Here is a 115,343-nt window from a genome sequence, read left to right as displayed (position 1 = left end):
TGGGCAGCCTGCGCCGCATGCACACGCAGTTCGCCAGCATAGAACCAGAACATGGCGTCGTCCTTGCGGCCAAGCCCCCAGAGGCGCGCGGCGCGGCGGATCAGGGTCGCGCCGCCCTGCAGGGCAGGATCGACCTCCTCGGCGGCGACAGCTGCCCCCTGCGCATGGGCGATGGCGGGAAGCATCACGCCGAGCAGCAGCGCAATCAGCAGGGCACGGGCCGGCGCGGCGGCAGCCCGCCGCGCGCCTTTAGGGAAAACAGAACGCACGAAACACTCCGTTGTGGCGTCGCTGCCGTTGGGGTGTCACATCAGACGCGCGATCATCACGCCTACCGCCCCCAGCAGAAGGATGCAGATGGTCAACAGGATCAGCAGGGCCCGTCGGCGCGCGGCGGAGAGCGGCGGCGTGCGGGCCGTCGCAGGCAGGCGGCGGATGCGTCGAGAGCCGATGAAGCCCATCACCACCGCGCCGCCGATCATGGCGCCTGCGACCTGCCAGATGATCTGGGTGCGGTTCAGCGGCACCTCGCCCCGCACAAGGAAGGTGCCGAGCACGAGGCCGAAAAGCGCCCCCATCAGGATGAAGCGCAGCAGCACGGCGGAACGTTGCGTCATGGCCTCACCCGGAGCGCCGTCCGATCAGAGGGAGAACCCGGCCCGAGACGCCGTGTCCTTCGGGTCACATCTGCGCCGAGCGCGGCAGCGGGACGGCTTGAATTGCAGGACAACCAAGCAGGACCCAAGCCGGTGTGTTCCCGGGGGCAGAGATGACGCCTGTTCTCTATCAATCCCGCCGGATCGCATCAATGATTTCAAAGAAGAAAATAATGGGTGGATGGTATCGAGCTACGAATATAAAGAAATATTTTGAATATTGCTTGCGGTCTATTTTGAAATCCTTCGTCGAGTGCCGTGGCGGCAGATGGAGGTGCGGGCATGCCCAGTCGCGGCGCGTTGTTGCGAAAGGGGACCTTTGCCCGCAGGCCGGCTCAGTAGCCGGCCACCGGATCGTAGAGCGCGTCCATCGGCTCACCGGCCTCGAAGCGGCGAATCTGCTCGGCGTAGAAAGCGGCACGCGCCCGGCGCGAGGCGATGGAGCCGATGTGCGGGGTGACGATGACCTTCGGATGAGTCCAGGCGGGATTGTCCGTCGGCAGCGGCTCCTCCTCGAACACGTCGAGCACGGCGCCGCTCAGTTGCCCGCTGTCGAGGGCCGAGAGCACGTCGCCCAGCACCATGTGGGTGCCGCGACCGGCATTGATGAGGCCGGCACCGGCGGGCAGCTTGGCCAGCAGGTCCGCATTGATGAGGCCGGTGGTCTCCGGCGTGTTGGGCAGCAGGCAGACGAGGATGTCCGTCTCCTTCAGGAAGGCGTCGAGCCCCTCCCGCCCGGCATGGCAGGTGACGCCCTCGATGGCCTTCTGGCTGCGCGACCAGCCGGAGACGCCGAAGCCGACGGACCGGAGCATGCGGGCCGAGGCTGCGCCCATGGAGCCGAGGCCGAGGATGCCCACCCGCATGTCCCACGCGCAGCGGTCCACCTCGAAATTGTCCCACACGCGCTGGTGTTGGCCGATGATGGCGCGCTTGAGATCGCGCGTCAGGGCGAGCGTGGACATGACGATGAATTCCGCCATGCGCTGGGAGGCTTCCGGCGTCACCGCCCGCACGATCGGCAGGTGGCGCGGCCAGGACGGATCGCTCGTGATGTGGTCCGTGCCGGCGGCACTAGAGAGGATGAGGCGCAGGTTCGGGTAGGCGGCGAGCCGCCCCGGCTCCGGCTGCCAGACGATCACATAATCCACGTCCTCCGGCGCCACCTGTGGATCATCCCACCAGCGCACCTCGAGGTGCGGCGCAAGTTCGGCGAAGCAGGCTTGCCAATCCGGGATGGCGGCCTCGCCTCCGGACTTCACCGCGATGATCCTGCGTGCCGGGGCGTGGCTGCCGTGCATGGTCGTTGTGTCTCCGAGGGTGCGATCAGCACCCGATCATCTCGTTCCTGCGACGGGAGTCCCGGGTTGCCCGGCACTCCTGCCGCTCCGGTCGCGCTTTCCTCCGTTCTCATGCTGGCGCACGAGGTTTCAAGCTTTTTCTCAGGGCAGGCCCCGGAGCGGCTTTGGGCGCAGGCAGGATGGGGCGGCCTCAGGCCTGCGGAATGGGTTGCATGCCGCTGCGGCGCACCGCCTCCTGGGCTTCATCGCTGGTGAGGAAGGCAAGGAAGCGTGCCGCAGCCTCGGGGGCCTGTGAGTGGATGCCGGTGGCGGCGGCGAAGATGGTCACGAGTTCGATGTCCGGCGGGAGAGGGCCGAGGATCTCGATGCCCGGCTGGCCGAGCAGTTCGCTGAGCTGCTGGAGGCCGAGGTCCGCCTCGCCCTGCGCGAGCAATGTCGCCACGGGCACGCCGGGCGGGGCTTGCAGCCCACGCACCGCCATCTCCGGTGTGATGCCCCAGCGCTCCCAGAGCGCCTTTACATGATCGCCGCTCGGTCCGGTGGAATAGGCGAAGCGCTTGGCCTTGAGCATCGCCGCGCGCACGGCCTCGGCCGTGTCGATGGGCGGGTGCGGCGCGCCGGCCGGCACGGCCAGAGCGACGTCCGATCGCGCATAGTCCACGCGGGCACCGGGGACGAGATGGCCTTCCTGCGCCAGCTTGTCGAGAGCGGGAGCGGCGAGGGCGGCGAGATCCACCGGCAGCCCCTCCCGCAGGCGCCGTGCCGCCTCGACCCCGCCCATGGCGGTGAAGGCGATCTTGATGCCTGTCTGTGTCTCGAAGAGCCGGCCGAGCTCTTCGAGAATGTGGCGCGCGGCCATGGAGGTGACGCCGGACAGCTGAATTGTCATGGTAGGGGCTTTCCGCAAGCGATACGCGGGGGCGCTGCCGATCCCGGTGCGCCCGCGGCGACAGGTTAAACACGTGATCATCCCGCGGGAAAGAGGGCGTGCCTGTCGCGTTTCTGTCCCGAGGGGCAACTGAGCGGCCGGGCGCGCAAGGCTCGTCCGCTGCGAACAAGAGGGCGTCGTGCGCATCGATTTCCTGGGCCTGCAGGCCTTCATCGCCATCGCGGAGCGCGGCTCCTTCCTGCGTGCGGCGGCCCATCTCAACCTTTCGCAGACGGCACTGTCCCACCGCATGAAGAAGCTGGAGGACGACCTTGGCGTGCGCCTTCTCATCCGCTCCACCCGCGTGGTGACGCTGACACCTGATGGCGAGGCGTTGCTGCCCAAAGCCAAACAGGCGCTTGCGGGGCTGGCGGCGGAAGTGGAGGCGCTGCGCGAGAAGGCGCTGGGGCAGGAGACGCGGGTGGCGCTCGGCTGCCTGCCCACCATCGCCACGAGCCATCTGCCACACGTGCTCCTGGATTTCGAGGCGGCACATCCGGGCGTGGCGGTGAAGATCTACGACAATTCGGCCTCCGAGATCGCGGGGCTCGTGCGGTCCGGGGCGGCAGCCTTCGGCATCGGCATCGTGACAGCGGCCATGTGGGACCTCGAGATGACGCCGCTGCGGAAGGAGCCTTTCCTGCTGCTCTGCCCGCAGAGCCATGCCTTCGCCGACAAGCGCGCAGTTTCCTGGGGCGAGCTGGAGGGCGTGCCGCTCATCCGCATCAGCCCGCAGGCGGGCAACCGCGCGCTCATCGATGACGCGCTGGGCAGCCGTCGCGAGGCGCTGAACTGGCGTTATGAGGTGCAGCATGTCCAGACGGCAGTGAGCATGGTGCAGGCGGGCATCGGCCTCACCATCGTCCCCAAGTTTGCCATGGAGCGCTCCGCCATCCCGGGGCTGCGGCTTGTGACGTTGCGTAATCCGTCGATCACCCGCACGCTGGTGGTCTTCACAAAGCGCGGCGTGCCGCTTTCACCCGTGGCGCGCGATCTGCTCGAGCTCGTACGCGCGCGGATTGCAGGGCGCCGCAGCGCGCCGGTTGCCGCACCATAGAAGATGCAGAAAATTCACGAATAGCCGAAAATTTGTCATTTGCTTCATCCTCCTCTTCTGGCGAAGGTCGCAGCCAAGAGCGCGATCACGCGTCACTGCGGGAGAGGACGGAAGGATGGGGCCGCGTCTGGCAATCATCGGATATGGCGAAGTCGGCACCCTGTTCGCCGGCGATCTTCTGGCGAAGGGCGTGCCGGCCATATCGGTCTATGACATCAAGTTCGGTCAGCCGGACCGTGCTGCGCCTCTCCTGGAGCGTGCCCGCGCCGCTGGCGCCCGTGCCGCGGCCAGCGCGGCCGAGGCGGCGGAAGGGGCCGACATCGTCATTTCCGCCGTCACGGCCGATCAGGCCCTGGCGGTGGCGCAGGAAGCGAGCGGCTATCTGAAGCCGGGCCAGATCCTCTTCGACATCAATTCGGCCGCACCCCACACCAAGGTTGCCGCCGGCAAGGCGGTGGAAGGCGCCGGCGCCGATTATGTGGAAGGTGCCGTGATGGCGCCGGTTTCCGCACCCCGCCTGGCCGTGCCGATCCTCGGCGGTGGGGCGCGGGCGCAGGCCGTGGCCGATGCGCTGGTGCCGTTCGGCATGAACATCCGGCCGGTGTCTCTCACCCACGGGCGCGCCTCAGCCATGAAGCTGTGCCGCTCCATCATGGTGAAGGGCATCGAGGCGCTCATCGTGGACTGCGCGCGCGCCGCCCGCGCCTTCGACGTAGCGGACGAGGTGTTCGGCTCCCTCGACGCCAGCTTCCCCGGCATGGATTTCGCCAAGCTCGCCGACACCATGGCCGAACGTGTGGCCACCCACGGCGTCAGGCGGGCGGCCGAGATGCGGGAGGCTGCCGACATGGTGGCCGACCTCGGCTTCGCGCCGGACCTCGTGCGTGCGGTGGCGGAGGCGCAGCAGCGCGGAGCCAAGGCGAAGCCCGCCCATTGATCATAAGACCAGCAAAACGGGCGTTCAGGAGGAAACCATGAACCGCGTGTCCCGCAGGGCCTGCCTTGCCACGCTGGGTGGCGCCGCTGCCGCCGCAACCGTGCCGTCGTTCGCGCGCGCGCAGAACCGGACGGGTGCCGATGCGCCGACCATTCTCCCGCCGGATCCGAACACGAAGACGCCGTCCTACAAGGCGCCGGCCGGCGCGGTGGATGCCCACACCCACATCTTCGGGCCGGGCTCGAAATATCCCTATGCGGCGAACCGCAGCTACACGCCGCCGGACGCGCCCCTGGAGATGTTCGAGGCGCTGCACGCCAAGATCGGCATCGAGCGCGCGGTGCTCGTCAACGCCACGGTTCACGGTCTCGACAACCGGGTCATCACCGATGCCATCGCCCAGAGCAACGGGCGCTACAAGGGTATCGCCAATGTGGACGATACCATCACCGACAAGGAGCTTCAGGCCCTGACGGACGCGGGCATGAAGGGCTGCCGCTTCACCTTCCTCGGCCGCCTTGGCGGGCGGCCGGACATGACGAAGTTCCACAGGATCGTCGACAGGATCAAGGCTTACGGATGGCACGTGGACCTCTATCTCGAACCCGAGATCATCGAGGAGTTCGTGCCGATCCTGCGCGCGCTGCCGCTGCCCTATGTCATCGACCACATGGGAACGGTGAAGGCCTCGGGCGGGCTGGAGCAGAAGCCCTTCGTGGCACTCGTCGAGCTCATGCGGACGGACGAAAAGGGTTGGATCAAAATCACCGGTCCCGAGCGCCTGTCTGTGGCCGGCTCGCCCTTCCATGATGCGGTTCCCTTTGCACAGGCGCTCATCGCCGCAGCGCCCGACCGCTGCCTCTGGGGCACGGACTGGCCCCACCCGAACGTGAAGGTGATGCCGAACGACGGCGTGCTCGTCGATCTCATTCCGCTCTATGCCCCGGACGTGGCCCAGCAGCACCGGCTGCTCGTGGACAATCCGGTGCGGCTGTTCGGGTTTTCCTCCTGATCATCACCCAATCAACCACCCGCTAGGCGCGTCATGACCCTCCAGACCGGTCCCATCAAGTCCATCCCCGGCCCTGATCCGAATACGCGGACGCCGGCTTTCAAGCTGCCGCCGCACTCCTGCGACACCCACTGCCACATCTTCGGGCCGGGCGACGTCTATCCCTACGATCCCAAGCGCTCCTACACCCCGCCGGATGCGCCTCTGCCTGCCTTCAAGGCCCTCCATGCCAAGCTCGGCGTGGAGCGGGCAGTCATCGTCAATGCCAGCGTCCACGGCACCGACAACCGCGTCGCGCTCGACGCCATCGCCCAGAGCAACGGGCGCTACCGGGCGGTCGCCAATATCGACGGCACCATCGACGAGAAGGGCATCGAGGAACTGCACGAGGGCGGCTTCCGCGGCTGCCGCTTCAATTTCGTGCGCCACCTCGGCGGCGTGCCGGACATGAAGGTGTTCGACCGCATCGTGGCCATGGTCACCCCCTTCGGCTGGCACATCGACCTGCATTTCGACGCGATCGACCTGCCGCAATATGCCGACATGCTTTCCCGCCTGCCGGTTCCCTACACCATCGATCACATGGGCCGTGTGCAGGCGAACGAGGGCCTCGACCAGTTGCCCTTCCGCACCCTCATCGACCTCATGGAGCGCGACGAGAAGTGCTGGGTGAAGATCTGCGGCGCCGAGCGAGTGTCGACCGCCGGCCCCCCCTTTCATGATGCGGTGCCGTTCGCGCGCAAGATCCTCGAGACCGCACCGGACCGCGTGATCTGGGGCACCGACTGGCCGCATCCCAACGTGAAGGTGATGCCCAACGACGGCGACCTCGTGGACCTCATCCCGCTCTTCGCCCCCGAGCCGGAGCTCCAGCACAAGGTGCTGGTCGAGAACCCGGCCCGCCTCTTCGATTTCAACGACGCCTGAGCCAACAGGCGCTGACCGGGAGACGCCCCAATGTCCGTCACGCATGCCGCAACGCCGGTCAAGGCACCGGCCAAGGCCCGGCCGTGGTATGCCCAACTCTGGGTGCAGGTGATCGCCGCCATGATCATCGGCATCCTCGTGGGGCATTTCTACCCGCAGTTCGGCACCAAGATGCAGCCGCTGGGGGATGCCTTCATCAAGGCCATCCGCATGCTCATCGCGCCCATCATCTTCTGCACGGTGGTGCACGGCATCGCGAAGATGGCGGACATGGCCCGGGTCGGCCGCGTTGCGATCAAGTCGCTGATCTATTTCGAGATCATCACCACCATCGCGCTCATCATCGGGCTGGTGATGGTCAATCTGTGGAAGCCCGGCGTCGGCATGAACGTGGACCTGTCCACGGTCGATACCACCTCCATCAAGGGCTATCTCGCCCAGACGGAGAAGACCGACACGATCTCCTTCCTCATGAGCATCATCCCCAACACCTTCCTCGGCGCCTTTGCCGAGGGGCACGTGCTGCAGGTGCTGTTCCTCTCGGTGCTGTGCGGCTTCGGCCTCACCTGGATCGGCCCGCGCGGCAAGATGGTGATCGATCTCACCGAGACCGTGTCGCAGATGCTGTTCCAGGTGGTGGGCATCGTCATGTGGGCGGCACCGCTCGGCGCGTTCGGGGCCATCGCCTTCACGGTGGGCAAGTTCGGCGCGACCTCGCTGCTGTCGCTCGGCAACCTCCTCATCTGCTTCTACGTCACCTGCCTGATCTTCGTCGTGGTGGTGCTGGGCGCGGTCTCGCGGCTCTGCGGCTTCAGCCTCTTCAAGCTGCTGCGCTACATCCGCGAGGAGATGCTCATCGTCTTCGCCACCACCTCGTCGGAGACTGTGCTGCCGCGCATGCTGGTGAAGATGGAGAAGGCCGGCTGCGATGAAAGCGTCGTCGGTCTCGTCATCCCCACCGGCTATTCGTTCAATCTCGACGGTACCTGCCTCTATCTCGCGACGGCGGCCGTGTTCCTGGCGCAGGCCACCAACACGCCTCTGGATATCAGCCACCAGATCGGCCTGCTTCTGATCCTGCTGCTCACCTCCAAGGGCGCCGCAGGCATTGCGGGCGCGGCATTCGTCGTGCTGGCGGCGACGCTCGCGTCCTCCGGCACCATTCCGGTGGCCAGTGTCGCGCTCATCCTCGGCATCCACCGGCTCATGTCGGAAGGGCTCACACCCACCAACCTCATCGGCAATGCGGTGGCCACCATCGCCATCGCCAAGTGGGAGAACGCGCTCGACGAGGACCGGCTGCGCCGCGTGCTCGATGGCGAGGACGTCGAGGCGGCCTCTCCCGCGCGCTGATGCCCGCCGTCCTGCCGGACGCTTTGTCCGACAGCAGGACGTCCGGCTCCCTTCCGCCGCAAGGCGCCACCGCCTGCGGCCCTTTCAAGATGGCAATGAAGGTCCAGGACCATGTCGCAAGGAAAAACCGCTCTCGTCATCACGGCCCATCCGGGCGATTTCGTCTGGCGCGCGGGTGGCGCCATCGCGCTCCATGCGCGCAAGGGCTATCGGGTCAAGATCGCCTGCCTGTCCTACGGAGAGCGCGGCGAGAGCCAGTGGGCCTGGAAGACGGCCGGCGTGAAGCTTGAGGACGTCAAGGCCCAGCGCAAGGCGGAGGCCGAGGAGGCCGCGCGCATCCTCGGTGCCGAGATCGAGTTCTTCGACGCGGGCGACTATCCGCTGCGGGGCACGGAGGCCATCCTCGACCGCCTCATCGACATCTATCGCGAGGAGAAGCCGGCCTTCGTGCTGACGCACTCGCTCAACGATCCCTATAACGTCGATCATCCGGAGGCCACGCGCCTCGCGCAGGAGGCCCGCATCATCGCGCAGGCCGCCGGTCACAAGCCGGACCCGACCCGCGCCTATGCCGCCCCGCCGGTCTTCCTGTTCGAGCCCCATCAGCCCGAGCAGTGCGACTTCAAGCCCAACGTCATCCTCAACATCGACGACGTCTGGGAGGTGAAGCGCAAGGCGTTCGAGGTGCTCGCCGCACAGAAGCATCTCTGGGAATACTACACCCGCGTCGCGCTCAACCGCGGCGTACAGGGCGGCCGTAACTCGGGCCGGGCGATGACCTATGGCGAGGCCTACCAGCGCCTGTTCCCGATGATCCTGGAGGAACTGGCATGACCGGCGTCGTCGTCCGCAACATCTCCCGCGCCGAACAGTCGGTGATCGACCAACTGGCCGGGTTCGGCGTCGCCACCGTTCATGAGGCCATGGGCCGGATCGGCCTCATGAAGACCTACATGCGCCCGATCTATGCGGGCGCGCAGGTGGCCGGCAGCGCCGTCACCGTGCTCGCGCAGCCCGGCGACAACTGGATGCTTCACGTGGCGGCCGAGCAGATCAAGCCCGGCGACATCGTGGTCGTGGCCTGCACCACCGACAATACGGACGGCATGTTCGGCGACCTGCTGGCCACTTCCTTCAAGGCGCGCGGGGCCGTGGGCCTCGTCATCGATGCCGGGTGCCGGGACGTGAAGACGCTCACCGAGATGGGCTTTCCCGTATGGCCGCGGGCGGTGTCCGCCAAGGGCACGGTGAAGGCGACGGTGGGCTCCGTGAACATTCCCGTGGTCTGCGCCGGTGCGCTGGTCAACCCCGGCGATGTGGTGGTGGCCGATGACGACGGCGTCGTCGTGGTGCCGCTCGCCCGCGCCGCCGAGGTGGCCGAGAAGGCCGCCGCCCGCGAGGCCAATGAGGGCGAGAAGCGCGCCAAGCTCGCCTCCGGCGTGCTCGGGCTCGACATGTACAAGATGCGCGAGCCGCTGGCTGCGGCCGGCCTCGTCTATGTGGACGATGCCTCGCAACTGAAGGGCTGACGGCACCAGGGGCGGACGCCGGAGCCTACCGGCGCCGCCGATTTCCAAGGGAGGACATCATGACCTTGCTCGCAAGGATCGCTGCCGGCTGCGCGATGGTCTTCGCGCTCGGTGCCGCACCGGCGCCTGCTGCGGAACAGACGCCTTATCCGATCCGCCCCGTGCGGATTGTCGTGCCGTTCGGGCCGGGCGGCATTGCCGACATCACAGTGCGTGTCGTGGCCGAGAAGCTGACCGAGAAACTCGGACAGCAGTTCATCATCGACAACCAGCCCGGTGCCGGCGGCATCACCGCCGCGCGGGCGGCCCTTCAGGGGGCCAAGGACGGTTATACGCTCGCGCTCCTGACCAACGGCACGGCCATATCGGTCCCGCTGTTCAAGAAGCTGCCTTTCAATCCGGTGAAGGATTTCGCGCCCGTCTCGTCGCTCGGCTATTTCGAGTTCCTGTTCGTGACGGCGGCCGGCTCGAAATACCATTCGGTGCAGGATGTCATCGCTTTCGCCAAGGCCTCGCCGGGCGCGCTGAATCTCGGCACCATCAATGTGGGCTCCAGCCAGAACTTGTCGGCGGAGCTGTTCAAGTCCATGGCCGGCGTTGATGTCACCATCATCCCCTACAAGACGACGCCCGATCTCGTCATCGCCGCCACCCGTGGCGACGTGGACGTGATGATCGACAGCTATGCTTCCGCGCGGGCGATGATGGCGGACCGGAAGCTGCGCGCGATCGCCGCCTCGGGTCCGACCCGTTCGGTGGTGCTGCCCGATCTCGTGACTGTCGACGAAAGCGGGGTGAAGGGCTTCGAGGTCACCTCCTGGAATGCCATCTTCGCGCCCGGGGGCACGCCGCCCGAGGTGATCGGCGTGCTGAACAAGGCGATCACCGAGGTGGTCGCGATGCCGGATGTGAAGCGCAAGCTGCTGGACCTAGGGATCGAGGCGCGGGCGAGCACCCCGGAGGAGCTTGGCGACCGGCTGAAGGCCGACATCGCCAAATGGACGGCGGTGATCGAGAAGGCGGGCATCGAGCGGCAATAGCCGCTCGCCCGGCGCGCTACATCCGGTAGCAGGTGCGGAAGGCGCCCCAATGCCGCCCCTCGATGATGATGGGCGCATCCACCTCGCGCATCATGATGACCTGCCCGCCGATGTGCCGGGCGTAGACCTGCACGAGGAAGGGCTTGGTGTTCCGGGCCGCGAGCAGGCCCGCCCGGTCATCGAAGATGCGCCGGTTGCGGCTGTTGGCGTTGTTCCAGGCGGGATCGCCGGGGCGCTGCGGCTTGGAATATTGCGCGTTATGCACCGGCAGATAGCCGTTCACATCCACCGCCACGCAGAAGGCGAGCCGTCCGTCTTCGCCCAGCATGGGTTCCTGCAAGGGCGGCAGGGTGCTTTCAAGGAAGGAAAGCGCTCGGGTTTCCACCTGCTCGGGATCGGTGCCGGGCAGGGTGCGATAGGTGGTGTCGAACAGGGCATCGCGGCTGATGCGGCCGGCCGCGAGGGCCCGCGCGAAGGCCTCGCGCACCGTTTCGGCTCCCCTCTGGGCACGGGCGATGGCGTCGGCCGCCTCGCGGGCGATGGCGGCGATGCGGCTTTCCACCGCCGCATGGTCGGTGCGCTCGAAGGCGATGTGGCAGCCGAGCGGACTGTTTGCCGCGATCCGGCCGGGCAGGGGGCCGAGACCCGGCAGGTCGAGCGTGATCCGCTCGCCCACCCGCGGGGTGGGCGTGACTGCGGCGAGCAGGGCGCCGCCCATGGAAAGATCGAGGGTCTTCACCGACGCCGCGCCGCCCGCATGGGACAGACGGCCGGAGATCTCCACCGGCCAGCGGTCGAACTTGCGCCGGTCGCCCAGCGGCGTCTGACGCAGCACGCTGAGCAGATGGCGTGACATCTCCTCCACATTGTGGGTCATGTCGCCGGTGCGCTGCTCGATCTCGGCGCTGGTCTGCGCCGCGGCGCCGGTGGCGGCGCTGATGGAGCGGGCGCGGTCCGCCACCACCTCGGCGAAGCGTTCCACCTCTTCCGCGCTGCGGCCGATCTCGTCGATGGCGCCGACCTGCCCGGCCACCGCCTCCGCCACGCGCGCCGCCACGGGGCGGATTTCGGCAATGGTGCCGCTGACGCGCTGCACGGCGGTCTCGCTCGCCTTGGCGGCGGCTTCCAGCCGGTCGATCTTCTCCGATATCTCCTTGGTCGCCTTCTGGGTCTCTCCCGCCAGTGCCTTCACCTCGCTCGCCACCACCGCAAAGCCCGCGCCCGCCGTGCCTGCGCGGGCGGCCTCGATGGAGGCATTGAGGGCGAGCAGGTTGGTCTGGCTCGCAATGTCGGAAATGAGCGCGACCACGGCCTGGATCTGGCTGATGGCCACATGTAGTTCCCGCGTGGCCGCCGTCACGGCCTGATTGGCGGTCTCGGCTTCGCCCGCGAGCCGCCCGGACGTTTGCGCCTGCCGGCCGATCTCGGTGGCGGTCTCGGCGAAGGCGCCGATGGCACGCGCGAGGCTCGCGGCATTCTCCTTGGCCGAGGCCGTTTCCGCGCTCATCACCTCGCTGTCGGCACGGATGTGCTCCAGATCGCGCACGCCCGCGGCAGCCGCCGCTCGCATGGCGGCACCGGCACCCGCCAGTTTCGTTTCCGCCCGTCGGATGTCGGTTTCCAGCAGCGCGACGAGTTCCGCATCTCCTGTCCGCAACTCGGGTTGCGGGGGCGGAGCGGCCTTTTCCACCACGACCGGCTCGGGTTTCGCTACCTGTTGCCTGCTGTTTGCAGTCTTTTGTTTGTCCCACAAACCAAACATGCGGGCGTTCCTCCGGGCATTTTGGCCGATCCTTTGAAAGGGCCGGCGCGAGATAGTGCTCCGAAGAAAATTTCTCCGCTAGGTAGCCGAAAGATCAACGAACGCGACGGCTTTGACGTCGCAGCGCAGACCGGGCTCTCATCCGGCGCGCCATGTTGCTGGCCACGAGGGACGCTCCTGCAAGAAGTCCTAGAATATAGTCAGCAATTTATCAGCCGATCTGTGCGCAAACCGCCTCACCATTGCCCCCGAAACCGGCCGGGGTCAGGGCATGTACTGGCCGCCGTTTACCTCCAGGATCTGCCCGGTGATGTAGCCGCTGGCTGCGTCGGAGGCGAGGAACAGGAACGCCCCCACGCATTCTTCCGGAATGCCGATGCGGTCCATGGGGATGGTCGCCTGCATGGCGGCCATCTGCTGGGGCGTCGAGAAGCGTTCGTGGAAGGGGGTCGCGATCACACCGGGGGCCACCGCATTGACGCGGATGCCGCTCTTGGCGAGTTCCTTGGCCCAACCGTGGGTGGCGGTCGAGATGAAGCCCTTGGCCGCCGCGTACAGAACGGCCCCGTTGCCGCCGCCGTTGCGGGCGGCCACGGAGGAGACATTGATGATGGAGCCGCCCGGATCGGGCTGGCCCGTCATTTGCTGTACCGCCGCGGTCACGAAGGCGATCACCTGCGTGACATTGAGGTCGAGCACGCGGGCGGCAAATTCCGGCGTGTAATCGGGGATGGGCACGCGCTCCACGAGCCCGCCGGCATTGTTGACGAGCACGTCGAGCCGGCCGAAGGCATCCACGGCCGCTTTGACGATCCGCGCCGGCGCACCGGGCTCGGTCACGTCGCCCTGGATGAGCACGGCTTCGCTGCCAGCCGCCTGAATGCGATCGACGAGTTGCTCGGCCGGTTCCCGGCTGGCGTTGTAATGCACGGCCACCTTGGCCCCGCTGGCCGCATACCCCTCCGCGACCGCCGCGCCGATGCCTGTCGAGGCCCCGGTGACGAGCACGCTCTTGCCCGCGAGGTCCGGAAAGAGTGGCGTGGGGGAGGGTCGAAGCAGGCGATGGGGGCTCATGGGCTTCCTTTCAGAGAAGCGGAATGGGAATCTCCGCCTTCTGCGTGCGTGCCCGAACGTCGCGGTCCTTCGCCGCAGCGTCAACCCCGCGTGGCAGCGTCCACGCTGGCGGCGGCGCCCTGTGCATAAAGGCGGCCCAGCGCCGCCTTCACCGCACCGGTGAAGCGGGGATCGGCCGGCAGGTCGGCGCCGAAGACCTCGCGCACCGCAAGAAGGCCATCCGCCAGCCGTTCCGCGTCAGGGCCGGCAACCTCCGCCACCGCCTTGAAGCGGGCGGCGAGGGGGTCGCGCACGTCGATGGCGCTGCCTTTCTCATCCGTGCCCGAGACATAGCGCATCCAGCCCGCCACCCCGAGGGCGAGGAAGCCGATGGGTGCGCCAGCGGCGAGCCGGTCGCGGATGGGGGAGAGCAGGCGCTGGGGCAGCTTTTGCGAGCCGTCCATGGCGATCTGCCACGTGCGGTGCTTCAGCGCCGGATTGGCGAAACGCTCGCGCAGGGCCTGTTTGTAAGCGGTGAGATTGGCGCCGGGGGGCGCCGGCACGGTGGAGGTGACTTCCTCGTCCTGAAGCCGCGCCACGAGCTTCTGGAAGGCAGGCTCGGCCATGGTGTCGGCAATGGTCTCCTTGCCGGCCAGATAGCCGAGATAGGCAAGGGTGGAGTGGCTGCCGTTGAGCAGGCGCAGCTTCATCAATTCATAGGGGCGCACATCCGCCACCAGTTCCGCGCCCACCTCTTCGAGCGGCGGCCGGCCGGCGGGGAAGCGATCCTCCACCACCCATTGGGTGAAGGGCTCGGCCATCACCGGCCAAGCGTCCTCCATGCCGAGCCGCCCGGCCACCACGGCCCGGTCGGCATCGGTGGTGGCGGGCACGATGCGGTCCACCATGGTGCAGGGGAAGGCGACTTCCGCCTCTACCCAGCGGCCGAGGTCCGGGTCGCGCAAGGCGGCAAAGCGCGCCACCACGCGGGCCACCGTCTCGCCATTGGCGGGAAGGTTGTCGCAGCAGAGCACCGTGAAGGGCGCGACGCCCGCCGCCCGCCGTCGGGCAAGTGCTTCCACGAGGAAGCCGGGCGCGCTGCGGGGGGCGGACGGATTGGCGAGGTCCGCGATGATGTCGGGGTGAGCTTCGTCCAGCGTGCCGGTGGCCGGATCGTGGCAATAGCCCTTCTCCGTCACGGTCAGGGTGACGATGCGCACGTTGGGATCGCACATGACCGCGAGGAGCGCGGCCGGATCGCGCGGGGCCACCAGCAGGCGGCGCAGCGAGCCGATGACGCGCAGATCATCGCCCGCGCCGGAACGGACCGCGAGCGTATAGAGGCCATCCTGCGGATCGAGCGCCTCCGACGTGTCGGGTGAGCGCAGGCTGGCGCCGCACACCGCCCAGCCGGCGGCGCCACGGGCGAGGCAGTCGTCCAGATAGACGGCCTGATGGGCGCGGTGGAAGGCACCGACGCCGAGATGGACGACGCCCACCTGTGCGGAGGCGACGTCATAGGCGGGGCGGCGGATATCGGCCGGAAGACGGCTCAGATTGGCAAGCGAGAGGCGCATCTTCGGCCTTCTTGAATGGGCGTTGGAACGAGAACGGGGCGCGCGGCTTCCCGCGCGCCCCGCATCAGGTCAGTGGGCGTGCTCGGACTTGGCGCGGGCCACGATCTGCGTCGGATTGACGAAGCGCAGCGCGATGAGCAGCCAGATGAGCGTGGTGATCATGTACACCACCGCCATGGCGTCGATGGACTGCACCGCCCGCACACCGGAGGCGAACACCGCATAATAGAGCGCGACGACCAGCGTCTGGCTGGTAGGGCCGGCGGTGAGGAAGGTCAGCTCGAACATGGCGATGGTGCGCACCAGCACCAAGAGCAGCGCGGCGAGGATGCCGGGCAGCAGCAGCGGCACCAGCACATGCCGGAACAGCTTGAAGGTATTGGCGCCGAACACCCGCGCCGCCGCCTCGATGCGCTGGTCGATCTGTTCCACGAAGGGGATCATGACCAGAACCACGAAGGGCACCGTGGGCACCAGATTGGCCAGCACTACGCCCGTCATGCTGCCCGCGAGCCCTGCCCGGTAGAGCACGGTGGCGAGCGGAATGCCGAAGGTGATGGGCGGCACCAGCAGAGGCAGCAGGAACAGCAGCATCACCAGCTTCTTGCCCGGGAAGTCCCGGCGGGCCATGGCATAGGCCGCAGGCACGCCGATGAGGCCGGACAGGAAGACCACGAGGAACACCACCTGGAAGGTGACGATCAGCACGTCATTGAGCTGGAATTCGTCCCAGGCGGAGGTGTACCAGCGCGTCGTCCAGCCGAGCGGCATCCATGTGCCGAGCCAGCGCGTGGCGAAGGAGGAGACCACCACCGCCCCGATCATGGCGAGGAGGTTCAGGATGAAGAAGCCGATCACGGCCCAGACGGCGGTGATCCAGAGCTTCGCGCCGAGTGTCGTATCCCGGATCATGGCTCAGCCCTTTCCGCCGGAGGTGGCGCCGCGATAGATGAGGCCGCGGGCGAACAGCAGCGCCGCGACGATGGCCAGTTGCACCACGGCCATGATCATGGCGATGGCCGAGGCCATGGAATAATCGTAGTCCTCGAAGGCCGCCTGATAGGCCGCAATCGAAATGACGCGGGTGGGACCAGCCGGGGCGCCCAAGAGCACCGCCGAGGGGAACACCGAGAAGGCCTGCACGAAGGACAGGCAAAAGGTGATGGCAAGGCCCGCCAGCAGCAGCGGCAGGATGATGTGCCGGAACCGCTGCCACGATCCCGCCCCCAGCGTCGCCGCCGCCTGCTCCAGCGCCGGGTCGAGGCCCGACAGATAGGAGAGGGTGAGCAGGAAGGTGAAGGGGAAGCCCGTCAGCAGCAGCGAGATGAACACGCCCCAGTAATTGTGGAGCAGCGCCAGCGGCTTGGAGATGAGGCCGAGGGTGATGAGCGTGCGATTGAACCAGCCCTGCGGCCCCAGATAGTTCAGCAGGCCTTCAGCCACCAGCACCGTGCCCAGCGTGATCGGGATCACGAGAATGGTGGTCAGCAGCCGCTGGCGGCGCAGGTGGCGTACGCGCAGCGCGATTGGCACCGCGAGCACGATGTTGAGGATCGTCACCGGCAGCGCCAGCCACAAGGTGGTGGCGATGGTCCCGTAGAGGAACGGGTCGGAGAAGAACTTCACATAATTGGCCAGCGTGCCGCCCACCTTGGGCTGGAACGACAGCCAGAGCCCATAGAGGAAGGGATAGACGAACAGGCCAAGGATGAAGAGCGCGGCCGGCAGCACAAGCAGCGTCAGGCCGTCGATGCCTCGGGCAGCGAGACGCTGCGACAGGGAGATGCGGGGCGCGTCGAGGGACACGGGGCGGCTCATTGGGTGCGATCCGGGAAAACGAGGACTCGGGCGGGATCGGCAGAGACCTGAACCTGATCGCCGGCCACCAGCGGACTGTGGGAAAGGAAGGCGAGATCCGTGCCGTCCGAGGCCGAGCCGAAGGCGCAATATTCGCGGCCCCGGAACTCGCTGGAGGCAACGCGCACCGGGAAGCCTTCGCCTTCTGCCGCGTGCTTGAGGTCATCCGACCGCATGGCGACGATCACCCGGTCGCCCACGGCGGCATCGCCTCGCACGCGGCCGACCATCTGTCCGCCGGCCGCCATGGAGACGACCGCACTCTCTCCCTCGCGGGAGGCGATGGTGCCCGTGAGGCGATTGCGGAAGCCCATGAATTCGGCGACGTCGAGATAGTTTGGGTTGGCGAAAAGTTCATCCGGTGCGCCCACCTGACGCACCACGCCATCCTTCAGCACCACGATGCGGTCGGCGAGCGAAAGCGCCTCTTCCTGATCGTGGGTCACGTAGATGGTGGTGGCGCCGAGCATGTTGTGGATGCGGCGGATTTCGGCGCGCATCTCAAGGCGCAGCTTGGCGTCGAGGTTGGAGAGCGGCTCGTCCATGAGCACCAGCGGCGGCTCCACCACAATGGCACGGGCGATGGCGACGCGCTGCTGCTGGCCGCCGGAGAGCTGGCCGGGCAGCTTGTGGCCGTGGCCGTTGAGGCGGACCATGGTGATGGCCTCGTCCACCCGCTTCTTGCGCTCGGCCTTGGACATACCGCGCATCAGCAGGCCGAAGCCCACATTGTCTTCCACGCTCATGTGCGGGAAGAGCGCGTAGTTCTGGAACACCATGCCGAAGCCGCGCTCCTCGGGGCGCAACTGGTCGATGCGCTTGTCATCCAGCCAGATGCCGCCGCCGGTGGCGGGCAGGAGGCCGGCGAGGATGTTCAGCGTGGTGGATTTTCCGCAGCCCGAGGGGCCGAGCAGCGCGATGAATTCGCCCTGGCGGATGGTGAGGTTGACCTCCTTCAGCGCATTGAGCGTACCGAATTCGCGCGACAGGCGGTCGAGCTTGAGTTCATTGAAACTGGCGGCGTGAATGGTCATGGCGCGCGTCCGGAAGTTGCACGGTCAGGATGCCGGCGCGTGACGCGCCGGCGGGTTCCGAGAGTGTCGAGAGGCGCGCCGCTGCTTGCGCGGCGCGCGGAAGCGTGCGGCTACTTCTTCTTCGCCGCGCCGATCTCTTCGTCCCAACGCCGGAAGGCCTGCACCATCTTGTCCGGCATCAGCGGGAGCTCGATGGGATTATCGGCGATCAGCGCGGCATATTCCGGCCGGCCATATTCCTTGATGGCGGCTTGGCTTTCGGCGGGGGCGAGGTCCAGCGGCACGTTCTTCACCGCCGGGCCCGGATAGAAATAGCCCTCGTCATAGGTGTAGGCCTGCTGCTGCGGCTGCAGGATGAAGGAGATGAGGTCGAGGATGACCGCCATCTTCTCGTCCGGCAGGCCCTTGGGCACGCAGACGTAATGCGCGTCGGCCACCCAGTGGAAGCCCTTGAGGGCGCCGACCTTGGCCTCCTTCGGCACGATGCCGAGCACGCGCGGATTGATGTCCCAGCCGGTGGTGGAGACGATGATGTCGCGCGAGCCCTCGCCCAGTTCCTTCATGGTGGGCGTGGTGCCGGAGGGATAATACTCGATGTTCTCGCCCAGCGCCTTCAGATAGGCCCAGGTCTTGTCCCAGCCCTTGATCGGGTCAGTCGGGTCCGCATCCTTGAGCAGATAGGGCAGGCCCATGAGCCAGGTGCGGCCGGGGCCGGAATTGGCGGGGCGGGCATAGAGGAAGCGGTTCTTGTTTTCGCGCGTCCAGGCCAGAAGCTCCTCCGCCGTCGTCGGCGCGGTCTTCACGGTCGGCATGTATTCGATCAGCGGGCCGGAGGGATAATAGGTCACGACCACGCCCTGGCCGCTCGCCAGCGTCTGCATGCGCGCGGCGGGTTCCAGATAGATGTCGTTGAGCTTGGGCAGGGCCGAGGCGTGGGCCGGCAGCATCTCCACCCAGAGCTTCTGGTCGATGCCGGCGGCGAGCGCGTCCGTGCCGGTGAGCACGATGTCGATATCGACGCGGCCGGCTTCCTGCTGGGCCTTGATCTTGCCAGGCAGTTCCGGCGCGGGGGCCTTGGTGAAGGAGATCTTGGAGACGAGGTTGGGCTTCGCCTTCCGGTAGTTCTCGATGGGCTTCTGGGTCAGCGCGAGATTGCCGGCCACGTCCACCACATTGAGGGTGATGGGTGATTTCGGCAGGGCGAGCTGCGCCTGCGCGCGGCCGCCGAGCGCGGCAAGACCCGCCGCGCCGGCCACACCACCCACAAAGGTGCGGCGGCTGATGTTCGAGAAAGTCATGGTCGCATTTCTCCCTTGGCGTTTCCTCGCGAGCCCGTCCCGATCGGATCGACTGCCGGTCTGGCCGGAAGATCGGGCTCGATTTCAAAGTCGGTGACGGGCCAGCCGGACCGGTGCGATGCGACCGGACCGGATGCCCCCGGGTGCGCTGCACCCGCTAAGGTCAGAGCCTGTAGGCTTTCTTGGCGAGCCTGTAGGCGAGGTCGTGGGCGACTTCGTGCGCCTCGTCCTCATCGAGCCGGTGGGTCGTCACCAGTTCGGCGAGATAGGCGCAGTCCACGCGCCGGGCCACGTCGTGCCGGGCGGGAATGGAGGGGAAGGCGCGCGTGTCGTCGTTGAAGCCGACGGTGTTGTAGAAGCCCGCCGTCTCCGTGGTCAGCTCGCGGAAGCGCTTCATGCCCTCCGGCGCATCGAAGAACCACCAGGCCGGGCCGAGGCGCAGCACGGGATAATGGCCGGCGAGCGGGGCGAGTTCGCGCGAGTAGCTCGTCTCATCCAGCGTGAACAGGATGATGGTGAGGTTCTTCTCGTTGCCGAAGCGGTCCAGCAGCGGCTTCAGCGCATGCACATAGTCCGTGCGGCTCGGAATGTCGGCGCCCATGTCGCGGCCGTGGCGGGCGAGGATGCCGCCATTGTGGTTGCGCACGGAGCCGGGGTGGATCTGCATCACCAGCCCGTCATCAACGGACATGCGCGCCATTTCGGTGAGCATCTGGGCGCGGAAGAGTTCCGCATCCTGCGCCGAGACCTCCTGACCGCCGGCCACGCGCTCGAACAGCGCTTCCGCCTCGCCGAGCGAAAGGTCGGCGGTGCGGGCGCTCGGGTGGCCATGGTCGGTGGAGGTGGCGCCATAGCTCTTGAAGAAGGCGCGCCGCTTGCGGTGGGCCTCCAGATAGCCGGTCCAGGAGAAGGTGTCCTCGCCGGTCAGTTCGCCGAAGCGGGTGAGATTGTCGCGGAACCCCTCGAATTCCGGATCGACCACCGGGTCCGGCCGGTAGGCGGTGACGACGCGGCCGGTCCAGCCCGAGTCGCGGATCATCTGGTGCCACTTCAGCTCGTCCAGCGGGCTCTCGGTGGTGGCGATGGCCTCAATGTTGAAGCGCTCGAACAGGGCACGCGGCTTGTAGGCGTCGGTCTCCAGTCGCTCGGCGATGCGGTCGTAGAGGCGGTCCGCATTCTCCGCATTCAGCCGCTCTTCGATGTCGAACAGCGTGGCGAAGGCATGGTCCAGCCAGGAGCGGGTCGGGGTGCCGCGGAAGAGGTGGTAATGGGAGGCAAACAGGCGCCAGATCTTGCGGCCGTCCTGTTCAGTCTCGCCGCCGTCGCGGCGGGGCACGCCCAACTGCTCCAGCGGGATGCCCTGGCTGTAGAGCATGCGGAAGATGTAGTGATCCGGCACCACGAACAGGCGTGCGGGATCCGGGAAATTCTTGTTCTCCGCATACCAGCGCGGGTCGGTGTGGCCGTGGGGCGAGACGATGGGCAGGCCGGCTACCTGTTCATAAAGGCGCCGGGCCACCGCGCGCACGGCGGGGTCGGCGGGAAACAGGCGGTCGGGGTGGATGAGGGGGCTCGCCATGGGCTCAACGTGTCCTTTCCCGGGGCGTTTTTGATGAGGTTTTGCGCGTCGTCTGCCGCGACGCCTTGAGCTCTGCGTCCGCCTCCGCGAGGACCGCTTCGGCCTTCACGCGCCGGGTGCGGGTTCCGTTCGCCTTGGGCGCGCTTGTCGTGCCATTGACGGGCGCGGGCTGAACCGGCGTGCCGTCCGCATGGACGGGCGCGACGGGGGCCTGATCTACGCCCTCGAAATAGCCGGGATGCGCTTTCACCAGCATTCCGACCGAGGGCAGCACCTGATCCAGATGCGCCCGCATGGCGGCCTCGGCCTTGTCCGGATCGCGCGAGGCGATGCCTTCGAAGATGGCCTCGTGGTCCGCCATCACGTCGATACGGCGGCTGGGGGAGGGCAGGGAGAGGATACGGCACCGGTCCACATGGGCCTTCTCCTGTCGCACCACGCGCCAGAGATTGGGGTGCCCGGCGATCTCGGCGATGGCCTGATGGAAGGTCTCGTCCGCCGCGTGGAAGGCGGTGAGGTGCCCTGCCTCGTGAGTGGTGCGCTGCTCGGTGAGGATATTGCGCAGGCGCGTGATCGCGGCCTCGGTGGCGGCGATGGCCGCGCCGCGCACGGCGGCGCGCTCCAGCGCATCGCGGATCACCATGGCGTCGTGCATGGCGGGCACGGAGATGCGCGAAACGAAAGTGCCGTACTGCGGAAAGATATCCACCAGGCGCTCGTCCGCGAGCTTCAGCAGCGCCTCGCGCACCGGCGTGCGGCTGACGCCGCAGGCGAGCGCGATCTGCTTCTCCTGAAGCGCGGATCCGGGGGCGATTTCCATGCCGATGATCTGCTCGCGCAAGGCGGCATGGATGCGCGCGGAGGCTGGAATGGCGCGCACGCGCTTGGCGAGGCCCGTGGCCTCAAGCCCCTCCGTCCACCGCGCAAATGCCGGCTCCGCTGGCACGTTTCCTCGCTCCCACTTGTGATGTTTTGCGATGCTAATATATTAGCATATCAACGCCGTCAACGATAACGCTACGGGAGGTCGACCAATGGATGAGCTGGTTCGCGAAGGGGCTTCGGAGGTGCGCGCCGGCGCTGCTTCGCCGCGCGTTCTGCATCTGGCGGCCTCCGACAATGTGGCCGTGGCGCTCGATGCGCTCGCGCCGGGTGTTGTGGTGTCCGGCATCACGGCGCAGGCGCGCATTCCGCGCGGCCACAAGTTTGCGCTGGTGCCCATCGCCGAGGGCGAGCCGGTGCGCAAGCTGGGCCAGATCATCGGCTTTGCCGCGCGGACCATCGCACCGGGCGACCACGTGCATGAGCACAATGTGGTGCTGCACGATTTCTCCCGCGACTATGCCTTCGCGGTGGACGCCCACGACGATGGCCTTCTGCCGGAGGCCGAGCGGGCGACCTTTCAGGGCTATCGCCGCTCCAACGGCCGCACGGGCACGCGCAATTATCTCGGCATTCTCACGAGCGTGAACTGCTCGGCCTCGGTGGCGCGCTTCGCCGCGCAGGAGCTGGAGCGCTCAGGGGTTCTGGAGCAGTTTCCAGGCATCGACGGCATCGTGCCCATCACCCACGGCACCGGCTGCGGCATGGCCTCCAAGGGCGAGGGATTCGATATCCTGAACCGCACCCTGTGGGGCTATGCGACGCATCCCAATTTCGCTGCCGTGGTGATGGTGGGACTGGGCTGCGAGGTGTTCCAGATCGCCCGCTTCAAGTCCGAATATGGTGTGCAGGAGAGCGATGGCTTCCGCTCGCTGACCATTCAGGACGAGGGCGGCACCCGCAAGACGGTGGAGCATCTGGTGGGCGCGCTCAAGGAGATGCTGCCTGCCGCCGCCGCGCACCGCCGGCAGACGCGCCCGGCCTCCGAACTCATCCTCGCCCTCCAGTGCGGCGGCTCGGACGGCTACAGCGCGCTCACTGCCAATCCGGCGCTCGGCGTCGCCTCCGATCTTCTCGTGCGCAATGGTGGCACGTCCATCCTCTCGGAGACGCCGGAAATCTACGGCGCCGAGCATCTGCTCACCCGCCGCGCGGTAGACCGCGCTGTGGGCGAGAAACTGGTGGCGCGCATCAAATGGTGGGAGGAGTACACCTCGCGCAGCGCGGGCGAGATGAACAACAATCCCTCACCCGGCAACAAGGCGGGCGGTCTCACCACCATTCTGGAGAAGTCGCTGGGCGCGGCAGCAAAGGGCGGCGCCTCGACGCTCCGGGCCGTCTATGAATATGCCGAGCCGGTGACGGAGCACGGCTTCGTCTATATGGACACTCCCGGCTATGATCCCGTGGCTGCCACGGGCCAGGTGGCGGGCGGGGCCAATCTCATCTGCTTCACCACCGGGCGTGGCTCCGCCTTCGGCTGCAAGCCCACCCCTTCGCTCAAGCTCGCCACCAATTCCGACATCTACCGCCGGATGGAAGAGGACATGGACATCAATTGCGGCGATGTCCTCGACGGCGTGACGCTGGAAGAGAAGGGGCGCGAGATCTTCGACAAGATCCTGCGTACCGCTTCCGGCGAGCGCACGAAGTCCGAGGCGCTCGGCTATGGCGATGCGGAATTCGTGCCCTGGCAGGTGGGCGCTGTGATGTGAGGCGTTCCCGGCCTATTCGAACAGGTCGGGATGCTCCTGCGCGACCTTGGGCAAGGCGCGCAGGATCTCGCTCAGGTGACAGCGCATGGCTTCCGCCGCGCCCGCAGGATCGCGGGCGTCCACCGCAACCATGATGGCCCGGTGCTGATCCACCAATGCGGCCATGGTCGCGGCGCTGGTTAGCGTGAGATGGCACGCCCGGTCCATGTGGGCCTTGATGTCGCTGATGGCCTCCCAGGCAAGGCCGCAGCCGGCGCCTTCCGCCAGCGCCACGTGGAACAGTTCATCATAGCGCTGGAAGGTGCCATGGTCGTTGCGTTGCGCCGCCTTGGACTGGAGGTCGATCAGATCGTCGATGCGCGTGCGCTGCGCCGGATCGAAGGCCTCGGCAGCCTTGCGGGCGACGGCGGTCTCGATGGCCTCGCGGACGAACCGCGCTTCCATCATCTTGCGCGTCGAGATCTTCACCACCACGGTGCCGCGCTGGGGCAGGATTTCCACGAGCCGCGTGCGTGCAAGGCCGATGAGTGCCTCCCGCACCGGCTGGCGAGACACGCCATGGCTCGTGGCGATCTCCTGCTCGGACAGGCGCGTGCCCGGCGGCAGCGACATGGAGATGATCGCGCGGCGCAGTTCCGTCTCGATGCGCTGTGCCGCTGATCCCGTCGTCGGCACATTCAGGGCGTCCACGTTCATTCTCCCAGTTGCCAGTTCGTCCATACTACCATACAAGTGTGGGGCCTGCATGCGCTGAATCCGGTTCCGTCGCTCCCGCGCCGTTCCGAGGTACCATATGCGGGCCCAACAAGAACATCATCACTCAGGGAGAACGCCAATGCTGACCCGACGTCATGCGCTTGCGCTGACCGCTGCCTCCGCCGCCTTCGCGGTGGCGCCCTTCACGCGCGCTTCCGCCCAGAGCGTGACGCTGCGTTCCGCAGACATCCACCCCGACGGCTATCCGACCGTGGAGTCGGTGAAGTTCTTCGGGCAGTATCTTCAGGATAAGACCAATGGCCGTGTGAAGGTCCAGGTCTTCAGCTCCGGCCAGCTTGGCCAGGAGAAGGACACGATCGAGCAGACCCGCTTCGGCGTCATCGATCTCAACCGCGTCAACACCGCGCCCTTCAACAATCTGATCCCCGAGACGGCGGTGCTCGGCCTGCCGTTCCTCTTCCGCTCCGTGCAGCACATGTACAGCGTGGTGGACGGCCCCATCGGCGCCGAGATCGGCAAGGCGTTCGAGCCGCACGGCCTCATCGTGCTGGGCTTCTTCGATAGCGGCGCCCGCTCCATGTACAATTCCAAGCGGCCCATCAACACGCTGGCCGACATGAAGGGCATGAAGATCCGCGTGCAGCAGTCGGATCTCTTCATCGCCCTCATCAATGCGCTTGGCGCCAATGCGACCCCCATGCCCTTCGGCGAGCTTTACTCCGCGCTCCAGACCGGGCTCGTGGACGGCGCGGAAAACAACTTCCCCTCCTACGAATCCGTGAAGCACTATGAGGTGGCGAAGTATTTCTCGCTCACCGAGCATTCCATGGCGCCGGAAGTTTTCTGCATGTCAAAGCGCTCATGGGACAAGCTCTCGGCGGACGACCAGAAGCTCTTCCGCGAAGCAGGCAAGGCGGCAACGCTGAAGATGCGCGAACTCTGGGCCAAGCGCGACGCCGAGGCCAAGGAGAAGGTCATCAAGGGGGGCGCCCTCATCAATGAGGTGGACAAACAGCCCTTCATCGACGCCATGAAGCCCGTCTACGACAAGTTCGTCACCTCCGAGAAGATGAAGGACCTGGTCGCGCGCATCAAGGCGACCGCCTGACGGCACAGCGCGGGCGGCCCGGAAGGCGCCGCCCGCTTCGGCCGCCGGCCTGAGGCCGGAGCGGAGATGAAGCCATGACCGATCAGTCCTTGCGAGGGTCCGCCACCATGGGTGCCATGCCCATTTTTGTTCTGCTGCATCGTCTGGTGCGCGGCCTTTCCCGTATCGCGCTCTATGTGTCTGGGCTCGGGCTTCTGCTGATGACCGCCGTGGTGTTCTGGCAGGTGATCGGCAGATATGTGCTCAACGACTCTCCGAGCTGGACTGAGCCTTTTGCCCTTCTGCTCATGAGCTGGTTCATCCTGCTCGGCGCCGCTGTGGGGGTGCGGGAAGGGGATCATCTCGGTTTCGAGATCGGCCTGCATTTTGCCCCGCCGCCCGTCCGGCGCGTCATGGAGATTATCACCCATGTCCTAATCACCGGCTTTGGCGCGGCCATGGCCTGGTATGGATGGGATCTCGCCATGGGCACCTGGAGCGCCAAGATGGCGGGTGTGAACCTTCCTCAGGGCGTGGATTACCTACCGCTGGTGGGGGGCGGCGGTCTGATCGTCCTGTTCTCTCTGGAGCGGCTCCTGCACGATCTCGTCGCGCCGCGCGTCGAGAGCGTCCCGCTGTCCGCACCGCATTCCGTGGACTGAGCGAGAGGGCATTATCATGGCGATTGCAATCCTCTTCGGCGTCTTTGCCTTCCTCCTCCTTCTCGGCACGCCCGTTGCGTTCTGCCTCGGCCTCGCGTCCGTCGCCACGGTGGTCTATCTCGACCTGCCGCCGGTCGTGGTGTTCCAGCAGCTCAATTCGGGCATGAACGCCTTCTCGATGCTGGCCATCCCCTTCTTCATCTTTGCCGGTGATCTGATGATGCGCGGCGGCATCGCCGACCGGCTCATCGGCATGGCCGCATCTCTGGTGGGGCATCTGCGCGGCGGTCTCGGGCAGGTGAATGTGGTGGCCTCCACTCTCTTCGGCGGCATTTCCGGTTCGGCGGTGGCGGATGCCTCGGCCATCGGCGGCATCATGATCCCGCAGATGGAAAAGCGAGGGTATGCCAAGGATTACGCCGTCAACGTCACGGTGAATTCGGCGATCATCGCGCTCATGATCCCGCCGTCCCACAACATGATCATCTATTCACTGGCAGCGGGCGGCGTGATCTCAATCGCCGACCTCTTCACTGCCGGCATTATTCCCGGTCTCCTGCTGGCGGCGGCGATGATGATCACGGCCTACGTCGTCGCGCGTCGACGTGGTTATCCCGCAGGCGTCTTTCCGGGCTGGCATGGGGTTCTGCGCGCGGTGCTCGCGGCACTGCCGGGCATCATGCTCATCGGCATCATCTTCGGCGGCGTGCGCTCGGGTATCTTCACCGCGACCGAGAGTTCCTGCATCGCCGTCATCTACGCCTTGCTGGTGACCCTTCTGGTTTATCGGGAGATGGATTGGAACGGCTTCGTCCATGCTACGCTCGGTGCCGTGCGGACCACTGCGATGGTGCTGCTGGTCATCGGCACCGCCGGGGCTTTCGGCTGGCTGATGGCCTTTCTGCAGGTGCCGAAGACGACCATCGACCTGATGCAGTCGGTCTCCTCCAATCCTTACGTCATCCTGCTGCTGATCAATATCCTGCTGCTCATCCTCGGCACCTTCATGGACATGGCGCCGATGATCATCATCTGCACGCCCATCTTCCTCCCGCTCGTGAAGGCATTCGGTATCGACCCCGTGCACTTTGGCGTCATCCTCATCCTCAATGCGGGGATCGGGCTCAACACGCCGCCGGTGGGCTCGGTGCTGTTCGTGGGCTGTGCGGTGGGCAAGATCTCCATCGGCGAGGCCATGAAGACGATCTGGCCCTTCTTCGGAGCCACGATTTTCGTGCTGATGCTCGTGACCTATGTTCCGGCCATCTCGCTCTGGCTCCCGTCCGTCTTCCGCTGAGCATTCGAGGGCGCGTTTGGCGCCCGTTCTTTCCCCGAAAGGTTTTCATCATGATGATCGACGTGCGCCAGGTCAGCCACCCGGACGCGGTGAGCGGCTATGATACGGCGGCGCTGCGCCAGCATTTCCTCGTCGAGCGGCTGTTCGAGCCGGGCAAGGTGCTGCTGACCTACAGCCATGTGGAACGTTTCGTCATCGGCGGCGCGACGCCCCGGAGCGATGCCCTGAAGCTGGAGAGCGACAAGGCCACCATCGGGTCGCCGAATTTCCTCGACCGGCGCGAGCTGGGTGTCTTCAACATTGGTGGCCCGGGCAAGGTGGTCGCGGACGGGGAGGCCTATGTTCTCGGGCACCGCGACGCGCTCTATGTGGCGCAGGGCACGAAGGATGTGGAATTCCTCTCGGATGATCCCGATGCGCCGGCGAAATTCTATCTGCTCTCGACGCCCGCCCATGCGCGCTACGAGACCAAGGTGGTGAGGATCGCCGAGGCCAAGGCCATGCCGCTCGGCGATCAGGCCACCGCCAACAAACGTACCATCTATCAGATGATCCATCCGGACGTGGTGAAGTCCTGCCAGCTCGTCATGGGCATGACGGAGCTGGCCGAGGGCAATATCTGGAACACCATGCCCTGCCACGTGCATGACCGGCGCTCGGAGGTCTATCTCTATTTCGGTCTGCCGGCGGACGCCCGCGTCGTCCATCTGATGGGCAAGCCGGAGGAGACGCGCCATCTGGTGGTGGCGGACGGTCAGGCCATCATCTCGCCGCCGTGGTCCATCCATTCCGGCGTCGGCACCCGCGCCTACACCTTTATCTGGGGTATGGGCGGCGACAATATCGATTATACGGACATGGACATGGTGGCCATGGACCAGTTGCGGTGAGCGGGATGACCTCTCCTTTTGACCTTTCCGGCAAACGCGCCGTCGTCACCGGCGCCAATACAGGCCTCGGGCAGGCGATCGCGGTGGCCCTTGCTCAGGCGGGTGCCGGCATCGTCGCCGTGGGCCGCTCCGCCATGGACGAGACGGGTGAAGCCGTGCGCGCGGCGGGCGTCGCCTTCACCGAGGTGCGGGCGGATCTCGCGACGCTGGAGCCTATCGGACGCATTGTCGAGGAGGCCTCCGTCGGCGGGCGCGTCGACATCCTCGTCAACAATGCGGGCATCATCCGCCGCGCCGACGCCATCGACTTCACCGAGGCCGATTGGGACGCGGTGATGGATGTGAACCTCAAGAGCACGTTCTTCCTCACCCAGGGGGTGGCGCGGGGCATGCTGGCGGACGGGAGGGGCGGAAAGGTGATCAACATCGCTTCGCTCCTCTCCTTCCAGGGCGGCATCCGCATCCCGTCTTACACGGCGAGCAAGAGCGGGCTGGCTGGCCTCACTCGGCTTCTGGCCTGCGAATGGGCGGGCAAGGGCATCAATGTGAACGCCATCGCGCCCGGCTATTTCGAGACCAACAACACGCAGGCCCTGCGGGAAGACCCCGAGCGCAGTGCCGCCATTCTCGCCCGCATTCCGGCCGGCCACTGGGGCCAACCCTCGGAACTCGGCGGGGCGGCGGTGTTTCTTGCCGCGCGTGCCTCCGATTATGTGCATGGCGTGGTGCTGCCCGTGGATGGCGGCTGGCTGGCCCGATAGAGCAACAGGGAGCGCCCGCGCATCCCGCGGGCGCCGTTCCGGAGAAGAGACATGGCGCAAAAGGGCGACGTCTTCGCATTCGCGGGCGAGACGGAGGTAGAGGTGCTGGACGACATCGTCAGCCGCCAGATCCTCACCTATAACGACGAGATCATGATGGTCCGGGTCATCTTCAAGAAGCCGGGCCCCGGCGGCGTGCCGCACAGCCATCCGCATGTGCAGACCACCAGCGTCGAAAGCGGCGTCTTCGACATCACCATTGACGGCAAGACGGCGCGCCTGAAGGCCGGTGACAGCTTCTACGTGCCCGGCGGCGTGCACCATGGCGCCATCTGCATCGAGCCCGGCGTCCTCGTGGATGTGTTCACGCCGATGCGGCAGGAGTTCGTCGCGGCCTGAGCCAGCCCCACCTGCGGGGACGGCCGTTCAGGGCGTGATCCGGAGGGGCACCGCCACGAGCTGGCGGTTGCGGCCCTTGGGGCCGCCTGCGCCCAGTTCCATGAAGCGGACGAAGACAAGGTCGGCCTGCGGGCCGACGGTGCCGAAGTCGCGGTCCGGACTGTTGTCGTCGATCAGCGTCGGATAGCCGGCGAAGGTGCCGTGGTCATCAAGGCCGTCCCTCAGGGGCTGGGCGAGCAGCAGGCGCGGCGGGGACCAGGTCACCATGTCCTTGGATGTGGTCGTATAAAAGCCGTCCTCGCCGCCGGTCGGGCCGCGCGGGCGCATCTGGAACACCGCGATGAAGGTGCCGCTCGCGGGATGCAGGACCAGCCCCCGGATCGCCGGCAGGCCACGGCCGATGGCAGCGCAGTCGGTGCCCTCGACCTGCCAGCCCGCCGGGCCTTCCTGGGCCATGGGGGCGAAGCCTTCGCCCGTCCACATCTCCCAGCGCCGCACATCGCCGCCCGGCGCGCGCACAAGGCAGTTGCGCGAGCGTTTCCCGTCCGCCTCGCGCCGCCAGACGATGGAATAGAGGTCGCCCTTGTAGGAGACGATGTTGGTGGCCGAGACGAAGCCGGCAGGGTCGCGCACCTGCGGGGTGAAGGGCTGCGGCGGCATCAGTACATGCTGGGGCGGCGGCGCCGTGTAGCTGAAACTGCGCCCGCCATCTTGCGAGGACAGGGCCGCGATCCCGTTGCTCCAGCAGGCTGTCCGCTCCCGTCCGGCGGCGCAGGATTCCCCATGGCGGTAGGGAATGAAGCTGGCGCTGGCCAGAGCGAAGACATGGATGCCATCCGTTGTGTGGAAGGCATGCAGCCAGGTGCGATCGTCCAACTGGCCGGGGTCGGCGCTCTGGCGGGCGGCGAAGCGCACGGTGCAATCGCGGGCGAGATGGCGCAGGTCCGGCCCCTCGAACGCGCGGTTCCGGAAGTTCGGTGCGAACAGCACCATCTGCCCCTGCGCGTTGCGGAACGCGCGGGCGGGGGCATCCGGCAAATCCGACGTATCGCAGGCCTGCATGCGCTGGTCGAAGACGATGAACTCCGGGCCGGCGACCGACAGATCGAGACCCGACGCGGCGGTGCCGCGCAAGATCAGGAGAGCCCCACCGAGCGCCAGCAGCGCCCGGCGAAGCATCGGCAAGAGCCGGCTCACGCGGCGCGTGTCTTCATTCGGCGGCCACCAGTTTGGGCACCGGCCGCTCCAGACGGTGGGCCATCCCGTTCTCTTCCAGAAACGCCTTCAACTCCTTGAAGCGCAGGGCATAGGCCTTCTCGAAGGTGCCGAAGTCCGCTTTGTCCCATGCCTTCTGGAAGGAGAAGCGGTCCATCTGCTTGATGTCGATGGAGGGGATGCCGAGCGTCTGAACGAATTCGCGCGTGCGGGTGTCATAGGTCACGTAGAGCGCGGGCACGCCGTTTGCCAGCGCCAGCAGGTTGCCGTGCAGGCGGAAGCCGGTCACGCCATCCATCTCCTTCAGCCCGGCCTCGAAATCCTGCACCGCCTCGAAGACGGCAAGCTGGGCCTTGTAGAGGTCGATCAGCGGATCCCTGGGGCCATAGAACCAGTTCTCATTGATCAGAGTCTCAATGGCATTCGCCTGCACGTCGCCGGAGTCCTTCAGCATGCCGCGCTCGGCATAGAAGATCTGCTTCTCCTCCAGTTCGCCGGCGCAGAAGATGCGCGTCTTGTACTGCTCGGCCAGCGTACGCAGCATGTAGCGTTGCAGGGTCTGGCTGCCGTGCGTCTTGCGGCGCAGCGTGAAGCCGAGGTTCGAGATGTCGCCGCTGGCGATGCGGTTGATGGAGATGGTGGGCTTGCGGTGGCGGAAGGCGGTCGGGCAGCCGATGATGCGCACCTTGTCGATGCCGATGGACTTCAGCGCCTTCTGCGAGAGCGTGCCGCGGATGGCGATGGAGGTGGAACGGTCGGCCACCAGCTGCAGGAAGCGCTTGGTCGACTCGTTCACATACTCTTCGGAATTGTCCGGCGTCTGCACGCCGATGCCGAAGGCCATGACCGGCACCTTCGTGCGCTCCAGCAGGGCGGTGATGGCGTCCCACTTGCCATTGGTGTTGATGTAGTTCGAGCCGCGCAGGAACAGGAAATCGAGCTGGTTCAGCTTTTCCACGTAAGCGTCGGAGGGAACCGTGTTCTCGCCTGCATAGATGGGCTGCACGTCCGCATAATCGAGGATGCGGAGCGAGGATTCGAACACGAAGCAGTCGCCGATATTGGTGAAAAGCGAGGTCGCCTTTTCCGGATTGCCATAGGTGTGGGTGACCACGCGATCATGATCCATCACCTTGCCGGCGGGCATGAGCACGCCGATGCGGGCGCGGCGGGGGGCGGCTGGAGTGGCAGACATGAATGTCCTCCTCGCGGATCGTGCGATCATTCGTGGGACAGGGCAGCGCGGTCTCTCTGCCTACGCTGGTTTCATTATCTTGCCCGCAGTTTTGCGGCGCGCAATATTAAAAATATACTTTGAAAATCGAAGTAGAATGCCCCGGTTGTCGTCGGGCAGGCCTCACGCCGCCCCCATGGCGGTGCGTTGCGCTGCGGGCCGCCGGCCGGTGAGGCTGCCGATCAGGGCCTGCTGCCGTCTGAGGCGGGAGTCGAGCGCAAAGCGCTCGGCAATGGTGCGCCGGGCACTCGCGCGGAGCGCGGAGAAGGTGGTCCTGCTGTCCAGCGCCTCGCGCATGCGTGCGGCCAGGGCGTCAATGTCAAAGAAGGGCGTGATGAGTCCGTTTGTGCCGTCCTCGATCACTTCCGCGACCGGCGGCGTCGCCGAGCCGATGACGAGCGCGCCGCACGCCATGGCTTCGAGCACGGACCACGACAGCACGAAGGGATAGGTGAGATAGACGTGGGCCGCCGAGATCTGGAACAGGCGAATGAGCGCCGCGTGCGGGACGGTGCCGAGGAAGGTGATGCGCGCCGGATCGAGGCCAGTCTCGGCCATCATCACCTCGCGCCAGTTCCGGCCATGTGCGGGCGGGCGACCGTAGCTGATGCCGTCTCCCCCCGCGACGACGAAGCGCACGTCCGGGTGGGCCTGCGCCACCCGCGCTGCGGCGCGCATGAATTCCGGAAAGCCGCGATAGGGTTCGAGATCGCGCGCCGCATATGTCACCACCGCATCTCCGGCACGCAGCACCGTACCATCGGGCAAGGTGACGCGCGCCTGCGGATCGGGCCGGCACAAGCGGACGTCGATGCCGTCATGGCATTGGGCAATGCGGTTCTGATAGGCAGCGGGAAAGCGGCCCTTCTGCCAGCGCGTGGGGCTGATGCCACCATCCATGGCATCCAGCGTCAGCAACTGGGCGCTGTTGCGCAGCCGCAGCCGCTGGCGGTCGTCGCGCGTCACGGTGTCGGCGGGGTCGAAGCCCGCGTCGCCCCCTTCCGGCCGGTGGTAATATTCGCAATAGGCGAGAAGCGGGGTCTGCGGCAGCACGTCCTTGGCAAACAGCAGGCCGCCCCAGCCCATATGGCCATAGACCACATCGGGGGGGCCATCGATCCGCGCCAGCGCATCCAGTGTTTCCGCCACCCGGTAGCCGATGCGCACATGCTGTTCTGGGGTGGCGAAATGGGGTGTCGCGTCGGCGCGTCCATGGGGGGCGTGCTCCGCGCGGTGGCGGACCGTGCGCACACCGGGCAGGGGGCGGTCCATGGTCTCGCAGATGAGCGTCACCTCCCAGCCTTCGCTGGCGAGATAGGGTGCGAGGTGCAGGAACTGGCCTGGCCCCCGCCGATGGATGAAGACAATCCGCATGAGCTTCCGGGCGTGAGGAACGTCACGGCCCGTCCCGATGGGGGACGGGAAGCGGCTCAGCCGTTGCCGTAGCGAAGGGCGTTGGTCCACACGAACTCTAGGCGCCGCAGCATGGCGAAGGCGATGCCGAGTTCCCGCGTTTCTTCCGCATCCCGCGCCACCAGGCGGTGGTAGGTCTCGTCGACGCTGCGGATGAGATTGCAGAGATTGCGGCCCTTCGCGTCCAGCCGTATGCGGGCGGAGCGGCGGTCGCGGGCAGACGCGGCCCGGACGATGTAATTGGCCTCCAGCAACTGCTTGAGATTGTAGGAGGCGTTGGAGCCCAGATAATGCCCCCGCTCCAGAAGGTCGCGGACGGAGAGTTCATCCTCGCCGATGGTGAACAGCAGCATGACCTGCGAGGGGCTGATGTCGTCGACGCCGAGGCGCGTCAGCTCCACCCGCAGCAGGTCGAAATAGCGGCGATGCACCCGCTCGATCACCCGCACGAGTTCCAGATGTGTGACTGCATCGGTGGCGGTGGCCGGGGCAGCAGCGCCCGTCTCACTGGGGTCCGGGTCAGACATCGAGCCGCTGTCGCTCACGCCGGAGGGCATGAGATCGCTCCAGCGTACACCAAAGTCTTCGCCACCGTCTTCGGTCATGGGTCGGTCAATCTTATGAGTCATCACGTCCCCTTTCGTCCGAATTTGATTCAAATTTCGAACTAACCTCCCCAAGACCAGTCATGCTGACGAATCTGGTCAGCTATTGATTGACAGCTTATGCCATCTTCTCTCCAAATAACCGATGAAGAGTGATGACAACGTCATCGAAGGTAGGACTTAATGAGGCGATGATAGGGAAACTCATCGCTCTTTTGAAGGTGTTTCGACTTTCGGCCAAAAATCTTCGCGCTGCGGTAGGAGGGTGCGTCCACGATGACATCCAGGCAGTCTGACGCACGAACCTTGATCAAGGCTGGCCGCCGGACGTTTGTGGCGGGTCTGGCCTATGCGGCAGCCTTGAGCGGCTTCATTACGTTGCTACAGCTCACCGTGCCCATCTTCATGCTGCAGGTGCACGATCGGGTCATCAACTCGCGCAGCTATGACACGCTGGCGATGCTGGCGCTGCTCGCGGGATTCGGCCTGATCCTCTACGGCATCCTAGAATATATACGCGCGCTCACCTTTCAGGCGATGGCTGGTACCTTGGTCCGGCGGCTCAACCTGCCGACGCTGGAGGCGGCGCTCACGGCTTCGGTAGAGGGCGGCGCAGTGAAGGCGACGCAGGTGCTTCGCGATCTGTCCGATCTGCGCGGCTTCCTCACCTCCAGCGCGGTGATGGCTCCGCTGGAGGGCATGTGGTGCCCCATCTTTCTGGCGGTCCTGTTCGCGCTCCATCCCTATTACGGGCTGCTGGCGGTGGTGTCCGCAGGTATCCTTGTGGCGCTCGGCCTGTTGTCAGACATGTTCACGCGGCGGCTCACCAAGGAAGCGAACCAGGCCCACATCGAGAACATCTCGCGGATCAGCGCGAACCTGCGCTACTCCGAGGCCATTGAGGCCATGGGCATGCTGCCCAATCTGGCGCGCCGCTGGCGCACCTCGCAGGTGCACGCCGCCGACCTCTCCAACATGGCTAACGGGCGCGGCCGCGGCATGCATGCGGTCACGCGCGTGCTTCGGCTCACCATGCAGATCGGCGCCCTGTCGCTCGGCGCCTCGCTGGTCATCGAGGGCGATGCCTCGCCGGGCTCCATGATCGGCGCGACCATCATCATGAGTCGCCTTTTGGCGCCCTTCGACAGCCTCACCGACAATTGGCGCTCCTGGATCGCGGCCTCCTCCGCCTGGCAGCGGGTGCGCGAGCTTCTGGAGGCCCATCACGCCCACCGGGACACCTTCCCGACGCCGCCCAGTGAGGGGCCGCTGGAGGTGGACAACCTCATCTTCATCGCGCAGGGGCGCGATCTCGCGGTCATCAAGAACATCAGCTTCCGGGTGGAGCCGGGCACCATCCTCGGCGTCGTCGGCCCCTCTGCCGCCGGCAAGTCCACGCTCGCCCGCCTCATGGTGGGGGCGGCAAAGCCCACCTCTGGAGGTATCTATCTGGACGGCCACAATGTTTATCTATGGGAGCGCGGCTCGTTCGGCGAGATGGTGGGCTATCTGCCCCAGTCCGTCTCGCTGCTGGACGGGACCATCCGCGAGAACATCGCGCGCATGGGCGAGCCCGACCCGCGGGCGGTCATCGAGGCCGCGCGCATGGCTGGCGTGCATGAGATGATCGGCCGCCTGCCGCTTGGCTACGACACGCCGGTGGGCGACGGCCGCTTCACCCTCTCCGGTGGCCAGAAGCAGCGCATCGCGCTTGCCCGCGCCCTTTATGGCCGGCCGCGCTTCCTCGTGCTGGACGAGCCGAACGCAAACCTGGACGCGGAGGGCGAGGCCGCACTGATGCGGGCCATGCGGGCTATGCGCGATGACGGTGCCATCGTGGTGGTGATCGCCCATCGCCCGGCGATCATGGAATGCGCCGACAAGCTGCTGGTGCTGCAGGACGGTCGCATCTCCCAGTTTGGCGATCGGACTTCGGTGGTGGCGGCCCTGACGCCCTCCCGCAAGCCCAAGCTCTCCACCGCAGGAGGTGCCGCATGAGCGAGGCGGATCACATGCAGCGCACGCCCGCGCGCCCGGCCGACCCGCCCCAGCGCGGCGTCGCGGCCCGGCGCGCGGAGGTGCTGCCGCCGGACCGGCACCGCAGGGTGGAGACCTGGTATCAGGTGCTGGAACGCGAGGCGGTGGAAGCGCCATCGGGGCTGCGGGGACCCGTCATCGCTGGCACGCTGGCGGTGCTCATCGGCTTCGGCGGCTTCACCACCTGGGCACTGCTGGCCAATCTTGATTCGGCGGCAGTCGCGACCGGTACGCTGGTGGTCGATTCCAAGCGCAAGACGGTGAGCCATCTGGAGGGCGGCATTCTCAAGCGTCTGCTGGTGCAGGAAGGCGATGTGGTGAAGCTGGGCCAGCCGGTGGCGCTGATGGACGATACCCGGGCCCGCTCCGATCTTGAGCAGTACCGCGGCCGGCGCGTCGGCTTCCTCGCGAAGCTCGCGCGCCTTCGCGCAGAGCAGAGCGGTGCCGCGCAGGTGGATTTCCCCCCTCCGGTGCTCGATCCCGCGAACCCCGTGGCGGTGGATGTGCTGTCTGCGGAGCGGCGGCTGTTCCAGCGTCGGCACGATGCCTATGTCGGCAAGACCCAGATCCAGCGCAAGGAAATCGAGCAGCGGATTGCGGAGGCGCAGTCCCTGTCGGCGCTGATCGAGTCTGCCGAGCGCCAGCGCGATTATATCTCCGAGCGCCTGACGGGGCTCAAGGAGCTCGCGGGCAAGGGATTTGTCGCGAAGGCTCAACTGCTGGAGCAGGAAGCGCGCGTGTCCGAGCTCAAGGGCCGGGTCGGCGACTATCGGGCTCAGATCGCCAAGTCCGAACAGGCCAAGGCCAGCGCCGAGGCGACGCTCGCGAGCATCGATCTCGACTGGCAGAGCGATGTGGCGACCCAGCTTCAGGATGCGCAGCTCCAGTTGGCGGAGGTGGAGAACCAGATCACCTCCGCCAAGGACGTGCTGGACCGGCTCACCGTGCGCGCGCCACAGGATGGAGTGATCGCCAATATCCAGTTCCGCACGCCCGGAAGCGCGATCCCCGCTGGCCAGCCGATCATGGATGTGGTGCCGGAGAAGGAGCAACTCCTGGTCGAAGCCAAGCTCGGCACGCGGGAAATCGTCAATGTGCATGTGGGCGGCAAGGCGCAGGTGCGGCTCACCGCTTATGACCATCGGGTGATTCCGCCTGTTGACGGAAAGATCATCTATGTGGCGGCGGATCAGACCATCGATCCAAACTCGCAGAACGCCTATTACGTCATCCGGGCATCCATCGATGCGGCGGAGCTGGAGAAGCACCCGACCGTGAGCCTCTATCCGGGTATGCCGGCGGAGCTGATGGCGGTGCGCAAGCCCCGGCGGGCCATCGATTATCTCATCGGTCCCGTCACCGAAAGCTTCAACCGCGCCTTCCGCGAGAATTGATGCGGCGCAGCGTGCGGCGGCACCGGGCTGCCGTGTGCTGCGCTATATCTCCGTCTGCAATTTCAAAATTTGAATCAAATTGAGATCAAACACTACTGAATATGTCTTTGAATAAGAGCGAATGGCCAAGTCTAAGGCCATAATATTCCTTGAAGAAAATCACTTTTTGGTCTTCCTGTCCGTCATGCCCTTGCGTATGATGCACTGCATCGGAGCTGATGCGTTCCTTAAACGGAAGTATCCTCCGAGGGCGTGATGACCGCGTCCCCCCATGGGGGCGGATCAGGCCGGCCATGTGACCGGGCCTGTGAATTCGCCTCTGCAACTTGAGCCAGACACGCTTTCGCCTGACGGCCAGTGCCGGTCCGGGATCGGGCGTGCTTTGGAGTGACGGAGACAGCCATGGCAACCATCGAAGGAAGCGCATTCGACGATACGCTTCTCGGAAGCCGGTTCCACGACGTGATCTTCGCTCATGGTGGCGACGACACGGTGCTCGCCGGCGATGGGCATGACCTCGTGTTTGGTGAACACGGCGCGGATACCCTCTACGGCGATGCCGGAGACGACTCGTTGTTCGGAAACTCAGGAGACGACGCCCTGTTCGGCGGCGCCGGCCACGATTTCCTCTCCGGCGGCTCCGGCTCGGATTATCTCTCCGGCGGCGAGGGTAACGATACGCTTCTCGGCGGCGCTGGCGACGATGCCCTGGTCGGTGGCGCGGGGGATGATTTCCTCTCCGGCGGTGCGGGCGACGATATCCTGCACGGCGGCGCGGGCAACGACCTGCTGCAAGGCGGCGCGGGCAGCGACCTGTTCGTCTTCACCGGCGGCGGCGGCAACGACGTAGTGCTGGACTTCAAGGCCGGCACCGATCTTCTCGAAATCTCGAAGGGGATCAACGGCACGGATATCACGAGCGCCGACGACGTGGCGGCGCGGGCCACGGAGGTGGGCGGCCATACGGTCATCGATCTCGGCAACGGCGACACCGTCACGCTGCATGGCGTGAGCCTGGAAGACGTTCAGGATCACCCGAACACCTACTTCCTCGTGCACTGACGCTCCGGCGTGGGGCGCACCGCTCCGCGCCGCTTGCCAAGACACCGCCGGGTCTTCCCCCGCCCGCGGTTTCCTGCTGCCCGCGAGCCCGTCTCGCGGGCAGCCCTTCCGGCGCATTTCCGAGGTGACAGCCGATGCTCGAACCCGCCCGCGACGTCTTTACGCCCATCGTCATCGGCCCGGTGCCGGATGCGGCGGATGGCCCCCAGGTCTTCGCGCTCTCCGGTGGCGTGCTGATGCTGGCCTGGGACGCGCCTTCGCGGGTCTGGAATTCGGGACGGCTCGAAACCTCGTCCGGCGCACCGCTGGCGCCGCTCGGCGCGTTGCGTCTGCTGCGCGAGGACGGCCGCACGCGGCTCCTGTTCGCCTTCCGCCGCCCGGATGCGGCGCTGTCTCTTTCCCTGTTTGCCGGCGCCGTGGGCCGGAGCGTGGAAGTCCGGGTCGAACCCACGCGCGAAATCCCCGCGGTTGATGTCGAGACGCTGCTGGCAGGCCTCGTGCCGGTTGCGCGGGTGTCGCTCATCACGACGCTGCTTGAGACGTGGGCGAGCATCTTCCGCCTGCGCGGCAACCGGGCCTATGCCCGTCTCATTTACGGACTCGCTCGCGCGACGAGCGCCCAGCCCGCGGTGATGCGGGCGGTGGCGCGGCTCGATGGCGAGACCGCGTTGGTGGAGGGCGGGTTGCCGGCCGGCGTCGCTCCGCCCACCGCGCTCCACTGCATTTCTCCCAATCGTTTCTCCCGCCTTCCGGCGGCGCCGCGCATCGGGGCGCCGGACGGGCGCGGTCAGCGCCGCTTCTATCTGGCGCTGGGCAATGCGGAGCAGGAGCCGGAGACCCTCGTTCTGCTGTCCGGGAGCGGCTGGCTCGCGGTGCGCCGTCTCGAATGGCCTGCCGATCTCGGCTCACTGGCCCGTTGGTGGCGCGCCAATGGCAAGGCTGATCCGGCGTTGCGGGAATATGCCGTCGCTGTCGCAGCGCAAGGCTCGGAGGCGGCGCGCGCGGCGGCCGTGGAACTCCAGCTTCAGGCCCCACTGCCAGCGCGCGCCCTCTCCGGTGGCCCGCATCTGCCCTCGGCGGAGATCGATCTGGCGCTTGCCACCTCTGCGGGCCTGCTGGCGGGCGGCTGGGTGCGTGATCCCCTTGGCCTCGTCGCCGGCCTCGACCTTATCGACGGGGAAACCCTCGTACCATTGACCGAGGCCCGCCATGACTTCTCCGGCCAGGTGGGGCAGGGGGACGAGACGGTTCCCGTGACGGGCTTCGCGGCCCTTGCGCCGGCGCATATGGACCTGCTGCAGCCGCGCTTCGCTTTGCGGGTGAAGTCCGGCGAACGCCACATGCTCGTGCCCGCGCCCCAGCCGGCGGATCTTTCCGAGAAGCGCTCCCGGGCTCTGAAGGCCATTCCGCCGCAATTCCTCACGGATACTGCGCTGGCGCGCTGCCTCGGCCCGGCGCTGGCGGCGATTCAGCATGATTTCGTCGCGCAGGTGGGGTCGCCGCGCGTCATCGCCATTGGCGAGCGCGTGGCTGCGCCCGAGGTCTCCATCGTGGTGCCGCTTTATCGCGTGCTCGACTTCCTGCGCTTCCAGATCGGGGCTTTCGCCGCCGACCCGGCGATCCGCGATCGCGCGGAGATCATCTATGTGCTGGATTCGCCCGAGCAGGCCGATGGCGTCGAGCACCTGCTGCGGGGCCTTCACATCCTCTATGATCTGTCCGTCGTGCTGGTGGTGATGCCGCGCAATGCCGGCTTCGCGGTCGCCAGCAATGCCGGTGCCCGCGAGGCGCGGGGCAGGGTGATCGCGCAGGTCAATTCCGACGTCATTCCGGTGGCCTCCGGCTGGCTTTCGCCGCTGGTGGCGGCCCTCGCGGACGACAGCATCGGAGCAGTGGGGCCGAAGCTCCTCTTCGACGACGGCTCGCTCCAGCACGCGGGCATGTATTTCGCGCGCGGCGTGCGCGGGCAGTGGCTCAACCACCATTATCACAAGGGCATGCCGCGCGATTACGCGCCAGCCAATGTGGCCCGTGCGGTGCCGGCCGTAACCGGCGCGTGCGTCCTCATGCGACGCGCGCTCTATGAGGCGGTTGGCGGTTTCACCGAGGACTATGTGATCGGCGATTATGAGGACAGCGACCTGTGCCTGAAGGTGCGGGCCAAGGGCCTTGCCGTGCGATACGTGCCGGAGGCGGAGCTTTATCATCTGGAGCGGCGCTCCATGCGGGTGAGCCCCGACCACGGGCGCGGCACCGCCTCCGCCTACAATGCCTGGCTGCACGCGCAGCGCTGGAGCGACACCATGTCGTCCCTCATGGCCGAGACCTGGACGGGAGACGCCGCATGAACGTCCATGCTCCTGAGACCCGCGCCTTCGATCCGGTGTCCGCCCAGCTCGACTGGCTACTGGACCATATCGGGCAGAACCGCTTCCTGCCCCAGCCTCCCGCCGACAGCATCTTTGTGGGCGACGGGGATTTCCGCGCCATCGGCGCCGAATTCCTGCGCCATTTCGTGACTTTGGGCGGCCTGCGCCGCAGCCACCGCGTGCTGGATGTGGGCAGCGGCATCGGGCGCATGGCCGTTCCGCTCACGCAGTTCCTGCACCCCGAGCGTGGGAGCTACGAGGGGTTCGATCCGGTGCTGGACGGGGTCGCCTGGTGCGCCACCACCATCACGCCGGCTTACCCGAAGTTCCGCTTCCAGAAGCTCGATATTGCGCATGCGCTCTATAATCCGGGCGGCGTGGTGGCGGGCACGGATCTCGTTTTGCCCTATGGCGATGCCAATTTCGATTTCGCCATCATGGTCTCGGTGGCGACCCACCTGCCGGCGGATGAGCTTGCGGCCTATATCCGCGAGATCGCCCGCGTGCTGGGGCCAAACGGCAAGCTGTTCCTCACCGCCTTCGTGCTCGACGAGGTGGCGCGGGCGGGCGATGGGCGCGATGCCCGGCTCGGCTTTGTGCGGGACGGAGAGGGGCCGTGCTGGTTCGCCAATGCGGAGGCGCCCCTCGCCGCCGTGGGCTTCGATGACGGCTTCATCGATGGCCTGTTGCGGGAGGCCGGCTTCGACATCGGCCTGAAAAGCCTCGGCCACTGGCGCGGCACTCCGGCGGATCACTACCAGGACATCTTCGTCGCCCGGAAGCGGGGAGGCCGCTCATGAATGCGCCTGCGAGCCCCCGCATCCTGGTCGTTGCGCACAACCATCCGGACCTGCATCCCGGCGGCACGGAGATCTTCGCCCACGACCTGTTCAAGGCCTACCAGCGGGCGGGCTGCGAGGCGCTGTTCCTCGGCGCCACCAGCCGGCTGCACCGCGAGGCGCGGCCCGGCACGTCGTTCCAGACCGTGGGCTCGGCCAAGGACGAGGTGCTGTTCTGGACCGGCCATTTCGACCGTTTCAGCATGAGCCAGATCGACCTCTATGGCGCCGTGCCCGATCTCGTGGCCCTGCTGCGCGATTTCCGGCCGGACGTGGTGCATCTCCACCATCTGCTGCTGATCGGCGCGGAATTTCCCGCCCTCGTGCGGCGCATCCTGCCCCATGCGCGCATCGTCATGACGCTGCATGACTATTATCCCATCTGCCATCACGACGGGCTGATGGCGCGCACCAAGGGCGGCCAGCGCTGCATGGGCGCGAGCCCCGATGCCTGCCACGCCTGCTTTCCCGAGATTCCCACCGAGCGCTTCCTGCTGCGCCAGCAGCATCTGAAGACGCACCTCTCCTATGTGGACGCCTTCGTCTCGCCGAGCCGCTTCCTGAAGGCGCGTTATGTGGATTGGGGGCTTGATCCTGCGAAGATCGAGGTCATCGCCAACGGCCGCCCGCTCACCTCGGCAGCGCCCTTCCGGCCGCCGCACGAGGGACGGCGGGCCTCCTTCGGCTATTTCGGCAACATCAATCCCTGGAAGGGGATGAAGGTGCTGCTCGATGCCGCCCGGCGGCTCATCGGCTGCGGCGTCGATTTCGAGCTGCGCGTCCATGGCGCGGCGCTCTACCAGAGCGAGGCCTTCACCGCCGAGATCGATCGCCTGTTCGCGGAGACGGATTCCCATGTCCTGCGCCTCGGCTCTTATGAGCGGCATGAGGTCGGGCACCTGATGGCGGGTGTGGACTGGGTGGTGATGCCCTCCGTCTGGTGGGAGAACGCGCCGCTCGTCATTCAGGAAGCGCAGATGCATCGCCGTCCGGTCATCACCTCCGGCATCGGCGGCATGGCTGAGGCGGTGCGCGATGGCGTGGACGGCTTGCATGTCCTGCCGGGCGACGCGGCGGACCTCGCCGGCGTGATGCGCCGCTGCGCGGAGGATGCGGCCCTGTGGCGGCGCCTGTCGGCGGCGACCGTTCCGCCGCCCTCCATCGATGCGGTCGCGGCACGCTATCTGCGCCTCGCCGGCCAGATCGCCCGGCCCCTCGCGGCGGATGCCGCGACTTCCACCGTCGCCGCTTAAGGAGCCGCCATGTCGCTCGCGGAAGCATCGCCGGCGCCGTCTGCCGCAAATGACGTATCGGCAAGGCCCAAGCCCGACACGGCCCCGGCGCGCAAGCCGCTGGCTGTGGCGCCGTCCGTCCCCAAGGCGGAAGCCCCCGCGAAGCCGGCGGTGGTGAAGGAGGCGGGCGCGCCCGCCCAACCCGTCGCTCAAGCCAAGCCGGCGGCGCAACCCGCGCCTGTTGCAAAGCCAGCCGCGCCGCCGGAGGCCGCGGCTGCGCCCGCCGCCGCGAGCCCAGAGGCAGCCCTCGCCGGCCGCGTGGATGCGGTGGACAATGGCCAGCTATTCGGCTGGGTGTGGGACCGCAACCGTCCCGAGGCCCGCATCCTCGTGCGCATCCTGCTGGATGGCGTGGAGGTGGCGAGCGGTGTCGCCGACAAGCCGCGCGTGGACCTGCGGCGCAACGGCATCGGCGACGGCCATCACGCCTTCGCCATCGACCTGCCGCCCAAGGCGCTGCAATCCCCCGATCGGCTGACCGTCATCGCGATCACCGTCGATCCCAAGGGGGAACTGGTGCTGCGCCGACCGAGCGCCGACGAGAAGGCGGCGGAGGCGGCGGTCGCCGCGCCCATGGCCCGAGTGCTCGATCGGCTCGACCTGCTGGTGGCCGCCCAGCGCCAGCTCCAGCTCGGCCAGCGCGATACAGGCGTGAGCCTGAAGGAGGCCTCCGAGCGGCTGAACGTGCTTTCCGACCGGGAGTCGCATCTGGAGGAGGCGCTTACCACCGTCCGCGCCGGGCAGGACGCGCTCACAGAGCGGCTCGATCAGGTGGAGATCTTCCTCACCCGCTTCGACGGTACGCTCGCCGGCTTCGACGCGCGCCTCGAGGCGCTGAAGGAGCAGGCGCGCGACGAGATCAAGCCGCAGTTCTTCGCCCTGGCGGTGCTGATTGGTGTCGGCATCGGCCTTGCCCTCGCCATCGGCCTTCGCATCTGAGGACGCCCATGCCCGATCCGCACGCGCCTGACCGCCCCAGCACCGACCGTCCCGCCGAGCGGGGCGAAATCCACGGCCTGCCGCTCGATGGCGAGACGGCGCTGGTGGCGGCGGTGGACGAGGGGCTGGCGCTGATCGCCGGCATGGGCGAAATGCCGGCCAGCGTGCAGGCGCTGCTCAATGGCGACCCGAGCGCGGCGACGCAGGCCGCCACCGTCTCCTGGCGCCGGCCGGAGGCGCCGCCGGAAGCCCGGTCCGGCTTCTGCGCGTTGGTGCCGCTGGCGGTTCTGGGACGTGGACGCCTCACCTCCATCGTCTTCCGCCGCCCGGGCCATCCCGCCCGCTATGCCTTTGCCCGCCGTCCGGTACCGCTGGAAGCAGCGCTACAGGCCATTGCCGAGGATGCCGGCCCCTCCGCCGCCCTGGTGGTGGACGGCATCGTGGAGGCGCTGCTCGCCGGCAAGCCCACCGCACGCCGTCTGCGGGCCGTGGCGGCCATGGCGCAGGCCGTGGCGCGGCCCGACGGCTTCGTGGAGGTGATGGGCGCCGACGAGGATGGTGAACTCTTCCTTCAGGGCTGGACCGCCGACCTGGTGCCGGGCCGCGCCCGCGTGCTCGCCATCGGTGCCGAGCCGACATTGGCCGAGCTCGACAGCGCCTCCTTCCCCCGCGAGGATCTCGCCGGCCGCAGCCGTGGCTTTGCGGGCGTGATGACGGCGGCGGAGAAGATCGACGCCGCCGCCTTGCAGAAGGTGCTGTTCCGCTCCCGTGAGGGCTGGCGGGCGATCACCGTCTATGAGCGCTGCGTGCGGCTGGAGCCCCGCGACGTGCCCGCCCATGCCCGGGCCGTATTGCCCCGCCTCACCGCGCCCACCGACGTGCTGGCGCGTCTGAAGGCCGCCGCCAACCGCTTCGACGGACGGGACACGGTGAGCGAACTGAAGCTGCCCGTGCGGCTCGGCATCGATTTCGCGCTAATGGTGGATGGCGGTGGCGTGCTGGTCTCCGGCTGGATCGTTGATTGCGAGGAACATGTGGAGGCGGTCCATCTCAAGGTGGGCAAGACCGGCGTGCGCATCGACGAGGGCTGGACGCGCCAGCCCCGCCCGGATGTGACCCGCGCCTTCGCCTCCGATCCCCTGTTCGCGGCGCTGGACCCCGGCCATCATGGCCATGGCTTTCTCGCCTTCGCGCCGCGCGTGGCCGCCCATGCGCGCGATGCCGCCTATCTCGAACTGACGCTCGCGAGCGGCCCCGTCTATCGCCCGCTGCCACTGACGCGCGCCACGCCGCGCCATGTGCTCCAGCGCCTGTCCTCCGCCGTGGAGCCCCGCTCCGCCGTGGCCGCACAGGTGGTGGAGCGGCAGTTGGGTCCGCTGGTGCAGACGCTGGAGCGCCGGCCCGCCGCCGGCCGGGTGATGGGCGAGGCGGGCGGTTTCGACGGCGCAGCCTCGACCGCACTGGTGATCGGCGTGGACGAAGGCGCGGCGCAGGTGGGTGTCCTGCTCTCCTTGCTGGCGCTGGAGCCGGAAACGCGGGCGCTGCCCATCGTCGTCGCCGTGCGCGAGGAATGGTTCGACGAGGTGTCCGCCGAGGTGCGGCGCCTCGCGGATTTCTATCGCCTCAGTCTGCGCCTCGTGCGGGCCGAGGGGGCGCAGGATGTGTGCGATGCCATCGAGGCGGGTGTGCGGGCAAGTTCCGCCGAGCATCTGCTGCTGATGTGCGCCCATGTCCTGCCGCGCGGGCCTGGCTGGCTGCCGCGCCTGGAGCGCGCCTATCGGGCACGGGGCGGTCGGTGCCTCGTTTCGCCCACGCTGCTGTTCGAAGACGACTCTATCCGCTGGGCCGGCACCATGCTGGAGGGCGAGGGCACCGGCCGCGGCCTCAGCGACCGGCTTGTCGGCTATCCGCGTGCTGCGGTGGCGGAGGCCGACCCGATAGAAGTGACGGCCGGCACGGTGGAATGCTGCATCCTGCCGCGCGCTGCCTTCGAGGGCGTGGAGGGGTTTACACGTGGCTATCTCGGGATCGCCGAGAAGCGCCTCGACCTCGCGCTGAAGCTGCGGCTCGGCGGCACGCCCTCAGTCTGGGTGCCCGAGGTGGAAATGATCTGCGCGGACGAGACAAGCGAAGGGGCCGCCGGACCAGCGGTGGCGTCCTGGCACGGCCTTGTGCGGAAGGTCGATCGCTGGGCGTTCGACCGGCGCTGGTCGCTCGCGGTGGCGAACATGCGGAGTTGATCCATGAATGCACAGCCCAACCCGTCCGCCCCTTTGCCGGCCGTGCCGGTGCCCGTGGCGCCCGACGGCAGCGTCGAGGATCTGCGCGTGCTGATCATTTCCCACGCTCACCCCGGCTATTCGCTGGGCGGGGCGGAGGTGGCCTCGCACAATCTGCATAAGGGACTGAATGCGGTGGGCGGTGCCTCCTCCCGCTATCTCGCCCGCGTCGGCAATCCCGTGCCGCGCCACGGCGCCTCCGCGCTCATGAGCCTGCGGCAGAAAGAGGACGAGATCCTCTATCACGCGGACGATTACGACCACTTTCTCCTGTCGAACCGCAACACGGAGGATCTGCGCCGGGATTTCCTGCGCTTCGTCACCGACGTGCAGCCCCATGTGGTGCACTTCCACCACATCCTCGGGCTTGGGCTTGAGACGCTGTTCGCGGTGCGCGATGCCCTGCCGGACACGCGCATCGTCGTGACGTTCCACGAATTCCTGTCCATCTGCCACCACCACGGGCAGATGGTGAAGACGGCGGGCATGAAGCTGTGCCAGCGCTCATCGCCCACCGATTGCCACGCCTGTTTCCCCGACATCTCGCCCGCGCGTTTCCTGCAGCGCGAGCGCTTCGTGCAGTCCATGCTGCAACTGGCGGATCATTATGTCTCGCCGAGCCATTTCCTCGCCCAGCGCTTCATCGACTGGGGGCTGGATGCGAGCCGCATGTCGGTCATCGAGAACGGGCTCGACATTGCCGAAGTGGCGCCGCCCCGTCCGCTCACCGGCGGCAACACGCGGCGCGGGAGCTTTGCCTATTTCGGCCAGATGACACCTTACAAGGGCGCGGACGTCCTTCTGGACGCGGTGGGGCGCGTGCCGGAGAGCGTGTGGGGCGAGGATGCCCGCATGATGATCTTCGGCGGCAACCTGGAGCGCCAGCCGCAGGCCTATCAGAACAAGATTGCCGCGCTGGTGGAGAAGGCTGGCGACCGGGTGCGCTTCTATGGCTCCTACCAGAATGTGGAGATGCCGCGCCTGATGCGCTCGGTGGACTGGATGATCATGCCGTCCGTCTGGTGGGAGAATTCCCCCGTGGTGATCCAGGAGGCCTTCCATCACGGCCGCCCGATCATCTCTTCCAACATCGGCGGCATGGCGGAGAAGATCCGCGACGGCGTGGACGGGCTGCATTTCCGCGCCGGCAGCGCCGAGGATCTCGCCGACCGCCTCGTGGAAGCCCTCACCGATGACACGCTGTGGGAGCGCCTGCGCGCCGGCATCCGCAAGCCGGACACCCATCTCGATTTCGCCCGCACCCATCTCGAACTCTACCGGCGCCTGCGCGCCGAGAAGCGTTCGGATGTCCCCGGCGCGACGGTTCAGAAAGCCGTTGCGCGCACCGCCTGAGGCAACCGCCTCAGCTTCCAGAGGGAGGCAAGAATGGCCCGCGTCCTCGTCATGATCCCGTCGGGAGAAGTTTACGACCACGATTGCGTCCGCTGGTACAATTACAAGGACGTCCAGCGCAGCATCGACCACTATCACAACATCGGTGACGCCTTCGTCTTCGATTCATCGCTGAAGCTGATGAACTTCGAGAAGCTGGGCGTGCTGCCCATCGCCAATCCGAAGATGGAGGACATCGACCGGCTGCGGGAGGAATATGATTACGTCTTCCTGCGCGGCTCGAACTATGTCCACAACCATATGAAGTGGCAGAACACCATTGAGGTGTTGAAACGCCTCAAGCTGCCGGTGATCGCCTATGGCATCGGCGCCCAGGCGCCGGTGAAGGGCGAGATGGAACTCTCGGAGGAGACCAAGACCGTCCTGCACATGATGGCGGATTCCTCCGCCTCCATCGGCGTGCGCGGGGCCTATTCTGCGCAGGTGCTGTGGGACATCGGCATCCGCAACATCCGCATCGTCGGCTGCCCCACCGCCTTCCGGCGCAACGATCCCAACCTCACCATCACGCTGCCCAATCTGGAAGACGTGAAGCAGGTCGGCATCACCTGCCGGCGCGAGGTGTCCCCCGCTTATGCGCAGGACATCAAGCGCTACCTCACCTTCCACCGCGATCTGGTGAAGGAATGCGCCAACCGCTGGGACGTGGTGCTCATGGCCCAGGGCGAGGTGGAGGAGAAGAAGATCGTGTTCGGCACCGCCGAGCAGCGCGAAGAGGCCATTGCAGCGCTGAAAGCCAACAAATGGGTCTCGGAATGGTACTGGGACGACGAGATCGAGAAGCTCCACCGCGAGCGGCTGTTCTACTCCGACGTGGTGGCCGACTATGAGGCGCTGGTGCAGCAGAAGGATCTGGTGCTCGGCTATCGCCTGCACGGCAATCTGATGGCCCTCTCCAACGGCACGCCGTCCATCTACTTCACCTATGACAGCCGCACGGTGGAGTTTGCCGAAACCTACCAGATCCCCAGCTATGACGTCTTCTCCAAGAAGGAGTTCAAGCTGGAGGATTATTGGGATCAGGGCCTGTTCAACAAGTTCAACCGCGCCTGGGCGATGACCTATCGCGAGCAGAAGACCTTCCTCGACGAGAATGGCGTCGACAACAAGATGGTCGACACCCGCCACACGCCCGCGCCCTGGTCACTCGGCGCGGAAACGCCCGAACGCAAGGTCGCCTGATCGGCGCATGCCTCAGCCGGACGGCCCGCCTCGGCGGGCCGTTTGCGTTTCTGCGACTTAAGGGAAGATCAAAGGGCGGCGACGGCCGCTTCGAGTGTCACGCGCAGGCGGGCGGCATCGCCCGAAATGCGGAATACCTTGAGGCGCGCCGTGGCGCCTGAGGCGAGGCGCACGGCGGAGGGGGCAACGCCCGCGGCGCCAGCCAGAACCTTGGCGACGGCGGCGGTGGCCGCGCCATCCTCGGGCGCCGCCCGGACGCGGATCTTCAGAACGTCGCGCCCATCGGACAGCTGGCTCACGCCGTCGAGGGCGTCGCGGCCACCCTTGGGGGTGGCGCGCACGCTGACCTCAAGCCCGTCGGCAGTCTCGCGGCAGAAGGCCATGGGTTGGGATCAGAACACCATGGGGTAAATGTAGTAGGCGATCACCCGCTCCAGGAAAAAGATGATCAGGATCAGTACCATGGGGGAGAGATCGAGGCCGCCGATGCTCGGCAGCACCGAGCGCAGGGGAGCCAGCAGCGGTTCGGTCAGCTTGTAGACGATCTCGCTGATGGTCCGCACCAGCTGGTTGTAGGGGTTCACCACGTTGAAGGCGACCAGCCACGAGAGCACAGCCGAGATGATCAGCACCCAGACATAAAGCTGCAGCACGATCAGGATGACATCGAGAAGGGCGCGCATGGGGGCAGGGGTCCTCGTTGGCTGCCGCATCGTCCCCGGCGGGGCGGCGGGCGAGAGCTGTATCGCTCCGCAGCAATAGCCGGGGACAGGGGGCGCAAACAAGGCCGAACCCGCCCGGTCGCGGCCTGCGCGATGCCGCAGCGTCCGGGCGGGTTGCGTCGGCCTCTCACGTCAGCCGGAGGTCGCGTCTCCCTCCTGCGGGTGCTTGGGATCGGGCAGGGTGCCGCTGCCGGGCGTCTTCTCGGTGTCGGTGAGGTGCGGCTTGGCGTGGGGGCCAGCCGCCGGCGTGCGCTGGGCCGCCTTGCGGGCCTCGGCCTCCTGCGTTTCCTTGGATTTGTCAGCCTGCGGCATGATGTGTCGCTCCTTTGGGTCTACCGCTGGAGAACGCTGCCCCCTATCTGATGGTTGCCGGGTCTGCACAGCGTAAATGGCCTCCGGCTTGACTTGCCGTGCCGTGGGGGGCAGCTTCCGCGCGCCCCGAGGCGGGGCCAGGAGCCTTGTACCCTGACGGTTTCACCCTCAAACCCCGTGGACATGCATGCGTAGCTATTTGGACTTCGAGAAGCCTGTGGCCGAGCTCGAGGCGAAGGTGGAAGAACTGCGCGCGCTGTCTTCTCCGGACGACGGGGTGAGCATCGCCGATGAGGTCCAGAAGCTGGAAGGCAAGGCGCAGGAAGCGCTGACGCAACTCTATGCGAGCCTGACGCCCTGGCAGAAGACGCTGGTGGCCCGCCACCCGGCGCGCCCGCATTTCTCCGATTTCGCCAAGGGCCTGTTCACGGATTTCACGCCGCTCGCCGGCGATCGCAAGTATGGCGAGGACGAAGCCCTCATCGGCGCCTTCGCCCGCTTCCGGGGTGAAGCGGTGTGCGTGCTCGGCCACGAAAAGGGCTCCACCACCGAGACCCGCATCCGGCACAATTTCGGCATGGCCCGTCCTGAGGGCTACCGCAAGGCCGTGCGCATCATGGAACTGGCGGACCGCTTCGGCCTGCCGCTGATTTCGCTGGTGGATACCGCGGGCGCCTATCCCGGCATCGGCGCCGAGGAGCGTGGGCAGGCGGAAGCCATCGCCCGCTCCACCGACGCGGGCCTCGGCCTCGGCGTGCCGAACGTGGCGGTCGTGATCGGCGAGGGCGGCTCGGGCGGGGCCATCGCCATTGCCGCCGCCAACAAGGTGCTGATGCTGGAGCATGCGGTCTACAGCGTGATCTCGCCGGAAGGCGCGGCCTCCATCCTGTGGCGCGACACTAGCAAGGCGCAGGAGGCGGCCACCAACATGAAGATCACGGCGCAGGACCTGCTGCGCTTCGGCATCGTGGACGACATCGTGCGCGAGCCGGTGGGCGGCGCCCATCGCGATCCCAAGGCGGCCATTGAAGCGACCGGCAATGCCATCGCCGAGGCGATGGGCTCGCTCGCCGGGCTCGATGCGGATGCGGTGCGCAAGGCGCGCCGGGCGAAATTCCTCGCCATCGGCCGCACCCTCTGAGCCTTAACGGTTCGTTAACCAACGAAACGGTTATCGGCCCCATCCGGGCGGTTTGTGCTCTTCCGCAAGCCCCAGGCCAGCCACCATCTCAGGACGGCCGCAATGCGCCGTCATCTGACGTTGGGGGCGGTCGACCTCGAGGGTTCTCCCATCTTGCGGCGGTCAGGCCGTAAGGCTAGAGAACTTTCAGAACTGTCGCTCACCGCGCCCGGATCGGACCCAGGAGTTCCGTGTTGAGCCGTCCGCTTGCCATCCTCTCCCGCGTGCGCCTTGCGGCCCTTGCCGCCGTCGCCGCGCTTGCGCTTGCGGCCTGCAATGGCCAGGGCAACGATGTCTCGGCCAAGGCCAACCAGCCGCTGTCGCCCAAGATGATCTCGCTCATGTCCGAGAAGGACATGGCGCCGCAGAATCCGATTCTCATCCGCGTCTTCAAGGAAGAGGCGGAGCTGGAGGTCTGGAAGGCGAAGAATGACGGCAGCTACGCGCTGCTGAAGACCTATCCCATCTGCCGCTGGTCCGGCGAGCTGGGGCCGAAGGTCAAGATCGGCGACCGTCAGGCGCCCGAGGGGTTCTACATGATCACCCCCGGCCTGATGAACCCGAACTCCAGCTACTACCTTTCCATCAACACCGGCTTCCCCAACGCCTTTGACAAGTCGTGGGGCCGCACCGGCGAATTCCTGATGATCCACGGCGATTGCTCGTCGGCCGGCTGCTACGCCATGACGGACGAGCAGATCGCGGAGATTTTCGCGCTGGCCCGCGAGGCGTTTGCCGGCGGACAGCGGGCGTTCCAGATCCAGGCCATGCCCTTCCGCATGACGCCGCAGAATCTGGCCCGTCACCGCAACAATCCGAACATGGCCTTCTGGCGCAACCTGAAGCAGGGCTACGACCACTTCGAGGTGACGAAGCACGAGCCGAAGGTGAACGTCTGCAACCGGCAGTACGTCTTCGATGCCCAGCTGCCGCCCGGCCAGGCCTTCAACCCGTCCGCGCCGTGCCCGGCCTATACGGTGGCCCCGGAGATCGCGAGCGCGGTGGGCGCCAAGGAGCGCTCCGACAATCTGAAGGTGGCGGAGCTCTCCTCCAACACGCCGCTCGCGCCGGTGCGCACCGGCCGTGACGGCGGCATGAACCCGGTGTTCCTCGCCAAGCTCAATGGCGAGGACAATGCCCCCGCCCGCATGGCCTATGGGCAGGACAATGTGCCGGCCTTCGATCCCGCGAACGTGCGCCCGCCCAAGGCGGATGGCGAGGTCGTCGCCGCGCCCGTGCGGCCCGGCGCGCCGGCGGCCACGCCGGCTCCGGCGCCCGTCGCATCCACGCCGGCGCGGGCCGCGAGCACGCCCTATCCCAACGGGACGGCTGCGCCGACGGCCGGCAGCACCTCCTCGCTTTACACGCGCGCCACCACCCAGACGGCCAGTGCCGATACGGGCGTCGCGCAGGCTTCTGCCCTCATGGGGGCGGCCCCCATCGTGGGAAGCGGCGGCTTCGGCAACTGAGCCGCTCTTCCGAAGAGACCTTCAAAAAGCCCGGCGCGCCCTCGGCCGCCGGGCTTTTTCGTGCGCGTGCGGCCTGCTCCCGTTACCGTCGCAATGCTCAAGGCTGCGTGAACATTTGCCCGCCGGCTTGACCCTTTCCTTGGGGGAGGGGTAGGAAAGAGGCATCTTCAACCCGCAGGAGGGGCCAGATGCGTCAGTACACGCCCCTGCGGGGGAGCCGACCAATTCAGGTCTGGAGCCGGATCGGATCAGACTAGTCGTCTGACACCGATTGCTCCGGACGCCTGACGGGCCGCCGCCGAACCGGATTGCGGGGCAATCCGTCGGACGCGCCCCATGGTCGGCAAGCGGCTTTCTTCCCAAGCCGCAGCGCTGATCCAACCGATCTTCCGCGCCAGTCCGTGCCCGCTGAGGGGCACGCTTTCCCATTCCGTTTCATCAGGGCCGGCGGGCGTCATGCCGCCGGGCATCGCCATGTCGTCTTTGCGCCGTTCCAAGGGCTCGCGCGCCTTCCGCCTCGTCTTCGGTTTCCTCTCCGCCCACTGGCGCCGCCAGCCGGGCGTGATCGGGGTGATCGTGGGCACCATCGCGCTCTCCACCCTCTGCGAGGTGCTGGTGCCGCTCTATGCGGGCCGGCTCGTGGATGCGCTCGTCTCTGCCGATGGCGCGGCCGCCGCCGCGCGACCGGAGGCGGGGATGGCGGCGCTGCACGCCTTCTTCGCCATCCTCGCGCTGGGTGCCGTCATGGTGGTGTTCCGCCACATCGCCTATGCGGGCATCGTGCGCCTCACCATCCGGATGATGGCGGACGTGGCGCAGGATACGTTCGCCCGCGTGCAGCGCTTCTCCTCCGACTGGCACGCCAATTCGTTCGCCGGCTCCACCGTGCGCAAGATCACGCGGGGCATGTGGTCGCTCGATCTCCTGAACGACACGCTGCTGGTGGCGCTCTTGCCCTCCGTCACCGTGCTCATGGGCGCGGCGGTGCTGCTCGCGCTCCAGTGGCCCATCATGGGGGCGGTGATCGGCGGCGGCGCGGTGCTGTTCATCGCGCTCACCGTGGCGCTCTCGGTCTATTACGTCGCGCCCGCTTCCGAGCTGTCCAACCGCTGGGACACGCGGGTGGGCGGCACGCTGGCGGATGCCATCGGCTGCAACGCCGTGGTGAAGGGCTTCGGCGCGGAGGCGCGGGAGGAGGCGCGGCTGGATCGCGTCATGACCAAGTGGCGCGCCCGCGTGCGCCGCACCTGGATGGCCCACACCTGGAGCGGCACGGCGCAGCTCGTGGCGCTGCTGGCCCTGCGCACGGCCATCATCGGCACCGGCCTCTGGCTGTGGTGGCGGGGGCAGGCGAGCCCGGGCGAGGTGGCCTACATGCTCACCATGTATTTCGTCGTCCACGGCTATCTGCGGGACATCGGCTATTACGTTCACAATCTCCAGCGCTCCGTGAACGACATGCAGGAGCTGGCCGAGATCCACGAGACGCCCATCTCCATCGCGGACCGGCCGGACGCCGTGCCGGCGCGGATCACGCAAGGGCGCATCGCCTTCGAGCATGTGCGCTTCCATTATCCGGGCCACGAGACGCCGCTCTATGACGATCTCCACGTGGAGATCGCCCCCGGCGAGCGGGTGGGGCTGGTGGGGCCGTCCGGCTCGGGCAAGACCACCTTCGTCAAGCTGGTGCAGCGCCTGCATGATGTGAGCGACGGCCGCGTGTGCGTGGACGGGCAGGATGTGCGCGAGGTGACGCAGGCGAGCCTGCGCCGCCAGATCGCCGTGGTGCAGCAGGAGCCGATCCTGTTCCACCGCACGCTCGCGGAGAACATCGCCTATGCCCGCCCGGGCGCGAGCATGGCGGAGATCGAGCGGGCGGCGGCGCTGGCCAATGCGTCCGGCTTCATCGCCCGCCTGCCGCGCGGCTATGCGACGCTGGTGGGCGAGCGGGGCGTGAAGCTCTCGGGCGGCGAGCGCCAGCGCGTCGCCATCGCCCGCGCGTTTCTGGCGGATGCGCCCATCCTCATTCTGGACGAGGCCACCTCAAGCCTTGATTCGGAATCTGAGGCGCAGATCCAGGAGGCCATGGAGCGGCTGATGGAGGGGCGCACCACCCTCGTCATCGCCCACCGGCTCTCCACCGTGCGCACGCTCGACCGGCTTCTGGTCTTCGACCACGGCCGCATCGCCGAGCAGGGCCGCCCGGCGGACCTGCTGCGCCTCGACGGTGGCCTCTACCGCCGCCTCCACGAGCGCCAGACGCTGGTTCTGCGGCTCGCGGCGGAGTGAGGCGAAGCTGACGGGGAAAGCCCTCTCCCGCCTGCGGGGGAGGGCTGGGAGGGGGCAGGCGGGTGGCGAGGAAAAAGGCGCGCAGGCCCTCAGAGCGGCGTCCCGGTCGGGTGTGCTGGGGCGCCGGCGGCGGCCTGTTGCTCCTCGGCCGCCTTCTTCTTCAGCTTGGCCTGATCGTGATGCCACTTGATGGCGAAGTACATGCAGACGCCGAGCACGACCACCTTGAAGGTGCCGAAGACGATGGGGAACAGGTCGATCATTTCCATGGGAGTGTCTCTTTGGGCTCCGTCTACCGAGCGGGGCGCTCAGGATCACGGAGCCCGGTCTGGGGGATGAGCCAAGGCGGAGCAGGGGGCTTCGTCTCGGGGTCTGGATGATGGCCTTCCGCTTGGAGGGCAGGGGCGGTGACGGGCGATGCGGAAGGGGCTTCGGGTAGGCAAGGGGCCGTCTGGACGTTCCCGAACGACCCTTCCCCCTCCCCATCCCCCCCCCCCCCCCCCGGGGGGGGGGGGGGGCCGTCGCGCCCCCGCCCGCGACCCCCCCCAAAACCCCCGGGGGAAGACCCCCCCCCCCCCCGGGGGGGGGGGGGGGGGGGGGGGGGGGGGGGGGAGGGGGGTCGTGGAGGCCAGGGGGCGGCGGCGCGCGCCCGAACCCCCCCTCCCCCCCCCCCCCCCCCCCCCCCCCCGCAGGCGGGAGAGGGGGCCTGTCGCGCCACCGGCAGCGACACGCCCGAAACCTCGCGGGGAAAGCCCTCTCCCGCCTGCGGGGGAGGGTTGGGAGGGGGTAGACGGGCGGGAAGGAGCCCAAGCCCTCGAACGTCCGGGCGGGCTCTGATGGCAGTGACAGGAAAGCCCTCGTCTGCCCGGCCGCGATGACGGGATGCGTCCCGCTATGGGGGGTGCTGGGCCGTGGAGATGATCTGCCTCCCGAACACCCGCGCGTGCGAACCGCCCGCGTCCCGGCCTTCGATCCTCAGCCCCGGAGTGGTCACGTCTGTTCCTCCTGCACCGCCGCGATGCGGAAATGCATTCAATATCATATCAATATATCATTATTGATAGGATTTAATCTGCATACAGGGTTGCAGACGCGTGGCCTAGGTCCGGAATGTCGCAGCTTGGGGCATTCCCGCAGACGTGAAGGGGCGCCGAGAAAGGGTGTGCGTTCTGCGGAGGCGAAGCATCTTCAGGACACGCGAGGCCACTTGAGGCTCATGGGTCGGGTTTCGCGTCTCTGCCGTGAACCTCGCGTGGCTGGGCGGTCGTGGTGAGGCTGATGGAAGGGCTCGCCACCCTCGTCATCGCCCGTCGGCTCTCCTCCATGCGCACGCTCAACTGGCGTTTGGTCTGTAACCACGGCCGCATCGCCGGGCATGATGTCTGCTCACGCCAAGAGCAGACCCTGCGCAATGGGCATCTGAATGTCCGCTTGGGGGCTGGAAACGAGTGGGCAACGGTGCTGCAAATGGTATCAAAAGCAGACGTTGATCGAATGGGCGGTGTGCGGTCAAAGCGCTTGGCGCGAAAAAAAGCCCGCGCACTTTGAACTTAAATGCTCAAATAAACTGACAGCCTCCGTGATCGCTAGATATAGAGGTTAGGAATTTCCTGTATGCCAAGAATGCCCGTCTCCACCGCCCGACGCCCCGTGCCCAAAAGCAATCTGCTTGATCCGCACTCGTTTCATCATCTGATTGGCGATCTGCGGCACGGTAAGATCGGGTCTCTGCCCGTGTCGTTGTTGTATTTCCAGCTGCTCAACTTCCTGAAAGCCGCAGAAAAGAATTTCAAGGCTGAGGTTGGCTCTATCCCGCGGCGCCTATTGGAAGATAACGAGCGGGTGGGAAGAGTGCTGACGCGCTGCGACATGCTGCCGATCGACGCTGATGTGGTTTTTTATTACGACGTAGAAACAAAAAGCACCGATATTCAATTCAAAGCGTATTTTGATAATCCGGGATTCGAGCGTCCGTTCGAGCAGCGACGCGTAGTGCTTCATATCATGGTCAAGGAGACGGATGGTCTGACACGAAATATCAGCGTACCTCTGCAGGCGCTGATGGTGGGATGGGGCGACGTCACTTTGGGCGCTCAAGGATACTGCCATTCAATCACTTTTCTCGACGAGGGCCGTTCATTAGAGCAGTGGTATTATGTTGGCATTACCACGAGGAACTGGCTTCAGCGTATGGAGGAACATTTTCAAGAAGTGCGATCTGGTAGCAATAAGAAATTCCACGTGGCCTGGCGTTCTTATGTAGGAAATGCCAAAGTAATTTTATGTTCTGAGCTAGTTGTTCTGAATCATACATACAAAGGTATCATGGATTGGGAGGAGGAGCAGGTCGACATGCACATGGTCGCCGGTAATTCGCTCAATATGATTCCCGGCGGATTCAAAGGTCTCCGCTTCCTTCACGAACACCGCCTCACATCGCGTGTCGAAGTTACGCTAGAAGAGCGCGATGCCGCTATCGCCGAATATGCGAAAGCTAAATATCGGGCCAGCGGCGGCAGGGTCGCAGGTGTACCAAACTTGCTGTTGTCCAAGCTTTGGCTGGATGATGATTTCTACTTAAAGGTTCTTGCTGGCCGCAGTGATGTTCTGACGCCCGCTCAGGTCGTATGTATCCGTCAGCTCGCCGCTGAAGGGAAAGCTGTGAGTCAGATCGCCAGCATCGTCCAGGCCCGGAACGTCGAACAAGTTAAGCGTGTACTGGCGGGGAAGACGTACAAGCGAATTTGATGAGCGGCATCTGTTTATGGGATGGGTAATCTGTGAGGTATAAACCGAACAAGATGCGTTGAAACTTTATTTCTGCTTGCGGTGGCGGCTCTTATTACCCATTACGACAAAACTACGCGTAGAGTATCGCTTAAGCGCAGTAGTGAGGCCGCTATGTGGCATGTCCGGCCAGCGCCTCCACCCGCCCACAAAAAAAGCCCCGGCCGGTCACCCGTCCGGGGCTTTTTCATTCCGTCGCGCCCTGCCTCAGGCAAACCGCCCATGGCAGTGTTTGAACTTCTTGCCGGAGCCGCAGGGGCAGGGTTCGTTGCGGCCCACCTTGCCCCAGGTGGAGGGGTCGTTGGGGTCGCGGTCGGCGGCGGGGACTTCGGTGGCCAGCGCCAGTTCCGGGCGGGCGCTGAGGGCGGCGCTGGCGGAGGCCAGTTCGTCCTCGCCCGTGGAGGCGTCGATGTGGTGCGCTTCCATGGGCGGCAGCTCGGTGGGCTGCGGGGTCGAGACGATCTCCACCCGCATGAGCTGGGCGGTGACGATCTCCCGCAGGCGACCGAGCATGGCCGAGAAGAGCTGGAAGGCCTCGGACTTGTATTCCTGCAGCGGATCGCGCTGGCCGTAGCCGCGCAGGCCGATGACCTGACGCAGATGGTCCAGCATGGCGATGTGCTCGCGCCAGAGGTGATCCAGCGTCTGGAGCAGGATCGACTTCTCCACATAGCGCATCAGCTCGGGGCCATATTGCGCACTCTTGGAGGCCATCCACTCGTCGGCCTTCTGGATGATGCGCTCGGTGACTTCCGGGCCGGCGATGCCTTCCTCCTTGGCCCAGTCCTCTATCGGAAGGGCGAGGGTGAGCACATCGCGCACGGCGAAGTCGAGGCCCTTCACATCCCACTGCTCGGGATAGGAATTGACCGGAATGTATTTGGCCACGAGATCGGTGATGACGTCGTGGCGCATGTCCACCACGGTCTCGGCCACGTCCTCGTCATTCATCAGCTCGAGCCGCTGCTCGAACACCACCTTGCGCTGGTCGTTGAGAACGTCGTCATACTTGAGCACGTTCTTGCGCATGTCGTAATTGCGCGCCTCGACCTTCTGCTGCGCCTTCTCCAGCGCCCGGTTGATCCAGGGGTGGATGATGGCCTCGCCCTCCTGCAGGCCGAGGCGCTTCAGCATGCCCTCCAGCCGGTCGGAGCCGAAGATGCGCATGAGGTCGTCTTCCAGCGACAGGAAGAACTTGGAGTGGCCGGGGTCGCCCTGGCGGCCCGAGCGGCCGCGCAGCTGGTTGTCGATGCGCCGGCTCTCGTGGCGCTCGGTGCCGAGCACGAAGAGGCCGCCGGCGGCCAGCGCCTCCTGCTTGAGGGCGGCGATTTCCTCGCGGATCTTCGCTTCCGCCGCCTCGCGCTCGGGGCCGGCGGGCAGGTCGGCCAGCTCCTCGCTGATGCGCATCTCCGCATTGCCGCCGAGCTGGATGTCGGTGCCGCGGCCGGCCATGTTGGTGGCGATCGTCACCGCGCCCGGCACGCCGGCCTGCGCGACGATGAAGGCTTCCTGCTCGTGGTAGCGGGCGTTCAGCACCGCGAAGCTCCTGCCGTCCGAGCTGCCGGTGAAGGCGGCGCGGTCGGAAAAGTCCTTCTGGCGCATGCCGGCCTGCTTCAGCCGCTCGGCCAGAAGCTCGGACTTCTCGATGGAGGTCGTGCCCACCAGCACCGGCTGCTTGCGCGCGGCGCACTCCTGGATGAGCTTGACGATGGCGTCGAACTTCTCGCGGTTGGTGCGATAGACCTCGTCGTCGTCGTCGATGCGCTGGACCTTGCGATTGGTGGGGATTTCCACCACGTCCAGCTTGTAGATGTCGGCGAACTCGGCCGCCTCGGTGGCAGCCGTGCCGGTCATGCCGCCAAGCCGCTCATAGAGGCGGAAGTAGTTCTGGAAGGTGATGGAGGCGAGCGTCTGGTTCTCCGGCTGGACGGTGACCCGTTCCTTGGCCTCCAGCGCCTGATGCAGGCCTTCGGAATAGCGGCGCCCCGGCATCATGCGGCCGGTGAACTCGTCGATGATCACCACTTCGTCGTTGCGCACGATGTAGTCCTTGTCCCGCTGGAACAGGGAGTGTGCGCGCAGCGCCTGATTGACGTGGTGAACGATGGAGACGTTCTCGATGTCGTAGAGCGAACCGGACTTCAGCAGCTCCGCCTCGGTCAGCATCTGCTCCATCTTCTCCATGCCGGCTTCGGTCATGGCGACGGAGCGCTGCTTCTCGTCCACCTCATAGTCGCCCTTGGAGAGGCGCGGGATGAACTTGTCGATGGTGTTGTAGAAGTCCGAGCGGTCGTCGAGCGGGCCGGAGATGATGAGCGGCGTGCGCGCCTCGTCGATGAGGATTGAGTCCACCTCGTCCACGATGGCGAAATAGTGCGGGCGCTGCACCATCTGGGCGCGCTCGTATTTCATGTTGTCGCGCAGGTAGTCGAAGCCCAGCTCGTTGTTCGTCGCGTAGGTCACGTCGCAGGCGTAGGCCGCGCGGCGCTGGTCGTCGTCGAGGCCGTGGACGATGATGCCGGTGGTGAGGCCGAGGAAGCCGTACACCTTCGCCATCCATTCCGCGTCGCGTCGGGCGAGGTAGTCGTTCACGGTGACGACGTGGACGCCCTTGCCGGCGAGCGCGTTGAGGTAGACGGGCAGTGTGGCGACCAGGGTCTTGCCCTCGCCGGTGCGCATCTCGGCGATGCCGGCATCGTGCAGCACCATGCCGCCGATGAGCTGCACGTCGAAGTGGCGCATGCCCATCACGCGCTTGGCCGCCTCGCGCACCGTGGCGAAGGCGGGGACGAGCAGGTCGTCCAGCGTCTTGCCCTCGGCCAGCTGCTGGCGGAACATGACGGTGCGTTCGCGGAGCTGCTCGTCGGTGAGCGTCTCCAGTTCCGGTTCCAGCTTGTTGATGGCTTCCACGCTGGGCCGATAGCCGCGGACCCGCCGATCGTTCGCGGAGCCGAAAATCTTGCGGGCAAGTCCACCGAGCATTGTGCGTCTCTATCCGTGCCGTCTTCACGTCAGCGGAAGGGCGGAGACGGCCGCCGGACCCTCCGGGAGATGGCGCCCTCATCGACGCACAATGGGGCGCCAGCAAGTCCGCTGCGTTTCGGCGCCGGGCTGCGGCGATTAGGCCACACCCCGGCCGAAAAACGCCGCTGCGAACCGCCTGACGCGCCGCGGGGAGACTTATGAACGGGTCGGCGGCTTGTCAATGCGAGCGGCCGGAAAATACGGCGCGGCGGCACTTTGTGACCGGGGCCCGCGAGCGTGAGCGGGGCAGGGGCCGGATCCGGGCAGCTTTTCGCCAGGGAGGGGTGTCGTCAGGGCGTTACTCTGGTATGGCGGTCTCATGGACAGGTCCGGGGGCGCTGCTTACACTCGCGCCGGGTGAAGGTCGGGGGTCGATTATGACGGTTTGGGCGTGGGTTGCTGGCGCGCGCGGTGCGGCGTTCGAGGGGCGGTCCGTCAAGGTCGTGGCGCCGGCTCTGGCGGCGCTGGCGCTGGCCGGCTGCAATGAGCAGAATACCTATGTCGCCCCGCCGCCGCCCACCGTCACGGTCGCCCCGGCGCCCGAGCAGTCGGTGGTGCGCTATCTGGAGCTGACCGGCAACACGGCCTCCATCAATACGGTGGACCTGAACGCCCGCGTGCAGGGCTTCCTCACCAGCATCAACTACAAGGACGGCGCGATGGCGAAGAAGGGCGACCTGCTCTTCGTCATCGAACAGGACCAGTACAAGGCCGACGTGGCGCAGGCCCAGGCGACGCTCGCCGCCAAGCAGGCCGCCCAGGTGCAGGCGGAAGCCGAGTTCAACCGGCAGAACCAGCTCGCCAAGCAGGACTTCGCCTCGCAGGCCACCCTCGACCAGGCGCGCGCCAAGCGCGACGGCGCCGTGGCGGACGTTCAGAACGCGCAGGCCAGCCTCGACCTCGCCAAGATCAACCTCGGCTATACGGAGGTGCGCGCGCCCTTCGACGGCGTCGTGACCGCCCACCTTCAGGATGTCGGCGCTCTGGTCGGCTACGGCAGCCCCACCAAGCTCGCCACCATCGTCGAGATCAACCCCATCTACGTCTGGTTCTCGCTCTCGGAGACGCAGGTCCTGCGCATCAAGGACGCCCTGGCCCAGCAGGGCAAGACCCTGCGCAGCATCGAGGGGCAGCTTGCCGACATTCCGGTGGAGATCGGCCTTCAGACCGAGCAGGGCTATCCCCACGTTGGCCACCTCGACTATGTGGCCCCGCAGGTGGACGCCAATACCGGCACGCTCACCGTGCGCGGCATCTTCGACAACAAGGATCTCTCCCTGCTGACGGGTCTCTTCGCCCGCGTCCGCCTGCCGCTCGGCGCCTCGACCGACATGGTTCTGGTGGCGGACGCCGCCATCGGCACCAACCAGAGCGGCAGCTATGTGCTGACCGTCGGGTCCGACGGCATCGTGAAGCAGCAGACCGTGCAGCTCGGCCAGATGCAGGCGGAAGGCCTGCGCGCCATCACCTCGGGCCTCGCCAAGGGTGACCAGGTGGTGGTGAACGGCCTCCAGCGCGCCGTCCCCGGCTCGAAGGTCACGGTCGAGAAGGGGCAGATGGTGAACGAGAGCGCCAAGCCCAAGCCGCCGATCGATCCGTCCAAGCCTGCGCCCAAGAACTGACCTCCGGTCCCTCGAACACAGGCAGCGACCATGATTTCGCGCTTTTTTATCGAGCGGCCGGTTCTCGCGAACGTCCTGGCGCTCTTTTTCGTCCTGATCGGCGCGGTGTGCGTGTTGCGCCTGCCCGTGGCCCAGTATCCCAACATCGTCCCGCCCACGGTGACGGTGTCGGTGAACTATCCCGGCGCCAGCGCCAAGACCCTCGTGGATACGGTCGCCCTGCCCATCGAGCAGCAGGTGAACGGCGTAGAGGGCATGCTCTACATGCAGTCCTGGTCGGCCAGCGACGGCACCTACACGCTGGTCGTGACCTTCGCCATCGGCACCGATCCGAACATGGCGCAGGTGCTGGTGCAGAACCGCGTGTCCATCGCGCTCGCCTCGCTCCCCCAGTCGGTGCAGCAGCAGGGCGTGACCGTGCTGCAGAAGGGCACGTCCATCCTCGAGTTCGTGGCGCTGACCTCGCCCACGGGCCAGTATGACGGCCTCTATCTCTCCAACTACGCCATCATCAACATCCAGAACGAGCTGGCCCGCCTGCCGGGCGTCGGCAACGTGGTGGTGTTCGGTGCCGGCGAATACGCCATGCGCGTGTGGCTCGATCCGGACCACCTCCAGGCCTATGGCCTGACGCCTTCGGACGTCATCAACGCCATCCAGGGCCAGAGCCAGGAAGTGACCGCCGGCCAGACGGGCATGCCGCCCGCGCCGAACGGCACCAGCTTCCAGTACACGGTGAACATCAAGGGCCGGCTCAATGACGTGCCGGACTATGAGAACATCATCGTCAAGGTGAACAACGACAACGGCGGACAGATCGTGCGCGTGCGCGATGTCGGCCGGGTGGAGCTCGGCGCGCAGAGCTACAGCAAGACCTTCACCCTCGACAACAAGCCGGCCACCGGCATCGCCATCTTCCAGCTGCCCAGCGCCAACGCCCTCGACGTGGCGAAGAGCGTGAAGGCGAAGATGGAGGATCTGAAGACGAGCTTCCCGCAGGGTGTCGCCTACGAGATCCCCTTCGACACCACGCTCTTCGTTACCGCCTCCATCGACGAGGTCTACAAGACCCTTTACGAGGCCGGCATCCTCGTGCTGGTCGTCATCATCGTCTTCCTGCAGGACTGGCGCGCGACGCTGGTCCCGGCCACGACGGTGCCCGTCACCATCATCGGTGCCTTCGCCGCCATGGCGGCCATGGGCTTCACCATCAACCTCTCCACCTTGTTCGCGCTCATCCTCGCCATCGGCATCGTGGTGGACGACGCCATCGTGATCGTGGAGGGCGTGGCGCGACACATCGAGGAGGGCATGCCGGGGCGGCCCGCGGCCGAAAAGGCCATGGACGAACTGTTCGGCCCGGTCATCGGCATCACCCTCGTCTTGATGTCGGTGTTCCTTCCGGCCTCGTTCATTCCCGGCCTCACGGGGCAGATGTTCAAGCAGTTCGCGCTGGTCATCGCCGCCACCGCGCTCATCTCGGCCATCAACGCCGCCACGCTGAAGCCCACCCAGTGCGCCCTGTGGCTGCGGCCGCCGACCCCGCCGGAGAAGCGCAACGCCTTCTACCGCGGCTTCAACGCCGTCTATAACAAGTGCGAGCACTGGTACGCGGGCCTCATCAGCCGCATGGTGCACCACTCGGCCCTGATGGTGGTGGGCGCGCTCATCCTCATCGGCGTCGCCGGCTACGGCATCACCCGCGTGCCGACCGCCTTCCTCCCCATCGAGGACCAGGGCTATTTCGTCATCTCGGTGCAACTGCCGGACGGCGCCTCCACGGAGCGCACGACGAAGGTGGTCGCGAACGCTTCCGAGATTGCCCAGAAGATCCCCGGCGTCGCCAATGTGATCGCCATCACCGGCATCTCGGTGCTGGACAACAATTCGTCCCTCAGCAACGCGGGCGTGCTCTACGTCACGCTCGACCCGTGGGGCGCCCGCGAGAAGCAGAAGGGAGAGGACCTGCTCTCGCTCTACGAGCGCTTCAACAAGGACATGAGCCAGATCCAGGAGGCCTCGGTCCTCGTGCTGGTGCCGCCGGCCATCCAGGGCATCGGCAACGCGGCCGGCTTCACCATGCAGCCGCTGATCCGCAACGGCAATTTCGACTACCAGCTGCTCTACAACGCCACGCAGGCCATCCTCGAGAAGGCCAACGGCCAGACCGCCCTCAGCCATGTCGGCTCGTCCTTCCGGGTGGGCTCGCCGCAGCTTGAGGTCGAGGTCAACCGCATCAAGGCCGAGACCCTCGGCATCACGGTGAAGCAGGTCTTCAACACCATCTCGAGCTATGTGGGCTCGACCTACGTCACGCAGATCAACAAGTTCGGCAACGTCTTCCAGGTCTATGCCCAGGCGGACGCCAAGTTCCGCGTGCGGCCCGAGGATCTCGGCAACCTCAAGGTGAAGGCGGGCAACGGGACCATGGTTCCGATCGGCACCCTCATCGACATCCGGGTGCTGCCGGGCGCGCCGCTGATCTCGCTCTACAATGTCTATCCGACCGCAACCGTGGTCGGAACCAACGCCCGCGGCTTCTCCTCGGGCCAGGCGCTGGACATCATGGAGCAGATCGCCAAGGCCACCCTGCCTCAGGGTATGGGCTTCGAATGGACGGCCATGTCCTACCAGGAGAAGCAGGTCGGCTCGCAGATGTACTTCGTCTTCGGCCTCGCCATCCTGCTGGTCTACATGGTGCTCGCGGGCCAGTATGAGAGCTGGATCCAGCCGCTCTCGGTCATCCTCGCGGTGCCGCTGGCGCTGCTCGGCACCGTGGGCGCACTTCTGGGGCTCGGGGTTGCGAACAACCTCTACACCCAGATCGGCCTCGTGCTGCTGATCGCGCTTGCCTCCAAGAACGCCATCCTCATCGTCGAATACGCCCGCGAGAAGCGGGCGGAGGGGATGGACATCATGGATGCGGCCGTGGAGGCGGCGCGGCTGCGGTTCCGCCCCATCCTCATGACCTCGTTCGCCTTCATCCTCGGCGTGCTGCCGCTGGTATTCGCCACCGGCGCCGGCGCCAACTCGCGCAAATCCATCGGCATCGCCGTGGTCTCGGGCATGCTGGCGTCCACCTGCCTTGCGGTGCTGTTCGTGCCGTCCTTCTACACGGTGCTCCAGCGCTTCGAGGAGAAGTTCCTCAAGAAGGCGCCGCCGGCCCACGGGGGCGCCGGCCACGGGGCCCCGCCGCCGGACGGGGACAAGGGCCCCGAGGGCGCCTCCCACGTTTCAGCCTGATCCTGCCGCGACACCGGGCCCTGCCCGGTGTCGTTTCGTTTACATCCCCGATTCATAGACTGCGGCCGTCGGTGCCGCGCAAAGCGGCACCCGCCGCCGCAAAGTCGCGCTTTACGGTTGCAACCCCTTGTCTAACTTAAGGGCGCCGTTGCCCGCCGACCTTGGTGATCCCTGATGTCCATCCTTGCCAGCCTGCATCACGTTACCAGTTACAAATATGATCGGCCGGTATCGCTGGGGCCCCAGATCATCCGCCTGCGGCCGGCACCGCACACCCGGACCACCGTTCCGGCCTATGCGCTGAAGATCGAGCCCAAGACTCACTTCCTCAACTGGCAGCAGGATCCCTTCGGCAACTGGCAGGCGCGCCTCGTCTTCCCTGAGAAGGCGACGGAATTCCGCATCGAGGTGGACCTCCTCGCCGACCTCGCCGTGGTCAATCCGTTCGACTTCTTTATCGAGGAGTATGCCGAACACATCCCCTTCACCTACGCGCCCGAGGTGAAGTCGGAGCTGACGCCCTATCTTGAACTGGAGGACGGCGGCCCGCTGCTCGATGCCTTCGTCGCCAGCATCCCGCTCGAGAAGCGCCGCGCGGTGGACTTCCTCGTGGAGCTCAACCAGCGCATCCAGAAGGATGTGGGCTATATCATCCGCCTCGAGCCCGGCGTGCAGACGCCCGACGAGACGCTGGCGAGCGGCAAGGGTTCCTGCCGCGATTCGGGCTGGCTGCTGGTGCAGGTGCTCCGCCGGCTCGGCCTCGCCGCCCGCTTCGTGTCCGGCTATCTCATCCAGCTCAAGCCCGACGTGAAGTCGCTCGACGGCCCCTCGGGCACGGATGTGGATTTCACCGACCTGCACGCCTGGGCCGAGGTCTATCTCCCCGGCGCCGGCTGGATCGGCCTTGATGCCACCTCCGGCCTGCTCTGCGGCGAAGGCCACATTCCGCTGGCCGCGACCCCCCACTATCGCTCCGCCGCGCCCATCACCGGCCTCGTCGAGAAGGCCGAGGTGACCTTCGAGTTCGACATGAAGGTGACCCGCGTCGCCGAGGCGCCGCGCGTCACGCTGCCCTTCTCGGACGAGAGCTGGGCGGCCCTCAATGCGCTGGGCGCCAAGGTGGACGCCGACCTCGAGGCGAACGACGTGCGCCTCACCATGGGCGGCGAGCCGACCTTCGTGTCCATCGACGACTACCAGTCGGCGGAATGGAACACCGCCGCCATGGGCCCGATGAAGCGGGTTCGGGCCGATGATCTCATCCGCCGCCTGCGCCATCGCTTCGCCAGCGGCGGCCTGCTGCATTATGCGCAGGGCAAGTGGTATCCCGGCGAGACGCTGCCGCGCTGGTCCTTCGGTCTGTTCTGGCGCAAGGACGGCAAGCCCATCTGGCACGATGATGCGCTGATCGCCGACGAGAACACCAATTACGGTGTCGGACCCGAACAGGCCGGGCGCTTCTCGCAGGCGCTGGCCGAGCGGCTCGGTCTCTCCGCCGATCATGCCCAGCCGGCCTATGAGGACATCGCCCACTACATTCTGAAGGAAGCGAACCTCCCCGAGAATCTCGAGCCCGGCGATCCGCGCATCGAGGACCCCTTCGCGCGCAACACCATGGCCCGCGCATTCGCGCAGGGCCTCGGCACGCCGGTGGGCTATGTCCTGCCGATCCAGCAGGTGTGGGGGCCGACCGGCAGCGGCTGGCTCAGCGAGCACTGGAAATTCCGGCGCGGCCATCTCTTCCTCGTGCCGGGCGACAGCCCCATCGGCTTCCGCCTGCCGCTGAGCTCGCTCGCCTACATCCCCCCGACCCTCTATCCGCACACGGTAGCCGCCGATCCGCTGGAGGTGCGCGATCCGCTGCCCGATCCCGACGAGATGGCCCAGGGCTATCGGCGCGACGGCAAGGACGGCCCCATCCCCGCCGCGGCGCGTGCGCGCCGCGTGGTGGAGAGCTATCTCGCCTCCACCCCAGCGGCCGGCCCCTTCTATGTGCGCACCGCGCTGGCGGTGGAGCCGCGGGACGGGCGCCTGTGCGTGTTCATGCCGCCGGTGGAAGCGCTGGAGGCCTATCTCGACCTCGTCACCGCCATCGAGGCGACGGCGGCCGAGCTGAACATGCCGGTGCATCTGGAGGGCTATCCGCCGCCTTTCGACTATCGCCTCAACGTCATTCAGGTGGCGCCCGATCCGGGTGTCATCGAGGTGAACATCCACCCCTCCGCCACCTGGCAGGGCTGCGTGGACGTGACGCGCGGTGTCTATGAGGAAGCGCGCCTCGCCCGCCTCGGCACCGAGAAGTTCATGATCGACGGCCGCCATTCAGGCACCGGCGGCGGTAACCATGTGGTGGTGGGCGGCCGCACGCCGGCGGACAGCCCCTTCCTGCGCCGGCCGGACCTCTTGAAGAGCCTGATCCTCTACTGGCAGCGCCACCCCTCGCTGTCCTATCTCTTCTCCGGCCTGTTCATCGGCCCGACCTCGCAGCACCCGCGCATCGACGAGGCCCGTCACGACAGCCTCTATGAGCTGGAGATCGCCCTCTCCAGATTCCCGATGCCGGGCACGGACTTGCCGCCGCCGCCCTGGCTGGTGGACCGGCTGCTGCGCAACATCCTCATGGATGTCACCGGCAACACCCACCGCACCGAAATCTCCATCGACAAACTCTATTCGCCGGACGGCCCGACGGGGCGTCTCGGTCTCGTGGAGTTCCGCTGCTTCGAGATGCCGCCGGACTGGCGCATGAGCCTTGCCCAGCAACTCCTGCTGCGCGCGCTCATCGCCTCCTTCTGGCGCAAGCCGCTCGACGGCGGCTGCGTGCGCTGGGGCACCAGCCTCAACGACCGCTTCATGCTGCCGCATTATTGCTGGTCCGACTTCCTCGACGTGCTGGATGACCTGAAGGGTGCCGGCTACGACTTCGATCCCGAGTGGTTCCGTGCCCAGTTCGAGTTCCGCTTCCCGGCCTTCGGCAAGGTGCAGCGGGCGGGCGTGGACATCGAGGTGCGCCAGGCGCTGGAGCCCTGGCACGTGCTGGGCGAGGAAGGGGCCATCGGCGGCACGGTGCGCTATGTGGATTCCTCGGTGGAGCGCGTGCAGGTGAAGGTGGAGGGCTTCGTGCCCGGCCGCTTCGTGCTCACCTGCAACGGCCGTCCCGTGCCGCTCACGCCCACGGGCCGCAACGGCACCTTCGTGGGCGGCGTGCGCTATAAGGCCTGGCAGCCGCCGGAGGGTCTGCACCCCACCATCCCGGTTCATACGCCGCTCCAGTTCGACCTCGTGGACACCTGGAACGGGCGGTCGCGGGGCGGCTGCGTCTATCACGTGGCGCATCCGGCGGGCCGCAATTACGAGACCTTCCCGGTCAATTCCTACGAGGCCGAGGCGCGGCGCCTCGCCCGCTTCGAGAACCACGGCCATACGCCGGGCACCATGGCCCATGTGCCGCTGGAGACGGCCCCGAATGAGTTCCCGACGACGCTCGACCTGCGCCGGCCGGCCTCGCTCTGAACCTGCGGGGCACGCGGGGGCGGCAAATGCCCGCTCCGTGGTCAGCGTGCCCTAGGGACAAGCGCCCGCCGCCGATGCGGCGGGCCGCATGCGTTGACTGGGAAAGCACGGGCCATGGCCCTGAATTTGCTTCCTCAGGTCGAGGGGAGACGTGTCCGCAATCTGGAATCTGTGTCCGCAGCAGCGAAGGCGGTGCATAAGCCGCCCCCTCTTGGACGGGACCGCAGGCAGAGCCGGCATTCAGGTTAAGCTCCCGTTTACCTCCGCAGCTTCAGGCAAGCGGAGGGGCGTCTAATGGCGGACCGCTCTCCCGATGGAGCGCGGCACGCGCAAGGGGAGGCGAGACGGCGTGTCCGGTGCGGAGACCCGCAGCATCGATTTCGAACAGGCGGCCGTCGAGAGCGTCCTCGGCGGTTACGAGACGTTGCCCGGTGTCCGCGACGAGATGATGGATGCGGACGGCCAGCCCCGTCCCCATTGGGTGCCCTTCCTCGCGGAACTCGCCGAACTCGGGCCGGAGGGCATCCGTCGCCGCTTCTCCGCCGCCGACCGCTATTTGCGCGAATCCGGCGTCTTCTATCGGGTCTATGACGATGCGGGCGGCAACGAGCGCCCCTGGTCGCTCAGCCACATCCCCCTGCTGCTGGAAAAGTCCGACTGGCAGGTGCTGGCCGAGGGCCTGATCGAGCGCGCCGAACTTCTCGAAGCCCTGCTGGCCGATCTCTATGGCCCCGGCGCCCTTGTGGCGGGCGGGGCGCTGCCTGCCGCGGCCGTTGCCGGCAGCCCGGAATTCCTGCGCCCGCTGGTGGGCGTTGCACCGCGTGGCGGGCGCTACCTGCGCTTCTATGCAGCGGACGTGGGCCGTGGCCCGGACGGGCGCTGGTGGGTGCTCTCGGACCGCACGCAGGCGCCGTCCGGCGTCGGCTATGCGCTGGAGAACAGGCTCGCGGTCACGCGCGCCCTGCCGGATGTCTCGCGCACCCTGCGCATGGAGCGCCTCGCTTCCTTCTTCCAGAATTTCCGGGCCTCGCTGCTGAAGCTCGACACCACGGGCGAAGGGCGCGTCGGCCTGCTCACCCCCGGATCGCTGAACGAGACCTATTTCGAGCACGCGCTGCTCGCCCGCTATCTCGGCTTCCTGCTCGTGGAAGGCGAGGACCTGACCGTGCGGGGCGACGCGGTGAACGTGCGCACCGTCGCCGGTCTCAAGCGCATCGACGTGCTGCTGCGCCGGCTGGACGCGGATTTCGGCGATCCGCTGGAGCTGAATGCCCATTCACGGCTCGGTGTGCCCGGTCTTGTCCATGCGGTACGGCAGGGCGGCGTCGCGCTGGCCAATGCGCTCGGCTCCGGCCTCGTGGAGGCACCGGCGCTCATGGCCTTCCTGCCGACGCTGGCGCTGCAGGTGCTGGGGCGCCCTCTGGCGTTGCCGCACGTCGCCACATGGTGGTGCGGGCAGGCGGCCGAGCGCGCCGAGGTGTGCGAGCATCTGGACGATCTCGTTCTCACCTCCGCCTTCGGCAATGCCATCCCCGGCCTGCCGCGCCGCTTCTCCGCCGTGGGCGCCGATCTTACGGCGGCCGAACGCAAGCGGATCGAGACCATCATGGCCCTGCGCGGCGGGGATCTGGTGGCGCAGGACATCGCCCGCATCTCCACCATGCCCGTGTGGAGCGGCGACAAGCTGGTGCCGCGCCCCTTCACCTTGCGCGTCTTCCTCGCCGCGACAGATGACGGCTGGGTGGTCATGCCCGGCGGCTTCTGCCGCATCTCGGAGAGCCGCGATGCCCGCGCCTTCTCCATGCAGCGGGGCGATCGCTCTGCGGACGTCTGGGTGCTCTCCACGGAGGAAGTGTCCTCCGCGACCCTCATGCCCAGCCCGGAGAATGTGCGCATCCGCCGTTCCTCCGGCACGCTGCCGAGCCGGGCCGCGGATAATCTCTTCTGGCTGGGCCGCTATCTGGAGCGGGCGGAAGCTTCGCTGAGGCTGGTGCGGGCGCTGGTGGGGCGCCTGTCGGAAGTGGAATCCTCCTCCGGCCCGCTGGTGATGCGGCTCGTGAGCCTGCTGGCCACCTGGGGCGCGGTGCCCCGCGATCTCGCGCGCGGCACGCCGGCGCGCTACGGCCTCGCGGCGCTCACCCGCAACGATCTGCCGGGCTCGCTGCCGCAACTGGTGCGCAGTGCCCGCGCCTCGGCATCCGTCATCCGCGACCGCTTCTCGCCGGACGGCTGGCGGGCGCTGCTCGATCTGGAAGCCTGCATCGAGGCGCCGCTGACCGGCAATGTCTCCGAGGCGGACGCCTATGAGCGTGCGGACGCGGCCCTGCGCATCATCGCCGCCTTCTCGGGCCTCGCCAGCGAGAACATGAACCGTCTCGCCGGCTGGCGTTTCCTGGAGATCGGCCGGCGCATCGAGCGTTCCATTGCCCTGCTGCGCTTCGCCCGCACCTTCGCCGAGCCGGCGGCGCCGCGTGGCGCGCTGAACGTGCTGCTCCAACTCGCCGACAGCCAGATCACCTATCGCACGCGTTATGTGATGCTGGAGGCGCGGGGGCCGGTGCTCGATCTGGTGCTGCTGGACCCGGACAATCCCCGCTCGCTGATGTTCCAGATCCAGCGCATCGCCGATCACCTGCGGGTGCTGCCCGGCCGCGATCCCGACCTGCCGCCTTCGCTCGCCGAGCGCCTCGTGGGGCGCATCCTCTCTGACCTCATCGCCCATACGGCGGAGACCTTCGAGCTGAAGCATTTCGACGCCATGGAAGCCGACATGCTGAAACTCTCGGACGAGATCGGCGCCCATTACTTCATTCAGGGACCGGAAGAGGCCGTGTACTGGCCCGTGGCGACCTGATATCCCTTCCATCGCTGTCCGGCGCACCGGAGGGACACCGGGCGGAGCAGCTTGGCACGAGGCCGCGCGGGAGGCGGTTCTGATGCTCTACGACATCCGCCAGACCACCAGCTACAGCTATGCGGGCGTCGTGCGCGCGACCAAGCAGGTGCTGCGCATGTCGCCGGTGGACCGGCAGGGGCACCAGCACGTGATCGCCCATGTTCTGGACGTGACGCCGAAGCCCAGCGAACTGGAGCGCGGGCGCGATTTCTTTGGCAATGGCATCGCCTGGATGGTGGTGGATGCAGCCCACGACCGGCTCGACATCTCCACCCGCAGCCGCATCGAGGTGTCCGTGGCGCCGCTGCCCGAGGCGGAGACGACGCCCACCGTTGCCAGCATTCGGCTGGATGCCATGGCCAGCCAGGACCTCGGGCCCGCCTCGCCTGTGCATGGGCTTTATGCCAGCCGCAGCATTCCGCTTGAGCTCACCATCACCGAATGGGCGGCCACATCCTTCCCGGACGAGCGGCCGGTGCTCGCCGCGGCGCTGGAGCTGATGCACCGCATCCATGACGATTTCGCCTATCAGCCGGGCACCACAACGGTGACGACGCTCCCCGTGGAGGCTTTCGACGCCCGCAGCGGCGTGTGCCAGGACTTCGCCCATGTGATGATCGCCGGCCTGCGCGGGGCCGGTCTTCCGGCGCGCTACGTGTCCGGCTATCTGCGCACCATTCCGCCGGAGGGCCAGCCGCGCCTTGCGGGCGCGGATGCGACCCATGCCTGGGTCGAGGTGTGGTGCGGCGCGCGCATCGGCTGGATCGGCCTTGATCCCACCAACGCCATTCCGGCCGGCGAGGACCATGTGATCCTCGCCATCGGGCGCGACTATGCGGACGTGTCGCCGGTGGATGGCGTGGTGGTGTCCTCGGGCAATCAGATCCTTGCCGTGGGCGTGGACGTGATCCCCGTCGAGCGCCCGCAGGCGGACGCGCCGGCCTCCTGACAGGGCATCCGCGGTGCGCTGCGTGCCGGCGGCCGCTCGCATGTGCGAACGCGTGTCGATGTATATCCTGGGTTGTATTGCGGACCATCGTCCCGCTTGGGTTACCGTCGGCGCGAGGCCCTCCTGCAAGATGTGGCGGCGGGCGTGGCGGCGGGAATGCCCTGCCTTGAACGCATGGGCGGCGGAGGCCGGTGACCTGCGCGGTGCTCTCGCGCCTGTGAAATATAGTTCTCCCGCATCAACTCTGGGGCAGTGGCAGGGCCGTGCTCCCTGATCCACAATTGATCAATAAACGCGGCTGATCTTGCACCTGCGAACTTGGGCTTAACAGTTCCGCTGGCTCGCAGAAGTCAGGTATCTGATCGGTGTCGGAGCCTTAGGACCGGCGTGTACGGGTGCCTGCCCTCCTGGGGCGAAGCGCTCCAGAGATCGTATGCGACAGCCGCCGCATCGGCGCGACGGCACCTGAATTCGACACGACGTGACCCGAGGTACCCATGTTCGACTGTGCCGCGTTTGCGCGGCGCGGGTGGCCATTGCGCGCGCTGAAGGCCTCGTCTGTCTCGCCCATCGCCAGCAGCCGGGCTGGCGCAATGCCGGCCTGTGAACCGGCACAAAGAACCGGTCAGGATGGGAGGACCATAATGTCTGGAAACAGAGGCGTTGTTTATCTCGGGCCTGGTAAGGTCGAAGTCCAGAATATTCCCGATCCCAAGTTCGAGGCGCCCAACGGACGACGGATTGATCATGGCGTCATTTTGAAGGTGCTCACCACCAACATCTGCGGCTCCGATCAACATATGGTGCGCGGTCGCACCACCGCGGAGGCGGGGCTGGTGCTGGGCCATGAGATCACCGGCGAGGTGATCGAAAAGGGCGGCGACGTGGAAATGTTGCAGGTGGGGGACATCGTCTCGGTCCCGTTCAATGTGGCATGTGGGCGGTGCCGGACCTGCCGCTCGCAGGACACCGGGGTCTGCCTGACGGTCAATCCCTCGCGGGCCGGCGGTGCCTATGGCTATGTGGACATGGGCGGCTGGATCGGCGGCCAGGCCAAATATGTTCTCGTGCCCTATGCGGACTTCAACCTGCTGAAGCTGCCGGATCGCGACCGCACCATGGCCAAGATTCGCGACATCACCATGCTGTCCGACATCTTGCCCACCGGCTTCCATGGGGCCGTGCGCGCCGGCGTGAGCGTCGGGTCCACGGTCTATGTGGCCGGCGCCGGACCCGTCGGGCTGGCCGCTGCGGCCTCCGCCCGCATTCTGGGGGCGGCGGTGGTCATGGTGGGAGACTTCAACCCCGAGCGCCTCGCCCACGCCAAGAAGGTCGGCTTTGAGCCGGTGGATCTGACCAAAAGTGACCGTCTGGGCGATCTGATTGCGCAGATCATCGATACGGACGAAGTGGATGCCGCCATTGATGCGGTGGGCTTTGAGGCACGTGGCCATTCCGGTGGCGAGCAGCCGGCCTCCGTGCTGAACCAGATGATGGAGATCACCCGCGCCGCCGGCTCTGTTGGCATTCCGGGCCTCTATGTCACTGATGATCCCGGCGCGGTGGACCCCGCCGCGAAGCGGGGAAGCCTGTCCATGCGCTTCGGTCTCGGGTGGGCGAAGGCGCAGTCCTTCCACACCGGGCAGACGCCGGTGCTGCGCTATAATCGCCAGCTTCTGATGGCGATCCTGCATGACCGGCTGCCCATCGCCGACATCGTCAATGCCAAGGTGATCTCGCTGGAGGATGCCCCGCAGGGCTACGACACCTTCGACAAGGGCGCGGCCCAGAAGTTCGTGCTGGACCCATTCGGCCAGATTGCCGCCTGACAGACGATGACGGGCGCGCGGTGTTCGCGCGCCCGTTCTCTTTCGCGTGCCCCGAGGCGGGGCTCAGCGCCCCTTGCCCATCACCATGTCCGGCAGGCCGGTGGCGATCTGCGGGAAGAGGCAGAGCAGCACCACGGCCAGCATCATCAGCAGCACGAAGGGCACCGTGCCCCAGATGACATCCTTGAGCGGAATGTCGGGCGCGATGTTCTTGATGACGAAGATGTTGAGGCCCACGGGAGGATGGATGAGCCCCATCTCCATCACGATGGTCATCACCACGCCGAACCAGATGAGGTCGAACCCGGCCGCGCGCAGCGGCGGCAGGATGATGGGCGCGGTCATGAGGATGATGGAGACCGGCGGCAGGAAGAAGCCGAGCACCACCACCAGCAGCAGAATGGTGGCGAGCAGCAGCCATTTGGAGAGCTGCAATCCCACGATGGCCTGCGCGGCCGCCTGGCTGATATGCAGATAGCTCATCACATAGGAGTAGAGCAGGGACATGCCGATGATGAGCATCAGCATGGTGGATTCGCGAATGGTGGAGGTGAGGATGGGCGCAAGGTCCGCCGGCTTCCACACGCCATAGATGGCCGCGATCAGCCCGAGCGCCAGAATGCCGCCGAGGCCCGCCGTTTCGGAAGGAGTGGCATAGCCGCCATAGAGCGCGACCATGACGCCGGTGAGCAGGATCACGAACGGCAGCACGCGGGGCAGGGCCGCGAAGCGGTCGCGCATGGTGAGCTTGTCTTCGGCGAGGATCTCCGAATGCGCGCCCGTGCGCTCATAGGCGATCTTGGCGGCGGCATATTCCTGCCGGAAGCGGATCATGGCGTAGCCGGCGAACAGCACCACCAGCAGCAGGCCCGGGCCAAGGCCGGCGAGGAATAGCCGCCCCAGCGACTGCTCGGCCGCCACCGCATAGAGGATCATGGTAATGGAGGGCGGAAGCAGGATGCCGAGCGTGCCGCCTGCCGCAATGATGCCGGCGGCGAAGGCGCCCGAATAGCCGCGCTTGCGCATTTCCGGAATGCCCGCCGAGCCGATGGCCGAGCAGGTGGCGGGCGAGGAGCCGGCCATGGCCGCGAACAGCGCACAGGCAAACACATTGGCGATGCCGAGTCCGCCGGGCACCTTGTGCATCCAGGCGTGCAGGGCCGAATAGAGATCCTGTCCGGCGCGCGACTTGCCGATGGCGGCGCCCTTCAGGATGAACAGCGGAATGGAGAGGAGGGTGATGGAGGCCATCTCCTCATAGACATTCTGCGTCACCGTATCGAGGGAGGCGGAGGGCATGAAGCCGAACATGAACAGCACCGCCACCGCGCCGAGGGCGAAGGCGATGGGCATGCCGATGAACATGGTGGCGAGGGTCGCCCCGCCATACATGAGGCCGACGACGAGCGTGCTCATGAGCGGCGTCCTCCCGCCAGCGCGCAGATGAACTGCAGCGCGATCTGCACCGACAGCAGGCCCATGCCGAGCGTCATGACCGAATAGGGGATCCACATGGGCGGCGCCCAGGTGGAGGAGGAGACGTGCCCCTCCACCCACGCCTCGTGCAGCAGCACATAGGACTTCCAGGTGAAGAAGGCGCAGAAAGCGAAGCTCGCCAGATCCACGAGCAGCAGCCGCGCCTTGTTGACGGCGGGCGGCAGCAAGGCGGTGAGCGCCTCGATGGCCACGTGGCCGCGCCGGCCCTGTACGTAGGCGGCGGTCATGAAGGTGGCACCCACCAGCAGGAAGACGGAGGCCTCGTCCTGCCAGTAGGTGGGCGCGTGGAACAGCAGGCGGATGACGACGCTGTAGGAGAGGATGACGCTCGCCGCGATCAGCGCCACGGATGCGCCGATCAGGATGATGCGGTTGACGAAGGTGAGCGCTCCTTGCAGCACACCCAGAAGAGGGTGTGCCGCCTGCGCCGCGCTGAGTGCCCGCGCCTCCGGAGAGGCGCCGGCGCTTGGAAGCTCGAACCCGTGTGCGCTCATGCCTGCACCTCTTCGGCGAGCTTCAGCAGCTTCGCGGAGAGGGGCGTCTTGGCGGCATAATCCTTCCAGGCGGTGTCGCGGGCGATCACCTTCCACTTCTCTAGGACCGCGTCGTCGAGATCGTGGATCTTGGCGCCGGCCTTCTGGAACACCTCCACCACCTTGTGGTCGTCCTCCTGCGCGCCCTTGAGGCCGAAGGGCTCCATCTCCGCGCCGACCTTGAGGATCAGATCCTGCTGGTCCTTGGGCAGCTTCTCGAAGATGGCCTTGGACATGAGCAGCGGCTCAAGCATGAACCAGTAGGACTTGCCCTTGCCGGCGGCCAGGTTCTTGGAGAGTTCCTCCAGCCGGAAGGAGATGAGGCTGGTGGAGGAGGTGATGCCGGCGTCGCAGGCGCCGGTCTGCATCGCCACATAGAGTTCGTTGGACGGCAGGTTGAGCACCGCCGCGCCGGCCGCCTGGAGCATCAGGTCCATCTCGCGCGAGCCGCCGCGGATCTTCATGCCCTTGGCATCCTCGGGCGAGACCAGCGGCTTCTCGCGGCTGGCGGCACCGCCCGCCTGCCAGACCCAGGTGATGATCTTGACGCCCTTGCCTTCCAGATAGGCGTTGAACTCCTCGCCCACCGGCTTGGTCTTCCAGGCGAGACCCTGCGCGTAGGAGGAGACGAGGCACGGCATGAGGCCGATGTTGCACTCGGGGGCCTCGCCGCCGGCGTAGGAGATGGGGTAGAGCGAGAAGTCGAGGGCGCCTTTGCGCAGGGCCGAGAATTGGGAGTTCGTCTTCATCAGCGACGAACCGGGATAGATCTCGAACTTCAATTGGCCATTTGAGCGCTTCTCCACCTCGGCGGCGAAGCGGCGGACGAGGCGGTCGCGGAAATCGCCCTCGTCGCCGCTGGAGCTCGGGAACTGATGCGAGATCTTGAGCGTGGTCGCCGCATGGCCGAGGCGCGCGAAGCTGAGGACAGCGGGGGCGGCGAGGGCACCGGCGAGCACATGGCGGCGGGAAATGATGCGGGAAAAGGTCATGGCAGTCCTCCCTGGGGCATGCCGCGTGGCTGACGCGGTGCCTCGGCGGTTGGCGTTTCCTCCCGGCCGTCCCGATTGTTCGGGATCTTGAGCCGGAGACTTAGGGCTTACTTAACGTCATAAATGGGCGGCGGATCAACCGCCGCCCATCATCGGGCATCGCCCGGCGGTCAGGCAACCGAGCAGTAGGTGTCCTTGTAGGTGTCGCGCAGAATGTTCTTCTGCACCTTGCCCATGGTGTTGCGGGGAAGTTCGTCCACGAAGAACACCTTCTTGGGTAGCTTGAACTTGGCAAGACGGCCTTCGAGCGCCTGGTGCACCTCGGCCTCGCTGAGGCTGGCGCCCGGCGTGCGCACGATCACCGCCGTGACGCCCTCGCCGAAATCCTTGTGCGGCAGGCCGATTACGGCGCTTTCCAGCACGCCCGGCAAAGCGTCGATCTCGCCTTCCACTTCCTTCGGATAGACGTTGAAGCCGCCGGTGATGACGAGATCCTTGCCGCGCCCGACGATGTGGACATAGCCACGGGCGTCGATCTTGCCGAGATCGCCGGTGATGAAGAAGCCGTCATGGAAATCGGATGCGGTCTTCTCGGGTAGCTTCCAGTAGCCCTTGAAGACGTTCGGGCCCTTCACCTCGATGGAGCCGATCTCGTCGGCGCCCAGCACCGCGCCGGTGGCGGGATCGGTGATGCGCACGCTGATGCCCGGCAGCGGGAAGCCCACCGTGCCGGCGATACGGTCGCCGTCATAGGGGTTCGAGGTGTTCATGCCGGTCTCGGTCATGCCGTAGCGCTCGAGGATCGCCTTGCCGGTCTTCTCCTGGAAGGCGCGGTGCGTCTCGGCCAGCAGCGGGGCGGAGCCGGAGACGAACAGGCGCATGTGCGCGGTGGCCTCGCGGGTGAGGCCGGGATGGTCGAGGAGGCGGGTGTAGAAGGTGGGCACGCCCATGAGCGTGGTCGCCTTCGGCATCAGGCGCAGCACCTCGCTGGCGTCGAACTTCGGGCAGAAGATCATGGAGGCGCCGGCCATCAGGATGATGTCGCCAGCGACGAACAGGCCATGGGTGTGGAAGATGGGAAGCGCGTGGATGAGCACGTCGTCGGAGGTGAAGCGCCAGTAGTCGCGCAGCGTCACCGCATTCGAGAGCAGGTTCTCGTGGGTGAGCATGGCGCCCTTGGCGCGGCCCGTGGTGCCGGAGGTGTAGAGGATGCCGGCGAGGTCATCGGCTGCGCGCGGCACGTCCTCGAAGCTCTCGCTCTCGCCTGCGGCCGCCTCGGTGAGCGAACCCTTGCCGTCGCTGCCGAGCGTCTCCACATGCGGCACGCCGAGCTTGGCGGCCAGGGCTTTCACGTCGCCGGCCACCTCGGGGCGCACCACCACCACCGTCGGCTCAGCGTCGGAGAGGAAATATTCCAGCTCCGCCAGCGTATAGGCCGTGTTGAGCGGCAGATAGACAGCACCCGCGCGCAGGGCGGCGAGATAGAGCACGAAGGCGGTCCAGGATTTTTCCACCTGCACTGCCACCCGGTCGCCGGGCTTCACGCCGCGCTTCACCAGCACGTTGGCGAGGCGGGCGGAGAGGGCGAGGGCGTCGCCATAGGTCTCCACCGCGCCATCCGGATGGGTGGCGAGCGGCTTCGACAGATCGGGCATGGCCGCGCGGATGGCGGCAAAGAAATGGTTCTGAGAGGTCATTGGGTCGGCACCAGAGCGCGCGGCGCGTTTTCGCCCCGCAGGAGTTTCTTCACCGCCGTGCTCGCCACCACTTCGCCCTTGGCGGCGAAGGCCTCGTGGTTCTTTTCAATATCCGCGAGCACATAGCGGTAGTTGACCATGGTCCCATAGGCCTGGGCGATGCCCTTTTCCGACAGGTCGCCCATGGGGTTGATGCGCTCGAGGCGAGCGCCGTTGCCGAGATGGAAGCGCGCGACCGGATCGATCGGGCGGCCCTTCGGTGTCTTGGCCTGCAGGAAATAATGCGCCGAGAGCGCGCTCATCAGCGAGGACAGTTCCGCGCGCACTGCATCCTGCTCCGTCCATTCCGCGCTGTCGGTCAGGGCGAGCAGTTCACGGTCGGCGGCCGTCAGGACCGTGGAGTCCGCGTTACGCCTCTCGGCATCCAGCCATTTGCGGAAGCCGGGCACGGGCGAGAGCGTGACAAAGGTGGTGAGCGAGGGGATCTCGCGGGAGATCTCCTCCACCACCTGCTTGATGAGGAAGTTGCCGAAGCTGACCCCGCCGAGGCCGCGCTGGCAGTTGGAGATGGAATAGAAGACCGCCGTCGTGGCGGTTCCGGGCGCGATGGGTTCGCGCGACTGGTCGAGGATTGGGGCGATGGCGCCGGGCGTCTCGCGCATCAGCGCCACCTCGACGAAGATCAGCGGCTCGTCCACCAGCGCGGGATGAAAGAAGGCGTAGCAGTGACGGTCCGGGCTGTCGACGCGAGCGCGCAGGTCGTTCCAGTCGCGGATGGCGTGGACCGCCTCATAGCGGATGATCTTCTCCAGCACATTGGCGGGCGTCGACCAGTCGATCCGGCGCAGCACGAGGAACCCCCGATTGAACCAGGAGGAGAACAGGTGCGTGAAGTCGCTGTCTACCGGCGTCAGGTCCTTGCGCCGGGGCAGGGCATCCATGAGATGCTCGCGCATGCGCACCAGTTCGGCGGTGGCGCCGGGGGCCATGTTGAAGCGGCGGAACAACTCCTGCCGGCGCGGCTCGCTGGCGGCATGCAGTTCCGCGATGGCGGCCTCGCCGGGCTTCGCGGAATAAGCGGCGATGGCCTTTTCCAGCCGCTCGTTGTCCGGGCCGAAGACTTCCAGCAGGCTTTCGAAGAAGGCGATGCGCTCGCCGGTCTTCATCTGTCCGTAGCGGGAGAGGACTTCGGCGGCCAGCGCGACGCCGGACGCCTCGCCCTTGCCCGACAGCAGTTCCTGGCAGCGCTCCACGAGGGTCGCTGCCCGCGTGGCGCCGGTGCTGCGGCCCGACCGGTCGAGCAGCGCGCGGCCGCGGTCCGCGATGGAGTTGAGGAGATCGCCGAAGAAGGAACTGTTGGACGTCATCGCGCCGGTCCTCTCGGTTGCGGGCCGGGACGGCGACCGCGCCGGACGGAGATCGAGGAAACCGCCGCGCGCACCGTTCAGCCTCGCATCCACTGTAGCACGCCCCCAGGGTCACCCTTGCGTCGGTTCTATCAAGGGGCGACTTGCATCCGATGTCAATAATCATGTATGCAAGATTTTGTAACTTGCATTGGCGAGGCGTTCCGATGCGTGGCGAGGCGACCCCGCGGCTGCGGGAGGCCCTGGAAGACGACATCGTGTCGGGCCGGCTGAAGCCAGGCCAGCGGCTCGACGAGGTGGGCCTCGCCGAGCGGTTCGATGTCTCCCGCACGCCCATCCGCGAAGCCTTGATCCAGCTTGCCGCCTCCGGAATGGTGGAGATCCGGCCGCGCCGGGGTGCTTTCGTGGCCTTGCTGGGGCCGCGGGAACTCATCGAGAGTTTCGAGCTGATGGCCGAGATCGAGGCCGCCTGCGGCCGCCTCGCTGCCCGCCGCATGACCGCCGAGGATCGCGCCGCCATCGAAGCCGCGCATGCCGATTGCGCCGCCGCCGTCCGCGCGGAAGACCGCGAGACCTATTACAGCGAGAATGCCCGCTTCCATGCCGCCATCTATGCGGCGACGGGTAACCGTGTGTTGGCGGGCGAGGCCCAACGCCACCAGCGCCTGCTCCAGCCCTACCGGCGCCTGCAACTGCGCGTGCCGCGCCGGATGGACGCCTCGTTTGCGGAGCACGAAGCCATTCTGGCAGCACTGCTGGCCGGCGAGGGCGAGGTCGCCGCCGAGCGGCTGCGGGCCCATGTATTGGTGCAGGGCGAGCGCTTCCTGAACCTCATCGCGGCGCTTCAGGACGAGACCGAGGCCGTCGCCCGTGCCGGCTGAGGCGCGTTAGCTGCCCAGCGCGGTATCAACCAGCAGCTTCACATTGAGCGCGATGATGAGAAGGCTTGCGGCGGCGGCGAGAACCGTCTGCCAGCGGGGCGCCACATGCTCGCCCATCTTCCGGCGGTCCGCCGTGAACAGCACCAGCGGCACGATGGCGAAGGGCAACTGGAGGGACAGCACCACCTGACTGAGGATCAGCAGCGTGGAGGCGCCGTGTTCGCCATAAGCGATGGTCACGGCCGCCGCCGGCACGATGGCGATGGCGCGGGTGATGAGGCGCCGCAGCCACGGCTGGATCTTCATCTCGATGAAGCCCTCCATCACCGCCTGTCCGGCAATGGTGGCGGTGACCGTGGAGTTGAGCCCGCAGCAGAGCAGGGCGACGGCAAAGAGCGTGGGCGCCAGCGCCGAGCCGAGCAGCGGGTTCAGCAGTTCATGCGCCTTGCCGAGGTCCGCCACTTCGCCCGTGCCGGTGCCATGGAAGGCGGCGGCGGCGAGAATGAGGATGGAAGCGTTGATGGTGAGCGCGAACATCAGCGCGAAGGTGGAATCCCAGGTGGCGAAGCGGATGGCTTCTCGCACGCCCTCGGGCGTCGGCGCATGCTTGCGGGTCTGCACGATGGCCGAGTGCAGATAAAGGTTATGGGGCATCACCGTCGCGCCGAGAATGCCCAGTGCGAGATAGAGCATGTCCGGGTTCGTGACGATCTCGGTGGTCGGCGCGAAGCCGCGGATCACGGCGCCCCAGTCGGGATCGGCCATGGCGATCTGGATGAAGAAGCAGGCCCCGATGATGCCCAGCAGCGCCACGATGAAGGCTTCCACGAAGCGGAAGCCGAGCTTCTGGAGCCAGAGGATCAGGAACACGTCGAGCGCGGTGACGATGACGCCGAGTTCCAGCGGGATGCCGAAGAGGAGATTGAGGCCGATGGCCGTGCCGATCACTTCGGCCAGATCAGTGGCGCAGATGGCGAGCTCCGCCAGCAGCCAGAGCACGAAGGCCACGGGCTTTGGAAAACTGTCGCGGCACGCTTGGGCGAGGTCGCGTCCGGTGGCGACGCCGAGGCGCGAGCACAGCGCCTGCAGCAGGATGGCGATCATGTTCGACAGGAGCGCCACGAACAGCAGCGCATAACCGAAGCGCGAGCCGCCGGCGAGCGACGTCGCCCAGTTGCCGGGGTCCATATAGCCGGTGGCGACGAGATAGCCGGGCCCGATGAAGGCGAACAGGCGCCCCAGCCGGCTGCGGTGGCTGACGGCGATGGTGCCATGCACATCCGACAGCGCCGCTTCGCCGCGCTCCCGCCGCCAGCCATTCATTCCCTTCGTCGCCTGATCCAGCATGATGCAAGCCTAGCCAATCCCGTTGTTTCGCGAGAATGGCAGAAGAAGTCGGTCTGTCAATGCAAATGCGAACGATTTGCAAGAACGCCCGGCGAAGTGCGAACGGAGCGCAGCTCGCCTGAGGCGCCTTAGCACCAAGCAGAGGGGGCGAGACGCTGTGGGGAACGGCCTCACCCTTGGAAGCCGGAAGGGAACATGGAGCCGCCGGCGCCCGCGTATTGTGGCACGACGCGGAAAGCGGGGCGGTGCTAAAGCGCCCCGCCCCTTATCCTTCAACAGCCCCGGAATGCCTCCCTCAGCTCACTTGAGCTGGTCCTGCACCTTGGCGAGGGCGGCGTTGGCGCAGGCTTCGTCCAGATTGCCGCCGGGCGCACCGCCGACACCGATGGCGCCGATGGTCTCGCTGCCCGCCTTCACCGGCACGCCGCCAGCCAGCACCAGGAAGCCGTCGATGGCGACGAGCTGCGCCGCGGCCGGATTCTTCTGCACGTTCTCGGCAACCGTCGAGGTGGGCAGGCGGGTGGAGGCGGAGGTGAATGCCTTGCGGCGGGCGGCATCGACTGTGTGCGGGCCGGCGTTGTCGGCGCGCAGCACCGCGCGCACCACGCCGGCACGGTCCACCACGGTGGCGGTGACGTTGTAGCCCTGCGCGCTGCAAGCCGCGACGCTCTCGCGGGCGAGGTCGGCGGCGAGCGCGAGCGGCATGTTCTTTTCCTGCAGAAGCTGCGCGGAAGCGGCCGAGGTGAGGGAGAGAGCGGCAGCGGCGGCGAGGATGAGGCGGATCATGGTCGGTCTCCCGGAGGGCTGATTGATCGTTGGGCGAAAGCGCTCTGCTTTCTGGCCTCAGATCTATCGGCCGCTGCTTCGGGGCTGAATCCGTGAGGGCACAGGGTGATGTAGGTAGAGCTACCTAGACGTCGTGGCGGGATCGGCGAGCGTGAGGCGCACGAATTCGGCGACGGAGCTCGTGCCGAGCTTCTCCGCGATATGGGCGCGGTGGGCGTCGATGGTCCGTGCCGAGACGTTGAGCGCGGTGGCGATCTCCTTGCTCGCCCAGCCCTGGCAGACCATGTCCAGGACCTCGCGCTCGCGCTCGGTGAGGCGGCCCAGCAGATCCTGCGCCTCCGCCCGCTCAAGCACCTGTTCAAGGGCCTTTTCTGCCGCGGCGATGGCGTCCAGCAGCACCTGTTCGTCCACGGGCTTGGAGAGGAAGTCGAGCACGCCCGCCTTGAAGGCACGGCGGCAGGCATTCACGTCGCCGTGGCCGGTGATCATGATGACGGGCCAGTCGATCCCGCGCTCCACCAGCTTCTGCTGCAGTTGCAGGCCGCCGATCATGGGCATGCGCAGGTCGAGGATGAGGCAGCCGGGTCGGCTCCGGTCCACATGGGCGAGGAAGGTTGCGGGATCGGCGAACGCCTCCACCGTCATGCCATAGGTGCCGAGCAGTAGGCACAGCGCCTCGCGGACCGGCTGGTCGTCATCGACGAGATAGATGCGGACAGGGGTCATTGCGCGGCCTGCCGGGCGGCGCCGGCTTCGGGAAGCGTGAGGGTGAAGACCGCGCCTCCGGCAGGGGCGTTCGCGGCCGAGATGTTGCCGCCGCACCGCTCCAGCAGCGTGGCGCAGAGCGAAAGACCGAGACCCAGCCCATCCGGCTTGGTGGTGAAGAAGGGCTCGAACAGGCGCGGCAGCGCGGTCTCCGGAATGCCCGGCCCGCTGTCGGAGACGCGGATCTCCACATGGCCCTCGACGGTGGCGGCGGAGGCCGGCAGGGCGCTGATGCGCACGGTGATGCTCTTTTCAAGTCCCGTGCCGTCGAGGCTGTCGGCGGCGTTGCGGATGAGATTGTGCAGCACCTGCTCCATCTCGATGGGATCGGCGAGAATGCAGGCGTCCGGCGCCGCATTCTCCAGCACCAGCGCGATGCCGCGCCGGTCGAGATCAGTCTTCACCAACCCCGCCACGTCGTCCACGATACGCGCCACGGGGGTGAAAACGGGGCTGGTTTCGCGGTTGCTGATGTAGTCACGCATGCGCTTGAGCATCTCGCCGGCACGCCGCGCCTCGCGCACATTGGCCTCCAGCGCCTGTTCCAGCAGTGCAGGGTCGCTGCCGGGCCGTGCCAGCCGCCGCGCGGCCTGGCTCTGGCTCAGAAGCGCGGTGAGCGGCTGGGTCAGTTCGTGGGCAATGCCGGAGGCGAGCTCCCCCAGCGCATTCACGCGGGCCGCATGGGCGAGGCGGGTCTCGTGCTCCAGCAGCCGTGTGCGCTGCTCGGCAAGACGGGCGGTCTCCGCGGATTGGCGGGCGGCGAGGCGCTGGCGCCACGCATAATGCAGCACCAGCAGGGCCAGGAGCGACAGGATCGCAAACCCGAGGCTCAGCTTCGGATCGAGGATCTCGGCCAGCGACAGCGGGCGCACGAGGGTGAGGGTGAGGGGCTGGCTGGTGCTGTCGATGGCACGGGTGAAGCGGGGCGTGGGCAGGAAGGACAGGGCCGCGGCTTCCTGCTCTGCGGGCCATTGCACCAGCGTCTGTCCGTCCAGCGCGAGCGTCGCGTGCGCCCAGGGGGGGCGCTCGGAGGGCTCCACCAGCAGGGCGGCGTCGATCTCGATGATGACCGCCAGCGCGGGGTTCGCCGCGCTCGCCTTCTTGCCGACCAGATAGTGGGTGGGCATGGGAGGATCGAGGAAGCTGCGCGGTTCTCCCGGTGTCAGGGCATAGAGGGCGGCGGCGAGACTGCGGTGGTCCGCGGGGGGAGAGGCGATGGATATCACTGGGTGCAGCGCCACCGTGCCGACAGTCTCCTTCAGTGCCACCAGATCGATGCCGGCGACACGGGGATAAAAGCGCATGAACCTTTGGCTCACCTGAAGGATGGCGTCCTGCGGCGGGGGATCGGCCACCAGCGCTAGCGCCACGAGGCTGGTGAGGAGCGCGTCGTGCTGCGCCACCCGCTGCGAGACCACGCGGTGCAGGGCGAGGCCGCTGGAACTGACCTCCCCGCGCGCCCGCTCCAGCGCCGTACGGGCGTTGAGGCCGAGGAAGAGGGCATTAAGCCCGAGCCACACCGCGAGCAGCATCAGGAGCCCGAGAGAGGCGCCGCGCCGTTTCACCACCTGTCGCCTCCTTCCCTCATGCCGGCTGTCAGAGCCTGTTCCCCGGAATACGAGCAATTCTGCGGAGCGCAACGCGATAAAACAACAAGCCTGCCCCTTCCGGCTCGCCCGGGAACGCTCGTAGATCCGTTCCCCGTCATGCTTGACCTGCTGGATCATGACCCGCCGGAGCGCATGGAACCGATCAGCGCGTCGGCACGGGGACAATGGACACAGGCGCTGAGAAGGGTTCGTCCGCGAACACAACCGTGACGCACTTCGCGAAAATATCGTGCAGCGCCGCCGTGGGAGAGGCCGGTCACATCTGCCATTTCAGAGCCTCGACCGGCAATGCCGGCGTGCTCGATGCCTCAGGCCGCTTCTTGGAGGGTTCGAACGGTCTGTCTTTCGAGCCGAAATAGGAGGCTCTCTTGAAGGCGCAGATCGGGTCTCGTTCCTGTGTACGGTTCGCGTCCGAAACCGCCGCGTGCAACGTTGGAAGAGGCTCGTCCCGACACGATTGTGACTTGTCGTTCCCCGCGTCCGTGCCATCTGGTGGCGATGTTCTGTCGGGGATCGAGAATGAAATATCTGGCTGTTTCGGCGCTGTTGTTCAGTTTCTGCGTGTCCGCCGTGCCGGCGCTGGCACAGGCCGAGATGTGGTCTCAGGCCGAGCGCAACAAGGCGATCGTTCTGGACTTCTACGACAAGGGGCTGAACCAGAAGGATTTTGCGGCCGCCTCGAAATATCTCGGGACCTATATCCAGCACAATCCGACGGCGGAGGACGGGCCGGAGGGCTTCAGGAAGTTTCTGGAATTCCTGAAGACGACCTATCCGCAATCCCACAGCGAGATCACGCAGGTCTTTGTCGATGGGGATTTCGTCATCCTGCACGTCCATGCGGTGCGCGAGCCCGGCACGCGCGGCAATGCCATCGTGGACATCTTCCGGCTGAAGGACGGCAAGATCGAAGAGCACTGGGATGTGGTGCAGCCCATCCCGGAGACATCGAAGAACAAGAACGGCATGTTCTGACGCCCGCGAGGCGGGCAAACGGCGAGGGCCGTCAAGGCCGTCACCGTGAGGCCCCCGGGCAGGCCGCAAATAAGAGACCGCCGCCGTTTCCGGCGGCGGTCGGTTGTCCTGGGGGCGATCAGGCCAAATCGAACCGGTCGAGGTTCATCACCTTGGTCCAGGCGGCCACGAAGTCGGTGACGAACTTGTCCTTGGCGTCGGAGGCCGCATAGACCTCGGCGAGCGCGCGCAGGATGGAGTTCGAGCCGAACACGAGGTCCACGCGGGTGCCGGTCCACTTGAGCTCGCCGGTCTGGCGATCGCGGCCCTCATAGACGTCCTTGCTCTCGCCGGCCGCCTTCCACTGCGTGCTCATGTCGAGCAGGTTGGTGAAGAAGTCGGTGGTCAGCGCGCCGGGCTTGTCGGTGAAGACGCCGTGCTTGGCGCCATCCACATTGATGTTGATGGCGCGCAGGCCGCCGATGAGGACGGTGAGCTCCGGGGCGGTGAGCGTCAGGAGCTGGGCCTTGTCGATGAGCGCCACTTCGGCGGGCACGGCGAGGCCGTCCTTCTGATAGTTGCGGAAGCCATCGGCCGCCGGCTCGAGCCACTTGAAGGAATCCGCGTCCGTCTCGGCCTGCGAGGCATCGGTGCGGCCGGGCGCGAAAGGCACGGACACATCGTGGCCGGCTGCCTTCGCGGCTTCTTCCACACCGGCATTGCCGGCGAGCACGATGACGTCGGCCAGCGACACCTTCTTGCCGTCGCTGGCGTTGAGGTTGAACTCGCCCTGGATGCGGGTGAGCGCCTTCAGCACCTTGTCGAGTTGCTCGGGCTGGTTCACCGCCCAGTCCTTCTGCGGGGCGAGGCGGATGCGCGCGCCATTGGCGCCGCCGCGCTTGTCGCCGCCGCGGAAGGTGGAGGCGGAGGCCCAGGCGGTGCCGACGAGCTCGGACACCGTGAGGCCGGAAGCCAGCACCTTCGCCTTGAGGGCGGCGGCGTCCGCATCGTCGATCAGCGGGTGGTCGACGGCCGGGACCGGGTCCTGCCAGAGGAGCACTTCACGCGGCACTTCCGGGCCGAGGTAGCGCGAGCGCGGGCCGAGATCGCGGTGGGTGAGCTTGAACCACGCGCGGGCGAAGGCCTCGGCAAAGGCCTGCGGGTTCTCGAGGAAGCGGCGGGAGATCTTCTCGTAGATCGGGTCGAAGCGCAGCGACAGGTCCGTCGTGAGCATCGTCGGCTTGTGCTTCTTCTCGGGATTGTGCGCGTCCGGAATGATGTCCGGGCCGTCCTTGGCTTCCCACTGGATGGCGCCGGCCGGGCTGCGGGTCTGCACCCATTCATACTTGAACAGGTTCTCGAAGAAGAAGTTGCTCCACTGGGCCGGGGTCTGGGTCCAGGTTACTTCGAGGCCGCTGCCGATGGTGTCGGCGCCGTGGCCGGTACCATAATTGCTGGCCCAGCCGAGGCCCTGCGCCTCAAGCGCGGCTGCCTCCGGGTCCGGACCCTTGTGGGATTCAGCGGCGGCGCCATGCGTCTTGCCGAAGGTGTGGCCGCCGCCGATGAGCGCCACGGTCTCTTCGTCATTCATCGCCATGCGGGCGAAGGTCTCGCGGATGAACTTGGCCGCGGAGATCGGGTCGCCGTTGCGGTCCGGGCCTTCCGGATTGACGTAGATGAGGCCCATCTCGGTGGCGCCGAGCGGGGCATCGAACTTCTCGAGCGTGCGGTGCGAGAGCCAGGCGGTCTCGGAGCCCCAGAAGACGTCCTGATCCGGCTCCCAGGTGTCCTCGCGGCCACCGGCAAAACCGAAAGTGCGGAAGCCCATGGTCTCCAGCGCCACGTTGCCGGTGAGGATCATGAGGTCGGCCCAGGAGATCTTCTGGCCGTACTTCTGCTTGATCGGCCACAGCAGGCGGCGCGACTTGTCGATGTTGACGTTGTCCGGCCAACTGTTGAGGGGCGCGAAACGCTGCTGCCCACGGCCACCGCCGCCACGGCCGTCGGCCAGGCGATAGGTGCCGGCGCTGTGCCAGGCCATGCGGACGAACTGCGGGCCGTAATTGCCGAAGTCGGCAGGCCACCAGTCCTGCGAATCGGTCATCAGCTTGCGCAGGTCGTTCTTCAGCGCCTCGTAATCGAGTTTCTTGAACTCCGCGCGATAATCGAACGCCGCGCCGAGCGGATCGGACTTGGGCGAATGGAGGTTCAGCAGGTCCACACGCAGCTGGTTCGGCCACCAGTCCCGATTCTGGGTGCCCCCGGTGCCATGGGCGACCGGGCATTTGCCCGTGGGGGTCTCAGTCGTTGCGTTCATGCTTCTCTCCGACATTCGGGCGCAGCGATCCGTACACCGGCGCGCCCTTGGGCTCATTGCAAAGCTTCTAACAAATCCCGCTCATTAGATTAACTTCTATTTGCTGATTATGGCGATAAGTTAATTTTATGACGTGGCAAAAGACACGCAGCGCCTTGATCCGCGCCACGGCGGCCGCCGCCGCTTCGACCGGCAGGATGCAAAAGGACGGGACGCGGTTTAGCCGGGCATGCCATCCACCGCGTAGAACGAGAGGAACATGGAGACACTGCTGCGCATGACCGCCTCGTCGTCCCACGCCCAGCGGTAGGGCAGCGCGAGCGAGCAGCTCAGCTTGAGGTCGTCGCTGACCAGCGCCAGAAACTGGTGCGCGGCCACGTCCGGATCGGGAATCGCCAGTCGTCCGGTGCTGCTCACGGCGCGGAAGAAATCCGCCATCTGTCCGATCGCCGTCTCCGGTCCCTCTTCGTAGAAGATGCGCGCCAGCCGAGGGAAACGGTGGGCCACCGGCACGATGATGCGATAGATCGTCAGCCCCTCGTCCTGGGCAAAGAGGCGTCGCAGCTCGCGGGCCATCCGCAGCAGTTCCTCGTCCGCCGGACGGCTCGCATCCAGCGGCGTCAGCTTTGCCTTGAGGTCGCGGCATTCGTGGCGGATCAGCGCCTCGAACAGATCTTCCTTGCTGGCGAAGTGGGCGTAGAGCGTCGCCTTGGAGATGCCCGCGGCGCGGGCGATCGCATCCATGCTCGCAGCGTCATACCCGCAGTCGAGAAATACCGCACGGGCAGCCCCCAGAGCCTTCAGCGCCTTGGGGCGCAGCACGCCCCTGTCTTCCGCCACCGTTGCGGATCCCGTTCCCATGATTGTTCCCCACCGAACTGAACGGTTTAGTTCTATTGACTCTAACGCAAGCCAAGCTTAGTTCCTAGTCGAACTGAACGGTTCGGTTCAGTTTGGACTCAAGGCGACCATGCGGAAACATAAATCTCTCGACGCCGCCAGCGCATGCGTCAAAGGCGGCGCCCTGGCGGCATCACTGCTTCTGTTGCACGGCTGCATGGTCGGTCCGGACTTCACCGCGCCCGATGCCCCGCGAGTCAACGGCTATCTGCCGGAGGGCAATCCTGCGCCCACCGCCACTGCAGAGGTCCAAGGCGGCGCAAGCCAGGTCTTCCTGCGCGGGCGCGACCTGCCGGGCGAGTGGTGGAAGGTGTTCCGCAACAAGCAGATCGACGCCTTCGTGACCGAGGCCATTCAGAACCATCCCGACGTCGCTGCGGCCCAGGCGGCATTGCGGGCGGCACGCGAGAATGTGCTGGCGCAGGAGGGCAGTCTCTTCCCGCAGGTGTCGGCGAGCGGCAGCGGCACGCGGCAGGTGGTCTCCAACGCCTCGCAGAACCAGAGCGGCAACAGCAGCCCCTACAATCTCTACAATGCTTCGGTGAGCGTCTCGTATGTGCTCGATGCCTGGGGCGGCACGCGCCGGCAGGTGGAGGCGCTGCAGGCCCAGGCAGAATATCAGCAGTATCAGCTGGAAGCGACCTATCTGAGCCTCACCGCCAATGTGGTGACGGCGGCCATTTCCGACGCATCGCTGCGGGCCCAGATCGACGCCACCAACGACATCATCAAGTCCGAGGAAGAGCAGCTCAAGCTGGTGCAGCGCCAGTTCGAGCTGGGCGCGGTGGCGCAATCCGACGTGCTCTCCCAGCAGTCGAACCTCGCCCAGACACAGGCGACGCTGCCGCCGCTCCAGAAGCAGCTGGCGCAGCAGCGCAACCAGTTGATGGCTTATCTCGGCCGGCTGCCGAGCGAGGATCGCGGTGAGCACGTCAGCCTTTCGAGCCTCACCCTGCCGCGCGATCTGCCGGTGAGCCTGCCCTCCGCGCTGGTGCGGCAGCGGCCGGACATCGCGGCGGCGGAAGCCACCCTGCACAAGGCGACGGCGACGGTGGGCGTGGATGTGGCCAACATGCTGCCGCAGATCCAGATCAGCAGCAGCTATGGCCGCAACGGCCTCACCCCGAGCAGCCTGTTCTCGCCCGGGACGGCCGCCTGGAGCGTCGCTGGCAGTCTGTCGCAGACGGTGTTCGACGGCGGCACGCTCTATCACGACAAGGAAGCGGCCATCGCCAGCCGCGAACAGGCCTTCGCCACCTACAAGAGCACGGTCATTTCCGCGTTCCGCGATGTGGCGGACTCGCTGCGCGCCATCGAAGCGGACGCCAATACGCTGAAGGCGCAGCTCGCTTATGAGAAGGCGGCGCAGGACAGCGTGAAGATCTCGCGCACCCAGTACATGGCGGGTGCGGTGACCTATCCCTCCGTGCTGACCTCCGAGCAGAATTACCAGCAGGCCGTGATCGCCCGGGTGAAGGCGCAGGCCCAGCGCTTCAGCGACACCGCCGCGCTGTTCCAGTCCCTCGGCGGCGGCTGGTGGAACCGCGTCGACCAGACCGCACAATCCCTGCCCCGGACCAACGCGGGCTATTTCCAGGACCACTGAGGCCGCCGCCGGCTCGAGGCCGGCGTCCGACCCTTGCGACATGACGGCCCCGAGCGGCCAGGAGAAGCAATCCATGAAGAAGCGGATGATCATGATGCTGATCGCCGTCGGCCTCGTCTTCGGAGCCCTCTATGGCTTCCAGATGTTCAAGGCCACGATGATCAAGCAGGCGCTGGCCTCTCTGCGCGATCCCCCGCAGACGGTCGCCACCATGGAGGCCGCGCTTTCGCCGTGGCAGACCAGCATCAAGGCGGTCGGCAGCGTGCGGGCGGAGGCCGGTGCGGACCTCGCGCTGGAAAGCTCGGGCACCGTCTCGGAACTGAACTTCAAGTCCGGCGACGAGGTGCAGGAGGGGCAGGTGCTCCTGAAGCTGCGCGACGACCAGGAGCGGGCGAACCTCGAGGCCCTCAAGGCGACCGCCGACGTGAGCGCCATCATCCTCAATCGCGACAAGGAACAGCTCAAGATCCACGCGGTGAGCCAGGCGACCGTGGATAGCGATACGGCGAACCTCAAGAAGGCGCTGGCGCAGGTGGCTGAGCAGCAGGCGGTGGTGGACAAGAAGACGCTGAAGGCGCCCTTCTCGGGCCGCCTTGGCATCCGCGCGGTGGATCTCGGCCAGTATGTGAGCGCCGGCACGACCATCGTGACCCTCCAGTCGCTCAACCCCATCTTCGTGGACTTCTATCTGCCCCAGCAGGCGCTGGCCGAGATCAAGACCGGCCAGGCCGTCAAGGCCACCGTTGACACCTATCCCGGCCAGGGCTTCGAGGGGACGATCACGGCGGTGAGCCCGAAGGTGGACTCCTCGTCCCGCAACGTGCAGGTGCGGGCGGAGTTCAAGAATGACGACAAGCGCCTGTTTCCCGGCATGTTCGCGACCGTGGAGGTTTCCGTCGGGAAGCCCTCCGATCTCGTGACGGTGCCTCAGACGGCGATCACCGCGAACCCCTACGGCGACATCGCCTTCGTGGTGGAGAAGAAGGAAGGCCCGTCGACCGGCCTCTCGGTCAAGCAGGTGTTCGTGAAGACGGGTGAAACCCGTGGCGATCAGATCGCCGTGACCTCCGGCCTCTCGGCGGGCGACCAGATCGTCGTGGCGGGGCAGATGAAGCTGCATAACGGCTCGCAGGTCACAGTCAACAATGCCGTCCTGCCGACGAATACGCCCTCTCCCTCCATCACCGACCGTTGAGCGGAGGCGCGCATGTCGTCCTTCACCGATATCTTCATCCGCCGGCCGGTGCTCGCGATCGTCGTCAGCCTGATGATCCTGGTTCTCGGCCTGCGGGCCATGAGCTCCATGCCCATCCTGCAATATCCGCGCACGCAGAACGCCATCGTCACCGTCTCGACGACTTATCCCGGCGCGGACCCGGACGTGGTGGCCGGCTTCATCACCACGCCGCTCGAAAATGCCATCGCCCAGGCGAACGGCATCGACTACATGACCTCGACCAGCACAACGGGCACCAGCACGATCACCGCAAACCTGCGGCTCAATTACGATACCGGCAAGGCGCTCACCGAGATCAACACCAAGGTCAATTCGGTCCTCAACCAGCTCCCCACCGGCACGCAGCAGCCGGTGCTGACGGTGAAGGTCGGGCAGACCATCGATGCCATGTATATCGGCTTCCGCAGCGACGCGATCGCGCCCAATCAGGTGACGGACTATCTGATCCGCGTGGTGCAGCCGAAGCTTCAGGCGGTGGAAGGCGTCCAGACGGCGGAACTGCTCGGCAGCAAGACCTTCGCCATGCGCGCCTGGCTCGACCCCATCCGGCTGGCGGCCTATGGCGTCACGGCTTCCGAAGTCTCGACCGCGCTCACCAACAACGACTATATCGCGAGCCTCGGCAACACCAAGGGGCAGATGGTTCAGGTGAACCTCACCGCCTCCACCAGCCTGCACAATGTGGACGAGTTCAAGAACCTCATCGTCAAGCAGGCCAACGGCGCCATCGTGCGGCTGAAGGACGTGGCCAATGTCACGCTCGGCTCGGACGATTACGATTCCGCCACCATGTTCAACGGCAATCAGTCCGTCTACGTCGGCATCCAGATCGCCCCGTCCGCCAATCTGCTCGACGTGATCAAGGGCGTGCGCGCCGCGCTGCCGGAGATCGAACGACAGCTGCCGAGCGGCCTCACCATGGGCGTGATCTATGATAGCTCGGACTTCGTGAACAGCTCCATCGAGGAGGTGATCCATACGCTGGTCGAAGCGCTGGTCATCGTGACCATCGTGGTGTTCGCGTTCCTGGGGTCCTGGCGCTCGGTGCTCATTCCGGTCATCGCCATCCCGCTCTCGCTCATCGGCACCTTCCTGATGATGCTGGCCTTCGGCTTCAGCATCAATCTCCTGACGCTGCTGGCGCTCGTGCTCGCAATCGGCCTTGTGGTGGATGACGCGATCATCGTCGTGGAGAGCGTCAACCATCACATGGAGGAGGGGATGACGGCGCTTCAGGCCGCCTTCGCCTCCGCCCGCCAGCTCGCCAACCCCATCATCGCCATGACGGTGGTTCTGGTGGCGGTCTATGTGCCCATCGGTTTCCAGGGTGGCCTCACCGGTGCGCTGTTCACCGAGTTCGCCTTCACCCTGGTGGGCGCGGTCACCATCTCCGCCATAGTGGCGCTGACGCTCACCCCCATGATGTCGGCGCGCATGCTGAAGCCCGTGGACCATGCCGGCGGCGACCTGGAATCGCGCATGGTGCTGGCGGTGGACCGCGTGATGGGGGCCGTGACGGCGGCCTATTCCCGCTCCCTCACCGGCGCGCTGAACTATCTGCCTGTCATCGCCGTCTTTGCGGGGCTGGTCCTGTGCAGCGTCTATTGGCTCTACAGTTCCGCCCAGAGCGAGCTGGCGCCGGAAGAGGACCAGGGCATCATCCTGGCCCAGAGCATCTCCGCCCCCAATGCGACGCTTCAGCAGAAGCAGCTCTACAATCGGCAGACGTTCGAGACCTTCGCCAAGCATCCGGAGACGGAGACGGTGTTCCAGGTGGAAAGCCCGTCCACCAGCATCGCCGGCTGGGTGCTGAAGCCGTGGGACCAGCGCAAGGCCACCACGAAGACCCTGCAGCCGATGATCCAGCAGGAACTGAACCAGGTGGCGGGGCAGAAGATCGTCGCCTTCCAGCAATCCCCGCTGCCGGGCTCCAACGGCCTGCCCATGCAGATCGTCATCGGCACCTCGGACGGCTTCGACAAGCTGAACGAGGTGGCCAGCAAGTTCCTGCAGGATGCGCTGAACACTGGCCTGTTCATCTTCCTCAACAACGACCTGAAGATCGACCAGCCTCAGGCCTCTCTGGTCATCGACCGCGAGAAGACTTCGCTGCTCGGCCTCACCATGAACGGCGTGGGCGGCGCGCTTTCCTCGCTCCTCGGCGGCGGCTACGTGAACTACTTCAGCCTCGACGGGCGCTCCTACAAGGTGATCCCGCAGGTGAAGCAGGAGGCGCGCCTCAACACCGATCAGGTGCTGGATTATTATATCCGCACCGGCGACGGCACGATGGTTCCGCTGTCCACCGTGGCCCGCATCGAGACCAAGACGGTTCCGGAATCCCTCAATCACTTCCAGCAGGTGAATGCCGCGACCATCGCCGGCGTGGTGGCGCCGGGCGTGACGACGGGTGACGCCATCACGGCGCTTCAGGATCTCGCCAAGCGGACGCTGCCGGCCGGCTATACGCTCGATTTCGGCGGCGCCTCGCGGCAATACGTGCAGGAAAGCGGCGGCTTCGTCACCACCTTCGCCTTCGCGCTGATCGTGATCTTCCTGGCGCTCGCGGCTCTGTTCAACAGCTTCCGCGATCCGGTGGTCATCCTGCTGTCGGTGCCCATGTCGCTCGCCGGTGCGCTGCTGTTCATCAGCGTCGGCATCGGTGGCGCGAGCATCAACATCTACACGCAGGTCGGGCTCACCACCCTCATGGGCCTCATCAGCAAGCACGGCATCCTGATGCTGGAAGTGGCCAACGAGCTTCAGCTCGAAGGCAAATCGAAGCGGGACGCGATCATCGCCGCGGCGACCCTGCGGCTGCGGCCCATCCTCATGACCACGGCAGCCATGGTGCTCGGCGTGGTGCCGCTCATCTTCGCCTCCGGCGCGGGCGCCGCCTCGCGCTACAACCTCGGCCTCGTCATCGCCACGGGCCTCGCCATCGGCACGCTGTTCACCCTCTATGTGGTGCCCGCCGCCTATGTGCTGATCGGCGAGACGCACCATAAGGAAGCCAGGGACGAGGAGGTTGCGGCCCCGCCGCACGCGGCCGAACACGGCGCGTGAGGATCGCAGATCGGCAATGAGAGGCAACGGGAGGGGCGGATAAGCCCCTCCCGTTTCTCTTTGGAGTGGCCGCCGGCCTCAGCGCCGCCTCGCTGCAACGGGCGACCGCTTGGCCTTGGAATGGGACGGCCCCACCGGAAGGGCGAGGGGAGGGCGATCCGGATCCAGCGGCAGGCTCGCGCCAGGACGCAGGGGCCCGGCGTCGATGGAGCGCAGCAGCGTCGAGCGGGCGGTGCGCAGATGCGCCCGGCACTTGGCTTCGATGGCACGGGCGTCGCGGCTGCGCAGCGCGGCGATATAGGCAAGGTGTTCGTGGATGGCGACGGTGTTGCGCTCTTTCTCGTCCGCCTTGTTCCACTGGTAATGGTAGTGGAAGATCATGGAGATGACGTCGTAGAAATCCATCATGAAGCGGTTGTGCGAGGCGTCATGGATCAGCCGGTGCAGCCGCTCGTCGAGCCGAGAGAAATCCCTGTAGCGGACATGGATTTCCTTCAGCAGCGCATGGTGTTCCGCCTCCAGGGCATCGAGCTCCCGCCACGCGGGAGCCTCCGGCGGCAGGCTGGCGAAGCGCTGGGCGGAGCGCAGCTCGAACATCTCGCGGATCTCATAAATCTCGGCCGCGAAATCCGCGGTGATGCCCTTGAATACCCAGGCGCTGTTCGGGCGTCGCTCAATGAGTCCGAAGTGGCTGAAGTGGCTGAGATATTCGCGTATCGCCGTGGTTGAAGTATTGAACTGTCGCGCCAGTTCCGCACAATGGATGAGCTGGCCGGGGCGGAAATCGCCCTGCAACACCCACTGCATGAACTGGCGCTCAACACTGGCGCGGACGGATTCCGTCTGCGGCTCGGGAAAATAGTGGGCCGGCGTCGGATGGCGCGCGATCTGGCGCCGGCCGGCCTCCGCGGTCACGAGGCCGGCTTCGGCCAGCGCGGCCAGCACCGCCCGCACCGTCGTCCGGCTGACTTCCAGCACCTGCGCCAGCTGCGCCTCCGAGCCCAGTCGCGCGCCCGGCGGCAGGTCGCCGAGCAGGCTCAAACACTGGTTGTAGGTGCGCTTGAAAAGGCTGTTCCCCCGCATGTTTCAGCGTCCCGCTCCCGTTCGGGCATCCGCTTCGCGGGGATGCCTGTTTGTATTTTAGTGCATAAAAAACCGATTGACTCTGTTCGCACACCATGGATTTTCATATTTAACTAGACAAGAACGAAAATCAGGGAGAGCGCTCGATGAGCCAGGCTTGGGCTTGCCCGGCAGCCGTGTCTCGAATCCGTTTCGCCCTGTGGGTGAAAGGCGTCTTCGCGTGACCGGCCGCATCATTCAGTTCGGAACCAGCCGCTTCCTGCAGGCACATGTGGACCTCTTCGTGCACGAGGCCCGTGAGGCCGGGCAGGCCGTCGGCCCCATCGCCGTCGTGCAGGCTTCGGGTTCCGCCGACCGCGCCGGGCGCGTCGCCGCCTTCGGCCGTCCCGAGGGCTATCCCGTCATCATCCGCGGCCTTGAGAACGGCACCCGGATCGAGCGCCGGATCGACGTGCGCAGCGTGGATCGTGGCCTCTCCGCCGCCCGCGACTGGGAGGCCGTGTCCGAGCTCTTCGCAACGGAAGCGGACCTGATCGTTTCCAACACGGCGGACGCCGGCTACGAGGTGGCGGCAGCCGACCGCGATCCCGCGCTGCTGGCCGGCGGCGTGCCTCAGTCCTTTCCCGGCAAGCTCACCGCGCTCCTGCACCGCCGCTGGCGGCAGGGCGGTCGTCCGCTCACGGTGCTGCCGTGCGAACTCATCAACGGCAACGGCCGCGTGCTGGCGCAGACCGTGCGCTTGCTTGCCGCTGATGCGCAGACGCCCGCCGCCTTCCTTGCGTGGCTGGAGCGGGACGTGATCTTCGCCGACACGCTGGTGGACCGCATCGTCTCGCAGGCGCTCGATCCCGTGGGCGCGGTGGCCGAGCCCTACGCGCTGTGGGCCATCGAGCGCCGGCCGGGCCTTGTCGTGCCCTTCGATCATCCCTGCGTGGTGATGGCGGATGATCTCGGCCCGTTCGAGCGGCTGAAGCTGCACATTCTCAATCTCGGCCACACCGTGCTCGCCGACATCTGGCGCTCGGAAGGGCGCGATCCGGACGAGACCGTGAAGGCCATTCTCGCCGATGGCGCGGTGCGCGATCGCCTTGATGGCCTCTATCGCGCCGAAGTGCTGCCCGGCTTTGCCGCCCATGGCATGGGTGAGGAGGCGCAGGCCTATCTCGCCACCACCATGGACCGCTTCCTCAATCCGTTCCTCGATCATCGCATCTCGGACATTGCGCAAAACCACGCCACCAAGGTGGAACGCCGCATCGCCGCGTTCCTGAGCTGGTGGGGAGAAGCGGGGGGCGTGCCGGCCACCCCGCTGCTGGACGGCGTGATGGCCAGGCGTGCGTCGCCGCCGAACACCGCGCGGAGCGGCGCATGACCTATCAGTTCGACTTCGCGGTTCTTCTGCCCTTCTGGCGCGAGTTCGCCATGGGCGTGTGGCTGACGCTGCAACTGTCGCTCGTCTCCACCGTGCTGGGTTTCGTGCTGGGTACGTTCTGCGCCATCGGCCGGGCCGATGGTCCCCCGTGGGTGAAGTTCGTCGTGGCGGCCTATGTGGAGATCATCCGCAACACGCCGCTGCTGGTGCAGGTGTTCATCGTATATTTCGGCATCGCCACGCTCGGCATTCACGTCTCAGCGAACCTCGCTGCGGTGCTGGCGCTGGTGGTGAATGTGGGCGCCTATACCAGCGAGATCGTGCGGGCCGGCCTTGAGTCCATTCACAAATCGCAACTGGAAGCGGCCGAGTGCCTCGGCCTCAGCCGGCCGCAGACCTACTGGCACGTGATCGTGCGCCCGGCCATCGAGCGGGTTTATCCTGCGCTCACCAGCCAGTACGTGCTGCTGATGCTGGCCTCGTCCATCACCTCGCAGATTTCGGCCGAGGAACTGACGGCGGTGGCCAACCGCATCCAGTCCGACACCTTCCGCAGTTTCGAGACCTATATCGTCGTCGGCGTGCTGTATCTGGCGCTGTCTTTCGTGGTGCGCCTCGCGTTCTGGCTGTTCGGGCTCGTGGTCTTCGTGCGGCGCCGCAAGCTTGGCACGGCGCTCTGAGAGGGGAATGGGATGCCAACCTTTACCCTGACTCACTTCGAGTTTCTGTGCTGGGCCGCGCTGTGGACGGTCGGCCTCTCGGCCATCGCCTTCGTGGGCGGCGGCATCGTCGGCTTCCTTGTGGCGCTGGCGCGGGTCTCTCCCAGCCCCATCGTGCGCGGCATCGCCATCGGCTACATCCAGATCGTGCAGGGCACGCCCCTGCTGATCCTGCTGTTCCTGTTCTACTTCGGGATCGCCATCGTCGGCTTCAAGGAAGTGCCGGCCATCCTCTCGGCGGGCCTCGGCCTCACCATCTATGCCTCGGGCTTCCTTGCGGAGATCTGGCGCGGTTGCATCGAGAGCGTGCCCAAGACGCAGTGGGAGGCGGCTGAATGCCTTTCGCTCAGCCGCTGGCAGCGCATGACCAAGGTGGTGCTGCCGCAGGCCATGCGCATCGCCACCGCGCCCACCGTGGGCTTCCTGGTGCAGATCGTGAAGAACACGTCTCTGGCCTCCGTGGTTGGGTTCATCGAGTTGTCGCAGGCAGGCAAGCTCGTCAACAACTCCATCTTCGAGCCGTTCACCATCTTCATCGTGGTGGCCAGCATCTATTTCGTCCTCTGCTATCCGCTCTCGACCTGGAGCCGCAGCCTGGAAAGGAAGCTCAATGTCGGCCGTCGTTAGTCTTTCGAACGTCCATAAGAGCTTCGGCGCGGTCAAGGTTCTCGATGGCGTGTCCTTCGAGGTGGGACGCGGCGAGGTGGCGGCGGTCATCGGCCAGTCCGGCTCCGGCAAGTCCACGGCCCTACGCTGCATCAATGCGCTGGAGACCATCGAGGACGGCACCATTTCCGTCTGCGGCCATGCGGTGCATGACAGGAAGCTCGACAAGCGCGAGCTGCGCCGGGACGTCGGCATCGTCTTCCAGAGCTACAATCTGTTCCCGCACCTCACGGCGGAACAGAACATCATGCTCGCGCCCACCTGCGTGAAGTCGCTGTCCAAGGCGAAGGCGCGGGAGCTGGCGCGCGAGGTGCTCGCCCGCGTGGGTCTGGAGGCGAAGGCCGACCATTATCCCGAGCAGCTCTCCGGCGGCCAGCAGCAGCGCGTGGCCATCGCCCGCTCGCTCGCCATGCAGCCCAAGCTGATGCTGTTCGATGAGGTGACCTCCGCGCTTGATCCGCAGCTCACCGGCGAGGTGCTGAAGGTGATGGAGGATCTGGCGCGGGGCGGCATGACCATGATCCTCGTCACGCACGAGATGGCCTTCGCCCGCAAGGTGGCCTCCAAGGTCATCTACATGCACAAGGGCAAGGTCTGGGAAACGGGGCCGGGCGCCATGCTCGAGAACCCGCAGACCGAAGAACTGAAAGCCTTCGTCGGCAGCGGGCTGTGACCTGACGGCCCCGCGCCTGCAATAGACCCAAAACGCTGACGCCACTCTCAAACTGACGCCAAGCACAGAAGAAGGGATGGAACCATGGAGCGCCTGAACATCAGCCGTCGCGCCTTTCTCGCCGGGGCCGCCGGCCTTGCGGCCGCGGGCAGCTTTGCCCTGCCGGCCCGCGCCGATACGCTCGACGAGATCAAGAAGCGCGGCAAGATACTCATCGCGGTGGACCTCGGCTCCCCGCCCTTCGGCATGAACGATGCCAACATGCAGCCCACCGGCTCGGATGTGGAGAGCGCCAAGCTCATCGCCGCCGATCTCGGGTTCCCGCTGGAGATCGTGCAGGTCACGAGCCCCAACCGCATCCCCTTCCTGCTCACCGGCAAGGCCGATCTGGTGATGGCCTCGTTCAGCGTCACGGACGAGCGCAAGAAGGTGATTGACTTCTCCGATCCCTACGGCGTGATCCAGATCGTGGTCGCAGCGCCCAAGAGCGTTGCCATCAAGGATCTGAAGGACCTCGTGGGCAAGCGCCTTGGCACCACGCGCGGCTCCAGCAACGATAAGGAAGCCACCACCCAGGCGCAGGGCGCGGAGATGGTGCGCTATGACGACGACGCGACCCTCATCACCGCTCTGGTGTCCGGCCAGGTGAACATGATGGCCTCCTCGCCGCAGGTGATGGCGGCGGTGAACGCGCGCCGTCCCAACGATCCGCTGGAAATCAAGCTGGTGCTCAAGACCAACCCCTATGCGGCCGGTCTGCGCAAGGGCGACGATGCGCTGCGCGAGGCTGTCAACAAGGTGATCGCCACCAACCTGAAGAACGGCAAGCTGAACGAGATCTACACCCGCTACAACGGGACCTCGCTGCCGGAAGACATGTTGAAGTGATTTGACGAGGCGGCCCGGTCTTCACCGGGTCGCCACTCGGTTCCATTTCAGGAAAGACCCGGACGATGAAGGCGTTACTCTGCGAAGAACCCGGCCGCCTGTCGGTGATCAGCCGCCCCGAGCCCGTTCCGGGTCCCGGCGAGGTGCTGGTGCGCATCCGGCGCGTGGGCATCTGCGGCACGGATTTCCACATCTTCCAGGGCAAGCACCCCTTCCTCGAATATCCCCGCGTGATGGGCCACGAGCTCTCCGGCACGGTGGAGCAGGCGCCGGACGGCAGCCGCCTCACCAAGGGCGAGAACGTCTATATCGTGCCCTACCTCTCCTGCGGAAAGTGCGTGGCCTGCCGCAAGGGCGTGACGAATGCCTGCCAGAACATCGCTGTGCTCGGCGTGCACAGGGATGGCGGCATGGCGGAGTTCCTCTGCGTGCCGGAGCAGAATGTCATTCCGGCGGGCTCGGCCTCGCTTGATGACGCGGCGATGATCGAGTTCCTCGCCATCGGCGCCCATGGCGTGAAGCGCGGCGGCATCACGGCGCAGGACAAGGTGCTGGTGGTGGGCGCGGGCCCCATCGGCATGTCCGCCATCATCTTCGCCAAGGCGCGGGGTGCGGACGTGTCGGTGATGGACACCCGCGAGGATCGCCTGAATTTCACCAGGGACGCGCTGGGCGCGAACCATCTGCTCATCGCCGATGCCGGCGCAGAAGACGTGGCGCGCGGCATCACGGGCGGCGATTTCTACGATGTGGTGATCGACGCCACCGGCCATGCGGGCGCCATGCAGCGCGGCTTCGGCTTCGTCGCCCATGCGGGCCGCTATGTGCTGGTGAGCGTGGTGCGGCAGGACATCACCTTCTCCGATCCCGAGTTCCACAAGCGCGAAACCACGCTGTTCGCCAGCCGCAACGCCCAGCCGGACGATTTCGCCGAGGTGGTGCGCCAGATGGAGGCGGGCAAGGTGCCCACGCGCGCGCTCAACACCCATCGCGGCGCGCTCTCCGATGCGCCGGCCCTGTTCCAGGAGTGGCTGCGGCCGGAGGCCGGGGTCATCAAGGCGATCCTGGAAGTCTGAGGTTTCTTCATGTCCAGCCCGCGCACGCTGCGTCTCCACGAGACGGACAATGTCATCATCGTCCTCGATACCGTTGCACGCGGCGCGGCGCTGGCTGGCGGCCTGACGGCGGCGGGGCCCGTGCCCCGCGGCCACAAGATCGCGGCCGCCCCCATTCCCGCCGGGGCGCCGGTGCGCAAGTTCGGGCAGGTCATCGCCTTCGCCAAGGCGGACATCGCGCCGGGCGAATGGGTGCATGAGCACAATGTGATGCTGCAGGACTTCGAGCGCGATTATGCCTTCGCCTCGGAGGCCCGCGCGCCGGAAGGCCTGCTGCCGGGCGAGACGCCCGCCATCTTTGAGGGCTTCCGCCGCGCCGATGGCCGTGCGGGCACCCGCAACTATATCGGCATCCTCAGCTCCGTGAACTGCTCCGCCACCGTGGCGGATTACATTGCGGATGAGGTGACGCGCTCGGGCATCCTCGCGGATTATCCGAACATCGATGGCGTGGTGCCGTTCACCCACGGCACCGGCTGCGGCATGGGCAGCAAGGGGGAGGAGTTCGACATCCTCGCCCGCACCCAGTGGGGCTATGCCACCCATCCCAATTTCGCGGCCGTGCTGGTGATCGGCCTTGGCTGTGAGGTGTTCCAGATCCCGCGCCTCAAGGAGGCCTATGGCATCGTCGAAGGCGAGCATTTCCAGAGCCTGACGATCCAGGAGAGCGGCGGCACCCGCAAGTCCGTGGCGGCCGGCGTCGCGCGGGTGAAGGAGATGCTCGCCTTCGCCAATTCCTCCCGGCGGCAGACGGTGGCGGCATCCGAGCTGATGCTGGCGCTCCAGTGCGGCGGCTCGGACGGCTATTCCGGCCTCACCGCCAATCCTGCGCTGGGTGCGGCGGTGGATATTCTGGTGCGGCAGGGCGGCACGGCCATCCTTTCCGAGACGCCGGAAATCTTCGGTGCCGAGCATCTGCTTACCCGCCGGGCCGAGAGCGAGGCGGTGGGCCGCAAGATCGTTGATCTCATCGATTGGTGGACGGACTATGCCGCCCGCGCCGGTGGCGAGCTGAACAACAATCCGTCCCCCGGCAACAAGGCGGGCGGGCTCACCACCATTCTTGAAAAGTCGCTGGGCGCGGTGGCGAAAGGCGGCACCTCCACCCTGCGCGGCGTCTATCGCTATGCCGAGCGGATCGACCGCAAGGGCTTCGTTTATATGGACACGCCCGGCTACGATCCGGTGGCCGCCACCGGGCAGGTGGCTGGAGGCGCGAACGTGCTGTGCTTCACCACCGGCCGTGGCTCGGCCTATGGCTGCAAGCCCACGCCCTCCATCAAGCTGGCCACCAACAGCGATCTCTATCGCCGGATGGAAGAGGACATGGACCTCAACTGCGGCGATGTCCTTGAAGGCGTCAGCATCGAGGAGAAGGGCCGGGAGATCTTCCAGACGGTGCTCGATGTGGCCTCCGGCACCCGCTCCAAGTCGGAACTTCTGGGCTATGGCCGAAACGAATTCGTGCCCTGGCAGCTCGGCGCGGTGATGTGAGCGAAGGGGTGCGCCCGCAGCAGGGTGCGCCTTCCGGTGAGGCTGGACGAAGCCTGATTGCCGTTCAGCGGTCTTGCATTGATGAGCCGCGTTCACCGCTTCATGCGATGGCGGCCGGCTACCCGGCCATGAGGCGGTGCGTTAGCTTTGCGGCTCCAGTGCCGGCCTGATCCTTCAGGCCTTGGCGCCAGCCTCACTCAGACAACCGACATCCCAGCCCTGACGCACGTCGGTGCGTGCCGCTCGCCCCTGAACCCAGGTTCGGGGGGCGGGGGACGCGCGCCCCGGGCGGGATGCGGAACGGACGCTCATGCTTACATCCTCCAAGCCGGATCTCGCCGTCGTGCAACGCGGCACCGCCGCCTGGGGCGCGGTGCTCGCGCTCGCCTTGTGTGCCTTCGCCCTCATCGCCTCCGAATTCATGCCGGTGAGCCTGCTCACGCCCATCTCCGCCGATCTCGGCATCTCCGAAGGACAGGCCGGACAGGCGATTTCGGTTTCCGGCGCCTTTGCGGTGATCACCAGCCTGTTCATCGCGTCCCTTGCCGGAAGCCTCGACCGAAAGGTGCTGTTGCTCGCGCTCACGGGCGTGATGATCGCGTCGGGCGCCATCGTCGCGGCCGCGCCCAATTACGCGGTGCTGATGGCCGGGCGTGCGCTGATCGGGGTCGTCATCGGCGGCTTCTGGTCCATGTCCGCCGCCACCGCCATGCGTCTGGTCCCTGAAGCGCAGGTGCCTCGCGCGCTCGCGATCCTGAACGGCGGCAATGCCCTCGCGACGGTGGTCGCTGCGCCCATGGGGAGTTTCCTCGGCGGTCTGATCGGCTGGCGCGGCGCATTCTTCTGCGTCGTCCCCGTAGCCGTTCTGGTGTTCTTCTGGCTGCTGGCCAGCCTGCCGACGCTGCCGGTGGAGCGGCGGCCTGCCGCCCCCGGTGCGTTCCGGCTGGTGCGGTGGCCGATGGTTGGATGGGGCATGGCGGCGGTCAGCCTCTTCTTCATGGGGCAGTTCACCCTGTTCACCTATCTGCGCCCATTCCTGGAAACGGTGACGCGGGTGAACGTGCCGACGCTCTCGCTCATTCTGCTGGTCATGGGCGTCACCGGCTTCGTCGGCACCAGTCTGATCGGGGCTGCACTGAGGCGTAGCCTCTACGGCACGCTCGTCGTCATCCCGGCGCTCATGGCCGGTATCGGGCTCGCGCTGACGCTGTTCGGCGGGAGCCCCCTCACGACGGCGCTGCTGCTCGCCGGCTGGGGCTTCCTCAGCACGGCGGCGCCTGTCGGCTGGTGGACCTGGCTGTCGCGTACCCTCCCGCAGGATGCGGAGGCGGGTGGCGGGCTCATGGTGGCGGTCGTCCAGCTCGCCATCACCCTTGGCGCGACGCTCGGCGGCTTGCTGTTCGATCTCCGTGGATACGGCGCCACCTTCGGTACGGCGGTTGTCCTGCTGCTGCTGGCGGCGCTTCTGGCCTGGCGCACGGCGGGCGTCGCGCGCGCCTCGGCCTGAGCTGAACGGCGGTGGCCGGAGGGCACCTCATTGTTGAGCGGTGCTCATAGGCCCATTCCGCCCCGCCGCCCTAATCGCCGTGTCGACGCAAGGTTAGAGTGACGCTTCAGCTCACCCCGATAGGCCGCGCCCTGGCACAGACACCCGTGGGCTCGGCCTTGCGTGATCGCCGGGGTCACCGGCCGATCACGCATTCGTTCATCCCTGATGCAGCCCTATCGACGTAACCTTAGGAGACGGAATGGCCTTTCGGCAGACGCCCCTGATCATGTGCCTTGCCCTGACACTGCTGGGAACGGGAGGCGCGGCCCATGCGCAGGATGCTGCCGCCGGCGAACGTCTGTTCCGCGCGCGCTGTGCGTCGTGCCACGCCGTCGAGTCCGGCCAGAACCGGATCGGCCCGAGCCTGAGCGGGGTCATCGGCCGCAAGGCGGGCAGCCTCGAAGGCGCCCGCTATTCGCAAGGTATGAGGGCGCTCGATGTGACCTGGGATGCGGCGCAGTTGGACACGTATCTCGCGAATCCGCGCGCGATGGTGCCCGGCACGACCATGACGGTTTCGGTGACGAGCGCCGCGGACCGCGCCGCGATCACCGGCTACCTGCAGACCCTTTCGCAGCCGAAGTGAGCCTGGAACAGCATAACCAGACCGGGAGCAGACGATGGCCAAGCTGAACGTCAATGGTCGGGACTTCGAGATCAACGTGGAGGAGGATACGCCCCTGCTCTGGGTCCTGCGCGACCACGTGGGTCTCACAGGCACCAAATATGGCTGCGGCGTCGCGCAGTGCGGCGCCTGCACCGTCCATCTGGACGGGGTTGCCACCCGCTCCTGCTCGGTGCCTGTCAGTGCCGTAGAGCCGGGACAGAAAATCGTGACCATCGAGGGGCTCGGGGCGGAGAAGCCGCACCCGGTGCAGCTGGCCTGGGCGGAGCTCGACGTCGCCCAGTGCGGCTACTGCCAGGTGGGCATGATCATGGCTGTCTCTGCGCTGCTGGCGCAGAACCCCAGCCCGAGCGACGAGGACATCCGCTCGGAGATCACCAATATCTGCCGGTGCGGGACCTATGGGCGCGTGCTCGCCGGCACCAAGCTCGCCGCTGCACGCATGGCATCCAACCGGGGTTGAGGAGGCCGTCATGACGCATTCTTCCCACATCTCCTCCTCGGCCCTCAGCCGGCGCGGGTTCCTGCGCGGCGGCGCGGTGGCGGCCGGTGCCTTCACCTTCGGCTTCAGCTTCCCGGCGCTGAAGCCGGCCCTTGCCCAGACGGTCCCGAACGAGGTCAACGCCTGGGTGGTGGTGCAGCCCGACGAGACGGTCATCATCCGCATCGCCCGCATCGAGATGGGGCAGGGGGCCTTGACCGGCCTTGCCCAACTGGTGGCCGAGGAACTCGACTGCGACTGGGACAAGGTGCGCTTCGAGCTCGTCAATCCCGGCAGCAACAAGGGCCGGGGCAATGCCTGGCGCTCGCAGCAGACCGGCGGCTCGCGCTCCATCCGCGGCTCGCACGATTATCTGCGGCTCGGAGGCGCGCAGGCGCGTGCCATGCTGGTGGAAGCGGCCGCCCGGAGCTGGAACGTGCCGGCGGCGCAATGCAGGGCTGCCAAGGGCGTCATCACTCACGCCGCCAGCGAGCGCACCATCACCTATGGGGCGGTCGCAACGGCAGCCAATGCGGTTCCGGTGCCGGCCGACGTGCCGCTGAAGGATCCGAAGGACTGGACCATTGCCGGCAAGCCGCTGAAGCGTCTCGATACGCTGGACAAGCTCAACGGCTCGCTGGTCTATGGCATGGACATCCGCATGCCCGGCATGCTGGTGGCGATCCCCAAGGCCTGTCCCGTTCAGGGGGGCAAGGTCAAGAGCTTCGACGCGGCCGCCGTTTCGGGCATGCGCGGCGTCAAGCATGTGCTGAAGGTGGATGACGAGACGGTGGCGGTGGTGGCCGACACCTTCTGGCGGGCCAAGACCGCACTCGATGCCCTGCCGATCCAGTGGGACGAGGGGCCGAACGCCAAGGTCTCCAGTGCCACCATCGCCGCGACGCTGCACGAGGGACTTTCTGCGCCCGACGCCTTTGTCGGACACAAGGCTGGGGATGCCAAGGCCGTGCTCGGCAAGGCGAGCCGTGTTATCGAAGCGGACTATGGTTTCCCCTATCAGAACCATGCCCCCATGGAGGTGTTGAGCGCGACCGTGCGCTGGACGGCCGACCGCTGCGAGGCCTGGGCGCCCACCCAGTCGCCCGAGGCGGCGCACGCCACGCTCGCCACCGCCGCCGGTCTTTCGCCGGAGAAATGCGAAGTCAATGTCATGCGCATCGGCGGCAGCTTCGGGCGACGTCTCGCGACGGACTATCTGCGCATCGCCACCTTGATCGCGAAGCAGGTACCGGGCGTCCCGGTGAAGATGATGTGGACCCGGGAGGAGGACATGCTTCAGGGGCGCTTCCATCCGGTCACCCAGGCCCGCTTCCGGGCGACGCTGGACGGGCAGGGCAATGTGGAGGCGCTGCACATGCGCATCTCCGGCCAGTCCATCGCCAGCTATGCCATACCGTCTCTGGTGGGCAATAATGGCGATCCTCTGGTCTATCAGGGGCTGCTTCCCGACGGTCCGGAAGGGCGCCTCGGCTACACCATTCCCAACATTCTGATCGATTACGCGATGCGCAATCCGCACATCCGGCCGGGCTTCTGGCGGGGCGTGAACCTAAATCAGAATGCGGTCTATATGGAGAGCTTCATCGATGAGCTGGCCCATGCCGCGCGGCAGGACCCGCTGGAGTTCCGCCGCAGGCTCATGAAGAACCATCCCAAGCACCTCGCTGTCCTGGAGGCGGCCGCCAGGGGCATCGGCTGGGGCGAGAAGCCGGCGGCGGGACGCGCCCGTGGTCTGGCGCAGATCATGGGCTTCGGCAGCTACGTGGCCGCTGCCGCCGAGGTCTCGGTCACGAAAGGACAGTTGCGCATCCACCGCATCGTGGCTGCCACCGATCCCGGTTATGTGGTCAATCCGCAGCAGGTGGAGGCGCAGGTGGCCGGCTCGTTCGTCTACGGGCTCTCCGCCATGCTCTACGGTGAGTGCACCGTGAAGGACGGGCGCATCGAGCAGGAGAATTTCGACACCTACAACGTCATGCGGCTCGACGAGATGCCCGAGGTTGAGGTGATCTCCATGCCGTCCGGCGGCTTCTGGGGCGGTGTCGGCGAGCCCACGATCGCGGTTGCGGCGCCGGCGGTGCTGAACGCCATCTACGCCGCGACCGGCAAGCGGGTGCGGCAGCTGCCGTTGAAGAATGTGGATCTCAACGTGAGCTGACGCGGCTTTGCTGCCGGGTGAGATGGCATGATCCGGACGAAGGCGGGGCGTCGGCTATCGGCGCCCCAGTTTCCTATCGGCGACCGTTGCCTGGATCGCCGCCGCTTCGCACGCGGTGCCTGCACCGTCCGGAAGCGCTCAGACGCGCGTGGCGCGCAGGGGAAATTTGCCGCGTGTCATCAACGGCTGCACACCGTCATCGAGGCGCCCGAGCCGGATGAGGCCAGGGGAATAATGATACGCGGCATAATAGAGCACGAGGTTGCCCCATGGGGCGTAATAGCACAGATCGCCGGGGGCCTCGTTGCCGAAGGAGGCGTTGGCGCGACGGGTCAGCTTGCGGGGGAGATAGGCGATCTTTTCGTTGGTGGAATAATCCTCGATGGTGAGGTCCAAGGGGAGCATGGCGGCCAGCTCCTGCGCCGGGGCTTCATCGAGAAGTGTTGCGGTGAACACGTGGCTGTCGAATGCAAATTGTATCTTCATGCCGGATCCGCCTGCTCCTGTCCCACCGTATGCTCCGCCCGGCAGGCCGGCCGCCAGGATGGCGCCGACCGCGGACCGGCGGGTCATGTCCTGTGCCATTCTTTCCTCCTCTGTGCGGGCCCCGGCCTATTGCCCCGGATGTTCGCGCTCCGGTGGTTCGTGCAATGAGAGGCAGAGCTTAGCGGGCGAGGGTTGAGTGCCCTATAGGGCGACGGTGCATGGTGCCATGAGCAAGGCTCATCAATAGCCGGACATGGAAGCGGCGGCGCGTGCGGTATCTGATGGGAAAGGGCGTTTCACGCGCGGGATGCATCACGTCCCGCCGCTGCGCGCCCGGAGGGCCGGAGGTTCGAGGTGCCACGGGATAATGTAAACGATCTGCTGGTGTTCCTCGCGGTCGCCCGCGAGCGCAGCTTCACGCGAGCGGCTGCGAAGATGGGAGTCTCGCAATCGGCCCTGAGCCACACCATCCGCCAGTTGGAGGCGCGGCTCGGCGTGCGGCTTCTGACCCGCACCACGCGCGCGGTCTCCCCGACGGATGCGGGCGAGCGCCTGCTGGCGGGCATCGGCCCGCATTTCGACGAGATCGAAGCGCAGGTGGATGCGCTCAATGACCTGAGGGACAAGCCGGCGGGCACCATCCGCATTTCCGCGCCGGACTTTGCCATCTCCAGCGTGCTGTGGCCGAAGCTGAAGGCCTTTCTGCCGCAGTTTCCGGACATCAAGGTGGAACTGCTCCAGGAGAATGGCCTCACCGATATCGTCACCGAGCGTTATGACGCGGGCGTGCGCATGGGAGATCAGCTTGCCAAGGACATGATCTCTGCGCGTATCGGACCGGACTTCCGCTTCGCGGTGGTCGGCTCCAAATCCTACTTTGCCTCGCGTCCCGAGCCCGCCACGCCACAGGATCTGGTGCAGCACAGCTGTATCAATTACCGGTTTCCGACGTCCGGGGGGCTCTGGGCCTGGGACTTTGAGGAAGAGGGACGCGAGTTCAAGATCCGCGTCGAGGGCCAGCTGGTGTTCAACAACATCTTTAATGCGCTGGACGCGGCTGTCGCCGGCTTCGGCCTCGCTTATGTGCCCGAGGAACTCGCCATTCCCCATCTTGCCAAGGGCCGGCTCGTGCGCGTGCTGGAGCGCTGGAGCCCCTATTGGGACGGCTACTACCTCTATTATCCGAGCCGCCGCCAGTCCTCTCCGGCCTTCGTGGCGCTGGTCGAGGCCCTGCGCCACCGCGGATAGGGCAGGGGCCGTGCCCACCATGGCCGCCCGCGGACCGGCCATGGTGGGATGGGTCAGACCCGAAGCAGGGTCTTGATGGCCCGCCGCTCGTCCATGGCGCGATAGCCTTCGGCCACGTCCTTCAGCGGTAGCGTCAGGTCGAAGACCTTGCCCGGATTGATCTTGCGGCTCAGCACGAGATCCATCAGGTGCGGCAGGAAACGGCGCACCGGGGCTGGGCCGCCGAGCATGCCGGTCTGCGAGAAGAAGAGCTGTTCGCCATTGAGTTCGACGCCGTGGGGCACGCCCACATAGCCGATCATGGCGCCGGGGCGCGCGCAGGCGATGGCCTGGGCCATGGATTCCCCCGTTCCCACGCATTCGAGCACCGAGTCCGCGCCGACGTTCCCGGTCAGGCGCTTGACCTCGGCAATCCCTTCCGCGCCACGCGCGGAGACGATGTCCGTGGCGCCGAACTCCAGCGCCAGGTCCTGGCGGCTCTTGTGGCGGCTCATTGCGATGATCCGCGCGGCCTCCATCTGTCTGGCCGCGAGAACGCCCATGAGGCCCACTGCGCCGTCGCCCACCACGACGACCGTGGAGCCCGGCTGCACGCGCGCCGCATCGGCCGCATACCATCCTGTTCCCAGCACATCGGATGCCGCCAGCAGGCTGGCGAGGAGATCATCGTCGGGAACCGTGTCGGTCGCCACCAGCGTGCCATCCGCCAACGGCACGCGGGCGTAGGGCGCCTGGGCACCGCTCATGAATTCGCGCTGCTCGCAGGAAGACTGAAAGCCGAACCGGCAGTGGGGGCAGGTGTTGTCCGACAGGCAGAAGGAGCCGACCACGAACTGGCCGGGGCGCACGGTGCGCACCGCGCTGCCGACTTGCGTGACGATGCCGCAATATTCGTGACCCATCGCCATCGGCGCGGCGACGTCGTTCAGGCCCCGGTACGGCCAGAGATCCGAGCCGCAGATGCAGCTGGCGGACAGCTTGATGATGGCGTCCGTGGGCTTGAGGATTTCCGGCTCTGGAACCGCCTCGCACCTCACGTCGCCCTTGCCGTACAGCACGGTTCCAAACATGCGCATGTCCTCTTCTGGTCCGCAGCACCGGCGCACCGCCGTCCCCGTCTGGCTGCGGGGAAGCAACGGATGGGGAGGGGATGCGCCGGGCCAGTGTCAGGTTAGGCCGCCGGCAGCCACAGGATTAGGCCCATGCGATCGCTAGGGTTCATGAGCCCAAATCATCAATCGGAGATCACGCTGTCGGCGGCTCCGGAATTGGAATGTCATGCCGAGCCGGACCGGTATTGCAAGGTCCGAAACGGCGACCCCATGGGTCTGCGGTCCCTTGATGAAGGACGTTCGATCTGCATCAATTACGGGACGGATTTTCGTATCAATTCCTGAATATTCGTATGCAGCGATGAATTTTGAAATTTGTATGAAATTGTAAATTGCACGTGCGGCAAACATGCTCATTTTTTGCTTTTCGGCGCAAGCTTCGGGAAAGGCTCTTAAGTGAACGTTCGTTCCTGTAATGACTGTTGTTTTTCAAACGGCTGCGGGGGCATCCGATGTACAATCATATTCCCATGACGTGGAAGATCTGCCTTCTCCTCATCCTGCTCGGGGTGGTCAGTTTGGCAGGCGCACTGTTTGCGTCTTACAGCATGAAGGACGTGGATCGGACGTACGCTGATCTTCTGGAAGGCCCGCCACGGGCAATCCTGAGCATCTCGCGTGCAAACCGTTCATCGATCGAGGAAATTGCCGCCATCTACAAGGCAATCGCCGCCACCACGCAGGATGAGGTGGAACTCGGGCGCAAGGCGCAGGAGCGCCACTACGGCAATTTCAATGAGCGGCTGAGCAACGCTGCCACGGCCTACCCCGCCGTCGCAGACGCCATGGCGGGCTTCCGAAAGGAGCACGATCGCATACTTGGCGCCGAATGCCGGGAGACGGTCCGTCTCTCCACAGGCCCGAAGACGGCCGAGAATGATGCTCTGGCGCTCCAGCAGATGGTGAGCGCCTGCGAGCCGGCGCTGCGCCGTCTCGCAGACCAGATGGTGGCCTTCAACAGCAAGATCGACGAAGGCATGCATGCGAAGGGGCGTGAGCTGACGGCGCAGGCCGACTTCACCAGCAAGGCCACCCCGGCCGCCATTGCCCTGGCCACGCTTGTGGTGCTGGCGGCGGCTGTCTTCGCCGTTCGCCGCGGCATCGTCGCCCCCATCCGGGTAATGATGGATGTCATGAAGGGCCTCGGCGAAGGCAAGCTCGATCAGTCCGTGGCAGGCACTGAGCGGAAGGATGAGATCGGCGCCATGGCCGGCTCGCTCGAAGTCCTGCGCGGCCAGCTCGCGGAGGCCGAGACCGTTCGCCGGGCCCGCGCGGAACAGGAAGCCGAGGAGCGTCGCCTGCTCGACCGGCGCAACAGGCTGGCCGAGAGCTTCGTCTCCCGCATGACCGAGCTCTCCTCGGCCTTTGCCGCCTCCTCCGATCAGGTGGCCGGGTCCGCCCGCAATCTCTCCGCCACCGCCGAGCAGACCTCCCGCCAGGCCCAGGCGGTCGCGGAAGCCGCCGAGGAGGCCGCTGTCAATGTGCAGACGGTCGCCGCTTCGTCGGAAGAACTCGCGGCCTCGGTGCGGGAGATCACCGGTCAGGTCAGCCACTCGGCCAAGGTGGCGGATGTCGCCTTCTCCGAAGCGGAGACCTCCAACGCCCGCATCTCGGAACTGGCGACCGCAGCCACCGCCATCGGCGATGTGATCTCGCTCATCAAGGGTATCGCTGACCAGACCAACCTGCTGGCGCTCAACGCCACCATCGAATCCGCCCGGGCCGGCGAGGCCGGCAAGGGCTTCGCGGTGGTCGCCTCCGAGGTGAAGCAGCTCGCCTCCCAGACCGCCCGTGCGACGGACGAGATTTCCGCCAAGATTTCGGAAATCCAGCAGTCCACCCAAGGCACCGTGACCTCGATGGCCGAGATCATGCGGGTGATCGCCAACATGAAGCAGATCTCCTCCTCCATCGCCGGCGCGGTCGAGGAACAGGGCGCAGCCACCGGCGAGATCGCCCAGAACTGCCAGCGGGCGGCCAACGGCACGCAGCAGGTGACGCAGAACATCACCGGCGTCGGCCAAGCGGCCGAACTCACGGGCTCGGCGTCCACTGAACTGCTGGCTCTTTCGGAGGGATTGTCCGGGCAGGCGTCCGATCTGAAGCAGGTGGTCGAACGCTTCATGCTGGATCTTAAAGCGGCCTGATTTCCAGGGCGTCCCGCCCCCGCGAAACACTCGCGGGGGCGTCTCCTATTGCAAAAGCGGGATTGCCGATATGACCGGTTCATCTGCAACCGTGATTTCCACGGACGAACTGCAAATCCGACGGCTGCTGAAATATGGAACGCCGCTCTCGGCGCAGGAGCGGGAGGAGGCCCTCTCGCGCATCGAAGCGGCCGTGCGGCGGCTCGACGAACTCGCTCTCAGTGGTGCGGACCCGCTGATCGACGGGGTGGACCTCCGGGGCCTCATTGATGCCGCAGCGGCGTGTTCGGCCCTCGCGGGCCGCTTCGGGCAGGACCCGCCGGATGCCCGGTCCGTAGACGAATTGCCCTAGCGTTTCCAACGGTCCGTCGCCCGCGTCTTTCGTCGCCCTTGCCCAAGCCTCAGCCTGACGCCACAGTCGGCCACAAGCCGGCGCAAGTCCGGATGAGTCCCATGGGAGGAATGCGGGATGCCTCAGGCCGCCGGCTCGGGCGAAACCTATGATTATGTAATCGTCGGCGCAGGATCCGCCGGCTGCGTTCTGGCCAACCGCCTCTCGGCCGATCCGAATGTGCGGGTCGCGGTGGTTGAGGCCGGAGGGCGCGACAACTGGATCTGGTTCCACATTCCCGTGGGCTATCTCTTCGCCATCGGCAATCCGCGCGCCGACTGGTGCTTCAAGACCGAGCCGGAGCCGGGGCTCAATGGCCGCGCGCTCTCCTATCCCCGTGGCAAGACCATTGGTGGCTCCTCGGCCATCAACGCCATGATCTACATGCGCGGGCAGGCGGCCGATTACGACCACTGGCGCCAGCTCGGCCTTGCCGGCTGGGGCTGGGAGGATGTGGAGCCGCTTTTCAAGGCGCATGAGGACCATTTCCTCGGCCCCAACGCCCATCACGGCAAGGGCGGGGAATGGCATGTGGAGTTCCCGCGCATCACTTGGCCGCTGCTCGACGTGGTGCGGCAGGCCGCAGACGAGGATGGCATCCGCGCCATCGACGACTTCAATACGGGCGACAATGAAGGCGCCTGCTATTTCCACGTGAACCAGAAGCGGGGCCTGCGCTGGAGCGCCGCGCGCGGCTTCCTGAAACCGGTGCTCAACCGGCCGAACCTCGACCTCATCACCACGGGACACGTGGAGAAGGTGCTGGTGCACGAGAAGCGCGCGACCGGCATTCGCGTGCGTGGCAAGGACGGCCTGCGCACGCTCAACGCCCGCCGGGAGGTGATCCTGGCCGCAGGGGCGCTTGGTTCGCCGCAATTGCTGATGCTGTCGGGCATCGGTCCGGCCGAGCATCTGGCGGCGAAGGGCATCGATGTTGTGCTCGACAGGCCGGGTGTCGGGTCGAACCTGCAGGACCACCTGCAACTGCGTCTCATCTACAAGGTGTCCGGCATCGGCACGCTCAACCAGCGTTATCATTCGCTGTTCGGGCGCATGGGCATGGGCCTGGAATATGCGCTCTTCCGGCGCGGTCCGCTCACCATGGCGCCCTCGCAGATGGGCATCTTCACGAAATCCGGCCC

At 66.5% G+C, this 115,343-nt stretch carries 93 protein-coding genes (2 of these 93 running past the window's edge); 56 read left to right on the top strand and 37 right to left on the bottom strand.

All coding sequences use genetic code 11. The features are described from left to right. The 4 genes from DFO45_RS15920 to DFO45_RS15905 all read right to left on the bottom strand — a co-directional run. Nucleotides 1-269 carry the beginning of a hypothetical protein gene (locus tag DFO45_RS15920; protein WP_133865637.1) on the bottom strand. The gene continues 298 nt to the left of window position 1, outside the view, so the window shows 269 of its 567 coding nt (coding positions 1-269); it begins with the start codon at nt 267-269; its stop codon lies beyond the left edge, outside the window. A 36-nt stretch (nt 270-305) separates the two neighbouring features. Further along, nucleotides 306-617, bottom strand: a complete 312-nt coding sequence (locus DFO45_RS15915) for a hypothetical protein (RefSeq protein ID WP_012171883.1) — start codon at nt 615-617, stop codon at nt 306-308. Between the two features lie 374 nt (nt 618-991). Beyond that, nucleotides 992-1,957 carry a glyoxylate/hydroxypyruvate reductase A gene (locus DFO45_RS15910; protein ID WP_133865636.1) on the bottom strand — a complete coding sequence of 322 codons (966 nt, stop codon included), beginning with the start codon at nt 1,955-1,957 and terminating at the stop codon, nt 992-994. Nucleotides 1,958-2,147: 190 nt separating this feature from the next. Next, entirely contained in the window at nt 2,148-2,846 is a 699-nt protein-coding gene (locus tag DFO45_RS15905; protein ID WP_043879523.1) for a substrate-binding domain-containing protein, read from the bottom strand. A 178-nt stretch (nt 2,847-3,024) separates the two neighbouring features. On the opposite strand from DFO45_RS15905, the gene DFO45_RS15900 reads away from it, so the two are divergent. From DFO45_RS15900 to DFO45_RS15865, 8 genes are all read left to right on the top strand, one after another. After that, entirely contained in the window at nt 3,025-3,942 is a 918-nt protein-coding gene (locus DFO45_RS15900; protein WP_012171880.1) for a LysR family transcriptional regulator, read from the top strand. Between the two features lie 115 nt (nt 3,943-4,057). Further along, nucleotides 4,058-4,879, top strand: a complete 822-nt coding sequence (locus tag DFO45_RS15895) for an NAD(P)-dependent oxidoreductase (protein ID WP_133865635.1) — start codon at nt 4,058-4,060, stop codon at nt 4,877-4,879. Between the two features lie 46 nt (nt 4,880-4,925). Continuing rightward, a complete protein-coding gene (locus tag DFO45_RS15890) occupies nt 4,926-5,891 on the top strand; it encodes an amidohydrolase family protein (RefSeq protein ID WP_245518135.1) in 966 nt (321 codons plus the stop codon). Nucleotides 5,892-5,924: 33 nt separating this feature from the next. After that, nucleotides 5,925-6,818, top strand: a complete 894-nt coding sequence (locus DFO45_RS15885; protein WP_133865633.1) for an amidohydrolase family protein — start codon at nt 5,925-5,927, stop codon at nt 6,816-6,818. A gap of 30 nt (nt 6,819-6,848) precedes the next feature. Next, complete coding sequence (gene dctA, locus DFO45_RS15880; protein ID WP_133865632.1) at nt 6,849-8,171, top strand: C4-dicarboxylate transporter DctA; 1,323 nt, start codon at nt 6,849-6,851, stop codon at nt 8,169-8,171. A 111-nt stretch (nt 8,172-8,282) separates the two neighbouring features. Beyond that, nucleotides 8,283-9,005, top strand: a complete 723-nt coding sequence (locus DFO45_RS15875) for a PIG-L deacetylase family protein (protein WP_012171875.1) — start codon at nt 8,283-8,285, stop codon at nt 9,003-9,005. Continuing rightward, complete coding sequence (ligK, locus tag DFO45_RS15870) at nt 9,002-9,700, top strand: 4-carboxy-4-hydroxy-2-oxoadipate aldolase/oxaloacetate decarboxylase (RefSeq protein WP_012171874.1); 699 nt, start codon at nt 9,002-9,004, stop codon at nt 9,698-9,700. The genes DFO45_RS15875 and ligK overlap by 4 nt, the downstream gene beginning before the upstream one ends. Before the next feature lie 59 nt (nt 9,701-9,759). After that, the gene (locus DFO45_RS15865) at nt 9,760-10,740 is read left to right on the top strand and encodes a tripartite tricarboxylate transporter substrate binding protein (protein WP_133865631.1); all 981 of its coding nucleotides are present in this window, start codon (nt 9,760-9,762) and stop codon (nt 10,738-10,740) included. Nucleotides 10,741-10,756: 16 nt separating this feature from the next. Here DFO45_RS15865 and DFO45_RS25430 read toward each other — a convergent pair whose 3' ends face one another. From DFO45_RS25430 to DFO45_RS15820, 9 genes are all read right to left on the bottom strand, one after another. Further along, entirely contained in the window at nt 10,757-12,430 is a 1,674-nt protein-coding gene (locus tag DFO45_RS25430) for a methyl-accepting chemotaxis protein (RefSeq protein WP_133865630.1), read from the bottom strand. A gap of 336 nt (nt 12,431-12,766) precedes the next feature. After that, nucleotides 12,767-13,576 (bottom strand): glucose 1-dehydrogenase, encoded by an 810-nt coding sequence (locus tag DFO45_RS15855; protein ID WP_133865629.1) that lies wholly within the window; start codon nt 13,574-13,576, stop codon nt 12,767-12,769. Between the two features lie 80 nt (nt 13,577-13,656). Beyond that, nucleotides 13,657-15,132, bottom strand: a complete 1,476-nt coding sequence (locus tag DFO45_RS15850; RefSeq protein ID WP_133865628.1) for a mannitol dehydrogenase family protein — start codon at nt 15,130-15,132, stop codon at nt 13,657-13,659. A 69-nt stretch (nt 15,133-15,201) separates the two neighbouring features. Continuing rightward, a complete protein-coding gene (locus tag DFO45_RS15845) occupies nt 15,202-16,044 on the bottom strand; it encodes an ABC transporter permease subunit (RefSeq protein ID WP_133865627.1) in 843 nt (280 codons plus the stop codon). A 3-nt stretch (nt 16,045-16,047) separates the two neighbouring features. Beyond that, nucleotides 16,048-16,950: a sugar ABC transporter permease gene (locus DFO45_RS15840; protein ID WP_012171868.1), complete on the bottom strand. Its 903-nt coding sequence runs from the start codon at nt 16,948-16,950 to the stop codon at nt 16,048-16,050. Beyond that, nucleotides 16,947-18,017, bottom strand: a complete 1,071-nt coding sequence (locus tag DFO45_RS15835; protein WP_208299814.1) for an ABC transporter ATP-binding protein — start codon at nt 18,015-18,017, stop codon at nt 16,947-16,949. The genes DFO45_RS15840 and DFO45_RS15835 overlap by 4 nt, the downstream gene beginning before the upstream one ends. A 116-nt stretch (nt 18,018-18,133) precedes the next feature. After that, complete coding sequence (locus DFO45_RS15830) at nt 18,134-19,321, bottom strand: extracellular solute-binding protein (protein WP_133865625.1); 1,188 nt, start codon at nt 19,319-19,321, stop codon at nt 18,134-18,136. A 163-nt stretch (nt 19,322-19,484) separates the two neighbouring features. Further along, a complete protein-coding gene (gene uxaC / locus DFO45_RS15825) occupies nt 19,485-20,900 on the bottom strand; it encodes a glucuronate isomerase (RefSeq protein WP_133865624.1) in 1,416 nt (471 codons plus the stop codon). A 4-nt stretch (nt 20,901-20,904) separates the two neighbouring features. Next, on the bottom strand, nt 20,905-21,846 hold the full coding sequence (locus tag DFO45_RS15820; protein WP_245518121.1) for a GntR family transcriptional regulator: 942 nt from the start codon (nt 21,844-21,846) through the stop codon (nt 20,905-20,907). 88 nt (nt 21,847-21,934) lie between these two features. Between DFO45_RS15820 and DFO45_RS15815 the strand changes: the two genes are divergently transcribed. Then, nucleotides 21,935-23,497: an altronate dehydratase family protein gene (locus DFO45_RS15815; RefSeq protein ID WP_133865623.1), complete on the top strand. Its 1,563-nt coding sequence runs from the start codon at nt 21,935-21,937 to the stop codon at nt 23,495-23,497. Between the two features lie 12 nt (nt 23,498-23,509). On the opposite strand, the gene DFO45_RS15810 is transcribed toward DFO45_RS15815, so the two are convergent. Then, entirely contained in the window at nt 23,510-24,193 is a 684-nt protein-coding gene (locus DFO45_RS15810) for a GntR family transcriptional regulator (protein WP_133865622.1), read from the bottom strand. Between the two features lie 139 nt (nt 24,194-24,332). Between DFO45_RS15810 and DFO45_RS15805 the strand changes: the two genes are divergently transcribed. The 6 genes from DFO45_RS15805 to DFO45_RS15780 all read left to right on the top strand — a co-directional run bounded on the left by DFO45_RS15805 (nt 24,333) and on the right by DFO45_RS15780 (nt 29,310). Next, nucleotides 24,333-25,322, top strand: a complete 990-nt coding sequence (locus DFO45_RS15805) for a TRAP transporter substrate-binding protein (protein ID WP_043879518.1) — start codon at nt 24,333-24,335, stop codon at nt 25,320-25,322. 74 nt (nt 25,323-25,396) lie between these two features. Continuing rightward, entirely contained in the window at nt 25,397-25,963 is a 567-nt protein-coding gene (locus DFO45_RS15800; RefSeq protein ID WP_245518120.1) for a TRAP transporter small permease, read from the top strand. Nucleotides 25,964-25,979: 16 nt separating this feature from the next. Beyond that, on the top strand, nt 25,980-27,260 hold the full coding sequence (locus DFO45_RS15795; RefSeq protein WP_133865621.1) for a TRAP transporter large permease: 1,281 nt from the start codon (nt 25,980-25,982) through the stop codon (nt 27,258-27,260). A 50-nt stretch (nt 27,261-27,310) separates the two neighbouring features. Continuing rightward, the gene (gene kduI / locus DFO45_RS15790) at nt 27,311-28,150 is read left to right on the top strand and encodes a 5-dehydro-4-deoxy-D-glucuronate isomerase (protein WP_133865620.1); all 840 of its coding nucleotides are present in this window, start codon (nt 27,311-27,313) and stop codon (nt 28,148-28,150) included. Between the two features lie 5 nt (nt 28,151-28,155). Next, nucleotides 28,156-28,911, top strand: a complete 756-nt coding sequence (gene kduD, locus DFO45_RS15785) for a 2-dehydro-3-deoxy-D-gluconate 5-dehydrogenase KduD (protein WP_133865619.1) — start codon at nt 28,156-28,158, stop codon at nt 28,909-28,911. Nucleotides 28,912-28,962: 51 nt separating this feature from the next. Then, nucleotides 28,963-29,310 carry a cupin domain-containing protein gene (locus tag DFO45_RS15780; protein ID WP_012171856.1) on the top strand — a complete coding sequence of 116 codons (348 nt, stop codon included), beginning with the start codon at nt 28,963-28,965 and terminating at the stop codon, nt 29,308-29,310. A 27-nt stretch (nt 29,311-29,337) separates the two neighbouring features. Here DFO45_RS15780 and DFO45_RS15775 read toward each other — a convergent pair whose 3' ends face one another. The 4 genes from DFO45_RS15775 to DFO45_RS15760 form a co-directional block, all read right to left on the bottom strand. Then, a complete protein-coding gene (locus DFO45_RS15775) occupies nt 29,338-30,495 on the bottom strand; it encodes a hypothetical protein (protein ID WP_133865618.1) in 1,158 nt (385 codons plus the stop codon). A 25-nt stretch (nt 30,496-30,520) separates the two neighbouring features. Beyond that, nucleotides 30,521-31,720, bottom strand: coding sequence for a polysaccharide pyruvyl transferase family protein (locus DFO45_RS15770; protein ID WP_208299806.1), 1,200 nt, complete (start codon nt 31,718-31,720; stop codon nt 30,521-30,523). 162 nt (nt 31,721-31,882) lie between these two features. Next, a complete protein-coding gene (locus tag DFO45_RS15765) occupies nt 31,883-33,133 on the bottom strand; it encodes a glycosyltransferase family 4 protein (RefSeq protein ID WP_133865617.1) in 1,251 nt (416 codons plus the stop codon). A gap of 56 nt (nt 33,134-33,189) precedes the next feature. Then, nucleotides 33,190-33,777: a MarR family transcriptional regulator gene (locus tag DFO45_RS15760; protein ID WP_245518119.1), complete on the bottom strand. Its 588-nt coding sequence runs from the start codon at nt 33,775-33,777 to the stop codon at nt 33,190-33,192. Between the two features lie 276 nt (nt 33,778-34,053). On the opposite strand from DFO45_RS15760, the gene DFO45_RS15755 reads away from it, so the two are divergent. The 10 genes from DFO45_RS15755 to DFO45_RS15710 all read left to right on the top strand — a co-directional run bounded on the left by DFO45_RS15755 (nt 34,054) and on the right by DFO45_RS15710 (nt 48,583). Then, nucleotides 34,054-35,775: a type I secretion system permease/ATPase gene (locus tag DFO45_RS15755; RefSeq protein ID WP_133865616.1), complete on the top strand. Its 1,722-nt coding sequence runs from the start codon at nt 34,054-34,056 to the stop codon at nt 35,773-35,775. After that, on the top strand, nt 35,772-37,208 hold the full coding sequence (locus DFO45_RS15750) for an HlyD family type I secretion periplasmic adaptor subunit (protein ID WP_133865615.1): 1,437 nt from the start codon (nt 35,772-35,774) through the stop codon (nt 37,206-37,208). Before DFO45_RS15755 ends, DFO45_RS15750 begins: the two co-directional genes overlap by 4 nt. A gap of 402 nt (nt 37,209-37,610) precedes the next feature. Then, a complete protein-coding gene (locus tag DFO45_RS15745; RefSeq protein ID WP_012171849.1) occupies nt 37,611-38,270 on the top strand; it encodes a calcium-binding protein in 660 nt (219 codons plus the stop codon). Nucleotides 38,271-38,404: 134 nt separating this feature from the next. Next, nucleotides 38,405-40,618: a glycosyltransferase gene (locus DFO45_RS15740; protein WP_133865614.1), complete on the top strand. Its 2,214-nt coding sequence runs from the start codon at nt 38,405-38,407 to the stop codon at nt 40,616-40,618. Further along, a complete protein-coding gene (locus DFO45_RS15735) occupies nt 40,615-41,439 on the top strand; it encodes a class I SAM-dependent methyltransferase (protein WP_133865613.1) in 825 nt (274 codons plus the stop codon). Before DFO45_RS15740 ends, DFO45_RS15735 begins: the two co-directional genes overlap by 4 nt. Further along, nucleotides 41,436-42,731 carry a glycosyltransferase family 4 protein gene (locus DFO45_RS15730; protein WP_133865612.1) on the top strand — a complete coding sequence of 432 codons (1,296 nt, stop codon included), beginning with the start codon at nt 41,436-41,438 and terminating at the stop codon, nt 42,729-42,731. Before DFO45_RS15735 ends, DFO45_RS15730 begins: the two co-directional genes overlap by 4 nt. Nucleotides 42,732-42,740: 9 nt before the next feature. Next, nucleotides 42,741-43,709: a hypothetical protein gene (locus DFO45_RS15725; RefSeq protein WP_133865611.1), complete on the top strand. Its 969-nt coding sequence runs from the start codon at nt 42,741-42,743 to the stop codon at nt 43,707-43,709. A gap of 8 nt (nt 43,710-43,717) precedes the next feature. After that, the gene (locus tag DFO45_RS15720) at nt 43,718-45,949 is read left to right on the top strand and encodes a hypothetical protein (RefSeq protein WP_133865610.1); all 2,232 of its coding nucleotides are present in this window, start codon (nt 43,718-43,720) and stop codon (nt 45,947-45,949) included. Between the two features lie 3 nt (nt 45,950-45,952). After that, complete coding sequence (locus tag DFO45_RS15715) at nt 45,953-47,341, top strand: glycosyltransferase family 4 protein (RefSeq protein WP_133865609.1); 1,389 nt, start codon at nt 45,953-45,955, stop codon at nt 47,339-47,341. 33 nt (nt 47,342-47,374) lie between these two features. Further along, on the top strand, nt 47,375-48,583 hold the full coding sequence (locus tag DFO45_RS15710; RefSeq protein WP_133865608.1) for a polysaccharide pyruvyl transferase family protein: 1,209 nt from the start codon (nt 47,375-47,377) through the stop codon (nt 48,581-48,583). Between the two features lie 68 nt (nt 48,584-48,651). On the opposite strand, the gene DFO45_RS15705 is transcribed toward DFO45_RS15710, so the two are convergent. The 3 genes from DFO45_RS15705 to DFO45_RS15695 form a co-directional block, all read right to left on the bottom strand. Further along, a complete protein-coding gene (locus tag DFO45_RS15705; RefSeq protein ID WP_133865607.1) occupies nt 48,652-48,966 on the bottom strand; it encodes a DUF167 family protein in 315 nt (104 codons plus the stop codon). A 9-nt stretch (nt 48,967-48,975) separates the two neighbouring features. Further along, nucleotides 48,976-49,266 carry a YggT family protein gene (locus DFO45_RS15700; protein ID WP_012171840.1) on the bottom strand — a complete coding sequence of 97 codons (291 nt, stop codon included), beginning with the start codon at nt 49,264-49,266 and terminating at the stop codon, nt 48,976-48,978. A gap of 171 nt (nt 49,267-49,437) precedes the next feature. Next, nucleotides 49,438-49,617, bottom strand: coding sequence for a hypothetical protein (locus DFO45_RS15695; protein ID WP_043879517.1), 180 nt, complete (start codon nt 49,615-49,617; stop codon nt 49,438-49,440). Between the two features lie 187 nt (nt 49,618-49,804). Between DFO45_RS15695 and DFO45_RS15690 the strand changes: the two genes are divergently transcribed. The 3 genes from DFO45_RS15690 (at nt 49,805) to DFO45_RS15680 (ending at nt 54,555) form a co-directional block, all read left to right on the top strand. Next, complete coding sequence (locus tag DFO45_RS15690) at nt 49,805-50,758, top strand: acetyl-CoA carboxylase carboxyltransferase subunit alpha (protein WP_012171838.1); 954 nt, start codon at nt 49,805-49,807, stop codon at nt 50,756-50,758. A 233-nt stretch (nt 50,759-50,991) separates the two neighbouring features. Beyond that, nucleotides 50,992-52,266, top strand: coding sequence for a murein L,D-transpeptidase family protein (locus DFO45_RS15685; protein WP_208299805.1), 1,275 nt, complete (start codon nt 50,992-50,994; stop codon nt 52,264-52,266). Nucleotides 52,267-52,740: 474 nt separating this feature from the next. Continuing rightward, on the top strand, nt 52,741-54,555 hold the full coding sequence (locus DFO45_RS15680; protein ID WP_133865606.1) for an ABC transporter ATP-binding protein: 1,815 nt from the start codon (nt 52,741-52,743) through the stop codon (nt 54,553-54,555). An 89-nt stretch (nt 54,556-54,644) separates the two neighbouring features. Here DFO45_RS15680 and DFO45_RS15675 read toward each other — a convergent pair whose 3' ends face one another. Further along, nucleotides 54,645-54,824 (bottom strand): hypothetical protein, encoded by a 180-nt coding sequence (locus DFO45_RS15675; protein ID WP_133865605.1) that lies wholly within the window; start codon nt 54,822-54,824, stop codon nt 54,645-54,647. A gap of 1,009 nt (nt 54,825-55,833) precedes the next feature. Between DFO45_RS15675 and DFO45_RS15670 the strand changes: the two genes are divergently transcribed. Together DFO45_RS15670 and DFO45_RS15665 are read left to right on the top strand one after the other, a co-directional pair. Beyond that, nucleotides 55,834-56,103, top strand: a complete 270-nt coding sequence (locus DFO45_RS15670) for a hypothetical protein (RefSeq protein ID WP_133865604.1) — start codon at nt 55,834-55,836, stop codon at nt 56,101-56,103. A gap of 75 nt (nt 56,104-56,178) precedes the next feature. Next, nucleotides 56,179-57,303 (top strand): hypothetical protein, encoded by a 1,125-nt coding sequence (locus tag DFO45_RS15665; RefSeq protein ID WP_133865603.1) that lies wholly within the window; start codon nt 56,179-56,181, stop codon nt 57,301-57,303. Between the two features lie 246 nt (nt 57,304-57,549). Here the strand turns inward: DFO45_RS15665 and secA are convergent, their stop codons facing one another. Next, nucleotides 57,550-60,324 carry a preprotein translocase subunit SecA gene (secA, locus tag DFO45_RS15660; protein WP_133865602.1) on the bottom strand — a complete coding sequence of 925 codons (2,775 nt, stop codon included), beginning with the start codon at nt 60,322-60,324 and terminating at the stop codon, nt 57,550-57,552. Between the two features lie 419 nt (nt 60,325-60,743). Here secA and DFO45_RS15655 point away from each other — a divergent pair, with 419 nt between their 5' ends. From DFO45_RS15655 to fdhA, 6 genes are all read left to right on the top strand, one after another. After that, nucleotides 60,744-61,988 (top strand): efflux RND transporter periplasmic adaptor subunit, encoded by a 1,245-nt coding sequence (locus tag DFO45_RS15655; RefSeq protein WP_133865601.1) that lies wholly within the window; start codon nt 60,744-60,746, stop codon nt 61,986-61,988. A 30-nt stretch (nt 61,989-62,018) separates the two neighbouring features. Further along, a complete protein-coding gene (locus DFO45_RS15650; RefSeq protein ID WP_133865600.1) occupies nt 62,019-65,231 on the top strand; it encodes a multidrug efflux RND transporter permease subunit in 3,213 nt (1,070 codons plus the stop codon). Between the two features lie 174 nt (nt 65,232-65,405). Next, the gene (locus DFO45_RS15645; protein ID WP_133865599.1) at nt 65,406-68,744 is read left to right on the top strand and encodes a transglutaminase family protein; all 3,339 of its coding nucleotides are present in this window, start codon (nt 65,406-65,408) and stop codon (nt 68,742-68,744) included. 349 nt (nt 68,745-69,093) lie between these two features. Continuing rightward, entirely contained in the window at nt 69,094-71,598 is a 2,505-nt protein-coding gene (locus DFO45_RS15640) for a circularly permuted type 2 ATP-grasp protein (RefSeq protein WP_245518118.1), read from the top strand. A gap of 82 nt (nt 71,599-71,680) precedes the next feature. Next, complete coding sequence (locus DFO45_RS15635; RefSeq protein WP_133865597.1) at nt 71,681-72,589, top strand: transglutaminase family protein; 909 nt, start codon at nt 71,681-71,683, stop codon at nt 72,587-72,589. A gap of 644 nt (nt 72,590-73,233) precedes the next feature. Next, on the top strand, nt 73,234-74,418 hold the full coding sequence (gene fdhA, locus DFO45_RS15630; RefSeq protein WP_133865596.1) for a formaldehyde dehydrogenase, glutathione-independent: 1,185 nt from the start codon (nt 73,234-73,236) through the stop codon (nt 74,416-74,418). 63 nt (nt 74,419-74,481) lie between these two features. On the opposite strand, the gene DFO45_RS15625 is transcribed toward fdhA, so the two are convergent. The 5 genes from DFO45_RS15625 to DFO45_RS15605 all read right to left on the bottom strand — a co-directional run bounded on the left by DFO45_RS15625 (nt 74,482) and on the right by DFO45_RS15605 (nt 80,504). After that, nucleotides 74,482-75,834, bottom strand: a complete 1,353-nt coding sequence (locus DFO45_RS15625) for a TRAP transporter large permease subunit (protein WP_133865595.1) — start codon at nt 75,832-75,834, stop codon at nt 74,482-74,484. Then, nucleotides 75,831-76,409: a TRAP transporter small permease gene (locus DFO45_RS15620; RefSeq protein WP_012171823.1), complete on the bottom strand. Its 579-nt coding sequence runs from the start codon at nt 76,407-76,409 to the stop codon at nt 75,831-75,833. Before DFO45_RS15620 ends, DFO45_RS15625 begins: the two co-directional genes overlap by 4 nt. Then, a complete protein-coding gene (gene dctP, locus DFO45_RS15615) occupies nt 76,406-77,425 on the bottom strand; it encodes a TRAP transporter substrate-binding protein DctP (RefSeq protein ID WP_133865670.1) in 1,020 nt (339 codons plus the stop codon). Before dctP ends, DFO45_RS15620 begins: the two co-directional genes overlap by 4 nt. A gap of 185 nt (nt 77,426-77,610) precedes the next feature. After that, nucleotides 77,611-79,137, bottom strand: a complete 1,527-nt coding sequence (locus DFO45_RS15610) for a malonyl-CoA synthase (RefSeq protein ID WP_133865594.1) — start codon at nt 79,135-79,137, stop codon at nt 77,611-77,613. Further along, the gene (locus DFO45_RS15605) at nt 79,134-80,504 is read right to left on the bottom strand and encodes a malonyl-CoA decarboxylase (protein WP_133865593.1); all 1,371 of its coding nucleotides are present in this window, start codon (nt 80,502-80,504) and stop codon (nt 79,134-79,136) included. The genes DFO45_RS15610 and DFO45_RS15605 overlap by 4 nt, the downstream gene beginning before the upstream one ends. A gap of 206 nt (nt 80,505-80,710) precedes the next feature. On the opposite strand from DFO45_RS15605, the gene DFO45_RS15600 reads away from it, so the two are divergent. Further along, complete coding sequence (locus tag DFO45_RS15600) at nt 80,711-81,385, top strand: GntR family transcriptional regulator (RefSeq protein ID WP_133865592.1); 675 nt, start codon at nt 80,711-80,713, stop codon at nt 81,383-81,385. A gap of 6 nt (nt 81,386-81,391) precedes the next feature. Here DFO45_RS15600 and DFO45_RS15595 read toward each other — a convergent pair whose 3' ends face one another. The 4 genes from DFO45_RS15595 to DFO45_RS15580 form a co-directional block, all read right to left on the bottom strand. Then, nucleotides 81,392-82,732 carry an Nramp family divalent metal transporter gene (locus DFO45_RS15595; RefSeq protein ID WP_133865591.1) on the bottom strand — a complete coding sequence of 447 codons (1,341 nt, stop codon included), beginning with the start codon at nt 82,730-82,732 and terminating at the stop codon, nt 81,392-81,394. Nucleotides 82,733-83,032: 300 nt separating this feature from the next. After that, entirely contained in the window at nt 83,033-83,518 is a 486-nt protein-coding gene (locus tag DFO45_RS15590) for a heme-binding protein (RefSeq protein WP_133865590.1), read from the bottom strand. Nucleotides 83,519-83,638: 120 nt separating this feature from the next. After that, nucleotides 83,639-84,244, bottom strand: coding sequence for a response regulator (locus DFO45_RS15585; protein WP_133865589.1), 606 nt, complete (start codon nt 84,242-84,244; stop codon nt 83,639-83,641). Further along, on the bottom strand, nt 84,241-85,851 hold the full coding sequence (locus DFO45_RS15580; protein ID WP_166657154.1) for an ATP-binding protein: 1,611 nt from the start codon (nt 85,849-85,851) through the stop codon (nt 84,241-84,243). Before DFO45_RS15580 ends, DFO45_RS15585 begins: the two co-directional genes overlap by 4 nt. 561 nt (nt 85,852-86,412) lie before the next feature. Here DFO45_RS15580 and DFO45_RS15575 point away from each other — a divergent pair. Next, nucleotides 86,413-86,868 (top strand): ester cyclase, encoded by a 456-nt coding sequence (locus DFO45_RS15575; RefSeq protein WP_133865587.1) that lies wholly within the window; start codon nt 86,413-86,415, stop codon nt 86,866-86,868. Nucleotides 86,869-86,986: 118 nt separating this feature from the next. Here the strand turns inward: DFO45_RS15575 and katG are convergent, their stop codons facing one another. Both katG and DFO45_RS15565 read right to left on the bottom strand, forming a co-directional pair. Next, entirely contained in the window at nt 86,987-89,164 is a 2,178-nt protein-coding gene (katG, locus tag DFO45_RS15570; RefSeq protein WP_133865586.1) for a catalase/peroxidase HPI, read from the bottom strand. A gap of 219 nt (nt 89,165-89,383) precedes the next feature. Next, nucleotides 89,384-89,986: a TetR/AcrR family transcriptional regulator gene (locus DFO45_RS15565; RefSeq protein ID WP_166657153.1), complete on the bottom strand. Its 603-nt coding sequence runs from the start codon at nt 89,984-89,986 to the stop codon at nt 89,384-89,386. Between the two features lie 148 nt (nt 89,987-90,134). Between DFO45_RS15565 and DFO45_RS15560 the strand changes: the two genes are divergently transcribed. The 3 genes from DFO45_RS15560 (at nt 90,135) to DFO45_RS15550 (ending at nt 95,973) form a co-directional block, all read left to right on the top strand. Further along, nucleotides 90,135-91,670 (top strand): efflux transporter outer membrane subunit, encoded by a 1,536-nt coding sequence (locus tag DFO45_RS15560; protein WP_133865584.1) that lies wholly within the window; start codon nt 90,135-90,137, stop codon nt 91,668-91,670. Nucleotides 91,671-91,743: 73 nt separating this feature from the next. Continuing rightward, a complete protein-coding gene (locus tag DFO45_RS15555; RefSeq protein ID WP_133865583.1) occupies nt 91,744-92,865 on the top strand; it encodes an efflux RND transporter periplasmic adaptor subunit in 1,122 nt (373 codons plus the stop codon). A 12-nt stretch (nt 92,866-92,877) separates the two neighbouring features. Next, nucleotides 92,878-95,973: an efflux RND transporter permease subunit gene (locus tag DFO45_RS15550; protein WP_133865582.1), complete on the top strand. Its 3,096-nt coding sequence runs from the start codon at nt 92,878-92,880 to the stop codon at nt 95,971-95,973. A 78-nt stretch (nt 95,974-96,051) separates the two neighbouring features. Here the strand turns inward: DFO45_RS15550 and DFO45_RS15545 are convergent, their stop codons facing one another. Beyond that, on the bottom strand, nt 96,052-97,056 hold the full coding sequence (locus DFO45_RS15545) for a GntR family transcriptional regulator (protein WP_133865581.1): 1,005 nt from the start codon (nt 97,054-97,056) through the stop codon (nt 96,052-96,054). Nucleotides 97,057-97,276: 220 nt separating this feature from the next. Between DFO45_RS15545 and DFO45_RS15540 the strand changes: the two genes are divergently transcribed. The 11 genes from DFO45_RS15540 to DFO45_RS15490 all read left to right on the top strand — a co-directional run bounded on the left by DFO45_RS15540 (nt 97,277) and on the right by DFO45_RS15490 (nt 108,817). Continuing rightward, nucleotides 97,277-98,428, top strand: a complete 1,152-nt coding sequence (locus tag DFO45_RS15540; RefSeq protein WP_133865580.1) for a mannitol dehydrogenase family protein — start codon at nt 97,277-97,279, stop codon at nt 98,426-98,428. Beyond that, complete coding sequence (locus DFO45_RS15535) at nt 98,425-99,108, top strand: amino acid ABC transporter permease (protein ID WP_133865579.1); 684 nt, start codon at nt 98,425-98,427, stop codon at nt 99,106-99,108. Before DFO45_RS15540 ends, DFO45_RS15535 begins: the two co-directional genes overlap by 4 nt. 12 nt (nt 99,109-99,120) lie before the next feature. Further along, nucleotides 99,121-99,774: an amino acid ABC transporter permease gene (locus DFO45_RS15530; protein ID WP_133865578.1), complete on the top strand. Its 654-nt coding sequence runs from the start codon at nt 99,121-99,123 to the stop codon at nt 99,772-99,774. Then, nucleotides 99,758-100,486 (top strand): amino acid ABC transporter ATP-binding protein, encoded by a 729-nt coding sequence (locus tag DFO45_RS15525; protein WP_012171804.1) that lies wholly within the window; start codon nt 99,758-99,760, stop codon nt 100,484-100,486. The genes DFO45_RS15530 and DFO45_RS15525 overlap by 17 nt, the downstream gene beginning before the upstream one ends. 84 nt (nt 100,487-100,570) lie before the next feature. Next, nucleotides 100,571-101,374, top strand: coding sequence for a transporter substrate-binding domain-containing protein (locus DFO45_RS15520; RefSeq protein ID WP_133865577.1), 804 nt, complete (start codon nt 100,571-100,573; stop codon nt 101,372-101,374). A 65-nt stretch (nt 101,375-101,439) separates the two neighbouring features. Further along, a complete protein-coding gene (locus tag DFO45_RS15515) occupies nt 101,440-102,450 on the top strand; it encodes a zinc-binding alcohol dehydrogenase family protein (protein ID WP_133865576.1) in 1,011 nt (336 codons plus the stop codon). Nucleotides 102,451-102,459: 9 nt separating this feature from the next. Next, entirely contained in the window at nt 102,460-103,983 is a 1,524-nt protein-coding gene (locus DFO45_RS15510) for a UxaA family hydrolase (protein ID WP_133865575.1), read from the top strand. 310 nt (nt 103,984-104,293) lie between these two features. Continuing rightward, nucleotides 104,294-105,490, top strand: coding sequence for an MFS transporter (locus DFO45_RS15505; RefSeq protein ID WP_133865574.1), 1,197 nt, complete (start codon nt 104,294-104,296; stop codon nt 105,488-105,490). A gap of 241 nt (nt 105,491-105,731) precedes the next feature. Next, nucleotides 105,732-106,118 (top strand): c-type cytochrome, encoded by a 387-nt coding sequence (locus DFO45_RS15500; protein ID WP_012171799.1) that lies wholly within the window; start codon nt 105,732-105,734, stop codon nt 106,116-106,118. Nucleotides 106,119-106,152: 34 nt separating this feature from the next. After that, nucleotides 106,153-106,620 (top strand): (2Fe-2S)-binding protein, encoded by a 468-nt coding sequence (locus DFO45_RS15495; RefSeq protein WP_133865573.1) that lies wholly within the window; start codon nt 106,153-106,155, stop codon nt 106,618-106,620. 10 nt (nt 106,621-106,630) lie between these two features. Further along, complete coding sequence (locus DFO45_RS15490; RefSeq protein ID WP_133865572.1) at nt 106,631-108,817, top strand: xanthine dehydrogenase family protein molybdopterin-binding subunit; 2,187 nt, start codon at nt 106,631-106,633, stop codon at nt 108,815-108,817. Between the two features lie 138 nt (nt 108,818-108,955). On the opposite strand, the gene DFO45_RS15485 is transcribed toward DFO45_RS15490, so the two are convergent. Beyond that, nucleotides 108,956-109,303, bottom strand: a complete 348-nt coding sequence (locus tag DFO45_RS15485; RefSeq protein ID WP_133865571.1) for a cyclophilin-like fold protein — start codon at nt 109,301-109,303, stop codon at nt 108,956-108,958. A 354-nt stretch (nt 109,304-109,657) separates the two neighbouring features. Here DFO45_RS15485 and DFO45_RS15480 point away from each other — a divergent pair, with 354 nt between their 5' ends. Further along, entirely contained in the window at nt 109,658-110,551 is an 894-nt protein-coding gene (locus DFO45_RS15480) for a LysR family transcriptional regulator (RefSeq protein ID WP_133865570.1), read from the top strand. A gap of 53 nt (nt 110,552-110,604) precedes the next feature. On the opposite strand, the gene DFO45_RS15475 is transcribed toward DFO45_RS15480, so the two are convergent. Then, nucleotides 110,605-111,621, bottom strand: coding sequence for a zinc-dependent alcohol dehydrogenase family protein (locus DFO45_RS15475; protein ID WP_133865669.1), 1,017 nt, complete (start codon nt 111,619-111,621; stop codon nt 110,605-110,607). Between the two features lie 494 nt (nt 111,622-112,115). Here DFO45_RS15475 and DFO45_RS15470 point away from each other — a divergent pair, with 494 nt between their 5' ends. The 3 genes from DFO45_RS15470 to DFO45_RS15460 form a co-directional block, all read left to right on the top strand. After that, on the top strand, nt 112,116-113,810 hold the full coding sequence (locus DFO45_RS15470; RefSeq protein ID WP_133865569.1) for a methyl-accepting chemotaxis protein: 1,695 nt from the start codon (nt 112,116-112,118) through the stop codon (nt 113,808-113,810). A gap of 70 nt (nt 113,811-113,880) precedes the next feature. Continuing rightward, nucleotides 113,881-114,162, top strand: coding sequence for a hypothetical protein (locus DFO45_RS15465; RefSeq protein ID WP_133865568.1), 282 nt, complete (start codon nt 113,881-113,883; stop codon nt 114,160-114,162). A gap of 117 nt (nt 114,163-114,279) precedes the next feature. Next, on the top strand, nt 114,280-115,343 hold the 5' portion of the coding sequence (locus tag DFO45_RS15460; RefSeq protein ID WP_133865567.1) for a GMC family oxidoreductase N-terminal domain-containing protein. Its footprint extends 568 nt past the window's final position; 1,064 of the gene's 1,632 nt are visible here — the first part of the coding sequence; its start codon is at nt 114,280-114,282; its stop codon lies beyond the right edge, outside the window.

Origin of the sequence: Azorhizobium sp. AG788 (assembly GCF_004364705.1) — a bacterium.
GTDB classification, from domain to species: Bacteria; Pseudomonadota; Alphaproteobacteria; order Rhizobiales; family Xanthobacteraceae; genus Azorhizobium; species Azorhizobium caulinodans.
The sequence above is the reverse complement of the archived record's forward strand: the minus strand, read 5'-3'. Positions and strand labels throughout refer to the sequence as shown.

What these genes read in the sequence shown, in the direction of transcription:
- DFO45_RS15850 (WP_133865628.1), bottom strand. Translation starts at nt 15,132, where the DNA reads ATGCGCCTCTCGCTTGCCAATCTGAGCCGTCTTCCGGCCGATATCCGC.
- DFO45_RS15800 (WP_245518120.1), top strand. Translation starts at nt 25,397, where the DNA reads ATGACCGATCAGTCCTTGCGAGGGTCCGCCACCATGGGTGCCATGCCC.
- DFO45_RS15535 (WP_133865579.1), top strand. Translation starts at nt 98,425, where the DNA reads ATGACCTATCAGTTCGACTTCGCGGTTCTTCTGCCCTTCTGGCGCGAG.
- fdhA (WP_133865596.1), top strand. Translation starts at nt 73,234, where the DNA reads ATGTCTGGAAACAGAGGCGTTGTTTATCTCGGGCCTGGTAAGGTCGAA.
- DFO45_RS15780 (WP_012171856.1), top strand. Translation starts at nt 28,963, where the DNA reads ATGGCGCAAAAGGGCGACGTCTTCGCATTCGCGGGCGAGACGGAGGTA.
- DFO45_RS15475 (WP_133865669.1), bottom strand. Translation starts at nt 111,621, where the DNA reads ATGTTTGGAACCGTGCTGTACGGCAAGGGCGACGTGAGGTGCGAGGCG.
- DFO45_RS15590 (WP_133865590.1), bottom strand. Translation starts at nt 83,518, where the DNA reads ATGATCCGCCTCATCCTCGCCGCCGCTGCCGCTCTCTCCCTCACCTCG.
- DFO45_RS15620 (WP_012171823.1), bottom strand. Translation starts at nt 76,409, where the DNA reads ATGAGCGCACACGGGTTCGAGCTTCCAAGCGCCGGCGCCTCTCCGGAG.
- DFO45_RS15710 (WP_133865608.1), top strand. Translation starts at nt 47,375, where the DNA reads ATGGCCCGCGTCCTCGTCATGATCCCGTCGGGAGAAGTTTACGACCAC.
- DFO45_RS15490 (WP_133865572.1), top strand. Translation starts at nt 106,631, where the DNA reads ATGACGCATTCTTCCCACATCTCCTCCTCGGCCCTCAGCCGGCGCGGG.
- DFO45_RS15575 (WP_133865587.1), top strand. Translation starts at nt 86,413, where the DNA reads ATGAAATATCTGGCTGTTTCGGCGCTGTTGTTCAGTTTCTGCGTGTCC.
- DFO45_RS15560 (WP_133865584.1), top strand. Translation starts at nt 90,135, where the DNA reads ATGCGGAAACATAAATCTCTCGACGCCGCCAGCGCATGCGTCAAAGGC.
- kduD (WP_133865619.1), top strand. Translation starts at nt 28,156, where the DNA reads ATGACCTCTCCTTTTGACCTTTCCGGCAAACGCGCCGTCGTCACCGGC.
- DFO45_RS15895 (WP_133865635.1), top strand. Translation starts at nt 4,058, where the DNA reads ATGGGGCCGCGTCTGGCAATCATCGGATATGGCGAAGTCGGCACCCTG.
- DFO45_RS15765 (WP_133865617.1), bottom strand. Translation starts at nt 33,133, where the DNA reads ATGCGGATTGTCTTCATCCATCGGCGGGGGCCAGGCCAGTTCCTGCAC.
- DFO45_RS15865 (WP_133865631.1), top strand. Translation starts at nt 9,760, where the DNA reads ATGACCTTGCTCGCAAGGATCGCTGCCGGCTGCGCGATGGTCTTCGCG.
- DFO45_RS15675 (WP_133865605.1), bottom strand. Translation starts at nt 54,824, where the DNA reads ATGGAAATGATCGACCTGTTCCCCATCGTCTTCGGCACCTTCAAGGTG.
- DFO45_RS15495 (WP_133865573.1), top strand. Translation starts at nt 106,153, where the DNA reads ATGGCCAAGCTGAACGTCAATGGTCGGGACTTCGAGATCAACGTGGAG.
- DFO45_RS15515 (WP_133865576.1), top strand. Translation starts at nt 101,440, where the DNA reads ATGAAGGCGTTACTCTGCGAAGAACCCGGCCGCCTGTCGGTGATCAGC.
- DFO45_RS15805 (WP_043879518.1), top strand. Translation starts at nt 24,333, where the DNA reads ATGCTGACCCGACGTCATGCGCTTGCGCTGACCGCTGCCTCCGCCGCC.
- katG (WP_133865586.1), bottom strand. Translation starts at nt 89,164, where the DNA reads ATGAACGCAACGACTGAGACCCCCACGGGCAAATGCCCGGTCGCCCAT.
- DFO45_RS15795 (WP_133865621.1), top strand. Translation starts at nt 25,980, where the DNA reads ATGGCGATTGCAATCCTCTTCGGCGTCTTTGCCTTCCTCCTCCTTCTC.
- DFO45_RS15555 (WP_133865583.1), top strand. Translation starts at nt 91,744, where the DNA reads ATGAAGAAGCGGATGATCATGATGCTGATCGCCGTCGGCCTCGTCTTC.
- DFO45_RS15690 (WP_012171838.1), top strand. Translation starts at nt 49,805, where the DNA reads ATGCGTAGCTATTTGGACTTCGAGAAGCCTGTGGCCGAGCTCGAGGCG.
- DFO45_RS15845 (WP_133865627.1), bottom strand. Translation starts at nt 16,044, where the DNA reads ATGATCCGGGATACGACACTCGGCGCGAAGCTCTGGATCACCGCCGTC.
- DFO45_RS15680 (WP_133865606.1), top strand. Translation starts at nt 52,741, where the DNA reads ATGTCGTCTTTGCGCCGTTCCAAGGGCTCGCGCGCCTTCCGCCTCGTC.
- dctA (WP_133865632.1), top strand. Translation starts at nt 6,849, where the DNA reads ATGTCCGTCACGCATGCCGCAACGCCGGTCAAGGCACCGGCCAAGGCC.
- DFO45_RS15745 (WP_012171849.1), top strand. Translation starts at nt 37,611, where the DNA reads ATGGCAACCATCGAAGGAAGCGCATTCGACGATACGCTTCTCGGAAGC.
- DFO45_RS15545 (WP_133865581.1), bottom strand. Translation starts at nt 97,056, where the DNA reads ATGCGGGGGAACAGCCTTTTCAAGCGCACCTACAACCAGTGTTTGAGC.
- DFO45_RS15720 (WP_133865610.1), top strand. Translation starts at nt 43,718, where the DNA reads ATGCCCGATCCGCACGCGCCTGACCGCCCCAGCACCGACCGTCCCGCC.
- DFO45_RS15670 (WP_133865604.1), top strand. Translation starts at nt 55,834, where the DNA reads ATGGAAGGGCTCGCCACCCTCGTCATCGCCCGTCGGCTCTCCTCCATG.
- DFO45_RS15665 (WP_133865603.1), top strand. Translation starts at nt 56,179, where the DNA reads ATGCCCGTCTCCACCGCCCGACGCCCCGTGCCCAAAAGCAATCTGCTT.
- DFO45_RS15905 (WP_043879523.1), bottom strand. Translation starts at nt 2,846, where the DNA reads ATGACAATTCAGCTGTCCGGCGTCACCTCCATGGCCGCGCGCCACATT.
- DFO45_RS15500 (WP_012171799.1), top strand. Translation starts at nt 105,732, where the DNA reads ATGGCCTTTCGGCAGACGCCCCTGATCATGTGCCTTGCCCTGACACTG.
- DFO45_RS15520 (WP_133865577.1), top strand. Translation starts at nt 100,571, where the DNA reads ATGGAGCGCCTGAACATCAGCCGTCGCGCCTTTCTCGCCGGGGCCGCC.
- DFO45_RS15770 (WP_208299806.1), bottom strand. Translation starts at nt 31,720, where the DNA reads ATGTCTGCCACTCCAGCCGCCCCCCGCCGCGCCCGCATCGGCGTGCTC.
- uxaC (WP_133865624.1), bottom strand. Translation starts at nt 20,900, where the DNA reads ATGGCGAGCCCCCTCATCCACCCCGACCGCCTGTTTCCCGCCGACCCC.
- DFO45_RS15585 (WP_133865589.1), bottom strand. Translation starts at nt 84,244, where the DNA reads ATGACCCCTGTCCGCATCTATCTCGTCGATGACGACCAGCCGGTCCGC.
- DFO45_RS15755 (WP_133865616.1), top strand. Translation starts at nt 34,054, where the DNA reads ATGACATCCAGGCAGTCTGACGCACGAACCTTGATCAAGGCTGGCCGC.
- DFO45_RS15655 (WP_133865601.1), top strand. Translation starts at nt 60,744, where the DNA reads ATGACGGTTTGGGCGTGGGTTGCTGGCGCGCGCGGTGCGGCGTTCGAG.
- DFO45_RS15915 (WP_012171883.1), bottom strand. Translation starts at nt 617, where the DNA reads ATGACGCAACGTTCCGCCGTGCTGCTGCGCTTCATCCTGATGGGGGCG.
- DFO45_RS15740 (WP_133865614.1), top strand. Translation starts at nt 38,405, where the DNA reads ATGCTCGAACCCGCCCGCGACGTCTTTACGCCCATCGTCATCGGCCCG.
- DFO45_RS15605 (WP_133865593.1), bottom strand. Translation starts at nt 80,504, where the DNA reads ATGACGTCCAACAGTTCCTTCTTCGGCGATCTCCTCAACTCCATCGCG.
- DFO45_RS15700 (WP_012171840.1), bottom strand. Translation starts at nt 49,266, where the DNA reads ATGCGCGCCCTTCTCGATGTCATCCTGATCGTGCTGCAGCTTTATGTC.
- DFO45_RS15635 (WP_133865597.1), top strand. Translation starts at nt 71,681, where the DNA reads ATGCTCTACGACATCCGCCAGACCACCAGCTACAGCTATGCGGGCGTC.
- DFO45_RS15645 (WP_133865599.1), top strand. Translation starts at nt 65,406, where the DNA reads ATGTCCATCCTTGCCAGCCTGCATCACGTTACCAGTTACAAATATGAT.
- DFO45_RS15750 (WP_133865615.1), top strand. Translation starts at nt 35,772, where the DNA reads ATGAGCGAGGCGGATCACATGCAGCGCACGCCCGCGCGCCCGGCCGAC.
- DFO45_RS15525 (WP_012171804.1), top strand. Translation starts at nt 99,758, where the DNA reads ATGTCGGCCGTCGTTAGTCTTTCGAACGTCCATAAGAGCTTCGGCGCG.
- DFO45_RS15725 (WP_133865611.1), top strand. Translation starts at nt 42,741, where the DNA reads ATGTCGCTCGCGGAAGCATCGCCGGCGCCGTCTGCCGCAAATGACGTA.
- DFO45_RS15510 (WP_133865575.1), top strand. Translation starts at nt 102,460, where the DNA reads ATGTCCAGCCCGCGCACGCTGCGTCTCCACGAGACGGACAATGTCATC.
- DFO45_RS15595 (WP_133865591.1), bottom strand. Translation starts at nt 82,732, where the DNA reads ATGCTGGATCAGGCGACGAAGGGAATGAATGGCTGGCGGCGGGAGCGC.
- DFO45_RS15875 (WP_012171875.1), top strand. Translation starts at nt 8,283, where the DNA reads ATGTCGCAAGGAAAAACCGCTCTCGTCATCACGGCCCATCCGGGCGAT.
- DFO45_RS15730 (WP_133865612.1), top strand. Translation starts at nt 41,436, where the DNA reads ATGAATGCGCCTGCGAGCCCCCGCATCCTGGTCGTTGCGCACAACCAT.
- DFO45_RS15855 (WP_133865629.1), bottom strand. Translation starts at nt 13,576, where the DNA reads ATGAGCCCCCATCGCCTGCTTCGACCCTCCCCCACGCCACTCTTTCCG.
- DFO45_RS15760 (WP_245518119.1), bottom strand. Translation starts at nt 33,777, where the DNA reads ATGACCGAAGACGGTGGCGAAGACTTTGGTGTACGCTGGAGCGATCTC.
- DFO45_RS15600 (WP_133865592.1), top strand. Translation starts at nt 80,711, where the DNA reads ATGCGTGGCGAGGCGACCCCGCGGCTGCGGGAGGCCCTGGAAGACGAC.
- DFO45_RS15505 (WP_133865574.1), top strand. Translation starts at nt 104,294, where the DNA reads ATGCTTACATCCTCCAAGCCGGATCTCGCCGTCGTGCAACGCGGCACC.
- DFO45_RS15465 (WP_133865568.1), top strand. Translation starts at nt 113,881, where the DNA reads ATGACCGGTTCATCTGCAACCGTGATTTCCACGGACGAACTGCAAATC.
- DFO45_RS15485 (WP_133865571.1), bottom strand. Translation starts at nt 109,303, where the DNA reads ATGAAGATACAATTTGCATTCGACAGCCACGTGTTCACCGCAACACTT.
- ligK (WP_012171874.1), top strand. Translation starts at nt 9,002, where the DNA reads ATGACCGGCGTCGTCGTCCGCAACATCTCCCGCGCCGAACAGTCGGTG.
- DFO45_RS15735 (WP_133865613.1), top strand. Translation starts at nt 40,615, where the DNA reads ATGAACGTCCATGCTCCTGAGACCCGCGCCTTCGATCCGGTGTCCGCC.
- DFO45_RS15610 (WP_133865594.1), bottom strand. Translation starts at nt 79,137, where the DNA reads ATGACCTCTCAGAACCATTTCTTTGCCGCCATCCGCGCGGCCATGCCC.
- DFO45_RS15625 (WP_133865595.1), bottom strand. Translation starts at nt 75,834, where the DNA reads ATGAGCACGCTCGTCGTCGGCCTCATGTATGGCGGGGCGACCCTCGCC.
- DFO45_RS15705 (WP_133865607.1), bottom strand. Translation starts at nt 48,966, where the DNA reads ATGGCCTTCTGCCGCGAGACTGCCGACGGGCTTGAGGTCAGCGTGCGC.
- DFO45_RS15840 (WP_012171868.1), bottom strand. Translation starts at nt 16,950, where the DNA reads ATGAGCCGCCCCGTGTCCCTCGACGCGCCCCGCATCTCCCTGTCGCAG.
- DFO45_RS15470 (WP_133865569.1), top strand. Translation starts at nt 112,116, where the DNA reads ATGTACAATCATATTCCCATGACGTGGAAGATCTGCCTTCTCCTCATC.
- DFO45_RS15550 (WP_133865582.1), top strand. Translation starts at nt 92,878, where the DNA reads ATGTCGTCCTTCACCGATATCTTCATCCGCCGGCCGGTGCTCGCGATC.
- DFO45_RS15830 (WP_133865625.1), bottom strand. Translation starts at nt 19,321, where the DNA reads ATGACTTTCTCGAACATCAGCCGCCGCACCTTTGTGGGTGGTGTGGCC.
- DFO45_RS15815 (WP_133865623.1), top strand. Translation starts at nt 21,935, where the DNA reads ATGGATGAGCTGGTTCGCGAAGGGGCTTCGGAGGTGCGCGCCGGCGCT.
- DFO45_RS15650 (WP_133865600.1), top strand. Translation starts at nt 62,019, where the DNA reads ATGATTTCGCGCTTTTTTATCGAGCGGCCGGTTCTCGCGAACGTCCTG.
- secA (WP_133865602.1), bottom strand. Translation starts at nt 60,324, where the DNA reads ATGCTCGGTGGACTTGCCCGCAAGATTTTCGGCTCCGCGAACGATCGG.
- DFO45_RS15530 (WP_133865578.1), top strand. Translation starts at nt 99,121, where the DNA reads ATGCCAACCTTTACCCTGACTCACTTCGAGTTTCTGTGCTGGGCCGCG.
- DFO45_RS15910 (WP_133865636.1), bottom strand. Translation starts at nt 1,957, where the DNA reads ATGCACGGCAGCCACGCCCCGGCACGCAGGATCATCGCGGTGAAGTCC.
- DFO45_RS15885 (WP_133865633.1), top strand. Translation starts at nt 5,925, where the DNA reads ATGACCCTCCAGACCGGTCCCATCAAGTCCATCCCCGGCCCTGATCCG.
- kduI (WP_133865620.1), top strand. Translation starts at nt 27,311, where the DNA reads ATGATGATCGACGTGCGCCAGGTCAGCCACCCGGACGCGGTGAGCGGC.
- DFO45_RS15715 (WP_133865609.1), top strand. Translation starts at nt 45,953, where the DNA reads ATGAATGCACAGCCCAACCCGTCCGCCCCTTTGCCGGCCGTGCCGGTG.
- DFO45_RS15810 (WP_133865622.1), bottom strand. Translation starts at nt 24,193, where the DNA reads ATGAACGTGGACGCCCTGAATGTGCCGACGACGGGATCAGCGGCACAG.
- DFO45_RS15695 (WP_043879517.1), bottom strand. Translation starts at nt 49,617, where the DNA reads ATGCCGCAGGCTGACAAATCCAAGGAAACGCAGGAGGCCGAGGCCCGC.